This window comes from Streptococcus devriesei DSM 19639 (assembly GCF_000423725.1).
GTDB classification, from domain to species: Bacteria; Bacillota; Bacilli; order Lactobacillales; family Streptococcaceae; genus Streptococcus; species Streptococcus devriesei.
This window is the reverse complement of record NZ_AUIN01000012.1, coordinates 115,344-230,686: the sequence shown is the minus strand read 5'-3', so window position 1 is coordinate 230,686 and position 115,343 is coordinate 115,344. Positions and strand designations below refer to the sequence as shown.

At 41.9% G+C, this 115,343-nt stretch carries 106 protein-coding genes, 2 tRNA genes, 1 other RNA gene and 2 pseudogenes (2 of these 111 cut by a window edge); 79 read left to right on the top strand and 32 right to left on the bottom strand.

All coding sequences use genetic code 11. From position 1 onward, the window contains the following. Positions 1–734 (bottom strand): annotated as a pseudogene (locus G573_RS10860) (helix-turn-helix transcriptional regulator); it reaches 138 nt to the left of the window's first position. Positions 735–1,131: 397 nt separating this feature from the next. Here G573_RS10860 and aspS point away from each other — a divergent pair. The 4 genes from aspS (at position 1,132) to G573_RS0102570 (ending at position 4,620) form a co-directional block, all read left to right on the top strand. Beyond that, positions 1,132–2,886 carry an aspartate--tRNA ligase gene (aspS, locus tag G573_RS0102585; RefSeq protein WP_027975254.1) on the top strand — a complete coding sequence of 585 codons (1,755 nt, stop codon included), beginning with the start codon at positions 1,132–1,134 and terminating at the stop codon, positions 2,884–2,886. After that, positions 2,886–3,824 carry a YitT family protein gene (locus G573_RS0102580; RefSeq protein WP_027975253.1) on the top strand — a complete coding sequence of 313 codons (939 nt, stop codon included), beginning with the start codon at positions 2,886–2,888 and terminating at the stop codon, positions 3,822–3,824. The genes aspS and G573_RS0102580 overlap by 1 nt, the downstream gene beginning before the upstream one ends. A 168-nt stretch (positions 3,825–3,992) precedes the next feature. Beyond that, complete coding sequence (locus G573_RS0102575; RefSeq protein WP_027975252.1) at positions 3,993–4,220, top strand: hypothetical protein; 228 nt, start codon at positions 3,993–3,995, stop codon at positions 4,218–4,220. A 43-nt stretch (positions 4,221–4,263) separates the two neighbouring features. Then, positions 4,264–4,620, top strand: a complete 357-nt coding sequence (locus tag G573_RS0102570; protein ID WP_027975251.1) for a hypothetical protein — start codon at positions 4,264–4,266, stop codon at positions 4,618–4,620. A 516-nt stretch (positions 4,621–5,136) separates the two neighbouring features. On the opposite strand, the gene argS is transcribed toward G573_RS0102570, so the two are convergent. After that, positions 5,137–6,828, bottom strand: a complete 1,692-nt coding sequence (gene argS / locus G573_RS0102565) for an arginine--tRNA ligase (RefSeq protein ID WP_027975250.1) — start codon at positions 6,826–6,828, stop codon at positions 5,137–5,139. A 171-nt stretch (positions 6,829–6,999) separates the two neighbouring features. Here argS and argR point away from each other — a divergent pair, with 171 nt between their 5' ends. The 12 genes from argR to G573_RS0102505 all read left to right on the top strand — a co-directional run bounded on the left by argR (position 7,000) and on the right by G573_RS0102505 (position 18,887). Further along, the gene (argR, locus tag G573_RS0102560; RefSeq protein ID WP_027975249.1) at positions 7,000–7,437 is read left to right on the top strand and encodes an arginine repressor; all 438 of its coding nucleotides are present in this window, start codon (positions 7,000–7,002) and stop codon (positions 7,435–7,437) included. Beyond that, positions 7,434–7,781, top strand: a complete 348-nt coding sequence (locus G573_RS0102555) for a YlbF family regulator (RefSeq protein WP_027975248.1) — start codon at positions 7,434–7,436, stop codon at positions 7,779–7,781. Before argR ends, G573_RS0102555 begins: the two co-directional genes overlap by 4 nt. After that, positions 7,774–10,323 carry a DNA mismatch repair protein MutS gene (gene mutS, locus G573_RS0102550; protein WP_027975247.1) on the top strand — a complete coding sequence of 850 codons (2,550 nt, stop codon included), beginning with the start codon at positions 7,774–7,776 and terminating at the stop codon, positions 10,321–10,323. The genes G573_RS0102555 and mutS overlap by 8 nt, the downstream gene beginning before the upstream one ends. A 74-nt stretch (positions 10,324–10,397) precedes the next feature. Further along, a complete protein-coding gene (gene mutL, locus G573_RS0102545) occupies positions 10,398–12,353 on the top strand; it encodes a DNA mismatch repair endonuclease MutL (protein WP_027975246.1) in 1,956 nt (651 codons plus the stop codon). 24 nt (positions 12,354–12,377) lie between these two features. Continuing rightward, a complete protein-coding gene (locus tag G573_RS11620) occupies positions 12,378–13,073 on the top strand; it encodes a CPBP family intramembrane glutamic endopeptidase (protein ID WP_245543131.1) in 696 nt (231 codons plus the stop codon). Positions 13,074–13,155: 82 nt separating this feature from the next. Then, positions 13,156–13,749 carry a Holliday junction branch migration protein RuvA gene (gene ruvA / locus G573_RS0102535; RefSeq protein ID WP_027975244.1) on the top strand — a complete coding sequence of 198 codons (594 nt, stop codon included), beginning with the start codon at positions 13,156–13,158 and terminating at the stop codon, positions 13,747–13,749. Positions 13,750–13,781: 32 nt separating this feature from the next. Continuing rightward, positions 13,782–14,351 carry a DNA-3-methyladenine glycosylase I gene (locus G573_RS0102530; protein WP_027975243.1) on the top strand — a complete coding sequence of 190 codons (570 nt, stop codon included), beginning with the start codon at positions 13,782–13,784 and terminating at the stop codon, positions 14,349–14,351. A 290-nt stretch (positions 14,352–14,641) separates the two neighbouring features. Then, positions 14,642–15,898, top strand: a complete 1,257-nt coding sequence (locus G573_RS0102525; protein ID WP_027975242.1) for a competence/damage-inducible protein A — start codon at positions 14,642–14,644, stop codon at positions 15,896–15,898. A gap of 43 nt (positions 15,899–15,941) precedes the next feature. Further along, entirely contained in the window at positions 15,942–17,090 is a 1,149-nt protein-coding gene (gene recA / locus G573_RS0102520; protein ID WP_027975241.1) for a recombinase RecA, read from the top strand. Positions 17,091–17,174: 84 nt separating this feature from the next. Next, positions 17,175–17,573 (top strand): transcriptional regulator Spx, encoded by a 399-nt coding sequence (gene spx / locus G573_RS0102515; protein ID WP_027975240.1) that lies wholly within the window; start codon positions 17,175–17,177, stop codon positions 17,571–17,573. A 245-nt stretch (positions 17,574–17,818) separates the two neighbouring features. After that, entirely contained in the window at positions 17,819–18,238 is a 420-nt protein-coding gene (locus tag G573_RS0102510; protein WP_027975239.1) for a hypothetical protein, read from the top strand. Positions 18,239–18,269: 31 nt separating this feature from the next. Continuing rightward, complete coding sequence (locus tag G573_RS0102505) at positions 18,270–18,887, top strand: SP0191 family lipoprotein (protein ID WP_027975238.1); 618 nt, start codon at positions 18,270–18,272, stop codon at positions 18,885–18,887. A gap of 106 nt (positions 18,888–18,993) precedes the next feature. On the opposite strand, the gene G573_RS0102500 is transcribed toward G573_RS0102505, so the two are convergent. Next, entirely contained in the window at positions 18,994–19,440 is a 447-nt protein-coding gene (locus G573_RS0102500; protein WP_027975237.1) for a DUF3021 domain-containing protein, read from the bottom strand. A 14-nt stretch (positions 19,441–19,454) separates the two neighbouring features. Continuing rightward, a complete protein-coding gene (locus G573_RS0102495; RefSeq protein WP_027975236.1) occupies positions 19,455–19,889 on the bottom strand; it encodes a LytTR family DNA-binding domain-containing protein in 435 nt (144 codons plus the stop codon). Between the two features lie 166 nt (positions 19,890–20,055). Between G573_RS0102495 and G573_RS0102490 the strand changes: the two genes are divergently transcribed. From G573_RS0102490 to G573_RS0102480, 3 genes are all read left to right on the top strand, one after another. Continuing rightward, on the top strand, positions 20,056–20,325 hold the full coding sequence (locus G573_RS0102490) for an IreB family regulatory phosphoprotein (RefSeq protein ID WP_003089901.1): 270 nt from the start codon (positions 20,056–20,058) through the stop codon (positions 20,323–20,325). After that, positions 20,322–20,741, top strand: a complete 420-nt coding sequence (ruvX, locus tag G573_RS0102485) for a Holliday junction resolvase RuvX (RefSeq protein WP_027975235.1) — start codon at positions 20,322–20,324, stop codon at positions 20,739–20,741. The genes G573_RS0102490 and ruvX overlap by 4 nt, the downstream gene beginning before the upstream one ends. A gap of 93 nt (positions 20,742–20,834) precedes the next feature. Further along, the gene (locus G573_RS0102480) at positions 20,835–21,134 is read left to right on the top strand and encodes a DUF1292 domain-containing protein (RefSeq protein ID WP_027975234.1); all 300 of its coding nucleotides are present in this window, start codon (positions 20,835–20,837) and stop codon (positions 21,132–21,134) included. Positions 21,135–21,349: 215 nt separating this feature from the next. Here the strand turns inward: G573_RS0102480 and G573_RS0102475 are convergent, their stop codons facing one another. After that, entirely contained in the window at positions 21,350–22,114 is a 765-nt protein-coding gene (locus G573_RS0102475; protein ID WP_027975233.1) for a (S)-acetoin forming diacetyl reductase, read from the bottom strand. A 453-nt stretch (positions 22,115–22,567) separates the two neighbouring features. Between G573_RS0102475 and G573_RS0102465 the strand changes: the two genes are divergently transcribed. From G573_RS0102465 to nrdG, 5 genes are all read left to right on the top strand, one after another. Next, on the top strand, positions 22,568–24,133 hold the full coding sequence (locus G573_RS0102465) for a glycosyltransferase family protein (RefSeq protein ID WP_027975232.1): 1,566 nt from the start codon (positions 22,568–22,570) through the stop codon (positions 24,131–24,133). A 99-nt stretch (positions 24,134–24,232) separates the two neighbouring features. Further along, positions 24,233–26,437: an anaerobic ribonucleoside-triphosphate reductase gene (nrdD, locus tag G573_RS0102460; RefSeq protein WP_027975231.1), complete on the top strand. Its 2,205-nt coding sequence runs from the start codon at positions 24,233–24,235 to the stop codon at positions 26,435–26,437. A 274-nt stretch (positions 26,438–26,711) separates the two neighbouring features. Continuing rightward, complete coding sequence (locus G573_RS11390; protein ID WP_027975229.1) at positions 26,712–26,882, top strand: hypothetical protein; 171 nt, start codon at positions 26,712–26,714, stop codon at positions 26,880–26,882. Then, the gene (locus G573_RS0102445; protein ID WP_027975228.1) at positions 26,857–27,378 is read left to right on the top strand and encodes a GNAT family N-acetyltransferase; all 522 of its coding nucleotides are present in this window, start codon (positions 26,857–26,859) and stop codon (positions 27,376–27,378) included. Before G573_RS11390 ends, G573_RS0102445 begins: the two co-directional genes overlap by 26 nt. After that, complete coding sequence (gene nrdG, locus G573_RS0102440; protein ID WP_027975227.1) at positions 27,359–27,964, top strand: anaerobic ribonucleoside-triphosphate reductase activating protein; 606 nt, start codon at positions 27,359–27,361, stop codon at positions 27,962–27,964. Before G573_RS0102445 ends, nrdG begins: the two co-directional genes overlap by 20 nt. Before the next feature lie 117 nt (positions 27,965–28,081). Here the strand turns inward: nrdG and yaaA are convergent, their stop codons facing one another. Together yaaA and zupT are read right to left on the bottom strand one after the other, a co-directional pair. Then, entirely contained in the window at positions 28,082–28,813 is a 732-nt protein-coding gene (gene yaaA / locus G573_RS0102435) for a peroxide stress protein YaaA (protein ID WP_027975226.1), read from the bottom strand. A 21-nt stretch (positions 28,814–28,834) separates the two neighbouring features. Continuing rightward, complete coding sequence (gene zupT, locus G573_RS0102430) at positions 28,835–29,629, bottom strand: zinc transporter ZupT (protein ID WP_027975225.1); 795 nt, start codon at positions 29,627–29,629, stop codon at positions 28,835–28,837. Positions 29,630–29,857: 228 nt separating this feature from the next. Between zupT and G573_RS0102420 the strand changes: the two genes are divergently transcribed. From G573_RS0102420 to G573_RS11385, 11 genes are all read left to right on the top strand, one after another. Next, positions 29,858–31,765, top strand: coding sequence for an Ig-like domain-containing protein (locus tag G573_RS0102420; protein WP_037586713.1), 1,908 nt, complete (start codon positions 29,858–29,860; stop codon positions 31,763–31,765). A 126-nt stretch (positions 31,766–31,891) separates the two neighbouring features. Beyond that, the gene (locus tag G573_RS0102415) at positions 31,892–33,496 is read left to right on the top strand and encodes an LPXTG cell wall anchor domain-containing protein (RefSeq protein ID WP_027975223.1); all 1,605 of its coding nucleotides are present in this window, start codon (positions 31,892–31,894) and stop codon (positions 33,494–33,496) included. Between the two features lie 144 nt (positions 33,497–33,640). Next, positions 33,641–35,509 carry a collagen binding domain-containing protein gene (locus G573_RS0102410; protein ID WP_027975222.1) on the top strand — a complete coding sequence of 623 codons (1,869 nt, stop codon included), beginning with the start codon at positions 33,641–33,643 and terminating at the stop codon, positions 35,507–35,509. A 253-nt stretch (positions 35,510–35,762) separates the two neighbouring features. After that, positions 35,763–36,722: a glycosyltransferase PgfS gene (gene pgfS / locus G573_RS0102405; protein ID WP_027975221.1), complete on the top strand. Its 960-nt coding sequence runs from the start codon at positions 35,763–35,765 to the stop codon at positions 36,720–36,722. Next, positions 36,719–39,643, top strand: a complete 2,925-nt coding sequence (gene pgfM1 / locus G573_RS0102400) for a glycosyltransferase PgfM1 (RefSeq protein ID WP_027975220.1) — start codon at positions 36,719–36,721, stop codon at positions 39,641–39,643. The genes pgfS and pgfM1 overlap by 4 nt, the downstream gene beginning before the upstream one ends. Before the next feature lie 34 nt (positions 39,644–39,677). Then, positions 39,678–40,694, top strand: coding sequence for a UDP-glucose 4-epimerase GalE (galE, locus tag G573_RS0102395; protein ID WP_027975219.1), 1,017 nt, complete (start codon positions 39,678–39,680; stop codon positions 40,692–40,694). A gap of 170 nt (positions 40,695–40,864) precedes the next feature. After that, positions 40,865–43,678 (top strand): glycosyltransferase PgfM2, encoded by a 2,814-nt coding sequence (gene pgfM2, locus G573_RS0102385; protein ID WP_027975218.1) that lies wholly within the window; start codon positions 40,865–40,867, stop codon positions 43,676–43,678. Between the two features lie 367 nt (positions 43,679–44,045). Continuing rightward, complete coding sequence (locus G573_RS0102380) at positions 44,046–45,074, top strand: YeiH family protein (RefSeq protein ID WP_027975217.1); 1,029 nt, start codon at positions 44,046–44,048, stop codon at positions 45,072–45,074. 154 nt (positions 45,075–45,228) lie between these two features. Then, positions 45,229–45,888 carry a CPBP family intramembrane glutamic endopeptidase gene (locus G573_RS10855; RefSeq protein WP_245543130.1) on the top strand — a complete coding sequence of 220 codons (660 nt, stop codon included), beginning with the start codon at positions 45,229–45,231 and terminating at the stop codon, positions 45,886–45,888. Beyond that, positions 45,842–46,060, top strand: coding sequence for a hypothetical protein (locus tag G573_RS11615; protein ID WP_245543129.1), 219 nt, complete (start codon positions 45,842–45,844; stop codon positions 46,058–46,060). The genes G573_RS10855 and G573_RS11615 overlap by 47 nt, the downstream gene beginning before the upstream one ends. A 26-nt stretch (positions 46,061–46,086) precedes the next feature. After that, complete coding sequence (locus tag G573_RS11385) at positions 46,087–46,188, top strand: type I toxin-antitoxin system Fst family toxin (RefSeq protein ID WP_169364433.1); 102 nt, start codon at positions 46,087–46,089, stop codon at positions 46,186–46,188. Positions 46,189–46,850: 662 nt separating this feature from the next. Here G573_RS11385 and G573_RS11120 read toward each other — a convergent pair. The 3 genes and pseudogenes from G573_RS11120 to G573_RS0102360 all read right to left on the bottom strand — a co-directional run bounded on the left by G573_RS11120 (position 46,851) and on the right by G573_RS0102360 (position 48,579). Further along, positions 46,851–47,123 carry a hypothetical protein gene (locus G573_RS11120; RefSeq protein WP_027975216.1) on the bottom strand — a complete coding sequence of 91 codons (273 nt, stop codon included), beginning with the start codon at positions 47,121–47,123 and terminating at the stop codon, positions 46,851–46,853. A 22-nt stretch (positions 47,124–47,145) separates the two neighbouring features. Next, positions 47,146–47,450, bottom strand: a pseudogene (locus G573_RS11115) (hypothetical protein). 31 nt (positions 47,451–47,481) lie between these two features. Further along, positions 47,482–48,579 (bottom strand): ArsR/SmtB family transcription factor, encoded by a 1,098-nt coding sequence (locus tag G573_RS0102360; RefSeq protein ID WP_027975215.1) that lies wholly within the window; start codon positions 48,577–48,579, stop codon positions 47,482–47,484. Positions 48,580–48,672: 93 nt separating this feature from the next. On the opposite strand from G573_RS0102360, the gene G573_RS0102355 reads away from it, so the two are divergent. Together G573_RS0102355 and G573_RS11220 are read left to right on the top strand one after the other, a co-directional pair. Further along, positions 48,673–50,028: an MFS transporter gene (locus G573_RS0102355; protein ID WP_027975214.1), complete on the top strand. Its 1,356-nt coding sequence runs from the start codon at positions 48,673–48,675 to the stop codon at positions 50,026–50,028. 110 nt (positions 50,029–50,138) lie between these two features. Continuing rightward, positions 50,139–50,729, top strand: a complete 591-nt coding sequence (locus tag G573_RS11220) for a site-specific integrase (RefSeq protein ID WP_084522368.1) — start codon at positions 50,139–50,141, stop codon at positions 50,727–50,729. A gap of 25 nt (positions 50,730–50,754) precedes the next feature. Here G573_RS11220 and G573_RS0102345 read toward each other — a convergent pair. The 4 genes from G573_RS0102345 to G573_RS0102335 all read right to left on the bottom strand — a co-directional run bounded on the left by G573_RS0102345 (position 50,755) and on the right by G573_RS0102335 (position 52,878). Continuing rightward, positions 50,755–50,827: transfer RNA gene (locus G573_RS0102345), tRNA-Lys, on the bottom strand. After that, a non-coding RNA gene (ssrS, locus tag G573_RS11215) (6S RNA) lies at positions 50,827–51,020 on the bottom strand. The genes G573_RS0102345 and ssrS overlap by 1 nt, the downstream gene beginning before the upstream one ends. A 66-nt stretch (positions 51,021–51,086) precedes the next feature. Further along, positions 51,087–52,355, bottom strand: coding sequence for a replication-associated recombination protein A (locus tag G573_RS0102340; RefSeq protein WP_027975213.1), 1,269 nt, complete (start codon positions 52,353–52,355; stop codon positions 51,087–51,089). 31 nt (positions 52,356–52,386) lie between these two features. Then, positions 52,387–52,878 (bottom strand): GNAT family N-acetyltransferase, encoded by a 492-nt coding sequence (locus tag G573_RS0102335; RefSeq protein ID WP_027975212.1) that lies wholly within the window; start codon positions 52,876–52,878, stop codon positions 52,387–52,389. A gap of 224 nt (positions 52,879–53,102) precedes the next feature. Between G573_RS0102335 and G573_RS0102330 the strand changes: the two genes are divergently transcribed. Genes G573_RS0102330 through G573_RS0102320 form a run of 3 tightly spaced genes read left to right on the top strand, consistent with a single transcriptional unit; the run spans position 53,103 to position 55,300 of the window. Next, the gene (locus G573_RS0102330) at positions 53,103–53,573 is read left to right on the top strand and encodes a DUF3013 family protein (RefSeq protein ID WP_027975211.1); all 471 of its coding nucleotides are present in this window, start codon (positions 53,103–53,105) and stop codon (positions 53,571–53,573) included. 29 nt (positions 53,574–53,602) lie between these two features. Then, on the top strand, positions 53,603–54,556 hold the full coding sequence (prmA, locus tag G573_RS0102325; RefSeq protein ID WP_027975210.1) for a 50S ribosomal protein L11 methyltransferase: 954 nt from the start codon (positions 53,603–53,605) through the stop codon (positions 54,554–54,556). Beyond that, entirely contained in the window at positions 54,557–55,300 is a 744-nt protein-coding gene (locus tag G573_RS0102320; protein WP_027975209.1) for a 16S rRNA (uracil(1498)-N(3))-methyltransferase, read from the top strand. Between the two features lie 39 nt (positions 55,301–55,339). On the opposite strand, the gene G573_RS0102315 is transcribed toward G573_RS0102320, so the two are convergent. The 3 genes from G573_RS0102315 to G573_RS0102305 are packed head-to-tail and all read right to left on the bottom strand — an operon-like array spanning position 55,340 to position 56,317. Beyond that, the gene (locus G573_RS0102315) at positions 55,340–55,528 is read right to left on the bottom strand and encodes a hypothetical protein (RefSeq protein ID WP_027975208.1); all 189 of its coding nucleotides are present in this window, start codon (positions 55,526–55,528) and stop codon (positions 55,340–55,342) included. Then, positions 55,525–55,740 carry a helix-turn-helix transcriptional regulator gene (locus tag G573_RS0102310; RefSeq protein ID WP_027975207.1) on the bottom strand — a complete coding sequence of 72 codons (216 nt, stop codon included), beginning with the start codon at positions 55,738–55,740 and terminating at the stop codon, positions 55,525–55,527. Before G573_RS0102310 ends, G573_RS0102315 begins: the two co-directional genes overlap by 4 nt. A 1-nt stretch (position 55,741) precedes the next feature. Then, positions 55,742–56,317 (bottom strand): DUF3796 domain-containing protein, encoded by a 576-nt coding sequence (locus tag G573_RS0102305; protein WP_027975206.1) that lies wholly within the window; start codon positions 56,315–56,317, stop codon positions 55,742–55,744. Positions 56,318–56,499: 182 nt separating this feature from the next. On the opposite strand from G573_RS0102305, the gene G573_RS0102300 reads away from it, so the two are divergent. The 5 genes from G573_RS0102300 to dtd all read left to right on the top strand — a co-directional run bounded on the left by G573_RS0102300 (position 56,500) and on the right by dtd (position 63,814). After that, the gene (locus G573_RS0102300) at positions 56,500–57,513 is read left to right on the top strand and encodes a LacI family DNA-binding transcriptional regulator (RefSeq protein ID WP_027975205.1); all 1,014 of its coding nucleotides are present in this window, start codon (positions 56,500–56,502) and stop codon (positions 57,511–57,513) included. 200 nt (positions 57,514–57,713) lie between these two features. Then, positions 57,714–59,897: a PTS transporter subunit IIBC gene (locus G573_RS0102295; protein ID WP_027975204.1), complete on the top strand. Its 2,184-nt coding sequence runs from the start codon at positions 57,714–57,716 to the stop codon at positions 59,895–59,897. Between the two features lie 160 nt (positions 59,898–60,057). Beyond that, positions 60,058–60,855, top strand: a complete 798-nt coding sequence (locus G573_RS0102290; RefSeq protein ID WP_051175698.1) for an endonuclease/exonuclease/phosphatase family protein — start codon at positions 60,058–60,060, stop codon at positions 60,853–60,855. A gap of 164 nt (positions 60,856–61,019) precedes the next feature. Continuing rightward, on the top strand, positions 61,020–63,242 hold the full coding sequence (locus G573_RS0102285; RefSeq protein WP_027975202.1) for a RelA/SpoT family protein: 2,223 nt from the start codon (positions 61,020–61,022) through the stop codon (positions 63,240–63,242). Positions 63,243–63,364: 122 nt separating this feature from the next. Next, positions 63,365–63,814, top strand: coding sequence for a D-aminoacyl-tRNA deacylase (gene dtd, locus G573_RS0102280; RefSeq protein ID WP_027975201.1), 450 nt, complete (start codon positions 63,365–63,367; stop codon positions 63,812–63,814). A gap of 204 nt (positions 63,815–64,018) precedes the next feature. Here dtd and treR read toward each other — a convergent pair whose 3' ends face one another. Beyond that, positions 64,019–64,768: a trehalose operon repressor gene (gene treR / locus G573_RS10840; RefSeq protein WP_051175696.1), complete on the bottom strand. Its 750-nt coding sequence runs from the start codon at positions 64,766–64,768 to the stop codon at positions 64,019–64,021. Between the two features lie 178 nt (positions 64,769–64,946). Here treR and treP point away from each other — a divergent pair, with 178 nt between their 5' ends. After that, a complete protein-coding gene (gene treP, locus G573_RS0102270; RefSeq protein ID WP_027975200.1) occupies positions 64,947–66,914 on the top strand; it encodes a PTS system trehalose-specific EIIBC component in 1,968 nt (655 codons plus the stop codon). 91 nt (positions 66,915–67,005) lie between these two features. After that, a complete protein-coding gene (gene treC, locus G573_RS0102265; RefSeq protein ID WP_027975199.1) occupies positions 67,006–68,637 on the top strand; it encodes an alpha,alpha-phosphotrehalase in 1,632 nt (543 codons plus the stop codon). A gap of 97 nt (positions 68,638–68,734) precedes the next feature. Here the strand turns inward: treC and G573_RS0102260 are convergent, their stop codons facing one another. From G573_RS0102260 to G573_RS0102235, 6 genes are all read right to left on the bottom strand, one after another. Next, on the bottom strand, positions 68,735–69,862 hold the full coding sequence (locus tag G573_RS0102260) for a sodium ion-translocating decarboxylase subunit beta (protein ID WP_027975198.1): 1,128 nt from the start codon (positions 69,860–69,862) through the stop codon (positions 68,735–68,737). A gap of 14 nt (positions 69,863–69,876) precedes the next feature. After that, positions 69,877–70,218 carry a biotin/lipoyl-containing protein gene (locus G573_RS0102255; RefSeq protein WP_027975197.1) on the bottom strand — a complete coding sequence of 114 codons (342 nt, stop codon included), beginning with the start codon at positions 70,216–70,218 and terminating at the stop codon, positions 69,877–69,879. After that, on the bottom strand, positions 70,215–70,511 hold the full coding sequence (locus G573_RS10835) for an OadG family protein (protein WP_037586706.1): 297 nt from the start codon (positions 70,509–70,511) through the stop codon (positions 70,215–70,217). Before G573_RS10835 ends, G573_RS0102255 begins: the two co-directional genes overlap by 4 nt. Before the next feature lie 17 nt (positions 70,512–70,528). Next, on the bottom strand, positions 70,529–71,923 hold the full coding sequence (locus tag G573_RS0102245; RefSeq protein WP_027975196.1) for an oxaloacetate decarboxylase subunit alpha: 1,395 nt from the start codon (positions 71,921–71,923) through the stop codon (positions 70,529–70,531). A gap of 143 nt (positions 71,924–72,066) precedes the next feature. Further along, positions 72,067–73,347: an Nramp family divalent metal transporter gene (locus G573_RS0102240; RefSeq protein WP_037586705.1), complete on the bottom strand. Its 1,281-nt coding sequence runs from the start codon at positions 73,345–73,347 to the stop codon at positions 72,067–72,069. Positions 73,348–73,374: 27 nt separating this feature from the next. Continuing rightward, on the bottom strand, positions 73,375–74,346 hold the full coding sequence (locus G573_RS0102235) for a dihydrodipicolinate synthase family protein (RefSeq protein ID WP_027975194.1): 972 nt from the start codon (positions 74,344–74,346) through the stop codon (positions 73,375–73,377). A 244-nt stretch (positions 74,347–74,590) separates the two neighbouring features. Here G573_RS0102235 and G573_RS0102225 point away from each other — a divergent pair, with 244 nt between their 5' ends. After that, positions 74,591–75,583 carry a LacI family DNA-binding transcriptional regulator gene (locus G573_RS0102225; protein WP_027975193.1) on the top strand — a complete coding sequence of 331 codons (993 nt, stop codon included), beginning with the start codon at positions 74,591–74,593 and terminating at the stop codon, positions 75,581–75,583. A 153-nt stretch (positions 75,584–75,736) separates the two neighbouring features. Here the strand turns inward: G573_RS0102225 and G573_RS0102220 are convergent, their stop codons facing one another. From G573_RS0102220 to G573_RS0102210, 3 genes are all read right to left on the bottom strand, one after another. Next, positions 75,737–76,396 (bottom strand): DUF4767 domain-containing protein, encoded by a 660-nt coding sequence (locus G573_RS0102220; RefSeq protein WP_027975192.1) that lies wholly within the window; start codon positions 76,394–76,396, stop codon positions 75,737–75,739. Between the two features lie 10 nt (positions 76,397–76,406). Beyond that, on the bottom strand, positions 76,407–77,003 hold the full coding sequence (locus G573_RS0102215) for a hypothetical protein (protein ID WP_027975191.1): 597 nt from the start codon (positions 77,001–77,003) through the stop codon (positions 76,407–76,409). A gap of 476 nt (positions 77,004–77,479) precedes the next feature. Continuing rightward, positions 77,480–79,195 carry an alkaline phosphatase gene (locus G573_RS0102210; protein WP_027975190.1) on the bottom strand — a complete coding sequence of 572 codons (1,716 nt, stop codon included), beginning with the start codon at positions 79,193–79,195 and terminating at the stop codon, positions 77,480–77,482. A gap of 471 nt (positions 79,196–79,666) precedes the next feature. Between G573_RS0102210 and G573_RS0102205 the strand changes: the two genes are divergently transcribed. From G573_RS0102205 to G573_RS0102120, 16 genes are all read left to right on the top strand, one after another. Further along, a complete protein-coding gene (locus G573_RS0102205; protein WP_051175694.1) occupies positions 79,667–80,416 on the top strand; it encodes a response regulator transcription factor in 750 nt (249 codons plus the stop codon). 368 nt (positions 80,417–80,784) lie between these two features. Beyond that, positions 80,785–81,771 (top strand): sensor histidine kinase, encoded by a 987-nt coding sequence (locus G573_RS0102200; protein WP_169364431.1) that lies wholly within the window; start codon positions 80,785–80,787, stop codon positions 81,769–81,771. Positions 81,772–82,060: 289 nt separating this feature from the next. Continuing rightward, complete coding sequence (locus tag G573_RS11380) at positions 82,061–82,207, top strand: hypothetical protein (RefSeq protein ID WP_156888785.1); 147 nt, start codon at positions 82,061–82,063, stop codon at positions 82,205–82,207. Between the two features lie 208 nt (positions 82,208–82,415). Beyond that, complete coding sequence (locus G573_RS0102190) at positions 82,416–83,294, top strand: XRE/MutR family transcriptional regulator (protein ID WP_027975187.1); 879 nt, start codon at positions 82,416–82,418, stop codon at positions 83,292–83,294. 435 nt (positions 83,295–83,729) lie between these two features. Further along, the gene (locus G573_RS0102180) at positions 83,730–84,017 is read left to right on the top strand and encodes an uberolysin/carnocyclin family circular bacteriocin (RefSeq protein WP_051175689.1); all 288 of its coding nucleotides are present in this window, start codon (positions 83,730–83,732) and stop codon (positions 84,015–84,017) included. 9 nt (positions 84,018–84,026) lie between these two features. Further along, entirely contained in the window at positions 84,027–85,154 is a 1,128-nt protein-coding gene (locus G573_RS0102175; RefSeq protein WP_027975184.1) for a hypothetical protein, read from the top strand. Positions 85,155–85,156: 2 nt separating this feature from the next. Continuing rightward, positions 85,157–85,639 (top strand): stage II sporulation protein M, encoded by a 483-nt coding sequence (locus tag G573_RS11110; RefSeq protein ID WP_051175688.1) that lies wholly within the window; start codon positions 85,157–85,159, stop codon positions 85,637–85,639. Further along, positions 85,636–86,226 carry an ATP-binding cassette domain-containing protein gene (locus G573_RS0102165; protein WP_027975182.1) on the top strand — a complete coding sequence of 197 codons (591 nt, stop codon included), beginning with the start codon at positions 85,636–85,638 and terminating at the stop codon, positions 86,224–86,226. Before G573_RS11110 ends, G573_RS0102165 begins: the two co-directional genes overlap by 4 nt. Further along, a complete protein-coding gene (locus tag G573_RS0102160; protein ID WP_027975181.1) occupies positions 86,216–86,698 on the top strand; it encodes a hypothetical protein in 483 nt (160 codons plus the stop codon). The genes G573_RS0102165 and G573_RS0102160 overlap by 11 nt, the downstream gene beginning before the upstream one ends. Before the next feature lie 107 nt (positions 86,699–86,805). Further along, a complete protein-coding gene (locus tag G573_RS0102155) occupies positions 86,806–87,486 on the top strand; it encodes an ABC transporter permease (protein WP_027975180.1) in 681 nt (226 codons plus the stop codon). Between the two features lie 2 nt (positions 87,487–87,488). Further along, complete coding sequence (locus G573_RS0102150) at positions 87,489–88,337, top strand: ABC transporter ATP-binding protein (RefSeq protein WP_084522366.1); 849 nt, start codon at positions 87,489–87,491, stop codon at positions 88,335–88,337. A gap of 767 nt (positions 88,338–89,104) precedes the next feature. Then, complete coding sequence (locus G573_RS0102140; protein WP_027975178.1) at positions 89,105–89,464, top strand: ATP-binding cassette domain-containing protein; 360 nt, start codon at positions 89,105–89,107, stop codon at positions 89,462–89,464. A 411-nt stretch (positions 89,465–89,875) separates the two neighbouring features. Next, the gene (locus G573_RS0102135; protein WP_027975177.1) at positions 89,876–90,787 is read left to right on the top strand and encodes an ABC transporter ATP-binding protein; all 912 of its coding nucleotides are present in this window, start codon (positions 89,876–89,878) and stop codon (positions 90,785–90,787) included. Between the two features lie 10 nt (positions 90,788–90,797). Beyond that, positions 90,798–91,553: an ABC transporter permease gene (locus tag G573_RS0102130; RefSeq protein WP_245543127.1), complete on the top strand. Its 756-nt coding sequence runs from the start codon at positions 90,798–90,800 to the stop codon at positions 91,551–91,553. Between the two features lies 1 nt (position 91,554). Next, a complete protein-coding gene (locus G573_RS0102125; protein WP_027975175.1) occupies positions 91,555–92,292 on the top strand; it encodes an ABC transporter permease in 738 nt (245 codons plus the stop codon). Positions 92,293–92,716: 424 nt separating this feature from the next. Next, positions 92,717–94,612: a M13 family metallopeptidase gene (locus G573_RS0102120; RefSeq protein WP_027975174.1), complete on the top strand. Its 1,896-nt coding sequence runs from the start codon at positions 92,717–92,719 to the stop codon at positions 94,610–94,612. 121 nt (positions 94,613–94,733) lie between these two features. Here the strand turns inward: G573_RS0102120 and G573_RS0102115 are convergent, their stop codons facing one another. Together G573_RS0102115 and G573_RS0102110 are read right to left on the bottom strand one after the other, a co-directional pair. Beyond that, on the bottom strand, positions 94,734–95,573 hold the full coding sequence (locus G573_RS0102115) for an aldo/keto reductase (RefSeq protein WP_027975173.1): 840 nt from the start codon (positions 95,571–95,573) through the stop codon (positions 94,734–94,736). A gap of 206 nt (positions 95,574–95,779) precedes the next feature. After that, a complete protein-coding gene (locus tag G573_RS0102110; protein WP_027975172.1) occupies positions 95,780–96,898 on the bottom strand; it encodes a CdaR family transcriptional regulator in 1,119 nt (372 codons plus the stop codon). 588 nt (positions 96,899–97,486) lie between these two features. Between G573_RS0102110 and G573_RS0102105 the strand changes: the two genes are divergently transcribed. The 7 genes from G573_RS0102105 to garR all read left to right on the top strand — a co-directional run bounded on the left by G573_RS0102105 (position 97,487) and on the right by garR (position 106,264). Beyond that, positions 97,487–98,827, top strand: coding sequence for a GntP family permease (locus G573_RS0102105; protein WP_027975171.1), 1,341 nt, complete (start codon positions 97,487–97,489; stop codon positions 98,825–98,827). A gap of 513 nt (positions 98,828–99,340) precedes the next feature. Further along, positions 99,341–100,684 carry an enolase C-terminal domain-like protein gene (locus G573_RS0102100; RefSeq protein WP_027975170.1) on the top strand — a complete coding sequence of 448 codons (1,344 nt, stop codon included), beginning with the start codon at positions 99,341–99,343 and terminating at the stop codon, positions 100,682–100,684. Between the two features lie 17 nt (positions 100,685–100,701). Next, the gene (locus tag G573_RS0102095; RefSeq protein ID WP_027975169.1) at positions 100,702–101,829 is read left to right on the top strand and encodes an L-talarate/galactarate dehydratase; all 1,128 of its coding nucleotides are present in this window, start codon (positions 100,702–100,704) and stop codon (positions 101,827–101,829) included. A 35-nt stretch (positions 101,830–101,864) separates the two neighbouring features. Beyond that, on the top strand, positions 101,865–103,193 hold the full coding sequence (locus tag G573_RS0102090) for an enolase C-terminal domain-like protein (protein ID WP_027975168.1): 1,329 nt from the start codon (positions 101,865–101,867) through the stop codon (positions 103,191–103,193). Between the two features lie 10 nt (positions 103,194–103,203). Beyond that, the gene (locus G573_RS0102085; protein WP_027975167.1) at positions 103,204–104,115 is read left to right on the top strand and encodes a dihydrodipicolinate synthase family protein; all 912 of its coding nucleotides are present in this window, start codon (positions 103,204–103,206) and stop codon (positions 104,113–104,115) included. Positions 104,116–104,137: 22 nt separating this feature from the next. Beyond that, positions 104,138–105,280 carry a glycerate kinase gene (locus tag G573_RS0102080; protein WP_027975166.1) on the top strand — a complete coding sequence of 381 codons (1,143 nt, stop codon included), beginning with the start codon at positions 104,138–104,140 and terminating at the stop codon, positions 105,278–105,280. 102 nt (positions 105,281–105,382) lie between these two features. Beyond that, positions 105,383–106,264, top strand: a complete 882-nt coding sequence (garR, locus tag G573_RS0102075; RefSeq protein ID WP_027975165.1) for a 2-hydroxy-3-oxopropionate reductase — start codon at positions 105,383–105,385, stop codon at positions 106,262–106,264. A gap of 289 nt (positions 106,265–106,553) precedes the next feature. Here the strand turns inward: garR and G573_RS0102070 are convergent, their stop codons facing one another. Further along, complete coding sequence (locus G573_RS0102070) at positions 106,554–106,814, bottom strand: metal-sensitive transcriptional regulator (protein WP_027975164.1); 261 nt, start codon at positions 106,812–106,814, stop codon at positions 106,554–106,556. Positions 106,815–106,945: 131 nt separating this feature from the next. Between G573_RS0102070 and G573_RS0102065 the strand changes: the two genes are divergently transcribed. Genes G573_RS0102065 through G573_RS0102055 form a run of 3 tightly spaced genes read left to right on the top strand, consistent with a single transcriptional unit; the run spans position 106,946 to position 109,229 of the window. After that, positions 106,946–107,269 carry a rhodanese-like domain-containing protein gene (locus G573_RS0102065; RefSeq protein WP_037586700.1) on the top strand — a complete coding sequence of 108 codons (324 nt, stop codon included), beginning with the start codon at positions 106,946–106,948 and terminating at the stop codon, positions 107,267–107,269. Between the two features lie 15 nt (positions 107,270–107,284). Beyond that, complete coding sequence (locus tag G573_RS0102060) at positions 107,285–108,937, top strand: FAD-dependent oxidoreductase (protein WP_027975162.1); 1,653 nt, start codon at positions 107,285–107,287, stop codon at positions 108,935–108,937. After that, positions 108,930–109,229 carry a rhodanese-like domain-containing protein gene (locus G573_RS0102055; protein WP_027975161.1) on the top strand — a complete coding sequence of 100 codons (300 nt, stop codon included), beginning with the start codon at positions 108,930–108,932 and terminating at the stop codon, positions 109,227–109,229. Before G573_RS0102060 ends, G573_RS0102055 begins: the two co-directional genes overlap by 8 nt. Positions 109,230–109,528: 299 nt before the next feature. On the opposite strand, the gene G573_RS0102045 is transcribed toward G573_RS0102055, so the two are convergent. Next, positions 109,529–110,485, bottom strand: coding sequence for a S66 family peptidase (locus tag G573_RS0102045; RefSeq protein WP_027975160.1), 957 nt, complete (start codon positions 110,483–110,485; stop codon positions 109,529–109,531). Between the two features lie 414 nt (positions 110,486–110,899). Further along, a tRNA-Cys gene (locus G573_RS0102035) sits at positions 110,900–110,970 on the bottom strand. A 240-nt stretch (positions 110,971–111,210) separates the two neighbouring features. On the opposite strand from G573_RS0102035, the gene G573_RS0102030 reads away from it, so the two are divergent. The 5 genes from G573_RS0102030 to tsf form a co-directional block, all read left to right on the top strand. Beyond that, positions 111,211–112,032: a DNA adenine methylase gene (locus G573_RS0102030; RefSeq protein WP_027975159.1), complete on the top strand. Its 822-nt coding sequence runs from the start codon at positions 111,211–111,213 to the stop codon at positions 112,030–112,032. 31 nt (positions 112,033–112,063) lie between these two features. After that, a complete protein-coding gene (locus tag G573_RS0102025; RefSeq protein ID WP_027975158.1) occupies positions 112,064–112,828 on the top strand; it encodes a DNA-methyltransferase in 765 nt (254 codons plus the stop codon). Then, entirely contained in the window at positions 112,821–113,759 is a 939-nt protein-coding gene (locus G573_RS0102020) for a DpnII family type II restriction endonuclease (protein ID WP_027975157.1), read from the top strand. The genes G573_RS0102025 and G573_RS0102020 overlap by 8 nt, the downstream gene beginning before the upstream one ends. A gap of 278 nt (positions 113,760–114,037) precedes the next feature. Next, entirely contained in the window at positions 114,038–114,823 is a 786-nt protein-coding gene (rpsB, locus tag G573_RS0102015) for a 30S ribosomal protein S2 (protein WP_027975156.1), read from the top strand. A 132-nt stretch (positions 114,824–114,955) separates the two neighbouring features. Beyond that, a protein-coding gene (gene tsf, locus G573_RS0102010) for a translation elongation factor Ts (protein WP_027975155.1) crosses the window boundary here: on the top strand, positions 114,956–115,343 show its 5' end (the start). Its footprint extends 659 nt past the window's final position; the window shows 388 of its 1,047 coding nt (coding positions 1–388); it begins with the start codon at positions 114,956–114,958; the stop codon falls past the right edge of the window.

Below are 115,343 nucleotides of genomic sequence, written 5' to 3'. Positions count from 1 at the left end.
AAAGGATAATCAGCAGGCACTTGGATTGTTGATGTGGATGAAATTTGATTGAGGGCAATACCGCCTTTGTGAGCAAGGACAGTCACCATCATATCCAGATTGCTGTTGAGCTCTATTTCGCCCTGGCCGCCGTCAATAGTCACTTCTGACACTTTGCCGTCCAGCTCAAAACTGTCATTGGCGATATGACTTAGTTTTAGTTGCTTGCAGTTGACTTCCAATTCAACTTTGCCCAGATATTTTTGCGGCAGATAAAGGAAGATAGTCAGTTCGTCTTTGAGGACAGCTTCTGTCAGTTTCCCTGATTTATGGATATCTAAGTCAATTTTATTGCGGACATCATCGATTTTCAGCTTGAGCTCTTCGGCCACTGTTTTTAAGGTATTGCTGGCTAGGCGGATCTTAATTTTTTCACTGTTAACAGCCTTGACAATGACCTGCTTGGCGCCGCCAAGCTTGATGTCAAAGTGTTTCAGTCTGTCAATGTCGTATTCTGTACTGCTGTTGTAGATAAAATCTGTTTGAGCTTTTGCCATCTTTTCATCCAGTAATAAATCATCCAGAGAAACTTGAAAGAGCTCAGAAATAGCGATTAAATTGGAAATATCAGGAACCCCTGTTCCGGTCTCCCATTTGGTGACAGCCTGTCTGGACACGCCGATAAGCTCTGCCATTTTTTCTTGAGACAGACCAGCCTGTTTACGGTAGTGTTTTAGTTTTTCTTCAAAAGTCATGTTTTTTACTCCTCAACTATTTATCATTATCCTTGCAGATGGTCTTTAGTTTAGCCAAAAACAGCTAGCAAAACAAGTTACTAAGATTGTCATTTTGGATTTTTTGGCTACTTTTCGTAGCATTTGGCTGTATTAAGCTGCAGCAGCAGGTGGTTTTTGAGTTAATATGGTTATTATAAACTATTTTTTGGCATTTAATCTAGAAGGTTCAAAACTCTTCCTAAATGGGGTGGGGTTTTTATGTTCTTTGTGCTAAAATAGATGAGGAATATATAAAATCAATTGCTATAGATGAAAGGAATGGAACTCGGACAGAAAGGCGAGATTTTCAAGGCTTCATTTTACTAAGAAAGTCTGGAAAGCAGCTATTTTTTCTGTTCGCTCTTGGTGTTTAATGATGAAACGTTCAATGTATGCAGGAGCCGTGCGCTCAGAACATGTTGGCCAAAAATTGACCTTAAAAGGCTGGGTCGGACGCCGGCGGGATCTTGGAGGTCTTATTTTTATTGATTTGCGTGACCGCGAAGGCATCATGCAGCTGGTCATCAATCCTGAACAAGCCGCAAAAGAGGTTGTCGAAGCGGCAGAGGCTCTGCGCAGCGAATATGTTATTGAGGCAACCGGTCTTGTTGTTGAGCGTGCTCAGGCCAACGATAAATTGCCGACCGGTCAGGTTGAACTGCAGGTTGAAGCTTTGGAGATCTTAAACCGTTCCAAGACAACACCTTTTGAAATCAAGGATGGTGTGGAAGCTGCTGATGAAACGCGCCTGCGCTATCGTTACCTTGACCTGCGCCGCCCTGAGATGTTAGAAAACTTTAAACTGCGTGCCAAAGTGACGCACTCAATTCGCAATTACCTTGATGGGCTGGAATTTATAGATGTTGAAACACCGATGCTGGCTAAGTCAACGCCGGAAGGGGCGCGTGATTACTTGGTGCCAAGCCGTATCAGCCGAGGTCATTTCTATGCCCTTCCTCAAAGCCCGCAGATTACTAAGCAGCTTTTAATGAATGCTGGTTTTGACCGTTATTATCAGATTGTTAAGTGCTTCCGTGATGAGGATCTGCGGGGGGATCGCCAGCCTGAATTTACACAGGTGGATTTAGAAACTTCATTTCTGACAGATCAGGAAATTCAAGACATCACAGAAGGCATGCTTGCCAAAGTAATGAAAGATACGAAAGGTTTTGATGTGACTCTTCCTTTCCCACGCATGACTTATGATGATGCCATGAATCATTATGGTTCTGATAAGCCGGATACTCGCTTTGACATGCTTTTGCAGGACGTGACAGAGCTTGTCAAGGGAATTGACTTTAAAGTCTTCTCAGAAGCCCCGGCTGTTAAAGCTCTTGTCGCTAAAAATGCTGCTGATAAGTATTCGCGAAAAGCCATTGATAAGTTGACAGACTTTGTCAAGCCATTTGGTGCCAAAGGTTTGGCTTGGATCAAGTACAGCAAGGGAGAAGCTGCGGGTCCCATCGCTAAATTCCTCTTGCCAATTGCTGATAGGTTGACAGAACGTTTACAGCTGGAAGAAAATGATTTAGTTCTTTTTGTAGCAGACAGCTTGGATGTGGCAAATAATGCCCTGGGAGCACTGCGCAATCACTTGGGCAAAGAGCTGGGTCTCATTGATCCATCTAAGTTTAATTTTCTCTGGGTAGTTGACTGGCCCATGTTTGAATGGTCAGAAGAAGAGGGCCGCTATACCAGTGCCCACCACCCTTTCACACTGCCGCAAGAGAATACAGCTCAGGAACTGGAAGGAGATCTGAGCAAGGTTCGAGCCGTTGCCTATGATATTGTACTCAACGGTTATGAGCTTGGCGGCGGAAGTCTGCGTATTAATCAAAGAGAATTGCAGGAACGCATGTTCAAAGCTCTGGGTTTTACAAAAGACAATGCCCAAGAACAATTTGGCTTTTTGCTTGAAGCCATGGATTATGGTTTTCCACCGCATGGCGGGCTGGCTCTTGGCCTTGACCGCTTAGTCATGCTGCTGGCTGGTAAGGATAATATTCGTGAAGTTATTGCCTTTCCAAAGAACAACAGAGCCTCTGATCCAATGACTCAGGCTCCCAGCCCTGTCTCTGCTCAACAGCTCGATGAGCTTTCCTTAAATGTATTAGACCCTTCTGAAAAATAATGAATAAAAATAAATTCGTCATCGTTTTTAAGCATCGCCTCAAACGGCTGGCCAAGCGCTATCAGCTCATCCATGTTCTCTCGTCTATTTCGCGGGAGAAATATGGTGAGCGGATTTCCGGTTCTATTATTTATGCTTTGCTGTCCTCTATTGCGGTTAATTTTTTCTTTCAGCCGGGGAAAGTCTATGCCAGCGGAGCTACCGGTCTGGCACAGATCGTGTCTGCCTTGTCAGCTGAGTATGCCGGTATCACTGTTCCCGTTTCAGTAACCTTTTACGCTGTTAATATACCGCTCTTGATTATGGCTTGGTACACTATTGGACATAAGTTTACTGTTTTCACCTTTATTACAGTCACTCTGAGCTCGCTGTTTATCCAATTCATTCCTCAGATTACGCTGACACCTGACCCGATGATGAACGCCATCTTTGGCGGCTTGGTCATGGGGGTGGGCATTGGCTTTGCGCTTCGCAACAATGTTTCAAGCGGCGGAACGGATATTATCAGTCTTTTAGTTCGTAAAAAAACAGGGCGCAAGGTTGGAACAGTCTCTTTGGTGGTCAATGTTTTGATTATGGCTGTGGCGGGCATGACCTTCGGCTGGCAGTATGCGCTTTATTCGATGGTTACCATCTTTGTATCCAGCCGAATGACGGATGCTGTTTTCGTTAAGCAAAAGAAAATGCAGGCCATGATTGTTACCGGCAGGCCCAGCCGCGTGATTCGCATGATTCACAAGAAGCTCAATCGCGGCGTGACTATCATTAATGATGCCGAAGGAACCTATAATCATGAACACAAGGCTGTTCTTATCACAATCATCACGCGTGCCGAATTTAATGATTTTAAGGACATCATGAAAAAAACAGACAAGGATGCTTTTGTCTCTGTTGCAGATAACGTCAATATTATCGGCCGTTTTGTTGAAGATGATTAGGCAGAGTAGCTGTCTGCTTTATTTTACAAGAAAATGACGTAACCATTTACTAAAGTTTACATAATTATTAAACTTTTGTTTTTTGGTTTATTTCCTAAAAGAAAAGGCTTACAATGAAGCTGTTAGCTCAATGTTAGCAAAATATAAAAATTAAAGGAGATTGTTGTCATGAATTCTTTAGCTTTTGACCATTTTGAAATGATGGATGCAGACATGCTTGCCAGCATTGAAGGCGGGGTCAATTGGGATCGTGTTTTTGCTGGTGCTACGGTTTATGGTGCTGCAACGATGGCTGTTTGTATGGCTACCGGCCCGATTGGTTGGGGAGCAGCAGCAGCTTACTGGGGTCTTAGTGCAGCATCAGGCGCAATGATTGGCTATGGTCTGGCAACCTAACCGAGGCATTTGTTAAATCAATCTACGTTTTGAGGTGGTTATCGTGAGAAGAAAAAGTTCTTTTATCATTTGTACAGCAATTATCATCATATCAAATATTCTTATGATGACAGTTATTAACAATGGTGAAGAGAGTATGTCAAACCTGTTTGTAATAGCGATTTCATTAGTTTGTTTCCCGGGCTTTCTGTGGGCAATTGATAATGAGATGACTTCTTTTATCAGGATTGAATCTTCTGTACTGCTTCTTCTTGCCGTTCTTTCTGTCATGCGTTTAATCAATAGAATTGACACTTTACCTACTATAGTGAACTCCACGGTGATTATTGTCGCTTTGGGTTTAATAACAGTCCTGTTGGTTGCCGGTATTGTCAGATGGTTAACGAAAAAGAAGAATTGATTGATAAAAATCTTAAACGGTATTGAGGAGTTATTTTGAAATAATTTCTGGCCTGAAGACAAGCTTCATTTGAGGCTTGTCTTTTTTCGAGTTTGTTTCATTTCATAAGCCGGGTGGGCAAAACCGTAAATTTAGTAAGGAAGAACCTGCTGCTAAAAACTTTTTATACATGTATGTCTTTGCAGCTCTGCAAATGTCAATTTGAATGGTACTTATTTGCAAGCCCTAACCGAGACTTTCCACCGTGATAAAAGTGCCTGAAACCTCTGTGCTTCAGGCACTCGGAAGATTTGAGACCTTAGGCTCAAATCTTAGGTATGGAATTCCAACGGAAGTCGCTACCGTCCGTTATCACCTAAGGAAAGTCTCAAAAAAGACTTTGTCTACACTCTGAGCTCTTCATAGAGCTTCTTATTTTTAAGTAGGACAGGCTTTAAAGCCGAATGAACCCCAGTTACTAGCCAGCATGCACGCTGGTGCGAAGGAGCCGGAATCGGCCTTGTTTGCTTGTGTTTTTTACATTTCATCCGGAGCTTCTACACCGAGCAAGCGCAGTGCTTCTTTGAGGACAGTAGCCGTTGCATAGCTGAGCGCTAAGCGGCTGCTGCGCTCTGGACTGTTATCAAGAATGCGTGTATGGGCATAGAATTTATTGAAACTCTGTGCCAAGTTGATGGCGAATTTAGCAATAACAGAAGGTTCGAAATTATCTGCTGCCTTGGCAATGGTGTCCGGGAAGGCCTGAATGAGCTTAATAATCTCCCAGCTTTCAGCATCGTTTAAATGATAGACTGCTTTTTCATCAGGCTGGAAGTCGGCTTTTCTGAGAATGGATTGGATACGGGCATGGGCATACTGGACATAAGGCCCAGTTTCCCCTTCAAAGGAAACCATGGCTTCAAGATCAAAGTCATAGCCGTTGTTGCGGTCTGTTTTCAGGTCGTAAAATTTAATAGCTCCGACACCGACAGCGTGGGCAACCTCTTCCTTGTTTGCCAGATCAGGATTTTTGGCATCAATCTGAGCCAGAGAGCGTTTGACAGCCTCGGCAATGGTCGGCTCAAGCAGGATAACATTGCCTTTGCGGGTTGACAGCTTTTTCCCATTTTTAGTTACCAGTCCAAAGGAAACATGCTCGATGTCTTGTCCCCAAGAGTATCCCATCTCTGTCAGAACAGCCTTTAACTGTCTAAAGTGGGCTGCTTGTTCCTGTCCGACAACATAGAGGGATTTGGCAAAATCATATTCACGTTTGCGGTAGAGAGCGGCAGCCAAGTCACGGGTAATATAAAGCGTAGCCCCGTCCGATTTTTTGATGAGGGCAGGGTGCTCAATGCCGTATTTTTCAAGATTGACAACCTGGGCTCCGTCAGATTCTTCTAACAGCCCTTTTTGCGTTAGTAAATCAACGACTTCATCCATCTTGTCATTGTAAAATGCTTCCCCGTTGTAGCTGTCAAAATTAACACCTAATTCCTTATAAAGACGGTTGAATTCGACCAAACTTTCATCGCGGAACCACTGCCAGAGCTCAAGTGCTTCTTTGTCACCGTTTTCTAATTTGCGGAACCATTCGCGCGCTTCTTCGTCAATTTCCGGCTGCTTTTCGGCCTCAGCGTTGATGCGGACATAAAGTTTTAAAAGCTCGTCAATAGGATGAGCCTTGACAGCTTCTTCATCTCCCCATTTTTTGTAGGCCACAATCAACATGCCGAATTGCTTGCCCCAGTCACCTAGATGATTGATTTTAATGGTCTTATAGCCCAATTTTTGAAAAATATTGGACAGAGCATCTCCGATGACTGTTGAGCGCAGGTGCCCGATCGAAAACGGTTTTGCAATATTGGGGCTGGAGAGGTCTATGGTAATTGAGCGGCCCTGCCCGATTGTTTTTTGAGCATAGCTGCTGCCTTGCTTGATAACATCTTTCAGAACCTGTGCTGAAATTTCTGTTTTGTTGAGAAAGAAGTTGATATAAGGACCGACAGCTTCAACTTTTTCAAAATGACTGACATCAATTTGTTCAGCCAGTGAAGCGGCAATCATTTGCGGTGCTTTGCGCATGGTTTTAGCCAAGCTGAAGGCGGGAAAAGCTACATCTCCCATCTCAGCGTTTTTAGGCTTTTCAAGCAAATCCAAAATGCTGTCAGTATCTAAATCACTAATAACTTTAGTCAGTTCTTCTGCAACTAATTGTTTGTTATCCATTTCTGTCTCCTCAAAAGTAATCATTTTATTTTAACATAAATTACCATGCTTTTGCTGAAAATTGCAAAAAATCTACAATCTTTCCTGTCAGCTGCTTTTAACAATCAAAGGATGAAAAAAGCCCCAATTTTTGATATAATTTTAGAGATAATCAGATAATTGAGGAAACTAATGAATAAAAAAGACCGTCAGCAGCAGATAAAGCGTATCATTCAGGCCAATCATATCGGTACTCAGGAAGAAATTAAAGCCCATCTTCAAAAAGAGGGCATTTCGGTAACACAGGCGACCCTTTCGCGCGATTTGCGGGAGATCGGCCTGTTAAAACTGCGAGACGAATCAGGACGGCTGTACTACAGCCTTTCAGAAGGGGAGTCTTCTTACTTTGAACCCCTTATTTTGAGTTATGTTTTAAGCGTTGCACGTGCTGGCTTTATGCTGGTTCTGCATACGAATCTGGGTGAGGCAGATGTTTTGGCCAATCTGATTGATGGCAGCCAAAAGTCTGAAATTCTGGGAACGATTGCCGGTGCGGACACCTTGTTAGTTATTTGTAAAGATGAAGAAACCGCCGGCCGGCTGGAAAATGATATTTTGTCAAACCTATGAATTCATTTGAAGAAGCACTTGAAACTTTAGTTGCACTGCTGCGAAAACATGACAGTGTCACAGCTTATCAGGCTGTTGAAAAAAAGATTAAGTCGCTGCCTGAGCTCAGCCACTTGGCCCATGAAATGAAGGCTTATCAGCAAGATGCTGTGCTTTTTCAGAAAATTGAAAAGGCAAAGGCTCAAAAAAAGGCAGATCAGCAGGCGGAGCAGCTGGGAAAAGATTTAGACGGCCTTCCGATTGTCCAGGATTATCGAGCTAAGATGCAGGATGCCAGCGATCTTTTGCAGTATGTTACAAAGACGCTGGAAGACAGGATAAATGAGGAGTTAGGAAATGACTAAGGAAAAACTCTCTCCGGGAATGCAGCAGTATTTGGATATTAAGGAAGATTATCCAGATGCTTTTTTGCTTTTCCGTATGGGAGATTTTTACGAACTATTTTATGATGATGCCGTCAAGGCCGCCAGAATTTTAGAAATCAGCCTCACCAGCCGCAACAAAAATGCAGACAATCCCATTCCAATGGCGGGTGTTCCCTACCATTCAGCTCAGCAGTATATTGATGTGCTGGTTGAGCTGGGTTACAAGGTTGCTATTGCTGAGCAGATGGAAGATCCTAAAAAAGCTGTCGGTGTCGTTAAACGTGAGGTCGTTCAGGTTATTACACCGGGGACGCTGGTGGATTCAAGCAAGCCGGACAGTGCCAATAATTTTTTAGTTGCTCTTGATACGGACGGCAATCGTTTTGGACTTTCTTATATGGATCTGTCAACCGGGGAATTTTATGCGACGACCTTAGCAGATTTAACCGCGGTCAGAAGTGAAGTGCTTAATCTTAAGGCGCGTGAGCTGGTTCTGGGTTTTGATCTTGATGAGGAAGCAGAACAGATTTTCCGCAAGCAGATGAATCTTCTCTTGTCTGTTGAAAAAACGGTCTATGGCGATCTGCACCTGCTTGACAGCCAGTTAACCGATCTGGAGCTTGCCGTAGCTGGTAAGCTTTTACAATATGTGCATACAACTCAAAAGCGAGAGCTGAGCCATTTACAAAAGCTTGTCCACTACGAAATTAAAGATTATTTGCAAATGTCTTACACCACAAAATCCAGTTTGGATCTCTTGGAAAATGCTCGCAGCGGTAAAAAACACGGCAGCCTCTATTGGCTTTTGGACGAGACAAAAACAGCGATGGGAACCCGGCTTTTACGGACTTGGATTGACCGTCCTTTAGTCAGCCGTAAGCTTATCAGCAAGCGTCAGGAGATTATCCAAGTTTTTCTTGATCAATTTTTTGAACGCAGTGATTTGAGCGACAGTCTTAAGGGAGTTTACGATATCGAGCGCTTGGCCAGCCGAGTTTCTTTTGGAAAAGCAAATCCTAAGGATCTTTTGCAGCTGGGTCAGACCTTGGCTCAGGTTCCGGTCATTAAGGCTATTTTAGAAAGTTTTGCCAATCCTGCGCTGGAAAATTTAGTCAATCAAATTGATCCCCTTCCAGAGCTTGAAGAGCTGATTCGCTCAGCTATTGATCCTAACGCGCAAATGACGATTACAGAAGGTAATATTATTCGCGAAGGTTTTGATGAGACCTTGGATAAATACCATAAAGTCATGAGGGAAGGAACAAGCTGGATTGCGGATATCGAGGCCAAAGAGCGCCAAGCAAGCGGTATTTCCACTTTGAAGATTGATTATAATAAAAAAGACGGTTACTATTTCCATGTCACTAATTCTAATCTCTCTTTGGTGCCTGAACACTTCTTTAGAAAGGCAACCTTGAAAAATTCTGAGCGTTTCGGAACAGCGGAGTTAGCCAAAATTGAGGGTGAAATGCTGGAAGCGCGAGAAGAATCAGCTAATTTAGAGTATGATATTTTCATGAGGATTAGGGCTCAGGTTGAATCCTATATTGAACGCCTGCAAACTCTGGCTAAGACGCTGGCAACGGTTGATGTCCTGCAAAGTTTGGCGGTGGTGGCAGAAAATAACCACTATGTTCGTCCGGTTTTTAACGATGATAGAATCATCACTATTGAGAGCGGCCGCCATGCAGTGGTTGAAAAAGTCATGGGTGCCCAAGAGTATATTCCTAATACGATCCATCTCAATCAAGATACCAGTATCCAGCTGATTACAGGACCTAATATGAGCGGTAAGTCAACCTATATGCGCCAGCTCGCCCTGACTGTCATCATGGCTCAAATGGGATCCTTTGTTGCAGCTAATTCAGCTGATCTGCCTATTTTTGATGCTATTTTTACCCGCATCGGTGCGGCAGATGATTTGATTTCCGGGCAGTCAACCTTTATGGTTGAAATGATGGAAGCCAACCATGCTATCAAGGCTGCCAATGAAAACTCTCTGATTCTTTTTGATGAACTGGGCCGCGGAACAGCTACCTATGACGGAATGGCTCTGGCACAGGCTATTATTGAATACATTCATGATAACATCAAGGCTAAGACGATGTTTGCCACTCACTATCACGAGTTGACAGACCTGTCAACTAGCTTGACACACCTTGTCAATGTCCATGTTGCAACTCTGGAAAAAGATGGGGAAGTGACTTTCTTACACAAGATAACAGACGGTCCGGCAGATAAGTCTTATGGGATTCATGTCGCAAAAATTGCCGGCCTCCCTGAAGATTTATTGAACCGTGCAGACCATATTTTAGTAGACTTAGAAAACACCAGTGCTGCTGTTTCGGTTAATCTGAAAAATGACAAAAGTCCTGATCAGCCTGCCCAAGAACAGCTGTCGCTCTTTACTATCACTGACGATCACAAAGAGCTGCTGGAAAAATTAGGACAGCTGGATGTTGCCAATTTAACCCCGAGAGAAGCGATGAATGCTCTTTTTGATTTGAAAGATATGCTATAGCAGAGGAGTTATCTCAATTGAGATTGCTCCTTTGTTTTATGTTATAATAGACACACATTCCAGTGAGGTAACTTATGTCAAAAATTATTGAACTACCAGAAATATTAGCCAATCAGATCGCTGCCGGTGAAGTCATTGAAAGACCGGCCAGTGTCGTAAAAGAATTAGTGGAAAATGCTATTGATGCAGGCAGCAGTCAGATCACCATCGAAATTGAGGAATCAGGTCTCAAAAAGATTCAGGTGACAGATAACGGTCAAGGAATGGAAGAGGCTGATGTAGCTATGAGTCTGCACCGCCATGCCACCAGTAAAATCAAGAGTCAGGCTGACCTTTTTAGGATTCGCACGCTGGGTTTTCGCGGTGAAGCCCTTCCTTCCATCGCCTCTGTCAGCCGTTTGAGTATCAAAACTGCCAGTAAGACAGAAAATCACGGGACTTTCCTCCTGGCTAACGGAGGCAAGGTTGAAAAAGAAGAAGCCGTCAGTACACCGGTTGGTACAAAAATAACCGTCGAAGATCTTTTTTTCAATACTCCGGCTCGGCTAAAATATATGAAGAGTCTGCAAGCTGAGTTAGCCCACATTATTGATGTTATCAACCGTCTCAGTCTGGCCCACCCGGAGATTGCCTTTACCTTGGTTAATGACGGCCGTGAACTGACAAGAACTTCAGGCAATGGTGATTTGCGCCAGGCTATAGCAGGCATTTACGGCCTTAATACGGCTAAAAAAATGGTTGAAATTTCCAATGCTGACCTTGATTTTGAAGTGTCCGGCTATATCAGCCTGCCGGAGCTGACACGGGCAAACCGCAACTATATCACGATTCTTATCAACGGACGCTATATCAAGAATTTTCTGCTGAACCGAGCCATCTTAGATGGTTACGGGTCTAAGCTGATGGTGGGGCGCTTTCCTATTGCAGTTATTGATATTCAGATCGATCCTTACCTAGCAGATGTCAATGTTCACCCTACCAAGCAGGAAGTTAGAATTTCTAAAGAAAAAGAGCTGATGCAGCTTATCAGCTCAGCTATTGCTGACAGTCTCAGAGAACAGGACTTAATTCCTGATGCTCTGGAAAATCTTGCTAAGGCCAGCACTCGCCATAGTCAAACGCAGCAGCAGACTTCCTTGCCGCTAAAGCAGCCAAGTATTTATTACGACAAGGAGAAAAATGATTTTTTCCGTAAAGACACAACAGTAGCAGAGGCTGAAACTTCCTTTACAGAAGTTGACAATGCTGTAAAGCAAGCTGTTGACAACGAACCGTCTGGTGCAGTTAAATATGCTGAGCGCAAGCAAGACAGCCAAGAGGACAAAGACCACCCAGATATCATTTTAAGTGATAAAAACCAAAAACGTCAGCTCAGTAAGCTGATGCAAAATTTGGAAAATGAAGAAGCCTCTTCTTTTCCTGAATTGGATTATTTCGGTCAGATGCATGGAACTTATCTCTTTGCTCAGGGGGAAGGCGGTCTTTACATTATTGATCAGCACGCTGCACAAGAACGTGTAAAATATGAGTACTATCGTGAAAAAATAGGTCAGGTTGACAGTAGTTTACAGCAGCTTTTGGTGCCTTATCTTTTTGAATTCCCAGCCAATGATTTTATGACCTTGCAGGAAAAAATGCCAATTCTCAACGAAGTTGGTATCTACTTGGAGGCCTACGGGGAAAATACTTTCATTCTGCGAGAGCATCCGATCTGGCTGCAGGAAAAAGAAATCGAATCTGCCATTTATGAAATGTGCGACATGCTGCTTTTGACAAATGAAGTATCCGTAAAAAATTACCGGGCAGAGCTGGCCATTATGATGTCCTGCAAGCGCTCGATCAAAGCTAATCATGCCTTAGATGACTATTCTGCCAGAAATCTTTTGAATCAGCTGTCGCAGTGCAAGAATCCCTACAACTGTCCGCACGGTCGGCCGGTTTTAGTTAATTTTACCAAGTCTGATATGGAAAAAATGTTCCGCCGGATTCAGGAAAACCATACCAGCCTGCGAGAGTTGGGCAAATACTGATTGAGAGGATTAGGAGGGAGAAACATGAGTTATTCGGCATCTCGCTGCATTAAATTTCTAACCATCTTTATCCTGTGTTTCCTCCTGAATCCTTATCGTTTTTTACCAGTAGCAGACGATATTCGCCAATTTTTACGATTTTCGGTTTATATTGCAGTCGCTATCAATGGAATTTGGCTGTTTAGAGATGATTTTGCACACACCTATTTGACGTTTAAACAGCATATCTGGCGCTCGCTGGGAAGCTTGGTCTTTCTGGCGGTCTTAATCTTATTGGGAGAGGTGCTGAGTTCAGTCTTGATGGGTATCCTTTGTCAACTATTTAATAGCACAGAAGAAACCTTGGCCAATCAAGTATATTTGGAAAAATTGCTTAATCATCGCTTCTTATTTCTGCCCGCTGTTGTCTCTGTCTCATTGACAGGGCCTGTTGTTGAAGAATTAGTCTTTCGTAAGTCCATGATTGATTTGGGCAAGAAATACCTGCCTCTTCCGCTTATTGTTAGTTTACAGGCCGTCTTATTTGCAGCCATCCATATTCATCTGTTTCAGACTTCGGAGTTTATTAATGCCACTCCATATTTAATAGCTGCTTTTATCTATGGGATAGCTTATATAAGGACTGACCAGATTTTTTACCCAATTGCTGTGCATATTTTTTTCAATACAGTCAATATTCTGATGCTTTTAGTTCTTAAAATAGCTGCCGCCTGCCTTTAGGCCGCTTTTATGCTTGGCTGACAGTCCCCCGAAAATTCATAAATTATGCTATACTGGTAAGGATTAAAGAAAGGCAAAAAACATGTTTGATTATATCAAAGGAAAATTAACGAAAATCACAGCAAAATACATTGTCGTTGAAGCAAATGGTCTGGGTTATATCATCAATGTCGCTAACCCTTACAGCTTTTCAGAGCAGATGAATCAGGAACTGAAAATTTACCTGCATCACGTCGTGCGTGAGGATGCACAGCTGCTTTATGGCTTTCATACGGAAGATGAAAAGTCGGTTTTTCTTAATCTTATTTCAGTCTCAGGAATTGGGCCTACGTCAGCGCTTGCTATTATTGCAGCCGACGATAATGAAGGTTTAGTAGCAGCTATTGATAAGAGCGATGTGACTTACCTCATGAAATTTCCGAAAATCGGGAAAAAAACCGCCCAACAAATGGTTTTAGATTTGGCTGGCAAGTTTGTCGATGCTGAAACAGCAGAAGCTGGCAAAAGAAGCAAACCTTCGGTTGCGGACAATAAAGATTTGGAAGAAGCTATGGAGGCTCTTTTGGCATTGGGATATAAGGCCAAGGAACTGAAAAAAATTCGTAGGTTCTTTGAAGGCACTAACGATACGGCTGAGAACTACATCAAGGCAGCCTTAAAAATGCTCATTAAGTAACAAGCTTGATATTTTCATTAGAGGAGGTTATTATGCAGCGCTGCGGCTGGGTGAAAGAAAACAACCCTTTGTATATCGCTTATCATGATGAGGAATGGGGACAACCGCTCCATGATGATCAAAAACTATTTGAATTACTGTGCTTAGAGACTTACCAGGCAGGGCTGTCTTGGGAGACAGTCCTCAATAAACGTGCTGCTTTTAAAAAAGCCTTCCATAACTATGATGTTCAAAAAGTAGCTCACATGTCAGATCAGGATTTGGATCGATTGATGGAAAATCCTGAGATTATTCGCAATAAACGTAAAATTTATTCTACTCGTGCTAACGCGCTGGCCTTTTTAAAAATTCAGGAAGAGTTTGCTAGCTTTGATGCCTACCTCTGGTCTTTTGTCAATGGCAAGAGCGTCAATCATAATATCGAAAATTATCAGGAAGTACCGAGTAAGACAGCTTTGTCTGAGAATCTTTCCAAAGATTTAAAAAAGAAAGGCTTTAAATTTGTCGGACCCGTCTGCATTTATTCTTATCTGCAGGCCGCTGGTTTGATCAATGACCATGAAATCAGCTGTGATTTTAATCCCAGTAAGAGAGAAGCTTGAATTTTATTGCTCACTTGACAGACCTGTAAACCGCAGTAAGAGTAAGATAACTAGGCAGAACAGGTAAATACCGGATATAATAATGATGAAAAGCAGGGACAGCTGTCCTTGTCTTTTTCGTCGTTAGCGATTTTGTGAAAAGACTTCCTGGTTTAGCGCGGTAAAAACGCGGTAATTGCTTTATAGTTTAGCTCTCAAGAGGCCCAAAATGATTTTTAGCAAAAATAAGAAATTAAACTTATTTTGTGATAAAATAAAGCGATATTACGAATAGATAAGTAGGTGACAATATGAAAGCTGAGATTATTGCTGTCGGGACAGAGATTTTGATGGGACAGATTGTCAATACCAATGCGCAGTTTTTATCAGAAAAGCTGGCACAGCTGGGCATTGATGTTTATTTTCAGACGGCAGTAGGTGATAATGAAGAGCGTCTTTTGTCTGTTTTAAATATTGCTAAAGGACGCAGCGATTTAGTAGTGCTCTGCGGCGGCTTAGGCCCCACAGAAGATGACTTAACCAAGCAGACCCTGGCAAAATTTTTAGGAAGAGATTTGGTTTTTGATGAAGCTGCCCAAGCTCGTCTGGATGAATTTTTTGCTTCTCGTCCGGCCTCAGCACGCACGCCCAACAATGAACGTCAGGCACAGATTGTTACAGGAAGCCGGCCGCTGCCTAATGCAACCGGTTTAGCCGTAGGCGGTATTTTAAAAGCTGAAGGAGTGACTTATGTTGTACTGCCGGGACCGCCGAGTGAATTGAAGCCTATGGTCAATCAGGAGCTCCTGCCTTATTTATCTGAGACGTCTGAACAGCTTTATTCGCGCGTGCTGCGCTTTTTCGGTATTGGTGAGAGCCGTTTGGTTACCTTGCTGCATGACCTGATTGATAGACAGACAGACCCCACTATTGCTCCTTATGCCAAGATTGGAGAAGTGACCATTCGGCTGTCAACAAAGGCCTATAGTCAAGAGGGAGCAGATGCTAAGCTGGATCAAGTAGAAAAAGACATTTTAGCAGTTGACCATTTATCTGACTACCTTTACGGCTATGGTGAGGATAATTCATTGGCTCAGGTAGTGTTTGACCTGCTTAAAAAGGAAGGAAAAACAATTACAGCAGCCGAAAGTTTAACTGCAGGGCTGTTTCAAGCAAGACTGGCAGATTTTGCAGGAGCTTCGGATATTTTTAAGGGAGGCTTTGTGACTTACAGCATAGAAGAAAAAGCAAAAATGCTGAATATTCCGCTTGAAGAGCTAAAAACGCACGGTGTTGTCAGCGATTTTACCGCTAAAAAAATGGCGGAGCAGTCACGGCTTCTAACCGGAGCAGACTTAGCTGTTTCCTTGACCGGAGTAGCTGGTCCCGATCAGTTGGAAGGTCAGCCGGCCGGAACCGTCTTTATCGGGCTGTCAAGCGCTCAGGAAACTTTGTCACGCAAGGTTTTGATAGGGGGCCGCAGCCGCTCAGATGTACGCCATATTGCTGTTTTGCATGCTTTTAATTTAGTACGTCAAACTTTATTATCTGATAAAAATTTAGTATAATAAAATGACGGTCTTGGAACTTTAAAAAATAGGAGAAAAAGGATTGGCAAAAAAAACAAAAAAGACAGAAGAAATTACCAAAAAATTTGGAGATGAGCGCAAAAAAGCGCTTGATACTGCTTTAAAAAATATTGAGAAAGACTTTGGTAAAGGTGCCGTTATGCGCCTTGGGGAACGAGCTGAGCAAAAAGTTCAAGTCATGAGCTCAGGCAGCTTGGCTCTTGATATTGCCTTAGGTGCCGGCGGCTATCCTAAAGGACGTATTGTTGAAATCTACGGACCGGAATCATCAGGTAAAACAACCGTTGCTCTTCATGCTGTAGCCCAAGCCCAAAAAGATGGCGGAATTGCTGCTTTTATTGACGCAGAGCATGCTTTAGATCCAGCCTATGCAGCAGCTCTGGGCGTTAATATTGATGAACTGCTGCTGTCCCAGCCGGATTCAGGAGAGCAAGGCCTTGAAATTGCCGGTCAGCTGATTGACTCAGGTGCTGTTGATTTGGTAGTTGTTGACTCAGTTGCTGCGCTTGTACCGCGTGCAGAAATCGACGGTGACATCGGTGACAGCCATGTCGGTCTTCAGGCGCGGATGATGAGTCAGGCCATGCGTAAGCTGTCTGCATCTATCAATAAGACAAAAACTATCGCAATTTTTATCAATCAGCTGCGTGAAAAAGTCGGAGTGATGTTTGGCAATCCCGAAACAACACCCGGCGGGCGTGCACTGAAGTTTTACGCGTCTGTGCGTCTTGATGTCCGCGGCAATACTCAAATTAAGGGAACCGGCGATCAAAAAGACAGCAATATTGGTAAGGAAACCAAAATTAAAGTTGTAAAAAATAAAGTTGCTCCGCCGTTTAAGGAAGCCTTTGTGGAAATCATGTATGGAGAAGGAATCTCCCGCACAGGTGAGCTGGTTAAAATTGCCAGCGATTTAGGCATTATTCAAAAGGCTGGTGCTTGGTATTCTTATAATGGTGAGAAGATTGGTCAAGGTTCAGAAAATGCTAAGAAATTCTTGGCTGATAATCCCGAAATCTTTGATGAAATTGACCATAAAGTACGTGTTCAGTATGGTTTGATTGAAGACAGTGAATCTGATCAAAAACAGGAATCTAAAGAAGACAGTACTGCTCAATCTGATCAAGATCTCGTTCTCGAACTCGATGATGCTATTGAACTGGAAGATTAAATAAAAATAGGTCCAGAGACCGACTATTTATTTAATGAATTGTGCTAAGATAGTATTATCCTGTAAGGAAAGAGAGATTGAAACATGATTAAAATTTATACAATTTCAAGCTGTACAAGTTGCAAGAAAGCAAAAACATGGCTTAATGCTCACAAACTCCCTTATAAAGAACAAAACTTAGCAAAAGATATACTGACCAAGGAAGAGATTCTTAACATCCTTTCAAAAACAGAAAACGGGATTGAAAGTATTGTATCCTCAAAAAATCGTTATGCCAAGGCTCTCAACTGTAATATTGATGATTTGAGTGTCAACGAGGTCATTGATTTAATTCAGGAGAATCCCCGGATTCTAAAGAGTCCTATTTTGATTGATGATAAACGTCTTCAGGTCGGTTATAAAGAAGATGATATTCGTGCTTTCTTGCCGCGGGCTATCCGCAATGTTGAAAATACAGAAGCTCGTTTGCGTGCAGCTTTGTAAAAAGTGAAAAGCTGGAACTTGTGTTCCGGCTTTTTTGCTGTCTTAAGTATTTGCGGCGGAGTTTGTTTCAGCATAAAGGGTAAAGACTGTTGCATCACGGATCGGCTTCTATACTGAAAGTAAATGAAACAGAGCCAGAAACTTCTCAGAGGAGTGTAAAAACATTAGAATTGGTCCTTAATTTTTTTAATATTCTTACTGTTTTTCCTTTAAATTATGCTATACTGGAATCAAGGAGAAGGATTATGAGAAGAAGTAGTAAGAAACAAAAAGAGTTGGCTCCCTTTTGGCTGTATTATAAAATCGGTATCGGTCTGGTTTTTATTGCCTCATTGGCAGTGCTTTATTTTTACCGGTCTCAATGGCTGATTATTCTTCCGTTTGCTTATTTATCAGGGCTTCTGCTGCTCTTGTCCAGAACTAAGCTAAGTGGCTGGGCTCTGGTTGTACTTAGTTTTATCCGCTACGTAGTTATCTTTTTTACACTGACTTACGGTGCCTTTGTTGCTTTAGATATTAAACAGGGTGCAAGCGTAAAGGAAGCCCTGACAGCACCATATCACCTGTTTTCTCTTGTTTTTGAGCCCACCATGCCTTTTTCAGGGATATTACTGGGGGTTATAATACTGCTCCTCTTCCTCTTTGCTTATCGAAAGAGAGTATAGCCGTAGCTGATTATACAAAGGAGATGAATTATTGAAAAAGAAATTGACGCTGCTTCTGCTGACTAGCTTGCTTTTAACAGCCTGTGCCCCGGTACATCTGGTTAGGGAAGTTTCTTCCAGAAAAACAGAATCTGGAAAAATGGTGAAGAAATCAGTCAAGAAGAAAAAACATTCTGACACAACCACAACAACTGAAGAAGAAAAAGAAGTTGTTACTGAGGCCTATACCTATACGTATAAGTCTAAAAGTGACATGCCTGATCAAAGGCATACGCACACGCTGACCTATCAAGGCGACAAGTTTCTTACCATTAAGATGGAAGTCATCCAGCCTTATGATGAGCAGACAACAGCAACTTTAAAAAATCACAGTTTAGAAGAAGTACGGGCACTTTTGAAAAAACAAATGGATGTCAATCCGGATATTCAAAAGCTCAAAACTGTCCGAGGCGTAGCCTTGGATATTGATGTTACAGAAAACTATGAAGCAAAGGTAACCTTTACTTTTGATATTCCAAATATTGACAGGGATGCCTTGTCAGCAGTTGGAAGCAGTTTCGGTGATTTATCAAGAATGACGAGACTAACACCAAAACTTTATATCGCTGCTCTCAAAAGAGAGGGTGCAACGAAGATTATTCAACAGTAAGTCTGGAAGAGACGGCTGCTATAGCTGTCTTCCCCAGACTTTGTTTTTTTAAAGATAATTATTCCAGCGTGATAAACGATCTAAGAGTATCTTATCGTTCCGCTGTTTAGATCTGACTGAGACGCTTATTGATTTCTTGAACGTCTTTTTTTTGTGTCAAATAGAGGAAGAGATAAATGAAGCTATAAATGATAGACGCAAGGAGCAAGAATAAACCAAAACTTGCCCAAGCCATTTTAAACCAATGCAGGTAAATACCCGAAAGAACAAGCGGGATAAGGATTAGAAAATAATGAATTGCAGTTGCAGACAGCAGGCTTAATCTTTCATTTTTAAAAAGCCTGCCTGCCGCCCCCTGAAGTATTCCAAGCAGCGCGAAGATTAAAAGCTGAACAGCGCCGGCCTGTGAGGCTGATGAGAACATGTGAGTGAAACTTGGGATTCCCAGAGAGCTGCTGTTTGGAAAAAAGAGGGTAGTGATGAGACAGTTTATGAATGAGCCGATTCCCATTCCAATAAAAGCATAACTGATAATGTGTTTAGCGATTTTCATGGTAGGTTTCCTCCTTAAATTTTTAATTTTTCTTTAAAGCGCTTTAAACTGCGTCTGGATACAAAACTGACAAAGCCGTTTTTTAAAGTGACTTCAATGCTGCCCTTAATGGTCAGATCCAGCTGTTTTATATATTTGATATTGATTATTTCTCCCTGTGAAATCCGAATGAAATTTGAATTTAAGTGCTGCTCAAAATAAAAAATTCTTTGTTTGGCCAAATAGGTGTCCGTTAGGGTTTGAATGAAAACATGCTTGTTTTCAGTGAAAATCCGAATGATGTTTTCAGTCTTGATAAATTCCAGCCGCTTGTTTTTGTAGCCATAGATAAAATAAGGTTTTTTCTCAATAAAATCAATAATTTCCTGAGTTTGTAAATCAATCTGCGCTGTGTAAATTTTAATCAGGGTTTCTTTTAGCTGAGCATCCTTAATAACTTCTAGTTTCATATAGCTTTCCTTCCTTTGTCTTTAGTATATAGAATTTTTGAAAGGGAGACCAGCGTTTGCGGCTATGTGGCTTCTAATTTGAGATATGTGGCTCTTATCCTTGTGAAAATACTGAAAATAAGATATAATGTAACATGATATTCCCTATGAGAAAGAAGGTGTTATTGTGGGATTTACAGATGAAACAGTTCGTTTTAACCTTGACGATGGAAATAAAAAAGAAATCAGTGAAACGTTGACGCATGTTTATCGTTCACTAGAAGAAAAAGGTTATAATCCAATCAACCAGATTGTCGGTTATGTTTTGAGTGGTGATCCTGCTTACGTACCTCGTTACAATGATGCTCGCAATCAAATCCGTAAATATGAACGCGATGAAATTGTGGAAGAATTGGTACGTTATTATTTACAAGGAAACGGGATTGATTTAGGATGAGAATAATGGGGCTGGACGTCGGTTCAAAAACCGTTGGTGTTGCGATTAGCGATCCTCTGGGTTTTACAGCGCAGGGAGTTGAGATTATTGCTATTAATGAAGCCAATGGAGAATTCGGCCTTGAGCGCCTAGCTGATCTGGTCAAAGAGTACAAGGTTGAAAAGTTTGTGGTAGGCCTGCCTAAAAATATGAACAACACAAGCGGTCCGCGTGTTGAGGCCAGCAGAGCTTACGGAGAAAAAATCAAGGAGCTTTTTGAGCTGCCTGTTGATTATCAGGATGAGCGCCTGACCACTGTTCAGGCAGAACGAATGTTAGTTGAGCAGGCTGATGTCAGCCGCGGCAAACGTAAAAAAGTTATTGATAAGCTGGCCGCTCAGCTGATTTTGCAAAATTATTTAGATCGAATGTTTTAAGCAGGAATGCTTAAAAGCTGTAGTCAGGTAATTCAGCTGCTTTCTTCACCGGAACGAAAGCCAATTTATCAAATGAAAATATAGGAGGCGATTATGTCACATCATCATGAACAAGAGCATGACCTTATCACGCTTGTTGACGAGCAGGGAAATGAGACCTTGTTTGAAATTCTTTTAACGATTGACGGGAAAGAAGAATTTGGGAAAAATTATGTTCTTTTAGTGCCGGCCGGAGCTGAAGAAGATGCTGATGGTCAGATTGAAATTCAAGCCTATTCATTTACTGAAAATGAAGATGGCACAGAAGGCGATTTACAGCCGATTCCAGAAGATGCTGATGCTGAATGGGATATGATTGAAGAAGTTTTCAACAGCTTTTTAGATGAAGATTAATAAAAGGTCTCTGATGCTTGTATCAGCTTTCAAACGTTAGACAGACTGTTTATGAGAAGGATTGTGTTCTGAATTGCAGAGCTCAGTTCTTTTAGTTTTGTCCGGATAGGTTTATTATTGAAATGATAAATTTGTCATTTAATATTATAAAAAGCACCTCTAATCTTAGATTTTTAACCTAAGGTTAGGGGTGCTTTTAATCTTAATCTGAGAAATTAATGGAATTGCATACCGCCATCAACAACAATCGTCTGGCCGGTGATATAGTCTGAATCAGGTCCTGCCAGGAAAGCAACCGCATTAGCGACATCTTCTGGCTCAGATAGACGCTTGAGGGTGATATCCTTAGCGAAGGTTTGCATACCCCATTCGTCATCTTTACCGGCATTTTTTCCGACTTCATGTGCAATATCATACATCATTGGTGTCTTCACAATACCAGGTGCATAAGCGTTTACCGTAATGCCGTCATCAGCCAGATCACGAGCTAAGGTCTGGGTAATTCCGCGAACAGCAAATTTAGTTCCGCCATAAATAGTCAAGTTAGGATTGCCGACTACACCGGCCTGAGAGGTCGCATTGATGATTTTGCCCCCATGACCCAAACGTTCAAAAATTCTTTGAGCAGCTTGACTGCCCCAGATAACACTGCCGACGTTAATCGCAAATGTCTGTTCAAATTGTTCGGGTGTGATGGTTTCCAGCGGTGTTGTCGGAGCGACACCGGCATTATTGACCACCACAGTCAGGTCTCCAAAGTGCTCAACGACTTGGTCAAAAGCGGCAAACACCTGGTCTTGCTTCGAAACGTCAGCAATTACAGCAAAGGCATTTTCAGCTGACAGCTGCTCCACAGCAGCATTGGCTGACTCTTTATTGTAATCCAAGATTCCTATTTTAAAACCGTCTGCATGCAAGCGTTTAGCGATAGCAAAACCAATCCCCTGACCAGCACCGGTAACAATAGCAACTTTAGTCATAAAAACGACCCCCAAAAATTTTATGGGTCTTATTATATCTTTTTCCAGCTCTGTCATCAAGAAAGGGTTTGCATTTTTAGGCGTTTTTAACATATCATTTATAACTGAAATAATTTTAACTATTTTGACTTGTTTGCTTCTGGACGAGGATAACAGTTACTATTTTAAAACGGCCCTTCATCATAAGCATTTCTTCTCTCTGCTCTTAGAAGATCATTCTTGTAGGAAAGTCAGTGGAGCTGTCAAAGCTTGCTCTTTTTGCGAATAGTTAAAAGGGGTGTACAATGAGTAAGAAGAAGCTGACTCGGGAAGAGGAATTATTTTTAAAAGCCTATAGAGAAAAGTCTTGCCACCGTTTCAGAGACATTTTAACTTATGCTTTTATCTTAGATAAATTGACTAATAAGTAGATTTTGTTATACTTTTAATAGGAAAATTCAAGGAGAAACTAGTTTGGATAAACGACAAGATAAATACAGCAATGAAACATTGGCAGACCAAAGTGTCCGCAAGGATTCTGATACGAGCAGGGGGCCTGCAGAAGTTGATTCTCTGCATCGGCTTTATATTACTATCTTCAGCGCTTTTGTCAGCTTTTTCAGTGTGGCTATGCCTGTTTTCACTGATTTTGGCAATGCTGTGCAGTCTCAGAATCTCTATACTGGCTTTATGATGGCCCAGAACCATTTGCCTTACAGTGATATTTTTGCGACGGGCGGCTTTGTCTATTATGGACTGATCTCTTTGAGTTATTTATTAGGAAGCAGTTTCTGGCTGATCTTTGTCCAGTTTGCCGCCTTTTACTTTTCAGGGATCTACCTTTATAAGATTGTTTACCACATGACGGATAAAGAAGAAGTAGCCATCAACACTATACTGCTTTTTTATCTGGGCAATTTTGCGCTGGGCTTTGGCGGTCTTTACCCTGTTCAGTTTGCCATGCCATTTGTCTTGCTGTCGCTGTGGTTTTTGACGAAATATTTTGCGGGACTGACAAGAGATGAGGGCTTTATCGTTTATGGTCTGACAGGAGCGTTTGCCTATTTAATTGAGCCCAGGACCCTGTTTTTCTGGTTGGTTTCTTTGGCTGTCATCTGTGTTCACAACATTAAAAATCGTCGTTATGCCCACGGTTTCTATCAGATTCTCTGCTTGCTGTTTGGCGGACTTCTGGTATTTTATACCTTCGGCTATTTTGTCTTAAACATGCAGATCCTGTCGTCCTATGTTTCTCAGGCCGGAACTTATTATTTTACTTATTTTGCACTGGGCAAAGAGGATGTCTTGCTGACAATTCTCTTCCAGCTCTTTGTGCTCTTTGCTTCGGGTCTGTTAATGGGAGCTTTGACTTTCTTTAATCATATTAAGCGGGAGACCGATCGGGATGATCTGGTCAAATCAATTGTCTTTCTAAGCTTTGTTTTCAGCCTGATTTTCATTTTGCTGTCACAAAGTTTTGCGACCTATCAGTTCTTACTGCTTCTGCCGTTTGGGCTGGTTTTGACGGGACTTTATCTTGATGATAAGTATAAGGAATCCCAGAGGCGCAGGTCGCGCCGCCGTAAGCAGCACAGACGGCTGTCGCGCAGAGTCTTTGAACTGTTTTTACTGGGGCATTTTTACCTGCCCTGCCTGCTGTTTGTTTACGGTTTGGCTCAGCCGGTTGTTCACTATGTTTCCTCTTATGGTTTAAATCAGGAGCGGGCACAGGCAGCCGATTATATCAGAGAAAATACTGACAAGGATTCCAAAATCTATGTCTGGGATTCCAGTGCTAAAATTTATATGGATGCTAACCGTCTCTCCAGTTCACAGTTTCCTCTGCCTGCAATCAATACGGTTAAAGAGTCTAATGAAAAAACGCTGGAAGATGAACTGTTGCAAAATGAAGCTTCCTATATTTTAGTTAATGAAACTGCAGACCGCTTGCCGGATGTCTTAAAAAATAATTTTAGAAAAAATTATAAAGCGATTTCCTTGAAGACAAGCCCTGACTTCACTGTTTACAAGCGAAAATAGCCTAAAAATCAATATATTGTGTCTAATTACTTTTTTTGCCACAATATATTGATTTTTTTCTTTCTTGTGTTATAATAGCTCTTGTAAGGAGAGAGACATATGATTGCACTCGAAAAAGAAAATATTTTTGCTAAACCTGCTATGATTGTCATTAAACGTGACGGCCGTCAAGTTGCTTTTGACAAAGACAAAATTTATCAGGCTATCGTCAGAGCAAGTAACCAGGTAACACCGATCACACCTTTTATTGAGGCAAAGCTGTCGGATATTGCTGATCGGGTTGTTGCTGAAATTTATGAGCGTTTTAGCGAAAATATTAAAATTTATGAAATTCAAAATATTGTAGAGCATGAACTCCTAGAGGCCGGAGAATACACTATTGCTCAGGAGTATATTAATTATCGTGCAAAACGTGATTTTGAGCGCTCTCAAGCCACTGATATCAATTTTACCATTGATAAATTGATTAATAAGGATCAGACTGTTGTCAATGAAAATGCTAACAAAGACAGTGATGTCTTCAACACCCAGCGCGATTTAACAGCTGGTATTGTCGGCAAATCAATCGGCCTTAAGATGCTGCCTGAGCATGTTGCCAATGCGCATCTTAAAGGGGATATTCATTACCATGATTTGGACTACAGCCCTTATACGCCGATGACCAACTGCTGTTTGATTGATTTCAAGGGTATGCTGGAGTCTGGTTTTAAGATTGGCAATGCCGAGGTTGAAAGTCCTAAGTCTATCCAGACGGCGACAGCTCAGATTTCCCAAATCATTGCAAATGTAGCTTCCAGCCAATACGGCGGCTGTTCTGCTGACCGCATTGATGAGACTCTGGCTCCTTATGCAGAACTCAATTATCAAAAGCATTTAAAAGATGCTCAAAAATGGGTTGCTGAGGACAAGCAGGAAGAATATGCGCGTGAAAAGACCAAAAAAGACATCTATGATGCCATGCAAAGTCTCGAATATGAAATCAATACTCTCTTCACCTCTAATGGACAAACACCGTTTACGTCTCTAGGTTTTGGTTTGGGTACGGATTGGTTTGAACGTGAAATTCAAAAGGCTATCCTTAACATTCGGATTAAAGGGCTGGGCAGTGAGCATCGTACAGCTATCTTTCCTAAGCTCATTTTCACTGTTAAGCGCGGTCTTAATTTGGAACCGGGAACACCGAACTATGATATTAAGCAGTTAGCGCTTGAATGTGCCACTAAGCGCATGTACCCTGATATGCTGTCTTACGAAAAGATTATTGAGCTGACAGGTTCTTTCAAGGTTCCTATGGGCTGCCGTTCCTTTCTTCAAGGCTGGAAAGATGAAAATGGCGTTGAAGTGAATTCCGGCCGTATGAATCTCGGCGTGGTAACGGTCAACCTGCCGCGTATTGCTCTTGAATCCAACGGAAATATTGATAAATTCTGGGATATTTTCAGCGAAAAAATGGCTATTGCTAAAGATGCGCTTGTTTACCGCGTTAACCGTGTTAAAGAAGCTACGCCTGCTAACGCGCCTATCCTCTATCAATACGGTGCTTTTGGCAAACGTCTTGGCAAGGACGATTCAGTAGATGAATTGTTCAAGGATCGCAGGGCGACAGTTTCACTTGGCTACATCGGACTGTACGAAGTCGCTACTGTCTTTTACGGCGGTGAGTGGGAAACCAATCCGGCAGCTAAAGACTTTACCATTGATATTATCCGTCAGATGAAGGATCTCTGCGGTAAATGGTCCAATGAATATAATTACCATTTCTCTGTTTATTCGACACCGTCTGAAAGTCTGACAGACCGCTTCTGCCGTTTAGATACCGAAAAATTTGGTGTCATCAAAGATATTACGGACAAAGAATACTATACGAATTCTTTCCACTATGATGTGCGTAAAAATCCGACACCATTTGAAAAATTAGATTTCGAAAAAGATTATCCGGAAGCAGGTGCGACAGGCGGCTTTATTCACTACTGCGAATACCCTGTGCTGCAGCAAAATCCTAAAGCGCTTGAAGCTGTCTGGGACTATGCTTATGACCGTGTTGGCTATCTGGGAACTAATACACCGATTGATCGCTGCTATGATTGTGGTTTTGAGGGTGATTTTACACCGACAGAACGTGGTTTTATGTGCCCGAACTGCGGTAACACAGACCCTAAGACTGCCGATGTAGTCAAGAGAACCTGCGGTTACCTTGGCAATCCTCAGGCTCGTCCCATGGTAAATGGCCGTCACAAGGAAATTTCAGCTCGTGTGAAACACATGAACGGCTCAACCATCAAGAATCCGGGACATAAAAACTAGATTTGTTTCTGGTTTTATCAGGCTGGTGCTGATAATCTTTTGAGGCCAAGGAGGCAGGTTTTGAGTGCTCACTGCCTGCTTCCTCGTTTCGGCAGAACATAAAAGATTTAGGCTTAGCTGTAAGATTGCTGAAATGGTGAGAGGGACTGGGAAAGTTGTTTCCCGCCCCTTTTTTAGCTTTTAGGCCTGCAGTCTGCAAAACTGCTTGCAGACTGTTAGGAAGCTGCAAGTGCGCAGTATTTGAAATTTAACATAATTAGAAAGAAAAGAAAAAATGGGAAAGTACCAATTAGATGATAAAGGGAAGGCGCAGGTTCAGCGCTTCCATGAAAAACACTCACAAGGCATGAATGCCCAAACTAAAAAGTCCCGCGTTCAGGCTCTGCGTGAAAAATTTTTAGGAAAAGGAAAGACTGCCAATGGAGCTAAGAAGACCAAGTCTTAAAGACAAAACAGCTATTCTTGATATGATAGAGGAGTTTACAGACAGTCATTCCGCTCATGACGGCGGCTTTTGGGCTGAGGATTTTAACTATGAAGACTGGCTGCAGACCAATTTAGCCTATGAGATGGGGATTGCTCTTCCTGATGGTTTTGTTCCTGCTATTCAGCTGGTCTCTTTTGATGATGAGGGACGGGCCTTGGGTTTTCTGCACATCCGTCTGCGTCTCAACGACTTTTTGCTGAGTCAAGGCGGACACATCGGTTATTCTATTCGGCCGTCTGCGCGCGGCAAGGGCTATGCTAAGGAAGCGCTGCGTCTGGGTCTGCTGGAAGCTAAGGCAAAAAATATTAAACAAGTTCTTCTTACCTGCCGTGATGACAATCCGGCCAGCCGGTCGGTCATTTTGTCCAACGGCGGTGTCTTGGAAGATGTCAGAGATCATACAGAGCGCTACTGGATCGATTTGGAGGAGAAAGATGACATGGAACACACCTAAACCCGGAGAATGGAAGAGTGAGGAGCTGAGTCAGGGACGGATCATTGATTACAAGGCCTTTAACTTTGTTGATGGTGAAGGCGTGCGCAATTCGCTCTATGTATCCGGCTGCATGTTCCACTGCGAAGGCTGCTATAATGTGGCTACGTGGTCGTTTAAAGCCGGGATTCCCTATACACAGGAGTTGGAAGAGCAGATCATGAAAGATTTGGCCCAGCCCTACGTGCAGGGCTTGACGCTTTTAGGCGGTGAGCCGTTTTTAAATACGGGGATTCTCATTCCCTTGCTTAAGCGCATTCGCAAGGAGCTGCCGGAAAAGGATATCTGGTCCTGGACGGGCTATACTTGGGAAGAGCTGATGCTGGAGACACCGGATAAACTGGAGATGCTTGGACTGGTTGACATTCTAGTAGATGGACGTTTTGACAAATCAAAAAAGAACCTCATGCTGCAGTTTCGCGGTTCTTCTAATCAGCGTATTATTGATGTTCCTAAATCACTGGCTAAGGGTGAAGTTGTCATTTGGGATAAGCTCAATGATGGCAAAGAGACCTATGAGCAGGTTGACAGGAACAATTTGATTTAAAGCTGAGCAGTCTGTCTGATCCAATAAGGCTGCCGATCCTTAATGAAACCGAAATGATACAACGATAAAACCGAGGCAGAACATCTGCCTCGGTTTTATGATCTGAATTGGAGCACCTCAGTCATTTTGCCTTTTGATAAAGACAAGTTCCTTGGCACTTGAGAGGTCTGGCTGATACTGAAAGCCGTCAAAGGAGAGAGCCTGCAGGTCTTCGACGGTTCGGCACTGCTCATGCATGGCCTGTGTCAGAAAAGCTCCCCTTGCTTTTTTGGAAATGGTCGAATGTGTTTTCAAGCAGCCGCCGCGCTCCTCCAAAAATTTAACAGCTGTCAGCCGGCTGCGGACTTTGGGGGAAAAGACGTCCGTGAATTCACTGGACAAGAGTGAGATGACCCTGTCATTTTCTAAGACAAAGCGGTCATAGTCTTTACGCCAGTAATTCTTGAGGGATTCTCCCTCAACACTGATCTTAGTATTAAAATCCAAGCGGTGGGGGGCGATTCTTTCAAAGGCAGGGATAATGCCGTAGAGAGCAGATGTTATAAAGAGATGATCTTTCAGAAAACTTTGTTCATCAAGGGACAGGTCCTCGCGTTTGATATGGCGGTACATGAGACCGTTAAAGAGCTGGAGTGCAGGATAGGCTTGTGCCTGTCCTTTTTGAATGGCCTGCAGACGCCCGTATTCGAGCTCAGCAGCCTGAGGCTTAATCTTATAGACCTTGCTCAGCTCTTCAGCCGATAAGGCTGCAAGCTGGCTGATAATAGGATGGGTTTTAATCGGAAGTTCTTGCGGAGCGAAAGCGCCGCTTTCTTTCATTTCCTTAGCTGTCGGGATTAAAAATTTCATAGATTTCCTTACTAACTGATCTTAGATAAAGAGCAAGAGGCTTATGGCCATGACGATCATACCGGAGATTAAGCCATAGATAGCCAAGTGGTGCTTGCCGTATTCTTCAGCGGCCGGCAGCAGCTCATCCAGAGAAATAAAGACCATAATCCCGGCCACTCCTGAAAAGATAGCACCGTAGACAATGTCATTCATAATAGGCATCAGCAAAAACCAGCCGATAATAGCACCTAACGGTTCAGCCAGACCAGACAGGAAGGAATAGGTAAAGGCCTTTTTCTTTGAGCCTGTTGCCTGATAAATAGGTACCGAAACCGCAATGCCTTCGGGAATGTTGTGAATGGCGATGGCCACAACAATGGGAATAGCAACACTTGCGTCCTGCAGACCGGAGATAAAGGTTGCTAAGCCTTCCGGAAAATTATGGATAGCGATGGCGATAGCTGTCATCAGCCCCATGCGCATGAGTTTTCTGGGCTTTTGCTCTTCCTCCTCAACCGTTTTGATTTCATGGGGATTTTCCTCAGAGGGAATCAATTTATCAATAATAGCAATCAAAAACATACCGCCAAAGAAGGCCAGAGCAGTTAGCCAAGAGCCGCTTCGTTTGTCCAGCGCTTTAATCAGAATGTCCTTGGCTGTAGGGAAAATTTCAATCGTAGAGACATAGATCATCACACCGGCAGAAAACCCTAGGCTGACAGATAAGAAAGCTTTATTGGTATGCTTGGCAACAAAAGCAATGAGACTGCCGATTCCGGTTGACAGCCCGGCAATGGCGGTAAGCACAAAGGCAGTAAGTAAATTTTGAGACATAGTAAATTCTTTCTCTGGATATGTTTGTATGCTCTCATTATAATATGAATTGCTGTTTTCATCAAATCCTCTAAATGAGAAAAATGAGAGGCTGAATGTTACAAAAGTATTACAAAAATCAATTTAAAGTTAAAGCTATTGACATAATGTTTTTTTTTTGTAAAGTTATAAAAAGTAATGCGCTTTTTAGAATTCTTAATTTTTAATTTAATGTGAAAGGGACTTATTATGAAAAAGAAAAAGCCTACTCAGATAATCGCTCTATTTTTCCTGTCTTTCGCCCTTGTTTTAGGTGTTTTTGCTGCCAAAAACATCAAAGCTCAGGCAGAAGCGCGGGATAATGTGATTACCTCGATAAGCATGACAGATGAAAAAGGCCAGCCTTTGGACGGCACTCTTGATAAGTGGGAAAACTTCCGCCTCAATGCTAAGTTCAGCCTGCCTAATAAGACTGTCAAACAAGGAGACACGACAACTATCAGCCTGCCGGAAAAGCTGCGGTTCAATCGCTCAGAAGAGTTTGAGATTAAAGACAAAGACGGCAATACTGTGGCTACGGCTAAACTTGATGCCGCAACTAAGACAGCTACGCTGACTTATACAGACTATGCCGAAACACACTCTGATGTCACAGGCAGTTTCTATTTCAATGTTCTTGTGGATCACACAGTGGTAACACAAAAAGAAACGGTTCCTGTCACTATTGAAGTTGAAGGCAAAGTCTTCAATGTCGGCAATGTTGACTTCACAGGTGTCGGAGAAGCCAAAACAAGTGATATGACCAAGTCCGGCTGGATAGACAGTCAAGGGGTTATCCATTATCAGATTCCGGTTAACCGTTCCGGTAAAAAATTCCCTGCTGCCGTTATTACGGATCTCTTAAAATCACAAGGGGTTACCTATGTTAAAGAGAGCTTTAAGATTCAAAAGGGAACTTGGGGCACTAAAGGCAGTGAATGGGAATTCCAAAATGGTACTGATGTCACCAATCAATTTACCGTTAATTTCCAAGGCGAGACCGGCTTTGCGATTAACTTAGGCGATATCGCTGAGACAGATGCCTATCTTATCACCTACGATGCCAAGGCGGATTATAAACTGAGTGACGGTGAAATTCTGAAAAATACGGCTTCGCTGACATCTAATGGTGAAAAGATAACAGATGTTACCTACGGGCAAACCTTCAGGGAATCCGGAGGAACTGCCGAAGGGTATGTTTACTCTATTAAGCTTCACAAGAAAAATAAAGACAATGATCCTTTGGCAGGTGCTGTCTTTGTTGTCACACGTGATGCCAACGGTCAGATCATTGGAGAATTCACCACGGATGCTGAAGGAAATATCACCGTCTCTGGTTTGCTGAAAGATGATTACACCATCACAGAAAAAACAGCTCCGGACGGTTATCAGCTCTCAGGTGAAAGCATCAAGATTTCAGAAGATGATTTCGGCAGTGACAAATCAGTAGCAAAAGATGTTGTCAATGAAAAGATTCCGGAAACAACAACAACCGAAACGACGACAACTGAAAGTACGACGACGACCGAAGAGCCGACCACAACGACAGAAGCACCAACAACGACTACCGAAGAGCCAACCACAACGACAGAAGCTCCAACGACTACGACTGAAGAGCCGACTACAACGACTGAAATAGATATCACAGATTCTACCAAAGTCGATTATCCAACTACAACAACGACAGCAGCTGAAACAACTACTGAAGAAGTCACTTCTACGACTGAAGGTGCAACCACTACAAGTGATGTTTCTGAGACAACCACACAGGGTGAGTCAACTACAGAGGTAGCTACAACAACCACTGAAGCACCGACGACAGAAGCACCAACAACGACTGAAAATCTGACGACGACAGAAACAGCAGCCACAACCACAGAAGTGCCGGCTGCTACAAGTCAAGCAACGACTACCACAGAGCCCGGCACCACTCAGGCGCCGGCCGCAACAACATCGTCAGCTGGAACAACTTCCCAAGCTCCGGGCGAAAAAGCGTCCGGCAAGCGAAAACACGGACTTCCAAGTACCGGATCAGAAAGCGGCTTTGCTTTATCGCTTTTGGGACTTGTGAGTGTTTCTGCAGCAGGAATAGTTTATTATCGTAAGCATCTTAGTTAAGTTTTAGTTCAAAAACTGGCCCTGCTCTTTTAGTCCTTTCGAGCCAGGGCCAGTCTTTTGTTAAAATAGAAATTAAATGTTACAATAAAGAAGTAACTGTTTTCAAGTAAAAGGAGACTAAGAAAAATGAAAAGATTTTTAAAATGTTTGCTGGCTATCACTGCTTTTTTGGGCATTCTTATAGCATTCAGCAAAGGGACAACGGCAGAGGCTAAAACAGTAGGTATTACTGTCACAAACTCAAGCCTGTCTCAAGAGAGTATCACAGGTTCAAACACGACAACAATGACGCTGGACTTCGCCGTTCCGGATGATGCAGCTGCAGGAGACACAACGACTATTTCGCTGCCGAACGAACTGGCTTTTAGCAGAAATCAAACATTCAATGTTACGGATGTAAATGGAGCGGTCGTTGCAACAGCGGTCGTTGATGCTGCGTCCAAAACCTTAACCATGACTTATAGTGACTATGTCAATGCACATGATGATGTAACAGGAACGCTGAATTTCCAAGTAAAAGCAGATACGACTGTTGTTAAGGGCGATACAAACATACCTGCAAAAGTTCAGATTGGAGGTACTGAGATTACAGTCGGCAGCGGAAACATCGGCTATGGTGTAGGTACCGGCGATGCAAACCTTGATTTCTATAAATACGGCTTCATTGATTACGACAAAAATGAAATCACCTATTATATCAATATCAATACCAGCAACGCATCTGCTTCAAATGTTGTTATTTCAGATACTTTGAACACGTCCGGTCTGTCTTATATTGATGGCAGTTTCTCTATCCGTACGGGAAACTGGTATAGAAATAACAACAATCAATGGGCTTTAGGCAGTTCATCAGATGTTACTGCTAACTACCCTGCTAATGTGTCCGGCAATTCATTCACTGTTAATCTGGGCAATATCACACAGGGCTTTACCATTTCCTATAAAGTCAAAATCGACCGTCCGCTTGTTAATGGTGAAAAAATCCTCAACAAAGCTACAGCGACATCAACTGAAAAAGGTACTGCTGCTGCCAACAATACGATTATTTACCAAACAGCCAGCGGTACGGCCAGCGGCTACAACTACAGCCTGACTATTGCTAAGAAAGACAAGGACGGCAATCCTTTGGCGGGTGCTGAATTTACAGTTACCCGCAAGTCAACAGGAGAAGTCGTTGGTACTCTTACAACCGATGCAACTGGTTCAGCAACCATCAGCGGACTTTTAAAAGATGAGTATATCTTTACTGAAACAAAAGCACCGGACGGCTACAAACTGGCAGATCCAGTCACAGCCAAGGCTGATAATTCGACTGTAACGATTGTTGACGAAAAAGAATCTCCAGCAACCACTACTACAGAAGAACCAACCACAACTGAGGCGACGACCACAACCAAGGCAACAACTACCGAGGAGCCAACAACAACCGAAGAGACGACCTCTACGACTGAGGAGCCATCGACCACCGAGGCAACGACTGAAGGCTCAAGTACGACTGAAAATGCAACCACTGAAGTATCGAATGCAACGACAGATGGTACGACAACAGCAAAAGATGAAAAGACCACCCAAGCAGCGGCAGCAACGACTTCAAGTCAGTCATCTGCTGGGAAAAAAGCTGTTAAGCATGGCCTTCCAAGTACAGGCTCAGAAAATAGTTTTGCTTTAATGATTCTGGGACTTGCTATTGTTTCAGGAGCAGGAGTGTTCTATTATCGCAAACAGCGCTAATATAGGCTAAATAACTCTTAAAGAAGACCGTAAAAGGTCTTCTTTTTATTATTTGTTTTTAATCGGAAATTTATTGTTGACAAAGAATTGAAAGACGGCTATAATGAATTTGTAACAATTTTGTTGCAAGAAAGGACTAAAAAAATGAAAAGAAAAGGTTTATTAAAACTATTAAAGTTTTTTGGAACCGTTGCCATCATTTTGCCAATGTTTTTCGTGGCTTTAACGAAAGCTCAGGCAAGTGATGTCAGCAGTAACATTTCATCGCTGACGGTATCGCCGACTCAGATTAATGACGGCGGCAAAACAACTGTTCGCTTTGAGTTTGATGAACATGCCCAAAACATTAAAGCAGGCGATACCATTACTGTTAACTGGGAAAATTCAGGAACAGTCAAAGGATCAGGTTACAGTAAAACCATTAAGCTGGAAGTTCAGGGCAAGTATGTCGGTGATTTGGTAGTAACGCCAGACAAAGCAGTCGTTACTTTCAATGACGGTATTACTGGTTTGCAAAACATCACCGGCTGGGGTGAATTTGAAATCGAAGGCCGAGATTTGACGGACACTACCGAAGGACATACCGGCAGCTTTAGAGTTACCAGCGGCGGCAAGACAGCTGAAGTTACTGTCGTAAAATCTGCTGCAGGAACTACTGGCGTTTTCTACTACAAGACTGGGGATATGCAGACAGACGACACGGATCATGTGCGCTGGTTCTTGAATATCAACAATGAAAAAGCTTATGTAGACAGCGACATTCGTATTGAAGATGACATTCAGTCTGGTCAAACCTTGGATTTAGACAGTTTTGAGATTACTGTAACTGACTATAACAATGAGGTCACATCTTATAGCGGTCAAGACGGTATTAATCAGCTTGCCCAAAGATATGGAGCAACCATTTCAGCTGATCCGGCCAGCGGCCATATCAGTGTTAATATTCCTCAAGGCTATGCTTCTTTGAATAGCTATAGCATCATGTACTTGACTAAAGTTGACAATCCTGATCAAAAGACATTTGAAAACAACAGTAAAGCTTGGTACAAGGAAAACGGTAAAGATGCTGTTGATGGTAAGGAATTTAACCATTCTGTAGCTAATGTTAATGCTGCCGGCGGTGTGGACGGAAAAACAACCACTACTACAGAAAAGCCAACCACAACAACGGAGAAACCAACAACCACTACAGAAAAACCGACCACGACGACGGAAAAACCAACTACAACAACGGAAAAACCGACCACGACGACGGAAAAACCGACAACGACGACGGAGAAACCAACCACAACAACGGAAGAGCCAACTACAACAACGGAAGAGCCAACGACTACAACTGAGGAACCTACTACAACAACAGAAGAGCCAACTACAACAACAGAGGCTCCAACAACGACAGAGGCTCCAACGACAACAGAGGCTCCAACGACAACAGAGGCTCCAACAACGACAGAGGCTCCAACGACAACGGAAGCTCCGACAACAACAGAAGCTCCAACGACAACGGAAGCTCCGACAACAACAGAAGCTCCAACAACAGAGGCTCCAACCACGACAGAAGTACCGACCACAGAAGGTCCTACAACTGAAGGGGAAACAACGACGGAAGCTCCAACCACAGAAGCTCCAACTACGACGGAAGCACCGACAACCGAAGCCCCAACGACAGAGGCTCCAACGACAACGGAAGCACCGACGACCGAAGAGCCAACGACAGAAGCTCCAACGACAACGGAAGCACCAACAACAACTGAGGTTCCGGCAACGACAGAAGTATCTTCAGAAACAACAAAAGCTGAAGAAACAACTACTAAAGCTAAGGACCCAGAAAAAACAACAACATCAGCTCCAGCAGGTACAACTTCAAACAAACCTAATAAGCCATCAGGCAAACAAGGTGCTGGTGCTAAGGGACTTCCAAGCACAGGCGAAGAAAGCGGCATTGTTTTGTCACTTCTCGGTCTTGCAGCTGTCTCAGTGACTGGTCTAGTTTACCGTAAATATCATAACTGATATTAATTGAAAACAGGATGAAAGAGGCAGGGACAACAGTCTTTGCCTCTTTGTGCTAGTTAAGAAAAACAGCTTAGACGGTATCTGATTGTTTTCTAAATAAAGATTTTCAGCCGAGAGGAAAATTTTTTCTGAGACGGTTGATTTGAGGATCAGGCTAAAAAGCCTCGAAAAGTCTTTTGAATTATGATAGAATACAATTGGTATTATGCTGTTTTTTGTTCAAAATAGTAATTAACTAGGAAGGGTTTGTATGAAATTATCAATCGTCGTTGCTTTTTACAATGAAGAAAAAATGATTGAAAAAACACATAGCGAAATTTCCAAACAGCTGCAGGAAATGCTTGGAAAAGCTGTTGATGACTATGAATTGGTTTATGTCAATGATGGCAGCAAGGATAAGACCTTAACATTGATGAGGGAAATTACTGCTCAGGAACCGCGTGTCAGATTTATCAGTTTCAGTCGGAATTTTGGACGTGAAAGTGCTATTTTATCTGGTTTAAGGTATGCAACTGGTGATGCTGTCATGCTTATGGATGGTGATTTGCAGCATCCGCCCGCACTGATTCCGGATTTTGTAGCGGCCTTTAAAGAGGGTTACGATGTGGTCAGCGGTCAGCGGGACCGTCAGGGAGAACCAAAACCAAGTACTTTTTTTGCCAGATTGTTTTACCGCCTTTCTAATCACCTGATGGATGTGCAGCTGACAGACGGTATTTCAGAATTTAAGCTTTTCAGCCGGAAGGCTGTTGATACTATTTTGTCCTTGCCGGAATACAACCGCTTTTCAAAAGGAATTTTTTCTTGGATCGGCTTTAAAGAAAAAGTCATTCCTTACAAAAATCATATCCGCGAAGCCGGTGAGAGCAAGTTTGGCTTCAGACGGTCTCTGAATTATGCCTTTCAAGGTATTATCTCTTTTAATGATAAACCTTTGCGTATTTGTATTCAGTTTGGCTTTGCCTGCATCGGCTTTGCCTTGCTGTATCTGTTAGCCATGTTTATCGCTTATTTTGTGAAACCGGAGATTTTAGTCAGCGGTTATTTCACTACCTTAGCAGCTATCATTCTTTTCAGCGGCGTTCAGCTGATTTCGATAGGTATTTTGGGCGAATACATTGGCAAGATTTACTATGAAGTGAAGCGGCGTCCGCATTACATTGTGGATGAGACTAATATTGAGAAAGCAAAAGAGGATTTAGTCGGATGAGTCACGCAACAAATAACGAAAAAAAGCAAAGACTGTCTTTCAAAGAAAATAAAAAGGCTCAAGTGCTCCTTCTCAGTGCGCTTCTTCCTATGCTGATTATGCTGGTTGTCTGGTTTTTCATGGGTGCTTTTCCTTTTGGCAGAAACACCCTGATGGCTGTTGACTTTGGTCAGCAGTATATCGGCTTGTATGGTTTCTTAAAGCACACTGTTTTGACGGGAGATTGGTCGGGACTTTTCTATTCTTTTTCTAAGTCTATCGGCGGAGCTATGATTGGGGTCTGGGGTTTTAATCTCATCAGTCCTTTTAACCTTTTGTATATTTTGCTGCCGCTGACCCAATTTAAATGGGCTGTCTTTCTGACGATTTGGCTGCGCTATGGAGCGATGGGGCTGAGTTTTGCCTATCTTTTGGTCAAACGCTACAAGGCCATGGATTATAATCTGTGGCTGCCGCCCCTTATGGCAACGGCTTATGCCCTGTCAGGCATGATCGTTTCTTATCAGATGAATCCGATCTTCTACGATGCCATGATTATGCTGCCCTTGCTGATCATATACTTGGAAAAAGTGATTGATGGCGGCAAGCCCTTCAAATACATTTTCCTTTTGGCTTTGACCATGCTGCTGCATTTTTATATGGGCTATATGATTTGTCTTTTCATTGCCCTGTATACCTGCTATTATGCTGCACCGCGTTTGGCCGAAAAAGGCGACTGGAAGGTGAAATTAGAGGCCTTCTTTGTGCCTGTCTGGCGTGTTGTCTATGCGTCTGTTTTGGGAATCGCAGCCGTCTTCTTTCTGCTTTATCCCATCTTTTTGAACCTTTTACGCAGTAAAGGGGCTTATGAAAGTCCGATGACTTTTAGCTTTGCCCTGCAGATCAATCCTTTGGATATTTTGTCAAAACTGATGATTGGTGGCTTTGATAACGAATCTTCCTGGGCTGCCGGTCCCAATCTGCCTAATATTTATGTAGGTGCTTTGGCTTTGGTCGGTTTCTTTCTCTATTTTGCACAGGCCAAGGCTCATAAGTTTCGTAAGATTGCTGCTGCTGTTATCAGCTTTATTTTCTTTATTTCGATTGTTAATGAATTTGCCAGCAAAATCTGGCACATGGGGCAAAACCCGGCTGGGTTCTTCTACCGTTTTTCATGGATTGTTTCCTTCTTTATGGTACTTCTGGCTTATCAGGCTATCCGAGAAGAGAAATATCTGGGCTGGAAGGGCTTGGTGGCAGGAGTTGTCATAAGTTTGGCTTCGGCTTACTATGTCATCAGCCACAGCTATACTTATATTGCAAAGAGCCAGCCTAAGGCTGTTACAGGCTTTGTCAGTCATCATAGTGTTTTGACGGTGCTTTTGATAGTGGCTGTCTTTGGCAGTTTGGCTGTTCTGTCTTGGAGACGTCTCAGCCGCTACAAAGAAGCCAGGCTGTGCGCCCTTGCAGCCAGCCTCCTTGCCATGGTTGCCTCCTTTTATCTGCTGAGCAAGGGATTCTTATTGTCCCAAGTTTCTTTGACGCTGATTAGCTGGCTTTTAATCTTGGTGTATTTTGCTCTGCGTCCAAAAAGCAAGCTTGTTTGGTGCGCTTTAGCGCTCATCACTGCGCTTGAATTGGGCTACAATGCTTATCTTTCACAGGTTACCATGTCCTATGCAGATGCTTATAAGTTTACAGACGTCACGAAGAATATGAAAGAGCTGGCCGATGTCATCAAAAAGAAAAACAAGGCAGGTTTTTACAGGGTGGGTTCAAGCTTCCTCTATGCAAAAAATGATCCCTTCCTTGTTTCTTATCCGGGTCTAAGCAGTTTTAGTTCTAACATGGAAAAATCAACCATCAATCTTTTCAATTCGATGGGAGATGTCGGGGGCAATGCGGCCACCTTTTATGCTAACGGAACGGCTTTGACAGATGCTCTTTATGGCGTTCGCTACTATATCGATCGTAAGGAATACACGGCAACAGACATGGAACAGCATCCAAACTGGCAGTTCTTTGACCGTAATTCCACGCGTACAGATCTTAGCGCTTACTACAAACCGATTTATGAAAATAAGCGTTTCACCATTTATGAAAATCCTAATGTTTTTTCGGCAGCCTTTGGAACCAACACGCTGACGCGAAATATTAAATTTGGGCTTAATAACCCTGTTTCTAATCAAAATATCATTTTGTCATCAATGTCCGGTGTTGAGAAGAAATATTTTGAATACGTTGGCATTCCTAAAATCGAACTGCTTAATATGCAGGAAGTCAATGAAAACGGCCAGCGGATTTTCAAACGCATTGATAAAAAGCAGCCCGGTACGGTTAGAATAATCTTTACGCCGCAGACCGACTACACCTATTACTTCCAAGCACCTTACAGCCTGCGCAAGTCTATGGGAAATATTTCCATCATGCTCAATAATCAGTGGTACCACTATACGCAAAGTTACGACCAAGTTCAGCTCTGGAATCTGACGGACAGAACACCGGGCAAGGAAATGGTCCTGCAGCTGCAGACCTCGCAGGATGACCAGCTTGATTTGACCAATATGGCTCTTGTCCGCGCTGATCAAAAGTCCATCAAGAAAGTTCTCAATGACCGCCTGAAGCAAAATATGACGGTCACCAAGTGGACAAACACCTTGGTTAAAGGTCATGTTACTATTACCGATAAGAGCAATGTCATGATGACAAGCATTCCTTACAATCCGGGCTGGACAGTGAAGGTAGATGGTAAAAAGGTAGAAACCAGTGAAGCTTGGGAGAGTCTTTTGTCCTTCCCGATTACAAGCGGAAAACATGACATTGAAATGTCCTTCCTGCCGCAGGGGCTGCTGACAGGGATTGTGGTTTCTGTGCTTTCTCTTGCCCTTATTGCTTTCCTAAAGTGGTATGATAACAGAACGGGAAACAATGAGCTATTTTAATACTAATTTATCTGGTTAGGAAAAAACGATGTTGATTAAAAAAATTTTGGTGACTGGGGGAGCTGGTTTTATCGGCTCTCACACCTGTGTTGAATTACTTAATCAAGGCTATGACCTTGTTGTTGTTGATAATTTGCTGCATTCAAATCCAAAGAGCCTGAAGGTTATTGAAGAGCTTACCGGTAAGTCTCTCCGTTTTTATCAGACGGATATCAGAGATGAGGAGCAGCTGGCTGCTATTTTTGAAGCCGAAAAAATTGATGCGGTCATTCATTTTGCCGGCCTTAAGGTGGTCAATGAATCAAGCAGTGTGCCTCTGGACTACTATGACAATAACGTCTCAGGAACAGTGACACTTTTGCAGGTGATGAAGGCCTTTGACTGCAAGAATCTGATTTTTTCATCATCAGCCAGTGTTTACGGCAACGATGCTCCGGTGCCGGTGCCTGAGGGTTCACCGCGCTCCAGTCTGACACCTTACGGCCGGACCAAGCTGATGATTGAAGATGTGCTGACGGATTTGGCCGCTTCAGATGAAGACTGGAATATTGTCATTCTGCGCTATTTCAACCCGGTCGGAGCCCATCCGTCAGGTAATTTGGGAGAAGATCCTAAGGGTAAACCTAATAATCTCATGCCTTATGTGACTCAGGTTGCACTGGGAAAATTAGAGAAAGTTCAGGTCTTTGGCGATCAATATGATACCAAGGACGGAACCGGCGTCCGTGACTATATCCATGTTGTTGATCTGGCTCGCGGCCATGTTGCAGCTATCCAGAAATTAAAACCTCAGTCGGGTCTTTCTGTCTACAATTTAGGAACCGGCAAAGGCTCCTCTGTCTTAGAAGTGATCTACCAAATGGAACAAGTTGTCGGCCACCCTATATCTCATGAGATTGTTGACAGACGTCCTGGTGATATTGCTGTGTCTTATGCCGACGTTACCAAGGCTAAAAAGGAGCTTAACTGGCAGGCAGAATACGACCTTAAACGTATGTGCGAAGATGCTTGGCGCTGGCAGACGAAGCATCCTAACGGCTTTGCAGAATAACAGCTAAAAGTTTTGTCAGCTTATCAGCTGCTTGCTCTTTAGATGTCTTTAAAGGAAGGGGCGTGGGGAACAACCCCATGCTCTTCTTTTTAAAGTCTGGGCAGCATTAACAAGGATTCTCAACTATGATACAATGAGACTCATGAGTGAAAAATAAAAATGGAGATACGATGGTAGCAAGAGAAGAAAAAGATAAAAAGGCGGTTAAAGGGGATGAGCTCTCTCAGGAGGCTCCGCAGCAGCTATCAGCAACCTTCAGCCGCTCCCGGCGCAGCAGCTCTGGTCAGCAAAAAGAGCTTAAGCGGCATGAAGAGGATAAGGAGAAGGCGGAGAAGTCCCCGCTTAAAGATACGCTGAGCTTTTTGGCGGCTTTTAGTCTGCCGATGGTGGTGATGACAGCTGTTTTTGCTGTGATGAAGCTGTATCCTTTTGGTTCAAAGACAATCATGAGCGGTGATTATACACTGCAGTACATTCCGCTTTACCGCGCCTTGGGGCATGCCTTTAGACACCTTGATATTGGAGCTCTCTTTTGGTCTTGGCATAAGGGGATGGGTGGTGTGATGCCGCCTGTCTGGGGCTTTAACAGCCTCAGTCCCTTTAGTTTAGCGGTGGGTTTAAGCCCGGCTAAATCCCTTAATTTATCTGTTTTTCTGGTAACTGTGCTGCGGCAGGGATTTGCGGGACTTAGTTTTTACTATTTCCTTCACAAGCGCTATGAAGCCAGCCGCAACAGGCTGCTTTCGGTCTGTGTAGCGGCGGTTTATGGCTTGAGCGGTTTTTTGGTTGTGCATCAGGTTAATCCTAACTTTTTGGATAACCTCATCTTACTGCCGCTGTTAATCATTGGTGTGGAAAAGATTCTGGATGGCAAGGTCAGCCTTAAGTATTCTTTGGTTCTGGCTGCTATGTTTGTGGTTCAGTTCTACACGGCTTATATGGCAGCGCTCTTTGTTGTATTTTACAGCTTTTATTACCTCTTGGCTAAGAAAGCTGCCTTTATTTTCAAGATCAAGCAGCTGTTTCGGCTTTTCCTCTATTCCCTTGTGGGAGTTGGTTTGAGTGCTGTCTGGCTGCTGCCGGTCTTTTACGGGCTGCTGGATACCAAAGTAGCAGGAGGCCAGCAATATCCTTGGGTCTTTACCTTTCTCTACAATCCGCTCAAACTTTTAATCAAGTTTGTTCCGGGTGCTGCCAGCGGAGAAGAATGGGGAGATTTCAATACGCTGCCGAATTTCTATATCGGTGTCCTTGGCTTTATCGGCCTCTTTAATTTCTTTTGGACGAAGACGATTGACCTGCGAAAGAAAATCAGCAGTTTTGTCTTACTGGCACTTTTACTTGTCGCCTTTTCCAATGCGGCTGTAATTCGTTTCTGGCACATGGGGCAGATGCCGGTTGGCTTTTATTATCGCAATGCCTGGCTGCTCAGCTTCGTGTTCCTGATTTTTACCTACCAAGCTTTTCAAAGGGTGCGTTCTTGGAGCCGCCTGCAGCTGTCACTTACCCTTGTTTTAGTTGTTTTAGCCAATGTCTATGTTTATTTTGCCGTGCAGGAAAAATCTTATCCGCTGGTCACTGTTTGGCAGCAAATCGCCATGCTGGTACTTGCGGTGCTGATTGTGCTGCTCTTTTCATGGCGTCCTGCTAAGAGCTGGCAGCTTTGCCTGCTGCTGCTTTTAAGCATGGTTGACATGGGTATTAATGCTAAGTTTACGATCGAAAGAAATCTATGGCACAGTCCCAGTTCGGTTTTGGCTGCGGAAAGCAAACAGGAAGCTTTCTATCACAAGCTAAAACTGCCCAAATCAACTTTAGCGCGCATGGAAAAAAGCAGTGCCAATACCTGGAATGATTCGCTGACCTATGATTATTACGGCATCAATCATTTTACCTCCAGTGTTGAATACAAGAATCTGGAATTTTTAGGAAACCTGGGGCTCCCTTCGTCAACAGCTATTGCGATGTATGCGGGCGGCACACCGCTGACAGATGCGCTGTTTAATCTGCGTTATTTTGTGGATAACGGCATCTGGAGCTATTCGGCAAGAAAAGATTTGAGCAAGTACTATCAGCCCATTCAAACGTTAAAAAATGCAAGACTGTTAGAAAATAAAACCGTGTTTGGCTTAGGATTTTCAGGTGATGCAGCCATGCTGAGAACCAAATTAGATGATAAAGACGTTGCGGCTAATCAAAATAAGATTTATCACGGTCTTTCGGACAATGTGGAAAACCTTTTAGAACCTCAGAAGATGGATATGATACTTGACAATGTCACCTTAATCAATGGTGAAAACGGTCAGCAAATTTACAGACGCAGCTCATCTGACCGTCCGGGAATTATCCGTTTCAAGTGGACCCCGGCAGACAGTAATGCCTATTACCTGAATTCGGCAAGAATCAGCTCAGACAATCTTTCTCATATCAAATTGTCTATAAACGGGCAGGCCTATACAGCCTTTGACCGTTATCGCCATCCTCAGCTGTGGAATTTAGCAGCAGACAGCAAGGGTCAGGAGCAGACTTTTGAAATCCAGCTGACGGATAATAATCCGCTTGATATTGCTGATTTACAGCTTTATCGCTTTAATGACGACAGTTTCCGGACTTTTGTACAGCAAAAGAAACTGGCTAAGTGGAATCCGAAGAAGGTAACGTCAAGATCGCTTTCCGGCAAAATCACACAGCCTGCCGGCAAAGATTATTTACTGACGTCCATTCCTTATAATTCCGGCTGGCGCGTGAAAGTTGATGGTAAACGCGTCAAAAGTCAAGAAGTTTGGAATGCCATGCTGGCCTTTAAATTACCTGCCGGCAAGCACCGCATCGACCTCTACTATGTTCCGCAAGGATTAATCTTAGGCGGACTTGTAACCCTGTTCTCAGCTGTTTTATCCATCAGTATCCTGCAAAAAAGCCGCCGTCAAAAGAAACTGGCAGAAGAAGAGGACTTCGACTTCGATGAAGACGATTTTGACTGAGCCGTTTGATCTTGGCAGCATCTGTACAGCACGGACAGGCTTAGAGCTTTTTGAGCCGTTGTTGCTTTGAGCAATTCCACAGTCTGATAAAAAAAGCTCAAACAGTTTGTACCAAGCTCTTGGAAAATAATCAAAAGCCTATCACATAGTCATCAAGGATGACCGAGCGATAGGCTTTTAAGGTTAATTTTTTATGTGCAGCTTTGGTGATATTCAGCGTCGCATAAATAAACCTTGATAAAGATATCGATGTGGAAATTCAAGATCTAATGGTTCTTTTCATTATTTCGGCAGAATCAATCATCATTTTACAGAACGATTGAAAATCAGTATAATAAAAGCTATCTAATGCTGATAAGGAGATTTTATGACGAATCAATTCATGCTTAAATTACCGGGGATTGTTTTGTGTCTTGTTGTTGCCCTGCCTGCTTGGTGGCTGGGGCAGCTCTTTCCAATCGTTGGGGTACCCGTGTTTGCTATCTTTCTGGGCATGCTGCTGGCTGCCTTTTATCACAGGCGGGAAAAGACAGAAGCAGGAATTGCTTTTACCTCTAAATACATTTTGCAGTTTGCGGTTGTTCTGCTGGGCTTTGGTTTAAATTTATCGCAGGTGCTGACAGTCGGCAGGACCTCGCTCCCCATTATTCTGGCAACCATAAGCTCCTCTTTGCTGCTGGCCTTTCTTTTGCAAAAATGGTTTAAGCTGGATGTGCGGACAGCGACCTTGGTAGGTGTTGGCTCTTCTATTTGCGGCGGCTCTGCTATTGCCGCGACAGCACCTGTTATTAAGGCTGATGATGAAGAAATCGCAAAATCTATTTCCGTTATTTTTCTTTTTAACATTTTGGCGGCTCTGATTTTTCCAACCTTGGGAGATATGCTGGGACTGTCGAATCACGGCTTTGCGCTTTTTGCAGGGACAGCAGTCAATGATACCTCATCTGTGACAGCAACGGCAGCAGCCTGGGACGGTCTGCACCATTCCAATACGCTGGACGGCGCAACAATTGTCAAGCTGACGCGAACCTTGGCCATTATTCCCATCACTTTGGGGCTGTCTTTTTACCAAGTTTACAAGGCTAAAAAAAGCGGACAAACTCAAGAGCACACTGTCGCTATCAAGAAGGTCTTTCCCATGTTCATCCTTTATTTCATTTTGGCTTCTGTTTTGACAACCCTTTTGACGGGGCTGGGCTTTAATCCTCTTGTCTTTGAATCGCTTAAAACCCTCTCTAAATTCTGCATTGTCATGGCCATGAGTGCGATAGGGATCAATACAAATATTGTCAAACTCATTAAAACAGGCGGGCAGGCGATTGCTCTGGGGGCTTCCTGCTGGGCAGTCATTACCATAATCAGTCTTGCCATGCAGCACTTTTTAGGCATCTGGTAAGCATTTTTTATGGAATAAGAAAAGCAGCCGTTATGAAAACGTTGGTCAAAAAAGCTTGACATGAGAGCCCTTTAAATGGCTAGCATGTCTATCATTTTGATTGTGCAATTAGTTGAAAAATCTATATTTCCTATGCTAATATGAAGATAGTATCATGAATCATAAAAAACTTTATAGTATCTATTTGTTACCTACTTTGCTTCAGATTATTTTCTTTACTGCTATTGCTGGCTTGTTCCAAAAAGCTGGCTTTGAATTAGGCTACCATTCATTTTTGGGAATGCTTCTTATTGTTTTAGCTGGCATTTCGTCAGCAATGTGGGGTGTCATTTACCAAAAAAACTGTCATGGAAAAAGCCCACTTGAAATTCTAAAGGAGTTTTTTGATGTCAGGCAGCCCATGCAAGTTTATCTATTCGTTATAGCTTTTCTGGTAATAGACTTTGGTGCGGTTATCATAGGTAATGGCTTCAAGATAGGAAGTATTGGGATACCATTTCTATTTTTTCTGAAAGCACTTGTATTTGGTGGAATAGAGGAAATAGGTTGGCGCTATTCCTTTCAGCCTGATCTAGAGAAAAAATTTTCCTATGCTCTGGCAACAATCATTACCTTTATTTGCTGGGGAATCTGGCATATTCTCTTTTTCTATATCGATGGAAGCCTGACAAGTGTTAACCTGCCCTCGTTTTTGTTGGGATTATTGACAAATTCTTTTATCCTATCAGCCCTTATTTGTCTATTCCAAGAGTCTGTGGATTTGTGCCATGACCCATGCCTTAATCAATACTTTTTCACAAATTTCTGTAGATGATAGCGGTATTGACAGTATTATGCTAAAAGTAGTATGTATGTGTTTTGCCCTTGCTTTAGCTTATACAGTAAGAAAGAAAAGACAGAAAATACCAGCTAGCGAAGCCAAGCATGCCAAAGAATTTGAGGAGAATAATGAGACCTTGCATGTTTATGATGAAAAAATGAAGTAGATAATTAAAAACGACTAAAAAGGATTTTGCCGTTTTTAATTATCATTGTTTTGATCGTCGCACCAATTGTGGTCAGGGCAGTGCTGGCACTATTTTCCAAATGGCAAGATAGGAAAGATGACGATTAAGTGCCGCTAGCTCAGACGCAGTATTTGCAGCTGTGTAAAAAAGAGGCTGGGCAAAAAGACACAAAGAAAAGCCCGATACGACGGGCTTTTAAATGAATAATTCCTATACCCCCTACATGTAGTTGAAATATTTTCTAAATACAGAGATAGTTGATTTAATAGGATTTCACGGATTTAAATCTTGTTAAATGAGCTATCTTTTTTATGTTTCGTAACAAATCCGCAACAAAAAGCTGTAGATAATGAACTGCAACCCAAAAGTTAGACAGAAAGTCTAACTTTTGGGGTATTTTTTGATGAAATTAAGTTATAGAGATAAGCTAAGAATATATGAGCAGAGGCAAAATGGAGTTTCTATAATCCTTAAGTTAACAACAATTAATATCTGATAAAATAACATTCGAAAGCCTTTTGAAGTTCAGTAGACATTCAATATACGTCAGTTGAAACGCAAAACTTTTACTTTATACAATTCTTGAAGATGAACTTCAGTAAATTGTGATAAAAATCAATAAAGTCTCTATTTTTTTGATTGAAAAATAAATATAATGGTTTAGAGTAGCGTACAAAGAAAACCACGGACAATTTATTGGCAGTTCGCCTAACTGAAATAGTACTTTCGTGATTTTTTGCTGGTTCTAATTATTTCTACAATATATGTTCTATGATAAGCACCTTAATTTATGAAAATCATCCATTAAATTATCTGTGCTAGTTTTCAGAATAACTGTCCTATTTGAGGTTAATTGACATTTTCCTTCATGAATTAGTTTTTCTAATATCTTTTTTCCTAATGCTCCGCCAATATGAAATTTTCTTTCAGAAAAATCTAAGCATAATTTTATATTAGGATTGGGCTGATAGCCCAGCCATTGCTGCATAGTATTAATTCCTGCTTGCATCAAAGAATAGTTGACAAGGGATTCTTGTTTCATTAATTTATTTTGAATAAACCACTCAAATACTGTAACCCCTGCTTTTCCGGCCAAATGATGCAAACATGTTCGTGCTTCGCCAAGCTTAATTGCTTGAGGGCGCCTAGACAGTTTTTCAATGACTAATCTTCCTTGCGCTGTGATGGGGACATTATTATTTAATTTATAGTAAATTCGCCCGTAAAAGTTAAATAAGACTATTTCAGGACTGGTTTTTAAAAAAGTAATTTCACTTTTCGATAAGGGGTACCCTAAAGTTCTTTCAATCTCAATTTGAGTGAGAAAACAATCAGCTGATAGAACTGAGATAATTTGTGACATTGACATAGTAATCACCACCTTTTTAATGATTAAAACCTCAATTTTTAAAGAACTGATAAAAATTTGGCATCAATTGTGTAACGAGCTGTGTTGGCTCATAAAGGACGAATTTTTTAGCTTTTGTTGTTGTTAATAAATTGGCTTCCTTTAAAATTTGAAGATGTCTGGAGACACTGGAATTACTCATCACTAAAATTTGAGCCAAAGATTGTGTTGTACTTGGTTTATCAATGACATAATTCATAATTTGTAAACGAACAGGGTCACTTAAAGCTTTAAAAATAGTAATTAAATTTTCCGGTGTGGAACTATAGTAACTTGGGTGCTCTGTAATATCATAGGTGATAGCAATTCCTTGGTCGAAAGTTTCAACAAAGAGGTGAGGCCAAATAAAATAACTTGGTAATAGCATAATAGAATCACTATCTTGCAGTTGGATTTCTTGGTCAAACGGTTTAATAATGACCAGCTCATCCTCTTTCCAATGGATGCGGTCAACCTGCAAATGATTAAACATTTCGATTAAACCGTTTTTTCTTAAAAAAGAAGATTGCTTCTGAATTTCATCTAGCAGTTTCTGCTGAATGGCCTTCTCTTTCCAAGTGTTATCAAATATTTCTCGTCTATACCAATCAATAAAGGAAAAAAGTCGTTGGTAGACATCAGAAGCATCCTTTTTTAAATCCTTAAGCAGCTGCTTATCGTTACTCAATGAGAAATCTTTCCACTCTAATCCTTTTGCTAATGTCGGAATGAAGGAATTTTCTCGGTCACTTGTAACTTTTTCCAAATGCTCAATTAACTGAGCAGCAGGCAAGTCATTAAGAAATTTCTTTAGATTTTGTATTTCTTCTTCAATCGTTGTTGCATGATAGCGAAAGTTGCAAAGCAAGATAGAGGAAACACCGAGTTCATAAAAGAGTTGAAAATAGTGAAGGTTCTCATAGAAATCGTCTGTCAATCTGTCTTGTATTTCAATGACCCAGTCAATATTTGTACCATGATGACGGGGATTTAATAAGACATGTAAACTTCTAAAAAGTTCATTTAACGGAGAATACACAAATTGTATTCTTTGCGTCAACGTTTCATCTGTTTTAAGAGCATAATTGCTAAATTGAATGGTAATCGCCAAATGTTATTCCTCCAAACGATTCGATATTTCTAGAATTGATTGATTATTAATTATTTTCATTGTATCATAGTTTGAGATAAAGGGGGAAGTAAAATGACAAAACGGTTGCAGAATTCATTGATAACAGTTATCGCAGGTATGGGGATGCTGCTTTCCACTTTAGACACAGGCATCATCAATGTTGCCCTATCTTTTTTGACGGGAGAATTCCAAACGACAACTAACATTGCATCGTTTACAATAACTGGCTATACTTTAGCTTTAGCTATCTCTATCCTGCCTTTAGGAGTATTAAGTGATAAATTTGGAAAGTTAACGATTTCCTACTTAGGATTTGTACTTTTTGGGTTGAGTTCGTTATTCTGTGGATTTGCTAATAGTATTGGCTGGCTCATTGCTGGCCGGATTTTTCAAGGCATAGGGGCTGCCGCTCTACAAGCTACTTCAGCAGCTTTGATTACTACTTTAGTCTCTGAAGACCGGAAAAGCAGTGCTATTAGTATTTTAGGTGTTATGATTGGCCTAGGGCCTGTCCTTGGCCCGTCTTTAGGAGGTATATTACTTTCTTTAAATCTCTGGCGCTTTATCTTCTGGCTAAATGTTCCCTTTGCAATCCTCGCAATAGTATGTAACCATTATCTTCTTAGTAAGCTCTCTGAGGAGACTAGCGAACGAACATTGGATAATCTTGGAATTATTATAAATACTCTGATGTTAGTTTTTCTTTTATTAGGGTTGTCTTTGCTAAGCAAACCTCATCTATTAATGGTTAGTCTTATCTTAATAATATCCAGTCTGTTCCTCGGAATCATCTTTTACCATGTTGAATTTAGTAATAGACAGGCACTTGTTGATGTTGAGGGATTAAAAAACAACCCACAAGTAATCTCCTATCTTTTTCAAACGGTCGCCTTTGGTTTTGCCTCCGCAATGATATTTTTACTTCCGCCCTTTATTTTTGAACAATTATATCATTTAGGAGTGGGACAGACAGGCTTTCTTGTACTAGGCGCACCAGCAGGATTAGTAATCTTTTCAAGGCTATCAGGGAAGTACAATGACGGCAGTAAAAATAAAGCCTTTAGTCATTTAGGTCTCGGAATTATTATTGCTTCTTTGCTTTTCCTTTTGCTTCTCACTCCTAGCTGGTCTTATTTCTTCTTAACTTTAGGATTGTTTATTTATGGTATTGGCGGAGGATACTTTCAGCCTGCCAATATTGCTAGTATTATGCAAGCTAGCCCTATGGAAATGCAAGGCAGCACGGGAGCTTTACAGCGAATGGTACAAAATGTTGCCATTTCAGCTGGTTCAGCAGTTGGATCAACCTGTCTAAATCTTTGGCCAAACAATCTATTATTAGCTACTCGAATTGGCTGGGGAATTACATTAGCTCTAATTATCATAAGTTTAAAAGAAATGATGAATTTCTCAAATCATGATAATTAATACAATCTAATAATATAAAATGCAACCAATTTTAAAAGTTTGGTTGCATTTTATATTAATTTTCTGCCCGGTTGCTCCAATCATCATAATCTGTTTGACTATATAAATTGATGGTATTTGGAGAGTTAATAGCTTTAACTTGGCCGGATTTTGATTTTGACAATCAAGAAGTTTATACGCATAGACGTTGGAGCTCATCTAAACAACAATTTGTACCGGCAAAAAATGATCATTTTTATCGGAGATTAGGACTAAAAAATCCATCTAAGCGTAGGTGTCCATTTAATAATCAAGTTTTAGAGGTCTTTCAGGAGTTGAAGACTTTGCAGGAAAAGTTGTTGAAATTGCTTAAAGTTGAAAATAAAGAGCAATTTGTCTTTTTTCAGATTGGGGCAAAACGTCCTGTTCCAGATGAGTCAACTTTAAATACTTGTTTAAAAAGAATTTTAAAAAAGCTCCAGATTGAACCTGTTATTACAATTTACGGTGGGCGTCATACTTATGGCAGTATAAAGGTTCAGGAAGGGGTACCTTTAGAAGTTTTAGCTAGGTGGTTTGGGCATAAAGATACAACTACATTACGAGAAACTTATATCCATTTATTAGAGGAGACACGGGATGAATGGTTTGAACGAGAAAAAAGAGGCCTGGGCCAAAACATGGGCCAGCATCAAAAAGGCATAAAGAAAAGCCTGCTATGACAGGCTTTTTCATCATATATATCTATGCCCCCTACAGGGCTCGAACCTGTGACCCATGGATTAAGAGTCCACTGCTCTACCAACTGAGCTAAGGAGGCAAAATGCTGTATTGGCACCGATGATTCACGTTTTGTATTGAACCCGCACACTTAAGCAGGTGGGCAACTCGCTTCTCCTTTAGTTGCTTCCGCGTGGAACGGCCTGCATACTGGAGAATGACTTCTGTTTCCCGATAATACAAAAAAATAGTCGGTCAACACTTGGATGTGAATTCGTATGCCACAGCAATCTTCTTTAATTATGATACCATAATGTTAAAAAATTTCAAGTTAAAAATTTACTTTTTTTACGTCTGCATTACTTTAGCAGCTCATCAATTTTGTCCTTGTTGGCTCCGAGAGCCCGCTCATATTTTCCTGTTTGGTTGGCCGTAAAATAATTAGCTTTTTTGATTTTATCCGGCAAATATTGCTGTTTAACCCACTTTTCAGGATAGGCATGCGGGTATTTATAATTCTGGGCATTGCCTAGTTCCTTGCTGCCGGCGTAATGCCCGTCCCGCAGGTGGCGCGGAATGGGAAGGTTTCCGTTTTGATGCAAGTCAGCTATGGCGGCATCAATAGCCTCATAGGCAGAATTGGATTTGGGAGACAAAGCTAGGTCAATCACAACATTGGCAATTAAAATCCGAGCCTCGGGAAAACCGATCTGTTTGGCAGTTTCAAGAGCTGTTACGGTATGGATTTGAGCGTCAGGATTGGCCAGGCCGATATCCTCGTAAGCAATGACTGTCAGCCGCCTGGCTAAACTGGGCAGGTCACCCGCCTCAATCAGCCTGGCTGCATAATGGAGACTGGCGTTAACATCGGATCCGCGAATGGATTTTTGCAGAGCAGATAAGACATCATAATGGCCGTCTCCGTCTTTATCCATGGTAATATAGCTGCGCTGCAGGCTGTTTTCTACAGTATCTAAAGTGATGCGGCGCACACCCTTGTCATCTGGCTGAGTAGACATGACGGCTAAGTCGAGTGAATTATAAGCCGACCGCAAATCCCCGTTGGTCGCCAGAGCAATAAAATCAAGAGCATCATCATCCAGCTCCACATCAAAATCAAATCCCCGTTCCTTATCAGCAAGGGCAGTTCTGAGAGCTTGCTTGATATTGTCAGCTGTCAGCGGCTCCAGCTCAAAAATCTGAACTCGGCTTCTGATGGCAGGTGTTACTGAAAAGAAGGGGTTCTCAGTTGTTGCGCCAATCATGATAATTTGGCCGTTTTCCAACAGCGGCAGCAAAAAATCCTGTTTGGTTTTGTCCAGACGGTGAATTTCATCTAAAAGAAGGACCAAACCGCCTGAAAATTTAGCCTCTTCGGCAATTTCCTGCAGGCGTTTTTTTGTGTCTGTTGTCGCATTAAAGGTGCGGAAAGCATATTTTGTGGTTCCGGCAATGGCAGCAGCGATTGATGTCTTGCCGATTCCGGGCGGTCCGTAGAGAATCATTGATGACAGGCGATTGGCAGCAACCATACGCGCAATAATTTTCCCCTCACCGACCAAGTGCTGCTGGCCGATGACTTCTGAAATATCACGCGGGCGCATGCGCAAGGCGAGATTATTAATCATACGTTTCCTTTCTTAGATTTTTCTGCAGCCGTTAAGCAATAGAATGTTTCTTCAAATCAAAGCTAAACATTAGATCATCAACATACTGGCCATTGAGAAAGAACTGCTGTTTTAAACGGGCTTCTAAAGAAAAGCCTAAGTTTTCATAAAAAGCAATGGCCTTGTAATTGGTGGACAGCACATGGATAAGGACTTTTCGGTAGTCATTTTTGACGTCCTCTAAAAATCGCCGGACTAATTTTTTGCCAATTCCCTTGCCGCGCTCTTTGCCGGCAACAGCAATACCAAAGGTCACCACATGGCTGCCGCTGGGAAAAGGATAGAGCGGACCGTAATCAAGGACCGCCAGAATGCGGTCTTTTTCTTTGGCGACTAAAAAATGCCTGCCGTTTTCAAAACTGTTGATAATCTTGTCTTTGCTGGCAAGAGGCAGAGAAACAGGTGTATTATGACTTGACCAAACTGCATTTTCCAGTGCAATCACCTGATCAAGTTCCGTTAATTCCATGGGTTTAATTATCATATGAGTGCCTCAGCTTTTTAGGACTATTGTAACACATTTTATGCAAAAAAATATGAGCTTGCTTCTCATAAAACGAAAGGAGCTGCTGTGCCTGAACTTGTAAGCTGTCCTATGGTAATGGTTTGCAGAATTTGCTTTTAAAATTTAATCAGTGCAAAAGTTTGTTCCTAGAGCACTCATGAAAATGTTATAATGGAAGAAAATGACATTAAATGGAGAAACTGATGGCGACATACGGCTTTTTGTCAGTACTGGAAGAAGAATTAGAGAAGCATTTGGATTTTGACTTTGCTATGGATTGGCAAAAGAAAAATCATGCGGTAGAAGTCACTTTTATTTTGGAGGCGCAGAATCAAGCGGGCGTTGAGACGGTTGATGATCGTGGAGAGATCTCGAATGAGGATATCTTTTTTGAGGATTATGTCCTCTTTTACAATCCTGACAAATCACGGTTTGATGCCGAAGACTACTTAGTGACGATTCCCTATGAGCCTAAAAAAGGCTTATCGCGTGAATTTTTAGCCTACTTTGCCCGATTTTTGAATGATACTGCCACAGATGGTTTGAGCGATCTGATGGACTTTCTGGCTGACGAAACGGCAGAAGAATTCGCTGTTTCGTGGGATGCCGAGGCTTTTGAAAAAGGCAGAGCAGAGCTGAAAGAAACAGAGTTTTACCCTTATCCGAGGTATTGAGATGAATAGGAAGGAGCATTATTTAATTTATGAACAATTGGCAGGAACTGACAATCACGATTAACCGTGAAGCAGAAGAAGCGGCGTCCAATATTTTAGTGGAGTCCGGCAGCCAAGGGGTTGCGATTGATGACAGCGCGGATTATTTGGATGGAGTAGGCAAGTATGGGGAGCTTTTCCCGGAGGTTGAGCAGGTAGAAACTGTCAAAATTACGGCCTATTATCCTGAAATGCTTGATATGGAAGCCATCAAAAAAGAAGTTCAAGAGCGTTTGGCTGAGCTTGCGGATTTCGGTTTGACGACCGGTCAGGTGAAGCTTGAGACCCAAGAATTAGCTGAGGAAGACTGGGCGGAAAACTGGAAGAAATATTATGAGCCGGCTCGTATCACTCATGACTTGACCATTGTTCCCAGCTGGACCGACTATGAAGCGGCAGGCGGCGAAAAAATTATCCGCTTGGACCCCGGGATGGCCTTTGGTACAGGCACTCATCCGACAACCAAGATGAGCCTTTTTGCGCTGGAGCAGATTCTGCGCGGCGGTGAGACAGTCCTTGATGTGGGAACGGGGTCAGGGGTGCTTTCCATCGCCAGTTCCCTCCTTGGAGCTAAAGAAATTTTTGCCTATGATTTGGATGATGTCGCTGTGCGCGTGGCTCAGGAAAATATTGATCTCAACCAAGGAACCGCTAATATCCATGTGGCAGCAGGTGATTTGCTGCGGCATGTTGATATTCATGCAGAGGTTATCGTGGCTAATATCCTAGCAGATATCCTAGTCAATCTGACCGATGATGCCTACCGTTTGCTGAAGGATGACGGTTATCTGATTATGTCCGGTATTATCAGCGAAAAGCTGGATATGGTGCTGGAAGCAGCTTACAGCGCAGGCTTTTTCCTTGAAACTCATATGATTCAAGGAGAATGGAATGCTTTGGTGTTTAAGAAAACAGATGATATTTCAGGGATCATGGGAGGCTAGATGCAGCAGTATTTTGTAAAAGGACAAGCAACAAATCCTGTTACCATTACAGATAAAGAGACAGTCAAGCATATGTTTCAGGTCATGCGTTTGACCGAGGGTGATGAGGCGGTGCTGGTCTTTGATGATGGAATTAAACGGTTAGCGCGCGTGACCGATACCCAGGCACACAGGTTTGAAATCACAGAGGAGCTGTCAGACAATGTGGAAATGCCGGTGCAAGTGACTATCGCTTCAGGTTTTCCCAAGGGGGATAAATTAGAATTTCTGGCGCAAAAGACGACAGAACTGGGAACGCATGCTCTCTGGGCCTTTCCGGCTGACTGGTCTGTGACCAAATGGGACAGCAAAAAGCTGGCTAAGAAAGCTGATAAATTGGCCAAGATCGTTCAAGGCGCAGCTGAGCAATCCAAACGCAATGCCATTCCTCAGGTCAAACTCTTCGAGAAGAAAGCTGATTTTCTGGCTCAGTTGAGCCATTTTGATAAAATTCTGCTTGCCTACGAAGAATCTGCCAAAGAAGGAGAAACCGCTGCTTTGGCGCGTGAACTGTCGCTTGCCGAAGAGGGGCATAAACTCCTTTTCATCTTTGGTCCAGAGGGCGGCATTTCACCTGCTGAAATCCAAGCCTTTGAGCAAGCAGGGGCTGTCAAAGTTGGACTGGGTCCCCGTATCATGCGAACAGAGACCGCTCCGCTGTATGTTTTAAGTGCAGTGTCTTACGCCTTAGAATTGATGAAGTAAAAAAGAAGCTGTTGGTACTGGATAGCTTCTTTATGTGCTCTAACTTAATTTTTCAGGATTTTCCACAAAAAATCGAACAACCGTTCCACAGTTTTTGCAGACTTCTAGGCAGAGCGATTGCCCCAGACTAGAGGCATTGCCTGAACGTGAAATGCCAGCATAGCCTTTATTTTGCTTGGCTGTGACAAATTGATTTTCCCCACAGTAAGGGCAGGTTTGTGTGTTCATGAGTCTTCCTCCTTATTCAGTTGAAAAATATCTTCCACGGGCAGCTGAAAAATCTCGGCGATTTTGAGAGCCATTTCAAGAGAGGGATTATAACGGTTGTTTTCCAGATGAACAATGGTTTCGCGGCGCACGCCAACTAATTGTGCCAGTTCCTGCTGGCTCATTTTTTTAGCCTTGCGCAGTTCTTTGAGCTTGGTCGTAATATTAGCCATACTAAGCACCCCTTTTCTCAAAGAGGAAAAAAGCAATATCAAAAGCCAAAATCATAGCTGCGCTGAAGATTAGGATCATACCGGCTGTTAGGGTAAATGGGAAAAAGAAGGTGATGATGCTCAAAATCATCAAGCAGGCTAAGATCAAACTTAAGGTAAGGCAGGCAGCCTTAGCCAAATCAGCATAGAAGCGTTCATCAGGTTTTTCATCCACTTTTTTGAAGATAAAGTAGAGAAAGAAAATAGCTAGAACCAACAAGCCCAAGCTTAAAAGGACATGCTTTATCCAGACGGGATTGGTATTGGGGGTAATGGCCCAAACGCCCTTTATATAAATGCCCATAGCTGCAAAGATGGTCAGGCTGTAAAGTTTTTCAGTCAGTCCAAAATAGCGGTCTTCTTTTTTGGTTTGAGGTATTTTGCTTATGGCTAGAAAGACGATTGCTTGGACAGCTAGGGTGATGAGAAAGACGGCATTTTTTAGCCAAGGGTTTTCAGTTGACGGCGTTAAAAACCAAAGCCCGAACATTGTCATCAGCCAAATGAGAGTAATCCATTTGCAGACACGGTTTTTCATAAAACAGACCTTCTTTCTTTATCAAAACGTTAATTATTTATAACTATTTCTGTTATAAATATATCACTATCGAAGACCTTTGTCAATTAAAAAGTGAATAATTTTTAACATCTCACTTTCTCTTGACACGCCACTGAAAAATGACTATTCTAGAATTAACAAAAAGATTAGAAAGAAGACCTATGGCAACCATTAAAGATGTTGCAAAATTAGCAGGCGTTTCAGCCTCAACGGCATCACGTGCTCTGCATGACAACGATATGATCAGTCAGGCAACGAAAGAGCGAGTCCGCAAGGCCATGAAAGAGCTGAATTATTCTCCTAATTATTCAGCCCAAAATCTGGTTAAAAGGCGCTCCAATACAATCGGGGTTGTCCTGCCTGTCCGTGAAAGTCAGGAATCGCTGGGCAACAATCCGTTCTTCATGCAGATTATTCAAGGAATATCAGGAGTTTGTACAGATAACCACTATATGGTCAGCCTAGCAACAGGGCGAACTGAAGAGGAATTAATTGCCAATATCGAGACCCTGATTCGCAGCGGTAATATTGCCAAGTTTATTTTTCTGTATTCAAAGGCCAATGACAAGGTTTTTCAGTTTGTACAACAGGCAGAAGTATCCTGTGTGGTTGTGGGGGAATCTTACAATGCTGCTCAAAAAGGCATCCAATTTGTGGATAATGACAATACTCTAGCCGGTCAGGATGCCGCTCAGTTTCTGGTTGATAAGGGTTACCGTGAAATCGCCTATGCCTATACGGACATGGATGAACTGGTGCAGGCCAGCCGTTACATGGGCTATGCCAATGTCATGAAAGAAGAAGGGCAAAAGACCAAAAGGCTGCAGCTGTCAAGAATTGATGACAGTGCTAATCTCACTGTTTTAAGTGCTTTTTTAGAAAAGAATCCTCGCCTGGAAGCCTTTGTCGCTTGTGATGACATCATGGCCATCCGGCTGCAGCGTCTTTTTAAAAAGCTGGATCTCCCCAGTGATAACTTTGCCATGATTAGTTTTAACAATTCCATTGTCAGTGAGATTGCTACGCCTGCACTAACCTCTATTGATATCTTCCCTTATCAGCTGGGGAGCAAAGCGGCAGAGCTGATTCTGGGTAAGGCAGAAGGCGAAAATTTTTTGACCATTCCGCATCAGATTATTGAACGGGATTCAACCTGGCCCAATCGCAAAAAATAAATTCTTAGCGGCTCCTAATTTGTGAAAGTTATCTATATTATTCATTTTAGAGTCTGTTTAGTATCAGCGCGTTCTTGCTGGGGCTAAACAGACCTTTTTTTGTTAATTTTTGAAAAAGGTCTTTACAAAAAAAGATTTCATGATATAATAATAGTATCAATTGCAAACGTTTGCATAAAACGTTTGCGCAGGAGGTAAAAATGAAAAATTATAAGCAGCTTTTCACTTTTGAATTTTGGCAAAAGTTTGGAAAATGTTTAATGGTTGTTATTGCCGTTATGCCTGCTGCAGGTTTAATGGTTTCGATTGGTAATTCCTTAGCTTTGATTAATCCAAAATCGGCTATCTTAGTGACGGTTGCCAATATCATTGCCCAAATCGGCTGGGGTGTTATCAATAACCTTCACATCTTGTTTGCGCTGGCTATCGGCGGCAGCTGGGCTAAAGAACGTGCCGGCGGTGCATTTGCCGCAGCGATTGCCTTTATCCTGATTAATCTTATTACAGGGAATTTCTACGGGGTTTCCTTGGATATGATCGCAGATAAATCCAGCTATGTTCACAATATCTTTGGCGGGAAGATGCATGTGTCCGACTACTTTATCAATGTTTTAGGCCAGCCTGCCTTGAACATGGGTGTTTTTGTCGGTATTATTTCCGGTTTTGTCGGGGCAACTGCCTATAATAAATACTATAATTTCCGCAAACTCCCTGATGTATTATCTTTCTTTAACGGCAAACGCTTTGTACCTTTCGTCGTTATTGTTCGCTCGACCATTGTAGCACTGATCTTATCTGTTGTTTGGCCGGTTATTCAGTCCGGTATCAACGGCTTTGGTATGTGGATTGCGTCTTCACAAGACTCAGCACCGTTTTTGGCTCCTTTCCTTTATGGTACCTTGGAGCGTCTCCTTTTGCCGTTTGGTCTGCACCACATGCTGACCATTCCAATGAATTACACCTCGCTTGGCGGAACCTATGTTGTCCTGACAGGTGCCAGCAAGGGGGCTCAGGTATTTGGACAGGATCCGCTCTGGCTGGCTTGGGTGACGGACCTGATTAACCTCAAAGGTGCCGGTCATATGGAACAGTACCGCCACTTGCTCTCAACAGTGACACCGGCTCGTTTCAAGGTGGGGCAAATGATTGGTGCCAGCGGTATTCTGATGGGACTGACGCTGGCTATGTACCGCAATGTTGATCCTGATAAAAAGCCAAAATACAAGGGGATGTTCATCTCTGCGGCTGTAGCGGTCTTTCTTACCGGTGTGACCGAACCGCTTGAATACATGTTCATGTTTGCAGCTCTGCCTCTTTACCTTGTCTATGCTGTGATGCAAGGTCTTGCTTTTGCTATGGCCGACTTGGTTCCTTTGCGGGTTCATTCATTTGGTAATATTGAGCTCTTGACCAGAACACCGATGGCCATTAAAGCCGGTCTGGCTATTGATTTGATCAACTTTGTTTGGGTCTCTGTCGTTTTTGGCTGTGCCATGTACTTTATTGCCAACTTCATGATTAAGAAATTCAACCTTGCCACTTCAGGCCGCAACGGCAACTATGATGACAGCGATGACGCAGCTGAAACGGGCAGCAGCAATACAGGAGTTGCCAATGCCAATTCACAGATTGTCAAAATTATCAACCTTTTAGGCGGCAAAGAAAATATTTCGGATGTGGACGCCTGCATGACCCGCCTGCGGATTACGGTAGCAGATGTTGCTAAAGTAGGCGATGAAGCCAGCTGGAAGAAAGCCGGTGCAATGGGCTTGATTGTGAAAGGCAATGGGGTTCAAGCTGTTTATGGACCTAAGGCCGATGTTTTGAAATCTGATATTCAAGATTTGCTGGATTCAGGTGCAGAAATTCCTAAGACCGATGTTTCAACCCTAGAAGAAGAACCATCAAGAGAAGTAACCTTTAAAGGTGTTACAGAAGAAGTAGCGACGGTTGCTGACGGGGACGTTATGCCAATTACAGAAGTTCATGATCCGGTCTTTTCACAAAAGATGATGGGAGATGGTTTTGCAGTTGAACCTGAAAACGGCAATATCTATGCTCCTGTATCCGGCTTAGTTACCAGTGTCTTTCCAACAAAACACGCTCTGGGACTTTTAACGGATCAAGGTCTGGAAGTGCTCATTCACGTGGGCTTAGATACGGTTGCCTTAAACGGCGCGCCATTCTCAGCCAAGGTAAAAGACGGTCAGCGTGTCGAAGCCGGCGACTTGCTCTTGGTTGCTGACTTAGAAGCTATAAAGTCTGCTGATCGTGAAACAACCGTTATTGTTGCCTTTACCAACACAGCAGAACTAAAAGCTGTCAGTCTTGCCAAAACAGGACATCAAGCCGCCAAAACAGTGGTTGCTAAAGTAGAACTGTAACAGTTGAAGGAAAGAGGAAGAGGCGGTCATTTACCAGACCTTCTTGCCTCTTTCTATTTTTTATGGTTAACTAAAAAAGACAGTGCTGCCATTTTTAGGCTTTCTTATGTGACAAAGGAGAATCCAAGTGAAATTATTGACCATCAATACCCACAGCTGGATGGAAGAAAATCCGCGAGAAAAATTAAAAATTTTAGCGCAAGCCATTCTTAAAGAGCAATATGATATCATCTGTCTGCAGGAAGTCAATCAGCTGATGGCTTCTGCACCGGCCAAAGCTTTGTTTAACTATTGTCAGGCACCCGGAACGCCTGCTGTTCATGAGGATAATTACGCCCTTGAGCTGGTTAGGCTTTTATCAGAACACGGGCAGCCCTACTATTGGTCTTGGGCTTATAACCATATTGGCTACGGGCGTTTTCAGGAAGGTGTTGCCATCTTGTCGAAATGTCCGCTGCAAAGTGAAACGATTTTAGTATCAGAGACAGATGATGAAAGGGATTATCATACCAGACGGGTTCTGCTGGCAAGAACCAAGTCCGGCAGCAGCTTTGCTGTCGCAAGTGTTCATCTGTCTTGGTGGAATAAAGGCTTTGAAGAGGAATGGGATAAGCTGGAACGTGCGTTGTCAGCCTTAGAGTGTCCGCTGCTGCTGATGGGAGACTTTAATAATCCGACGGATCAAGCGGGCTATCGCCTGATTTTAAACAGTCGGCTGCACCTAAGAGACAGCCATAAGACGGCAGAGGCTGTCTATGGTTTGGCTACTATTCAAAAGGAAATTGACGGCTGGCAGGGCAATCAGGAAGCCCTTAAGGTTGACCATGTTTTTTTGAGTCGGGAATGGCGCATTCAAAAATCAGAAGTCGTTTTTGATGGGACGAAATATCCTTACATCAGTGACCACTGCGGTCTGGCCTGTGAGGCCTATCTGGACGAGGCGGATCAAGGAAAATAAGTCATTTTGCCTTGCATATTAGTAAAAAAGAATAACAGATGAAAAGCAGGCCTAAGAGCTGCTGTATCTAGAAAAGGAAGATTGTACCGGAAGCTAACAATCTTCTTTTTCTTTTGGTCTTAAAGTGTTAGAATAAGAATAAGATATTTTTAGAGAGGAAAAACATGGCAAAAGATGCAAATTTAACAGGTCAGGAAGTTATTGAGATATGCTCTGCTTATATGAATGAGGCAGATATTGCTCTTGTTCAAAAAGCTTTAGACTACGCAGTAGAATGCCATAACGGCCAATTTCGTAAGTCAGGAGAGCCCTACATTATCCATCCTATTCAGGTTGCAGGGATTTTAGCGGATTTACATCTGGACGCTATCACGGTTTCCTGCGGTTTTTTGCATGATGTCATTGAAGATACTGAAGCAACCCTAGATAATTTGGAGAACAAATTTGGCAGCGATGTCAAAAACATTGTTGATGGGGTGACAAAGCTGGGTAAGGTCGAATACAAATCGCACGAAGAGCAGCTGGCTGAGAATCACCGTAAAATGCTGATGGCCATGTCCAAAGATATTCGAGTGATTTTAGTTAAGCTGGCTGACCGTCTGCACAATATGCGGACCCTCAGGCACCTGCGCAAGGATAAGCAGGAACGCATTTCTCGGGAAACCATGGAAATCTACGCTCCCTTAGCTCACCGCTTAGGGATCAGCCGCATCAAATGGGAGCTGGAAGATCTGGCTTTCCGCTATTTGAATGAGGTTGAGTTTTACAAGATTTCCCATTTGATGAATGAAAAGCGCCGCGAACGTGAAGCTCTGGTCAATGACATTGTGGATAAGATCAAAGAGTACACGGAAGAGCAAGGGCTGCACGGGGAAATTTACGGCCGTCCTAAGCATATTTATTCTATCTATCGCAAGATGCGCGATAAGAAAAAGCGCTTTGACCAAATCTATGATTTGATTGCTATTCGCTGTGTTTTAGATACCCAAAGTGATGTTTATGCCATGTTAGGCTACATTCATGAACTCTGGCGGCCTATGCCCGGTCGTTTTAAAGATTATATTGCCAATCCTAAGGCTAACGGCTATCAGTCTATCCACACGACTGTCTATGGTCCCAAAGGGCCGATTGAAGTGCAGATTCGCACACACGAAATGCATCAAGTTGCTGAATACGGGGTTGCAGCTCACTGGGCCTACAAAAAGGGGATCAAGGGCAAGGTTAACAGCCAAGAGTCTGCTCTTGGCATGAACTGGATTAAGGAGCTGGTTGAGCTGCAGGCTGCTTCTAATGGCAATGCCGTTGATTTTGTGGATTCTGTTAAGGAAGATATTTTTGCTGAGCGCATTTATGTCTTTACACCCAACGGTGCTGTTCAAGAGCTGCCTAAGGACTCAGGCCCCATTGATTTTGCCTATGCCATTCACACTCAGGTCGGAGAAAAAGCTACCGGTGCTAAAGTTAACGGCCGCATGGTTCCTCTAACCGCCAAACTCAAAACAGGTGATGTGGTTGAAATCATCACTAATTCTAATTCTTTTGGTCCCAGCCGCGACTGGATCAATATTGTCAAGACCAATAAAGCCCGCAATAAAATCCGCCAGTTCTTTAAAAATCAAGATAAGGAATTATCCATTACTAAAGGGCGTGACCTGCTGATTGATTATTTTCAGGAGCACGGCTATGTCGCCAATAAATATCTGGATAAAAAACACCTTGAGGCTGTTTTGAGCCGTCTAAATTACCGCAATGAAGAGGCACTTTATGCTGCCGTTGGTTTCGGTGAAATTTCACCGGCTAATGTTTTTAATAAACTGACTGAAAAAGAACGCCGCGAAGAAGAGCGGGCCAAGGCCAAAGCAGAGGCCGAGGAACTGATGAAGGGCGGCGAAGTCAAGCACGACAACAAAAAAGAAGTGCTTAAGGTCAAAAGCGAAGGCGGCGTTATCATTCAGGGCTCGTCTGATCTTCTCATGCGGATTGCCAAGTGCTGCAATCCCGTACCGGGAGATCCGATTGAAGGCTATGTGACCAAAGGCCGTGGGGTAGCCATCCACCGCGCTGACTGCAACAACATCAAAAGTCAGGAAGGTTATGAAGAGCGCCTCATTGAGGTTGAGTGGGATGATGAACATTCCACAAAAGAATACATGGCTGAGATTGATATTTACGGTCTCAACCGTTCAGGGCTGCTCAATGATGTCCTGCAGATTCTGTCTAATCAGACCAAGAATATTTCAACCGTCAATGCACAGCCGACCAAGGATATGAAGTTTGCTAATATTCATGTAACCTTTGGCATTCCTAATTTGGCACTTTTAACAGCTGTTGTTGATAAAATCAAGATTATTCCGGATGTTTATTCTGTTAAGAGAACCAACGGATGATTTAAGAGTGTGCGCACTTGCTGCAAGGTGTCCTGTCATAAGTGCACTTGGCATACAGAAAAATCAGCATGTGCCTGCAGGAGACCGTTTGACATGAAAAATTATTGACAAAGGAGTTGACCGTGAGAATTGTTCTTCAGCGTGTTTTGAAAGCCAGTGTGACGATTGACAGCCAAACAAAAGCTGCTATCGGCCCGGGGTTGCTGTTACTGGTTGGAATCGGCCCTGCTGATACCCAAAAAGATCTGGACTATGCTGTCCGAAAGATAGTTAACATGCGGATTTTTTCTGACGCAGACGGGAAGATGAATTTATCCGTTCAAGATGTTAAGGGCTCCATCCTTTCTGTTTCGCAGTTTACCCTTTTTGCTGATACGAAAAAAGGCAACCGGCCTGCATTTACCAAAGCCGCTCCGCCCGATCTGGCAAATGATTTTTATGAGCGTTTTAACAGGCAGCTGGCTCAGCATGTTCCGGTAGAAACGGGGGCATTCGGGGCTGATATGCAGGTATCCTTAGTAAATGACGGACCAGTGACCATTATCTTAGATACCAAAAAGGAATTGGAATAAGAAGAGCTGTCAGCTTGTCTTTATACTAGGCCAATTAAGGAAACTTACTATAAAAATCCGGCAAATACATCGTTTTGCCGGATTTTTGTTTATAGACGAAGGGAAAATGATTGACCTGTTTATGATGAGCTGCTAGTGTCTGCAAAAATGAAAGCAAGAGCTGAGCCTTGAAAGTGCTGATACAGCAGTCTTTCGTGTTTATGACTAAACGTCTGCAGGATAGATGGCTACGTAGCTGTCTGTTACTTTTTTGCGTCTGGCAAAATCAACGAATTTGAATTTTTCCAGCTTATGCCGGCTTTCGGTAAACTGCAGCTGCCGTTCATTGCTGAGATAAACTTTCGATTTGATTGAAACGACATGGCTTTCTGAGTCAATATCCAGTAAAATTTTATCCTTTTCAGTCAGCTGGTCAATTGTGATTTCTTTTTTGGCGTAGGCAATATCTAACTTAAGCTTATTTTCAAGGTAGTTGTAAATAGAATATTCAGCAATTTCTCTTGTCATATCAGGAACCAGCGATTTGTCCAGATAATCGGTGTCAAGAACGGAAGCCACACCATCAAGGACGCGCTGTCTGGTGATACGCCAGAGAAGGCTGTGGGGTGCAAAACCGGTCAGCTTGGCTAATTTGTTATCAACGATCAGCTTGTCAATAGCAATAACGTTGGTTTTAGAATTCATATGGAGCTGCTGAACCAATTCCTGATAGCTGGTCAGCTGAGAGACGGGAAAGTCAAACTGCTCATGTTTGATGACTTGAGAGCCGCGTCCCTGCTGTGTCTTAATCAGGCCTGCCTTGGTCAGCTGCTGCAAAGCTTTTCTGACCGTATCGCGGCTGCAGCCATAGTTTTGGCAGAGCTGCGTTTCCGTAGGCAGGTAATCACCGATCTGATAGATTCCATCAGCAATGGCTTTTTGCAGTTCTTGGAAAATCACTTCATATTTTTTCATAAACTTGTTTTTCTCCTAACTTGTCTAAAAAAAGACATACAACTTCTCTTATTTTAACAAAAACGTGGTCTTTTTTCCACAAACAACTTGCCAACAAATATGTTAACGTTTACAATGAGACTGTAAACATATTTGTTTTATAATAATAAGGAGGTCTAGGGCGACCTAGAAGAAAGCTATGGGAAAATTTGAAAAAGATGCCCAGGTATTGCTGGCTGCCATCGGCGGCAAGGAGAATGTCTCTGCTGTGACGCACTGTGCAACGCGCATGCGCTTCGTCTTAAATGACGACAAGAAAGCAGATGTCAAAGCGATTGAAGCAATTCCTGCTGTCAAAGGAACCTTTACCAATGCAGGACAGTTCCAAGTCATTATCGGAAACGATGTACCGATTTTCTATAATGATTTTACGGCTGTTTCCGGTATTGAGGGTGTTTCTAAAGAAGCAGCAAAATCAGCAGCTAAAGGCAACCAAAATCCAATTCAGCGCGTGATGACCATGCTGGCTGAAATCTTTACACCGATTATTCCGGCCATTATCGTTGGGGGTCTTATTTTAGGTTTCCGCAATATTCTGGAAGGTGTCGAGTTTGCCAATCTGGGAGGCAAGACAATTGTAGAAGTTTCTCAGTTCTGGAATGGTGTCAACTCATTCTTATGGCTGCCCGGTGAAGCCATTTTCCACTTCCTGCCTGTAGGAATTGTCTGGTCAGTCTCTCGTAAAATGGGAACCAGCCAAATTTTGGGAATCGTACTTGGTATCTGCTTGGTATCACCGCAGCTGCTCAATGCCTACAATGTTGCCAGCACATCACAGGCTGAAATCGCTAAAGATTGGGTCTGGGACTTTGGCTTCTTTACCGTTAATCGTATCGGTTATCAGGCTCAAGTCATTCCGGCACTTCTATCAGGATTATCACTGGCCTATCTTGAACGCTTCTGGCGCAAGGTTATCCCAGAAGTAGTGTCCATGATTTTTGTACCATTCCTGTCTTTGATACCGGCTTTGATTTTGGCACACACCGTTCTTGGGCCAATCGGCTGGACCATTGGTAAGGGAATCTCATTTGTTGTGCTTGCTGGTTTGACAGGTCCTGTGAAATGGCTCTTTGGTGCAATCTTTGGCGCTCTGTATGCACCGCTTGTTATCACTGGCCTGCACCACATGACCAATGCCATTGACACACAGCTGATCGCTGATACTGCCGGCCATACAACCGGACTTTGGCCTATGATTGCCCTGTCTAATATCGCACAAGGTTCCGGCGTATTTGCCTACTACTGGATGCATCGCCATAATGAACGCGAAGCACAGATTGCCCTGCCGGCAACCATTTCAGCTTATCTGGGTGTAACAGAACCGGCCCTCTTTGGGGTTAACCTGAAATACATCTACCCATTTGTAGCAGGAATGATTGGTTCAGGTATAGCTGGTCTGCTGTCAACAACCTTCAACGTTCAGGCCAATGCTATCGGTGTTGGAGGACTGCCAGGTTTCATGTCCATCAATGCCAAATATATGGTGCCTTTCTTTATCTGTATGGCAGTTGCCATTGCAGTACCATTTGCCTTGACTGTTTTCTTCAATAAAACCGGTATTTTAAACAAGACTGAAGAAGAAAGTCCGGCACCGCAGGCTGAGGCCGTGGCGAAGGCTAAAGAAAGCTCAGAAATAGCTGTCGGAACAAAAATTGATGTCAAAAGCCCGTTAACTGGTCAAGTGAAGCCTTTATCTGAAGCTGTCGACCCTGTTTTTGCTCAGGGAGTTATGGGACAAGGTGTCTTGATTGAGCCAAGCGAAGGCCTGCTTGTGGCGCCTGTTGACGGAGTTGTCTCTGTACTTTTCCCAACCAACCACGCTGTCGGTCTGGTTACTGACCAAGGACTTGAGCTGCTCATGCATATTGGCATGGATACGGTCAATCTTGAAGGCAAAGGATTTAAAGCCTTTGTTAAGCAGGGAGACCGCGTTAAGGTCGGTGATAAACTGATTGGTTTTGATATTGATGCTATTAAAAAAGCAGGATATGTTACTGAAACACCGGTTATCATTACCAACCAAAATGATTATCAGCCGGATGCTGTCGGAGCGCTGCCGCATGATACCCGTCAGGGAGAAGAATTGCTGACAGCAAGTAAAATTTAGAAAAAATTGATATAATGGATAGCAGAGTAGGATATTAGACGTGAAAAAGTGGTCTTTGTCCTACTCTCTTATTATTAGTGAGGAGCATAGTATGACATTGGACAAGAGGAAGGTTGTCTATCAAATTTATCCAAAGTCTTATAAGGACACAACTGGCAATGGGATTGGCGATTTAAAAGGGATTATTGAAAAGCTCCCCTATCTGGAAGAATTGGGTGTAGGTGTCATCTGGCTCAATCCTTTCTATCCAAGTCCGCAGCGGGACAATGGTTATGATGTTTCTGATTATACAGCTGTAAACCCTCTGTTTGGCACGATGGAAGATTTTGAAGAATTATCTCGCAAAGGCAAGGAGCACGGCATTGAAATCATGCTGGATATGGTGCTTAATCATTGTTCAACCGATCATGACTGGTTTCAAAAAGCTTTGGCCGGTGATCGTTATTATCAAGATTTCTTTATTTTACGAGATCAGCCGACAGACTGGGTTTCCAAATTCGGCGGCAGTGCCTGGGCTCCATTTGGCGACAGCGGTAAATACTATCTCCACCTTTTTGATAAGACACAAGCTGACCTTAATTGGCGCAATCCTCACGTACGCGATGAGTTATTTAAGGTGGTTAATTTTTGGCGCAGCAAAGGTGTCAAAGGCTTTCGCTTTGATGTCATCAATCTGATTGGCAAGGACGAGAAATTAAAAGATAATCCTGAGTTTGACGGCAAGCCGGAATACACTGACCGTCCTATTAATCATGACTATCTGAAGCTCCTGAACAAAGCTACTTTTGGCAATGACAGCGATGGCATGACAGTCGGTGAAATGAGTTTTACAGATATTCCCAACTGTGTTCAGTACAGCAATCCAGACAGCCATGAATTGTCTATGGTCTTTAATTTCCATCACCTGAAAGTTGACTACGAAAACGGTCAAAAATGGACACGCAAGCCTTTTGACTTTGAAGAGTTAAAAACGCTTTTCCATACTTGGGGAGAAGGTATGAGTGAAGGAAACGGCTGGAGTGCCCTCTTTTGGAATAACCACGACCAGCCGCGTGCCCTCAACCGTTTTATTGATGTTGAGCATTTTCGCAATGAAGGGGCAACCATGCTTGCTGCCAGCATTCATCTGTCGCGCGGGACACCGTATATTTATATGGGCGAAGAAATCGGCATGCTTGATCCGGATTATGACAGCATGGATGATTATGTGGATGTTGAATGTCTCAATGCTTATCAGGAATTGCTGGCTTCAGGAAAGACACCTAAGCAGGCTTTCGCTATTATCAAGGCTAAATCGCGGGATAATTCGCGCACGCCCATGCAATGGGATGCAAGCCCCAATGCAGGTTTTTCCACAGCTGCTCCCTGGCTGAAAGTCGGGAGAACCTATCAGCAAATTAATGTTGCTAAGGAAAAGACGGGTAAAATTTTTCCTTTCTATCAAGAATTAATTCGCCTGCGCAAGACTCTGCCCATCATAGCTGAAGGAGATTATAAGGCTGCCTACACAGACAGCACTCAAGTCTATGCTTTTGAGCGAAACTACAAAGGTCAAAAACTGTTGGTTCTCAATAATTTCACTGCGGCTGAAGCAGAGCTTGATCTGGCAGAAGCTTATCAGAGAGGACAAGTTTTAATCAGCAATTATGATCAGGTGGAGCTTTCTGCTAAAATTACCTTAAAACCCTATCAAACACTGGCGATTTTACAGCAGGAAGATTAAAACAGTCAATTTTTTAAGTCAAAATTTAAAGAGCACACCAAAAATCAATTCCGTGAGGATTGTGGTCGTGCTCTTTTTTGTTAGCAGTATAAATAGTTTATGAGAAGAAGGCCAGCAAAATTCCGGCAGCGATGGCTGAGCCGATAACACCGGCAACATTTGGTCCCATAGCATGCATCAGTAAGAAGTTTTCAGGGTCTTCTTTTTGACCTTCTTTATGAACGACACGCGCAGCCATCGGCACGGCTGATACGCCGGCAGCACCGATCATAGGATTGACCTTGCCGCCGGTCAGATAGCACATGAGTTTGCCCATCAGGACACCGGCCGCCGTTCCGCCTGCAAAGGCGATGAGCCCGAGCAGGGTGATTTTTAAGGTTGTTGTTGATAAAAAGAGAGCTCCGTCAGCTTTGGCTCCTACAGTCAAGCCTAAAATAATTGTTATGCCGTACATTAAAGCATTTTGCAGGACTGTAGTGATATTTGGAACAACACCGGATTCTTTAACCAGATTTCCCAGCATCAGGCAGCTAATGAGGGTAGCAGCACTGGGAATCAGCAGGCTGACAAAGATTGTCACTACAATAGGGAAAATGATTTTTTCCCGCTGACTGACTTTTCTGCCGACTTTCATCACAACGCGGCGCTCTTTTTGAGTGGTTAGCAGTTTGATGATAGGCGGCTGGATAATGGGGATAAGCGCCATGTAAGAATAAGCCGCTAAGGCAATAGCTGAGAGCAGGTGGGGAGCCAATTTCGATGTTAAAAAGAGGGCTGTCGGACCGTCGGCACCGCCGATAATCCCTACAGAAGCGGCTTCCTGAGGAGACATTCCCCAACTTGCTGCTAGAAAGAACGCCACGAAGATACCGAATTGAGCGGCACCACCCAGCAGAATCGTTTTAGGATTGGCCAGCAAAGGTTCAAAATCTGTTGATGCTCCCAGACAGAGGAAAATCAAGGGTGGGTAGATTCCCAGATTGGTTCCCTGATAGAGATAATAGAGCAAACCGCCGGCTTCAGCCTTTGTTGGTTCTGCCATCATATTGGCCAGAGGAAGGTTAACCAGCAGCATTCCAAAGGAAATCGGAATCATAAGGTAGGGTTCATACCCTTTTTTAATGCCGAGGTAGAGAAAGATGCAGGCTATCACAATCATAATGATATTTTGATAGGTTAAATTATAAAAGCCCGATGTTTCTATTAATTGATGAATGATTTGCATAACAATTCTCCTTGTCAGATGGTCATTAACAGATCATCGGCATTAACCGTTTGATTGACTGAAACGGCGATGGCAGCAACAGTTCCGTCTTTTGGCGCCTGAATAGGCGTTTCCATCTTCATAGCCTCCAAGGTGAACAGCGTATCTCCTGCTTTAACAGCATCTCCGACAGCCTTATGAATCTGCAGGATTTTTCCTGCCATTGGAGCCTGGATATCGTAGCCATCTGAACTGTCGGCAGTCGCCGGTGTCGGTGCAGCTGTTTGTTTCAAAGGAGCAGCTGCCTCTGCTGCATCAAGTTCTCTCAGGCTGACAATATAGATATCACCATTAACGTTTACTTCATATGTTTTCATTTTTGACTCCCTACTTTTTCAACTTTTTCGATTTTAAATTGTTTATCTTCTTCTTGACTGGCAATGGACAGCGCTGTGATGACAGCTACCTTAGCATGTTTGTCTTTGTCAACTAAGTCTTGCCCTGTCAGAGGTGCTGCGGCTTGTGCTGATACAGGAGCCGGCTCTGCCTTTTTTTCAGAAGCATTGACAAGAACAGCCGTCAGCTCAATGACATACATCAAGCCGGTCAAAATGAGAAAGACCAAGCCCATTGATGCCAAGGTTATAATAAACATATCGGTTAATTCCATGATGATGTTCCCTTCTTTTAGAACCTTCCGGACACTTTGACAAGGTCTTCTTTAGTGTCTTTTGGACTGTATTTCTTCTGCAAAAATTCTTTTCCGACCTTTGGAAAGAGAGCGTAAATGAGGATATCCTCATCGGATTGTGCAAGGCCTGCCACCTTCTCAGCTAAGCTGTCAAATTCAGGATCCAGATGGTCGGCCGGCCGGTCTGTGATGACCTCTTCATCCTCAATCAGCTGGGTACGGAAATCGTCATCGATAGGCACAGGAGAACGGCCGTATTGCCCCATCAGATAGGCCTTGATTTCGCTGGGAACCATTTTATAGGCACTTCCGGCGACAACATTCATGGTTGCCTGTGTTCCTACCATCTGACTGAGCGGTGTGACAAGCGGCGGATAGCCAAGGTTCTTGCGGACCCGTGGAATTTCTTTCAGGACTTCTTCGTATTTGTCAACAGCATTGGCCTGTTTTAATTGTGAGTACATGTTTGACAGCATACCGCCCGGCACCTGATAAATAAGCGAGCGCGGATCCGGCGTCAGCATTTTCGGATTGAGCAGGCCTTCCTTGAGATAGCGGTCCTTTAAAGGCCTGAAATAATCGGCTGCTTCTTTAAGCAAATCCATATTCAGTCCATGCTCATATCCCAGCTCTTCCAGCACGATAGCCATAGATTCCGTAGCCGGCTGGCTGGTTCCTTCACTAAAGGGGGAAATCGCCGTGTCAATACGCTGTGCTCCGGCCTCTAAGACCGCCTGATAAGTCATAGGCGCAATACCGCTGGTACAGTGGGTATGAACGACAATGGGAATGCTGATGACTTCAGTCAGAGCACTTACCAATTCTTTTCCTTTGGCTGGTGTCAAAATACCGGCCATGTCTTTGATACACAGAGAATCCGCCCCCATATCCTGCATCTTTTGAGCAAGTGACACATAATAGGGAATGGTATGAACATCACTGATGGTATAGCAGATAGTCAGCTGAGCTTCTTTGCCCGTCTTTTTTACAGCTTTGAGGGCTGTTTTTAAATTTCTGACATCATTTAAAGCATCAAAAATCCGAAAAATATCAATCCCGTTTTCAGCAGAACGGCTGATAAACTTCTCAACGACATCATCGGCATAGTGCCTGTAGCCCAATAAGTTTTGTCCGCGCAGCAGCATCTGCAAAGGGGTGTTGGGAGCCAGCTTTTTGATGGTGCGCAGGCGCTCCCAAGGGTCTTCATTTAAAAAGCGGATGCAGGCGTCAAATGTTGCTCCTCCCCAGCACTCCAGAGAGGCATAGCCTATTTTGTCCAGCAAAGGGATGACAGGCTCCATATCGGCCAGAGGCATTCTGGTGGCCATCAAGGACTGATGGGCATCCCGCAAGACAGTATCGGTAATGCCGATTTTTCTGACATTGTCCATAATATACTCCTTATCTATTGCTTTAGGAAATCGCTATCTTTATTATACTACATTCTTTGAAAAAGGAAAAAGCCACCGGCTGATAAGCATAAAGAGCACACAGCTCTAAGATGCTTAAAAGCACAAGTGGCTTTTTTACGGTTTTAGCCTCCTAACGACTTAATCAACTGTGGGATATAAACGCCCAGAGCAGACACCGTCATTGCCAGAACGAAAATATAGCTGATGGTCATGGAGATTTGTAACATTCTGGGGATTTTGTAGCCTTTGTGAATTTCCGGCTTCCACAGAATCAGCATAACAAAGAGCCCGGCAACAGGGGTTGCAATAGCAGTTGCAACATTTGCAATAAAAATCAATTGGGTAGGAGAGCCGTTGTAAGAAAAGCAGACGATGCAGGCAAATACAAGACAAATCAGACAGCCCCAGCGGATAAATTTTGATTCAAGGGCGACATCTTTGTCAAATCCCGCCCCTAAAAGAACCATACCGCGCTGTGTATTGCCAAGAAGTGATGAGAATCCTGCGCCCAGCAGGGCAACTCCCATGACAAATTTAGCAGCTTTTCCTAAAAACGGCACGAGTAAGTCCGCTAATTGTGACGGATTTTGGATGGCAATATGCTGCGGGTGCAAAACGATAGCCCCCACAAGAATAATAGCTCCTGAAATCAGTACAACAGTAATAACATGCGCTATGGCGTCCCAAAACATGGCACCGTTGAACAGATCCTCTTTTTGCCACTTTTTCTCAACTCCCAGATAAGTTCCGTAGATACCGGCAGTAACAGCGGCGTTAGTACTGATATAAGCGAGTGCGGTGCTAAGGCTCCCTTTGGGAACTTTCCACAGCACCAGTCCCTTGCCAAAGGCTCCCCAATCGGGTCCGCCGGAAGCGATCAAAGTTGCATAGAAAGCAAGGATCATGCCGATGATACAGATTAAAATACCTTTTTCAACCTTTGAGTAAACGCCTTTGGAAAAATAACAGTACATCAGTACAGCCAGCATAATGAGAGCACCCAATTTCCAGTCAATGCCAAAAATCAGATTCATCCCAGCTCCGGTACCGCTGATATTTCCTAGGGTAAAGAAGAGGCAGGATAAAAAGAGGGCGCAGCCGACAAAGCCGGAAGCTATGCCGCCGTAATAGTGCCTAATGGCGTGTAAAATAGGCATTCCAGTTAGCATAGAAATACGGTAAGACGTCAGCATGAAGGTTACTCCCATGAAAATGATGGGAATTACCAGCCAGACCATCTCGTAGCCGTAATTAGCTCCCATCATGGCAGACGCCGTGATATTTCCAGGACCGATAACAACACCTGTTAAAATCAAACCGGGACCGATTCGTTTTAAAATTTCCCGAAAACCAAGCTTTTTAACAGGTGACAAGTCAGTGTTTTGATTATTTTTATCAGTCATAATCTACTCCATTTCTGCAAAGGCGCATTATTTAAATGGAGTCATATCAACTGCAGGCAGGTCGCTGCGCTCAAGGCCCAGAGCGATCCAGTCTTTTTCTTCTTGATTGAGCGGCAGCACTGGTTTTCTCATTAATCCTGAGCTGAAAATACCGCGCTGTACCAGTGCTTCTTTCAAACGGGCATGAGCTTCGCCGGAAGGCTGTCCGCCGCCGTAAATGGCTTGTGAAATATGGAAGATCCGGTCTGACCAATCTTGAGCTTCTTTCAAGGTATGTTTATCAGGGTCGGCGAAGACTTCGCGTGCCGGGCAGATGATTTCCGGAACGCAGCCGGCGAATCCGATCAAAGCACCGTCCATGCCTGGGAACCAGCTGACACAGAGTGTTTCATCGTGACAGGTAATCAAAGAAATGTCAGGGCATTTTTGACGCAGCAAACGAACATCGTGTTCATAGATTGACGTTACGCGTGTGCCCATCTTGATACATTTGACGTGATCGATTTCATTGCACATCTTAATCAGGGTTTCGACGGGATAGAAAGCCTTGCTGGTAGCTGGGTAGAGGTGAATGACGATATCAATGTCAGCACCTTCAGCAACATCTTTGACATATTCAAATGGTGCATCAGGGTGCATACCAAAGCGCAGCCACATGTGCGGCGGCATCAAAAGGATAGCGTCAGCGCCGGCTTCTTTGGCTTCGCGGGCCATTTCAATACTTTCAGCTGTGTTTTCGCAGTTAACACCGGAAACGATGGTCATGACATCACCGCATTCTTCGGCACAGATTTCAACGACACGCTTGCGTTCTTCACGCGTCAAGCCGGTAACTTCGCCTGTGTGGCCGTTACAGACCAAACCGTCCATGCCTTTGCCGTAAAATGTTTTGATCCAGCGAAGGTAAGCGCGAAATTCTGGTTCGTTAATGGAATAGTCGTCGTTGAGCGGAACAGAGACAGCAGGGAAGATTGTTTTGAAGTTTTTAACTTTAGCCATGAGAAATACTCCTTTAAAAATGATTTTTGTACAAACGTTTGTTTACAAGACACATTATAGTATCAGCTGAAAACGCTGTCAATATCATTAGCCTTTTCTGCAAAAAATTGTATAAAACAGCTCTTTTTATAATCATTATTAAAAATTTTATAAGGAAATAAAAAACAGCAGCCAGCTTGCATTTTCTAATTTTCAGGCTTATAATAAGAGTAAATATACAATCGTTTGCAGAAGGAGGCAGCGGATGGTAACTTTAAAAGACGTTGCAAAATTGGCCTGTGTCGATGTCAGCACAGTTTCCAGAGCTCTGAACAATTCAGCCTATGTCCACCCTGAAACAAAGGCCCGCATCATGGAAGCGGTAAAAGAACTCAGCTATCAGCCCAATGTGCTGGCTAAGGGCCTCAGAGAAGGAAAGCGTCATACCATCGGCGTTGTCATTCCGCATCTGCATATGACAACTTTTGCTGAGATTACACAGGGCATTGAAGAAGAGGCGACTAAGGCGGGCTATGCTACTCTTATTTGCAATACCGGAGATGACCCTGCTATTGAAAAAGCATATCTCAACCGTTTGAGAAACGGTTTTGTAGATGGCATTATTATCGCAGGAACCGGCAGCAACAAAAAGCTGCTGAGAGATATTCAGGTCAGTGGCCTTGCCGTGACACAGATTATGCGAAAGCAGGATCCTGAAATCAGCAGCGTCACTGTGGGCTATAAAACCAGTGCCTACGAGGCAACCAAATATTTTGCTGACAAGGGCTGCAAGCAGATTGGCTTGATTAACGGAACGATGAAATTAGCTCCCTATAAGGAACGTTATCAGGGTTATCAAAAGGCACTAAAAGAATTAGGGCTGACTGAGACCACTGCTGAGTTTGATAATCCCGTTAATACCATGAATTACGGCTATGACTGTACTATGGAATTGCTGCGGCGCAACCCCCAGTTAGATGCTATTGTAGCAGCGGTTGATACGCAGGGAATCGGAGCTTTGCGGGCCTTGAAAGAAAAGAACATCAAAGTCCCGGAAGAAGTCAGGCTCATCAGTTTGACTGGTCAGGCAATCGGAGCCATGCTGGAAACGTCAATGACGGCCATGGAAATTCCGGCTAAAGAGCTGGGCGAAAAAGCTGCTGTCATGAATCTTGAGGATATTGGTTCCAAAACTAAAAAACCAAGCGCCAGGCACTTGGTTTACAGCTCAGTCTTAGTAGAAAGAGAAAGCAGCTGAATAGTGAAGATCAAGCGCAGAGGCCGGGATAAACAGTGCTCCCAGCCTCTGGCTATGTATGGTAAAACTTGGTGTGCCGCAGCGGCTGATTGCTCTAACAGTCCAACTTTGGAAGATCAGTAACACATATCGGCTGAGCTTCTTCTTTTGCTTTTATTTATGCGCAAGAATGTCGGTGAAGGCAGAAAGCAGTTTGTTACTGACTTTACTGGTAAAGACGATGTGCTTACGCTTAAGTGAAACAGGCTCAATAATCTGTGCTTCTTTTCCATCTTTTATGATAAAAAAGTAAGTGTGTTTTTTACTGGCTTTGGCATCGTTTTGATTTGAAAAGACAGCAACAACATTCCAGCCGGACAGCTCGCCCGTTTTTGAATACTGTAGCTGGCGGCTTTTCCCGTCAACGCTGACCTTGAGAACCTCTTTAGTTTTAATATTGCTGATAACTTGGTTTGGCAGAGCAGTGCCTTTCCACTTAACGGCTGTCCCTACCCAGTACTCCTTGAAACGACCTTGGTTTGACGGGCGGTAGATCATCATTTTCTGTCTTAAATTCTCTGCTTTTTGCAGATTCCAAACAGTCTGCTTTTCTGCTGGCTGTTCTTGGTGGTCCTGATGATTATGCTCATGATCTTCTTTTAGCAGTTGGAAATGGGGGTTTTGCTTATTATGGACAGCAGTTAGAGGTTCTGCCTGTTTAGGACTTTGATGGGCTGCTGCCTGCTCTGTTTGAAAGAACAGCAGAAAAGCGGCTGAAACTGCGGCAATGCTGCCAAAGACAGCTATTTTGATAAGGTTTTTAAATGCTTTCATCGTCTTCTTTCTATTCAGTTTTACGTAAAACAGCTTCTTGGAATACGTCATATTCTTTAGTATTAAAAATAGAAACGCCGTAGGCTTTCTGTTTTTTAGTTACCGGGATTTCACGGTAAGAAATAGAAACATCATCCATAACATAAGGGTTATAGCGGTTGCTTAGCAAAATCTTCTTTTTCTGAGAATAGTAGTCTGTTGTTTTCAGACCGATATCCAAGGCTTTTTGGGAATAAGCGATAATGCCGTAATAGACAAATTGACTTTGAGAATAGTCAGGAATGGAATTGTTAGCAACAAAATACTGATTGCCGCTGATTTTATCTTTAAAATAATCGGCCTTTAAAAGAATACCGTCACTGGTCTGGGTGTTTTTGCTTTTAATAGGTTTGCCGAATTCTGCTTTTAGATAGTTGTAAATCTCACTGTAAGTCGTTAGCTTGCTGCGGTTAAACTTGCGTTTTGGTATTTTGACATCAGAAGCATTAAATTTTTTCTGCAGCCGGGGTTCGTTTTTTAGCAATACTGTCTTGCTTTTAGCCTTACTGCTGCCGAGCATCAAAAAGAGCAGGGATAGCAGCAACAGAGGCAGTGCATATCTTTTCATGTTTTCTCCTTTACTTAAGATACAAAGGGCGTTAAGAAAGCGAGAAGAAAATAGGAGGCTGACGCCATGCGCTTTTGCGCATAAGGCAGGCTATCTTTTTCTCGACGCTTTTAGCCCGTGTTCAGTTACATAAGATACGGCAGAGGATTGTTATCTAAGTGCTTTGCACTTGATAACAAATGAGGCTGGACAAAAACTTGTCCAATATTCCTGTTTTGGAATAAGCTCTTGACGCAGTGGTTGACTGGCTTTCCTTTTGCCACGAGGCCAAAGCGGAAAACCTAGCCAACTGTGCGGGGGTGGGAAGACGAACCAAAATTTTCAATTTTTACGTTCTTTCCCACTCCCTGCCACTCCCGCTAACTTTGTTTGGTTAGTAAAATCGACTAACCAAACGAAGTGTCGCAGTCGTGTTCAATTATGAAAGAAGGGGCAATGCTATTACCCCTTCTTTTTATAAATAATTAGAGAGACCGTTATTCTTTTGCCTTAGGCGGTTTTTGTCCAACACCTGTAGGTTTTTTCGTTTTCTTTTCCATCTCATCTTTACGTCCGGCAGGTTTACCGTTGAATCCCATTGCCTCGCCGATACGAACGGCTACATCTGTATCATCAAATTCACCGTCAAACATGTAGGCTCCGGAACCCATGGCATAGACAGGCACTTTATCGCCGGAATGGTCTGTAGTCGTCCAGGCCAAGCCTGATTTTTTGTTTAATATTCTTGTTGCTGTAATAGAAACTGGGATATAGCCGCCATAGTTGGTATCTTGCTGATCGGATTCTTTTTTAGATTCTTCGAATGCTTTTTTAAGGCTTTCATATTCTTCTTTAGAACACAGAAGCCGGTCTTTAGACTGCTGCTTCAGATAATCTTCTTCCTGAGCATTGGTTATTGTTTCAGAAGGAGCGTCAGCCTTCAGTTTTAAGCCGAAGAAGTCTTGGATTTTCGGAGCAAATTCTTCGAATGTCAAATTAGGATTTTTTTCAAGAGCTGCTGTCACAATCTTATCAAATTCGACTTGTGATCCTTTTTGATGAGTCAGCTGATCCAGGTAAGTTTCATAACCGGTCGATTCATTGCCGATTGTGAATCCTCCTGTCGCGTGGTCAGCTGTTACAACAATCAAGGTATCATCAGGATGTTCCTTGTAAAAGCGAATAGCAGTCTGGATAGAATCTTGGAAACCGATAACTTCATTGACAGTCGTTGCAGCATCATTAGCATGTTCAGACCAGTCAATTTTTCCGGATTCTGCCATCATGAAGAATCCTTCCGGATCGTCTTCCATGACTTCGATACCCTTTTTGACCATATCGTTTAGATCTTGATCGCCTTTTTTCTGGTCAATTTTATAGGTCATAGCCCCATCATCTTGCAGGTCTTCGGCAACCAAATAGACTTTTTTCGAGTCTGCATTAATCTTTTCAGCTTTTTTCTTGGTGTCAGCGATAGTGTAGCCGTTCTCTTTTAAAATCTTATAAAGATTCTTTTGATCTTCATTTTCTCCTGTTCGATCTTTTAAAGAGCCCCCTGCAAAATAGTCAAAGTTTGTTTTAGCCATCTGCCGGCCGATATTATAATAAGAATCGCGGGATTCCTCGTTGGCATAAAAAGCAGCTGGCGTCGCATGGTTCAGTGTTACAGAAGACAGGATCCCAACAGATTTGCCTGAACGTTTAGCCTTTTCCGCAATTGAGTCGGAAGACTTTGAAAAGTCTCCTGAAAGTCCCAAAGTATCTGTCTGTGTTTTGATGCCGTTACCAAAAGCAGTGGCTGTTGATGCTGAATCTGGGATAAAGGAGTGACAGTCATACTGTGTTTTTAATCCAATAACCGGCATATCAGTAAAGTTCATGCGGTCCGGATAGACTTCGCCCTTGTTTGTTTTGGTGATCCCCAAATAATTTTCAGCAGCTGTAACAGGAGTAAGTCCCATACCGTCGCCAATGAAAAGAAAAACATATTTAGCCTGATTTTCATTAACTTTTGAGTAATCTTCTGTCTTTGGCCGTTTGGTGTCATACATTGCAACGTCTTTTCCATTTGCCGTTTTTCTGGCTGCCGCCGGACTGTTGGCTGCATCAGTATTTAGCTTAATTGAACCCGACTTAGCACAGGCACCAAATAATATAGCCGAAGCTGCCAAAGCAATCCCAAAACGCTTCATTGATTTAGAATTTGACTTCATAAATTCCCCCAACATTTATATTAAGATTAATTCAATTATAGCTAATCATTGTATGGTTTCCATCTTATTATTATCAATTTTATGTAAATCTTGAAAAGAAAAACCGTAACCACATGTTCGACGCTGGAAGAATTGAACAGACCAAATCAATCGTTCATGTATTTTATATAACGCTATTACGAATAGTCTTTGTGAAACACTTGATAAGAGTGCTGACTTCGTTTTGAATAGTTGGGCCTGTCTCCAAGCATCTCTTAATAAAGCTGTAACATGCCTTTGTTAAAATGAAAAATAAATTATTGCAAGAGCAGTGAAAGAACACAGGCATTTTTTAATTGGCAAGAATCGGAGAAAAAACTCTAGTATTTTTTTGGAAATCTGCAGGAGGCTCACCTTTGGATTGGAGCTGAAATTTTTATCGATGCTAATGTTCTCTGATAAAAATTCAATTAAAATAACAGGAGTAAAATAGTGATACAGGTTTATATTTTAGAAGATGATTTCAAGCAGCAGTCACGTCTAGAAAACATCATCACTCATTATCTGCAAGAACAGCATATCTTGGAAAGCAGCATTTCGCTTCATGGGAGGCCTGACCAGTTATTAGCTGAGGTTAAAGAAAAGGGCAACCATCAAATCTTTTTCTTAGATATTGAAATCAAAAATGAGGAAAAGAAAGGACTGGAAATAGCGCGCCGCATCCGCGAAAAAGACAATCAGGCGGTTATCGTTTTTGTGACAACGCACTCTGAACTAATGCCCCTGACTTTTCAGTATCAAGTATCTGCCTTTGATTTTATTGATAAAAATTTTTCAGAAGAAAAGTTTTCTGAACGAATAAAGGCGGCCTTGGATTATGTGGCCGGTAACTTGGATCAGCCTGCTGCCGACAAGACTTTTCTTCTTGAAAATGACTATTCTCGCATTCAGATGCCCTACAAGGATATTTATTATATTGAAGTGTCAGCCACCCCTCATAAACTGATTCTTCACGGTCAGTATGACTATATGGAGTTTTATGGAACTCTGGCTGAAGTTGAAGGCAATCCACATTTTTTGAGAGTTCACCGTTCCTATGTTGTTAATCCGACTAATGTCGCAAAATTAGATTATAGCCAGCGTTTAGCCCATTTTCCAAATGGTGAGACTTGCATCGTTGCCAGACCAAAAATAAAAGAATTAATCAGGGCGATTGAAGCTCTGCATGGAGGAAGGAAATAGTGCTGGCAAATACTTTAACTACTCTTTTTAGCTATATCATTTCTCGTACAGCCATTTTAGTTACTATCCTAATAATATTTGAAAGAGTAACTCGCATAAAAATACCTACCAAATATAGATTTATTGCCTTATCTATAGGGGTTGTTGTTTACTTCCCTGCAAGAATGTTATTTTACTCAGATTATTTGTTGGATATTGCTCTGCTTTATTTTTTGGCAGTCAAATTTGGAAACCTTTCTAAAGGGACTTGGTTAAGATGGTTTTATGCCTTTTATCCCAAGGTTATGTTTGAACTTCCCGCACGTTTTTTAGTTTTTAATATTTTTAGTATCTTTTATCCTAATATAGTTAATAGTAACGATGAGTTATTGTTAAGCTTAGTAACTTGTTTGCAATGTCTGGGGGCTATTTTTATCAATGAATTAATTCTGCGTATTATGCGAGTAGATTTTAAACGTCTTTTTGAGATTACCGATCAAACAGTTATCCATTCAATCATCAGACCGACAATCATTACACTGGGCTTATATTCCTTTATTCAGTGGCTGTCCTACAACCTCACTTACCTTAGTTTAATTCCAAGAGATTTAGCAATGGATATCCGAAAATATCTTAGCTTAATTTTCATGGTTTCGGTACCTGTTTTTATAGCTTCTTTAAATCAAAAAATGACCAGTCACCTTGAGTTGGTTCTGTTAAAGCAGAAAGAAAAAGAATTGAGGCATTTAACAAACTACAGTCATGAGATAGAGCGCTTGTACAGGGATATCCGCTCTTTTCGGCATGATTATGCTAATGTTTTAGCCAGTCTTCGCTATGGTATTGAGCACAATGATATGGGCAGTGTCCGTCAAACCTTTGAAGAAGTGACAGCAGGGTCTGCTAATTTCTTACAGTCGGATCATTTTGAAATTGGCAACCTCTCACTTATCAGAGATGATGCGATTAAGAGCATATTCTCCGCCAAACTGTCTCAGGCTGCTGAGTCTGGTATTCAAGTCAAAGTAGAGATTCCGGAGGAAGTTGGCAGGCCCAATCTAGCTCCCCTTGATTTTATCCGGCTGCTTTCTATTTTATTGGATAATGCCATAGAAGGAGCTGTCGAATCTAACGATAGAGAATTACAGGTGTCCTACTTTAAATATCAGAGAAATACTGTTCTCATCATTGAAAACAGCATGTCTCATCAAGATATTAATCTGGCTGGCCTTTATGAGCGCGGCAATTCCTCTAAAGGACTTGACAGAGGGTGGGGACTGGCTAATGTCAGAGAAATACTGAGTAGCTATCCTCACACCAATATCAAGACAAGTACCAGACCGGGTCGTTTCCAGCAAATTTTAGAGATGGGGTAGTTTAATAACAAAAGGTGCGACTGCCAGGAGATAATAGCAATCGCACCTTTTTATTAACATCTTATCACCTAATACGAGCTGGAAACAGAGAGAACGGCAGATGCAGCAGCAATCTTTTATACACTGTCAATTCTTGCTAAATTAAATAATACTTATTAAAGTTTCTGTAAATGAACCCAAAATGACCGTTCACAACAAAATAACGACTGTTCATGACATAGACGTGCACAGTTTAAAAATTAGGGTATACTAATATCGTCGATTGGCCAAGCAGCTAACATTAAATATTATGAAAATACAAGCATTTAAGCAGTTTGAAATCATGGATAAGGTGGAATTGACGGCAGAGGCACGGGAGCTTGTTTGGCATCTGCATCCTCTGGTGCTACGCCGCTCTTTACTCTTGTTTGAAATGATAGATATTTTTAAGGAATAAATCAAGTTTGAAAATGAAAAAAGGAAATCAAAGACGACAAGCACTGGTACTTATGCCGGCTGCCTTTATGCTTGCCTGGGTGCGGCGGTCTATAAACACGAATACCTATATTGGAAATGTGTTAATAAAACTGTAATATGTTTTTGTTAAGGTAGAGACAAATAATACAGTTGTAATAACTGCCTAAAAGAGATAAAGAGGGAATATATTGGAAGCAAAAAAATCCATGGAATTGGGAGAACTCTATCGCGAACTCAGGATTGCAAGAGGACTTAAACTAAAGGATATAGCACGAGATAATTTGTCGGTGTCGCAATTATCAAAGTTCGAAAATGGGCAGACTATGTTGGCAGCGGATAAGCTGATCTTAGCTATTGAGGGCATTCATATGAATTTTTCTGAGTTTGCTCATGCTTTAAATAATTATGAAGAAAATGATTTTTTCAAAATAGGAAATAAGATTGTAGAATTTCAATCAAAGCGTGATATTGAGGGCTTAAAGAAAATTTTAGACACTTATGGAGATTATGAAAGTTTTGACACTTATAACCGGTTAAATAGATTAGTTGTCCGCGTGGCTATTCATACCTTGGATCATAGCTATACAATATCAGAGGAGGATAAAGAGTTCCTCGCGACATATCTCTATAATATTGAAGAGTGGACTGAGTATGAACTCAATCTCTTTGGCAATACTATGATTATCTTATCAGTTGAGGATTTAATCTTTTTGGGTAAAGCTTTTGTTGAGCGTAATAAGCTATATATTGCCATTCCCACTAATAAGAAAAATGCACAAGTTGCTCTTTTAAACTTAATTATGATTCTAATTGAAAGAAAGGAGTTTTACTATGCAGCCTATTTTATAAATCATTTAGAAAAACTTCTAACTTATCAAGATATGTTTGTTATAGTATCACTCAATTTTTTGAAACAAATAATTGCATATCTGCAAGGAGAAATAACTGATAAAGCTGAATTAGAATATTATGTTAACATGGTTGAGAAGCTAGGGAACCCAACAATGGCTATGTTTCTCAGAGCGAATATGGAGCAGTTGCTGCTGAATTTTGATAGTAACAAATAAAAAGGCTATCAATGTTTTTCCTGATAACCTTTTTTGGAGTTATTATATAAAATGTAAAGTCTTGCTTTTTATCTATAAAAGTGGCAATAAAAAGTATGGAATTATAAGAGCTAATGTAAACAATCTTTTTAACATAAATAGACCTCCTATGAATCTTAATAAATTAGAAAGCACCTCCGCCGCCACTGCCCCCACCAGTAAATAATTTAACGAGCCAATCAAACATATTAAGCACCTCTTTCTGTATTTTATACTTATTATAACAGTCAACTTATCGGAACACTGTTTTTCTCAAATAAGAAAAAATATTAACAATAATTTTCATATTTGCGAATAAGTTATTGTTGAAATAATCAATGTTATAATCATAACGTAAATATTTACAACAGTGACAATTGTCTTATCAGTTTAAAAAATAGAAAAGGGGATAAGATTATGGAATTATCAAATTCAAAAAAATTATATTATACTTCTATCGTCTGTGCAGTGGCAGCTTTTGCCTCATTTGGTTTGCTGACCAGTCCTTTATTGGCTGGTGCTTTAGGAATTAGTACCACAGCGGCTAATCAAGTTGTAAATCTAATCAGTGCTTATAGTACAGTAACTACTGTTATTTCTATTGTCGGTGCCGTAACGGGTGTCGGCTCCATTGGTTCAGGAGTAGCGGCAGCAGTTCTCTATATTCTAAAGAAAAAAGGAAAAGCAGCAGCAGCTCTGTATTAAGAGGTAGTTATGAAAAAAAGGTTTCTGCATGTGGATTCTGATTTTTTAGGTCATCTCAATACAATAGGGATGACCTTTTTATTCTTAATCGTTATTTTAGTAATCCCCAACAATAATTCAATCAATTTGAGGATGCAAGAACAAATTTTACTTGTATCTATTAGTCTATTTGGGACAATGAAACATTCAAGTGTTCTTTTCCCTTATCATCAGCAAAGGTTGGGGACTTTTTTTGTCAAGAGTCGTTATATTTTAAGGCATATTTTTTTATCCGTCTATTATATTTACAGAGTACAGTTTATCCTTACTATAGCAGCTTTATGTTACTTAATCAGCAATCATTCTGTTAGTTTAACGTTGGCTTTTTTCAGCTGTGTTATCATTGTTATAAATCTTCTATCTCATTTGCTATCTGGTGTTTTAGCAGTTGTTAATCAAATTTTATTCTTAATTTCTTTACTTTGTCTGAGTCAAGGAAATACTGCTTTATTGCTTCTAAATTTATTAGCATCCTTGCTTGTCCTTGTAGCTTATATTCTTTTTCATTTTAGAATTGACGATTTCTTATTTCGCTTTATCAAGTATGAGAGGAGTACTTTTTCCGATGCATCTTTGTTAAAGTTACAGCTAACTATTTTTAGAAATAATCTTTTTTTGCTCTTTTTAATTATTATTTTTAATTTATTGATAACCTATTTTGGTCAGCGTTTGTTTAATCACCTGAATAGGACGGTATTGGTTCCGGTTACTTTTTTGTATACTTCTATTTATTTGGCATTGCTGGAACTTCTTGTCGGCAATCAAAGTCAAGATATAGACATTGACTCAACACGGCATCGTTTGCTGATTCTCAATAATCATTTAACGCTTTATGACAGATTTAAAGTCAGCAGTTTGTATTTGTGGACAGTTTATGCCAATTTTATACATCTTACTGCCTTGCCTGCACTTGTTGTAAGTTCTTCGTTTATTGTAACTGTTAAAGCGGTTATTTTATTATTCTTAAATTTCTTGATTGCCTTTACCTATTTCAGAAAATTGGATTATCTGGTATATGAAGAAAGGAATCATATTTTAAGATATTCTTTCCTTCTGTTATATCTTATTTGCATCATTTGTATGAGTTTGGGAGGATAACAGTGTCTGATAAAATTTTTAAAAGTTATTATATTATCTTTATTTTTAGTACTATTTTTATAGGAGTAATGCTGAGTCTTGCAGTTAAATCTTCGCTTTTTAAGTCTAGTATTCTGCCAGTTAGTCACCAGTTATTTGTTACTGTTTTAATAAATAATACGGGTAATTTTGTAGTTTATATTTTGTTTTTCGCTATTTCTCCCATATTACAATTTTTTGATCTTTTGACTACTACTTTTCAAATCAGTATGGGAATACAGTTAAATGGAGTAGGTTATGCACTAAGCAAGCTGACGCCGCATGGTGTTATTGAATTGCCCAATTTTTTATTTTATCAAGGCTTAAGTCAATATCTTTTGTATTACTCTATCAAGGAAAAAAGTTTTAAGAAAGGATTGAAAAAGCAACTGTCTTTTTGGAAATATTATCTTGGATCATATTTTCTATTGATTTGTGCAGCTTTTTTAGAAGGGTATATAGGATGAAATTAGAACATGTGTCAAAGACAATTCGTCATAAAGTTCTTTTCGATGATATTTCCTTTCAGATTCACAAGGGATTGTATCGTTTGACAGGTAAAAATGGCAGTGGAAAGAGTACTCTTATTCGCTTATTATCAGGACTGTCTGCATTTGATAATGAGAAAAGATTAAAGCTTGAAGGAGATGTACTATTTCTTGATTTGAATCCAATTGGTCTGGCACCGTTTTCTATTAAGGATAACTTTTATTTATTGTGTAAGACTTATCAGGTTAAGCTGACTCCAGAATTAGAAGCTAATGTAGAGGCCTTTTTTAGCGATTCCTATAATGATGACTACCTGCATGCTTCAGTTGGTACCAAATTAAAGTTAGGTTTATCGTTGTTGCTGGTTAAGGAGTGGGATTATATTTTTATTGATGAAACCTTATCTACAATTGATAATGATAGCTTAAAAATAGTAGCGAAACAGTTGGTTAAGCTGTCTAAAACATCCACAATTATTTATGTTTTTCACAATCTGTCCTGTCTATTGCTGGAACAAAACAGCCGCATTCTTCATATAGAAGGAGGAAAAGTTCGTGAAGTATAAAACACTTATTTTTTCGTTGGGGAACTTTCTTTGCCATCTTTTTATCTTGTTTTTATTTGTAGATTTATTGCTGAAAACAGGGGTTTTAGACAAAAGACTATCAGCATTAAACGAATTAAAGAGTGTTATAACGGTTTCTCCTCAAAAGCTGGTATTTGTCATTTCAATTGTTAGTAATATTATTAGTGCAGTGGTTGGGTATCTTCTTGCAAAATTTCTTATAATCTTATTTATTGAGGATGGGAAAATCTTTCTTTTTGATGTACTGCTATCTAGAACTATCATGCTGTTGATTGACTGTTTTCTGCTTTTAATTTATCCAACGTCCAATCTTTTAAGTGTCTTTAAGTTGACAGCATTTATTTCTATTATCATTATGTTTTCTATTAATTATCATAGGAATGGTAGTTTGAAAACAGCTTTGCTTGCTGTATCTCCTTTCTTGCTAAGTTCTACTGTAGCCCTTTTTTAAAAAAGAGTAGCTTATATCATTTAAGTAGACTGACCGTATTATCGTACTTAAAAAAGTGAATACTATAAAATTGCTTCTGAATTATTATTGTCATTATAGGAGGATGTATGGCATTGTTCTTTTTAACTCTGAAAAAAGAAATTTTTTCGATCAAATCTTTTGTCATAGGCGGATTATTCATTGTTGTATCTGTTTTAGCAGGAAAGTATACAACTTCTGTTAGTATTTTTCTCAATAGTAATGGGAGTTCGGATTTAATTGATCTTTTATTTGGAATTTATGGTTTTCTAGGCTACATTTTTTCTTCTGTTCTTTTTTCTGGCCTTATTTCTAAGGAGGTAGAATCGCAAACGATGAGATATGTGACCCCTTATTTATCTCGAAAAGCTATTTATTTAGCAAAATATTTTGCATCACTTTGCTATTTTTTGATAATCTTGGCTGTTTCTCTAGTTGTATTATTTTTGTTTAGAGGTGCAGTTGTTTTTCCAATTTATTCTATCCTATCTATTATTGCTTTTTTTGCTTATATCCAGAGTCTCGTGTTACTCATATCAACTGTTTCAAAAAGCGAAAGGTTTTCAACATTAATCAATTTAATATTAAGTTTGGCCTTTCCTATTGTATATAGCATAGCTTATTTTAAAAATTGGCCTATATTGAAGGCTGTCCAATGGTTCATGCCTTATATTTATTTAACTAAAACATGGGAAGTTGTCTTTTTGCTATTTCTTACCATTTCTATTATTTTTTTAGGAATAAGCTGTTTTAAAAGAAAGGAAATTTAGAGATGATAGGATGCTTTAATATCGTTAAAAGTTTTCACGGTACACCAGTTATAAAAGGTATTAGTATTGAGATAAAAAACGGGATGATAACATCTTTAGTTGGTAAAAATGGTGCGGGGAAGTCAACTTTAATTGGTTTAATAGTAGACTATTATAGACGTGATTCTGGAGATGTTAAAAAAGGAACAGTGTCTGTTATGCCTGATGCTGATAACATGTATTCTGACTGGACGGGTTTAGAATTTTTGAAATTCATTTCTAAACTAAAAAAGACAGATGTATCATATGCGATAAATCTGTCTAAAGAATTAGGGCTTTATAAAAATTTAAATAGTAAGATTTCTGGCTATTCTTTTGGAATGAAAAAGAAGCTTTCCTTCATCCAATGTGCCATTGGGGATTTTGATGCTTATATTTTTGATGAACCAACTTCAGGAGTGGACGTACCTTCTGCCTTAAAGATGTTGGAAGTCGTGAGGGGACTCAAGAATCGGGGCTCAGCAATCCTATTGACTTCTCATAATATAGACGAATTGGAACGTGTATCAGATTATATCATTATTGACAGTGGTGAAATTATTGACAGCGGAACAGTTAAGGATTTAATAAATCCAGACTCTACAGAAAAAGAAGTTTACATTATTCACTGTCTAGATAGCCAAAAACTATTTAATGATGCTTCCATTAAGTTCACTAAAAGAATAGTAGATGAGAATCATCTTGAAATTGATCTTAGTCAATCTACTTTGCCGAATGAATTATTAAGATTGCTTGTTAACAGTGATAATACCGTTTATGAGTTTTATAAAAAGAAAAGAAGTCTGATTGAAACTGTTTATCAATCGGAATGAGGTCAATTAAAGAAGCATTCAAAATTCATTTTTTAAAGACTAATGAAGGGTATTATTTTTATGTTGGTTTTGTAACGGGTGTCGGCCCCATTGGTTCAGGAGTAGCGGCAGCAGCTTATTTATTTACTGGTTAGTTCGCAAGTATCTGATGTTGGAAAAATGAATGTGATACAAAAAGCATATCTGTCTTGTCCGCGGTGATTATATCAAACTTTTATTTTCAGATGAGACACAGACAATGGAGGTTTTGAGAAAAGCAATAGCAGCCTATCCGGGAATTGCGTTTTATCAGAAGAAAACAGTCTAATTAAATCTGTCTATGCGCCTGATGAATGATGTCATTTTGGTTTTGTGGTCAAACATATTTTCTATTTCTAATGTGGTTTGAACAGCAGCTTCACCCCTTAGTGTTTTAATGTGGCTCTATAAATATCTGTAGTGGGTAACTCCGCTTTGGATATTGTAGAGCTTTTTTTATGAGAGGAATAATAGATGATACTTGGAATATCAGGAGATCATTTACCTACTATGAAATGACACTTTTGTTTCTAGCTATCATGTGTATACAAAGTCTGATATTTTTCCTGAAAAATATTTTTCTGGCTCTTTTGCAGAATGGTATTCATAGACAAATCTCTGATAACTTCGTTTCTAAGCTATTAAAACTACCCTTAGCAGATATCGCTAATATGGATAGAACAGATATTATACACCGCTATAATGGAATTATAATAGTGAGAGAGATGGTTTCAGAAAGAATTCTAGCCATGTGGTTAGATACACCGCTTTCAAAAGATAATTTAACGTTGTCTGGCGGACAAAAACAGAGACTTTCTTTAGCTAGGGAGCTAATTTCAAAACCTAGGTTAATCGTTTTAGATGAGCCAACTTCTGCTCTAGATGTGGAAACTGAAAAAGTTGTTCAAAGGAGTATAGAAGCACTTAACTGTACTAGAGTGCTTGTTACTCATAGATTAAATACGATAGAAAAGGCAGATAAGATTATCATGATGGATTCTGGTAAAATCACTGACAGTGGTACACATGACGTTCTGTATAGCAGAAACAAAACCTACAGAGATATGTATGACTCTTACATGAATAAGTACAATAAGGAGTTGGAATGATTGTTGATTTGATGTATAGCATTTAATGTAAAATTGATTTGTAAATTTGAAGTGGAATCTAATTCACTGCACTTTTTTAGAATTGTATTCTTCACTGATGATTAACCCGTTCTTGCATGTCATGAGTGAGAGTATTAAAAAAGATTGAAGGGCCATGGATGCCAGAAGCTCATCTAATTATATATTAAGCATCTTGAATATTTACAAAGTTGTAAGAAAACTAAGGGTAACTGTAAGATTTTGTACACTGATTTTTAGTAAACTGTTATGAAACATAAAGTAATTGAACACGCCTATAATGTTTTGCAAAAAGTTGAAGTCTTTCAGGGGTCTTGAGACTTATCGTTGGTCTTCCTACTTTTCTATGCATTGTTTAAGGCTTTATAACTTATGAAAGGATAAACGATAGCGATGACAATAATGATGGAACTTAATCAAGTCAAAAAAGTTTTTGGAGAGCAAACTGCTGTTGATCTCAATAATTTAAAAATTGAGCAGGGAGAAATTTATGGTCTGATTGGTCCAAATGGTGCCGGCAAATCCACTATCATGAAAATGATTTGCGGTCTTCTAACGCCAACAGCTGGGCAGATTAATGTTGCAGGTTCTGCTATGAAAGAAAGCAATCGTATTGCTATTTTGAAGCAGATTGGTTCCCTTATTGAGGAGCCTGCCTACTATGATAATTTAACGGGATATGAGAATTTGCAGATTCTTAAAGAGTTGAAAAATTTGACCAATCAAGATGTAGCAGAAGTGTTAGCCATAGTTCATCTGACAGAGAATAAGGACAAGCAAGTCAAACATTATTCTTTAGGGATGAAGCAGCGTTTAGGAATTGCCATGGCGATTATGGGACGTCCTAAAATGATTATACTTGATGAGCCGACAAATGGTTTGGATCCGCAGGCGCGTGAAGAAATCCGCAAGCTCATCCGTAGCCTGCCTACGACCTTGAATACAACTGTGATGATTTCTTCACATGCTCTGGACGAGATCGAAAAAATGGTGACTCAGATAGGAATCATTGGTAAGGGCAAGCTTCTTTATCAAGGGACTGTTGAGCAATTCAAGAGCCAGCACAGCCGCAGCATTTGCCTGAGGACCTCAGACGATGTGTTAGCAGTATCCTTATTAGACTTCAATCCTAATGATGTAAAGGTGACCGATCAAGGCTTGCTTTTGCCGCATTTATCAGATGAGCAGATAGCGCTGATTGTCAAACGCTTATTGGATGCTGATGTAGCTGTCTATCGTATCTACGAGGTAACCAAGTCTCTTGAAGAACTCTTTATTGATTTTACAGCTAAGGATGCTTTGTAAGGTGGTGAAGATGATGAAAAAATTATTTCAGATAGAAATGCGAAAATATCGCGGTCTGCCTATCATTCATTTGCTAAGTCTCTCTATTATCATAAATGTTGCTGTCTGTGCCCTAATAATATTTCGGGTAAAAGGAGCAGACCAACTAGGAGACATCATAAAACTTTACCAAGTTTTTGATAACAATGCTGTTTTCAAAATTGTTACAGCTCCGGTTATATTGGCTAGCTTGGCCAGCATGGCTGTGCAGCTGGAGAATCGTCATAAAATGTGGAAAGTACTTCAAAGCAGTGGTGTTGATTATTACTATGTTTATGCTGTTAAATTTATCTATATTTATCTGTGCTATTTGGCATCTCAAATCATTGAATGGGGAATTATCCTGTTTTTGGTTAACATTCATGGTTTTACAGTCAGTATTCCGCTTGGACGTATGGGACTTTTTGCTCTTTCTGTGGCCTTGATATCGGCAGTTGTGTTGCTCTTGCATTATATTTTATCCTTGAAATGGACTAATCAACTTATCAGTCTGTCGATAGCTTTAGTTGGCTCCTTGGTTGGTATAATTGTTCTTTTTGTTTCTAGGAGGTTTGTACATGTGTGGATTTACAGTTGGTATGGCCTTTTAATATCAGTTGATATGGAAAAGGTTGGAAGTGAATTTATTGGACGCCTGAGAGATTTTTATGCTTATCCCTTAATAGCTTCTCTTATTCTTGGAGTTATTTTCTTCCAATTAGGAAAACATATAAAGGTAGGTGATTAGGATGACCTTGATAAAAATTGAATTACTGAAATTACGTCGTGCTCGCTTTTGGCTGCCTCTTTTAGTGCTACCTTTTTTATCGGTCATTTATGGAAGTACTAATTTTGCAGGGAATCAAAGTGTTCTTAAACAAGAATGGCTTAGTCTATGGACTCAAGTCTATCTTTTTTATGGAAGTTTTTTCTTTCCTTGTATGATTGGTATTATCTGTGCTTATATCTGGTATAGTGAGCATAAAAATGGCAGTCTAAAGCTCCTATTAACTTCTGCTTATTCGTTTTCTAGTATAGTTTGGGCAAAGATAACTGTTGCTTTTAGTCTGATCTTTTTGTCGCAATTGTATTTTTTGGGGCTTTATGCTGTCAGTGGTCTACTTTTTCAATTTAAAATGACTTTTCCAACAGCACTATTTTTATGGGCAATCTTGGCCAGCTTCTTTTCAATTGCCTTAGTTGCTATTCAGTCCTATTTTTCTTTGCGCATAAAAAGTTTTGCGCCGCCTGTTGCTTTGTCTATGATAATCGGGATATTTGGGTTTATCTTGACAGCTCAAAATATTATTCCTGAATTAGGCTATGTTTTACCTTTTTCTAAGTTAACTGCTTCTATGAATCAGATGACTTCGGTTAATCCAGAGATTACAAGCCTTGAATGGATTAAGCTAGGTGTCTATACAGTAGTGATAGTTTTGATCTTTACCTCATTACAAACCCGTTATCTTAGAAAAACAGTCTTATAATTGTTAGATGAGAAAAATGGGGGTGTATTTTATTTCTGTAAATGTTTAAAGATGTCATTATTAATAATACGTCATCCGTTTTTCAAGAACTTAGAACTATGGAGATAATCTATATCAGTGATAATTGCTTTTAAATCCTCATTTTCAGGTTGTCTTGATGATGGTTAGCGCTTAAATAAGCAAAGAAACCTAAACGTTGACAAGCATGATAAATGTTTATATCCATCAGCTTTCTTTTGGAAAACTTTATTTCTCAAAGGCAAACAAGTTGCTAGTATAAAAGCATTAGTTAGTTTTAAAGATTAATGATTATATAAATCAGCTGTATTGCCAAAAGATTGATACTTTTTACTCATAACGTCCGATTCTGCTTAAATCGGACTTTTTTGTTACAATAGAAGTCGTATAGAAATGGAGAGTGTTTATGGTACGATTACAAGATGATTTTTATGATGCTGTCAATGGTGAGTGGGAAAAAACCGCTGTTATTCCGGATGATAAACCGCGCACCGGCGGCTTTTCGGATTTGTCGGATGAGATTGAGGATTTGATGCTTGCGACTACGGATCAGTGGCTGGCAGGAGAAAATCTGCCTGAAGACAGTATTTTGCAAAACTTTGTTAAGTTTCACCGTCAGGTGGCGGATTATGATAAGCGTGAAACAGTAGGTGTGGCGCCTGCTTTGCCGCTCATTGAAGAATACCAAAATCTGTCGTCTTTTGCCGAATTTGCCTCTAAAATCGCTGATTATGAGATGGCCGGTAAACCTAATCTGCTGCCGTTTGGTGTGGCACCGGATTTTATGAATGCACAGGTAAATGTTCTTTGGGCAGAAGCGCCTAGTTTGATTTTACCGGATACGACTTATTATGCTAAGGATAATGAAAACGGGAAAGAGCTGCTGGCTAAGTGGCGGGCGATGCAGGAAGACCTCTTGCCGAAGTTTGGCTTTGAAACAGCAGAGATCAAGGATCTTTTAGATAAGGTTATTGAGCTGGATGCCAAATTGGCTCAGTATGTGCTGTCAAGCGAAGAGTCTTCTGAATATGTCAAGCTTTACCACCCCTATGACTGGGCTGACTTTACAGAATTAGCTCCGGAATTGCCTTTGGATGCTGTTTTTGAACAGATTTTGGGGCAAAAACCTGACAAGGTTATCGTGCCTGAAGAGCGGTTCTGGACAAATTTTGCTAAAGAATTTTATTCTGAAAGCAACTGGGAGCTGCTGAAAGCAAACTTGGTTCTCAGCGCAGCCGGAGCTTGGAATGCTTATCTGACAGACGATATTCGTATACTCTCTGGCAGCTACAGCCGGGCTCTGTCGGGAACGCCTCAGCCTATGGACAAGAAAAAAGCAGCCTTTTATCTGGCACAGGGACCTTACAATCAAGCTTTGGGTCTTTGGTATGCCGGTGAGAAATTCTCTCCGGAAGCTAAGGCTGATGTGGAAGCAAAAGTGGCGACCATGATTGACGTTTATAAAGAACGCCTGCGCAAAACTGACTGGCTTGCGCCTGAAACACGTGACAAGGCAATTACCAAACTCAATGTCATTACACCGCATATTGGCTATCCAGAGGAGCTGCCTAAAACCTATGCACAGAAAATTATTGATGATAAGCTGAGCCTGGTGGAAAATGCCCAAAATTTGGCTAAGATTTCCATCGCTTACAGCTGGAGCAAGTGGAACAAGCCTGTGGACCGCAAAGAATGGCACATGCCTGCTCACATGGTCAATGCTTATTATGATCCGCAGCAAAATCAAATCGTCTTTCCGGCGGCTATTTTGCAAGCACCGTTTTATTCTCTGGAGCAGAGTTCTTCAGCTAATTATGGCGGTATTGGCGCGGTGATTGCTCATGAAATTTCCCATGCTTTTGATACCAACGGTGCCTCTTTTGATGAAAACGGCAGCCTTAATAACTGGTGGACAGATGAAGATTACAAAGCTTTTAAAGAGCGTACTGACAAAGTGGTTGAACAATTTGACGGGCTTGACTCCTATGGTGCTAAGGTAAACGGGCAGCTGACTGTATCTGAAAATGTTGCTGACTTGGGCGGTTTGGCCTGTGCTTTGGAAGCGGCTAAAAAAGAGGCTGACTTCTCAGCCCGTGATTACTTTATCAACTTTGCGACTATCTGGCGGATGAAGGCCCGTCCGGAATACATGCAGATGCTGGCAACAGTTGATGTCCATGCCCCCGGTAAATTAAGAACCAATGTTCAAGTGGCTAACTTTGATGACTTCTTTGCAGCCTTTGATGTTAAAGAAGGCGACGGTATGTGGCGTGACAAAGAAGAGCGCGTGATTATTTGGTGATTGGTCTTTTGTGCGAAAAGGTATAAAAAAAGCAGAGCCTTGACAGCTCTGCTATAGCTCACTTATTAAATGAGACCGGATGCATCCGGTCTCATTTTTGCAGTTAAAGCCAATCAGTCGTTTATTCGATATCCAAAGGCACTCGGTGCTTAGGTGCCGGGAACAGCTGGTTAAGACGCTCCAACTGATTAGGACTGAGGCGAATGTCTCGGCAGGCGACAAGTTCCTTCATGTGTTTTAACTGTCCTGTCCGTGGAATTGAAATCATATTGGGCTGAGCCAGCGTAAAGGTCAGCAGCAGCTGATAGATGTTAATACCCAGTTCGTCTGCCAGTTCAGCCAGATCCTTGTTATCAAGAAGTTTTCTTTGCAGGGTTCCGGCCTGAGCTAAAGGACAGTAGGCAATCGTGGGAATATTGTGCTGATCTTGAAAAGGTTTCAGGCAATATTCAATGCCGCGGGAGCCTAAATGATAGAGCACTTCATTGGCCTGACAGTTTTCTCCGCCCGGTAGGGCCAGCAGTTCTTCCATGTCTTCTAAGTCGAAATTAGATACTCCCCAGGCTTGAATTTTTCCCTTAGCTTTCAGCCGTTCTAATTCATCAACCGTTTCGGCCAGCGGTGTACCGCCGCGCCAGTGGTAGAGGTAGAGGTCTAAGTAGTCTGTTTGCAGAGCTTTTAGAGAGGCATCAAGGCTTGCTTCCATTCGTTTCTTGTTGGCATTTGTCGGCAGCACTTTGGAAATGAGGTAGAGTTTCTCGCGATTAAAAGGTTTGATAGCCTTACCTACCAGCCTCTCAGCTAGACCATGGCCGTACATTTCTGCGGTATCGATAATGGTTACTCCCTTGTCCAGAGCATACTGCAGAGCTGCCAGCTCTTCTTTTTCAACGGCGGGATTTTCTCCTAAAAACCAAGTACCGATTCCTAGGGTCGGCTGTAGCAATAATTTGTTTTGCATAATAAACTCCTCCAATCAGTGTGTATGGGACAAAAGTCCCACTCTCTTCATTAATAGAGATAAGGATTTTTTCTGTGGGAAATGCTGTTTTATCTGCCGGCGTTGCATGATTGCTTAAATTTTGGAAAATTTTAGGGCCGATTTAATAGGTATGTCTAAAGTCTAGCATAATCTTTCTGCAAAAGGCATGGTATAGAGACTAAAAATTATTTTTGAATTTTATAAAGGATAGAGGCGAGCTTTAGCACAAAAAAGTCAGAAAGCTTTCTTGGATCATGTCCGGTTTTTTCAGTGATTTTGTTGAGCTTATACTGGACGGTGTTTTTGTGGATGAAGAGCTGCTCAGCGCATTTTTTGATGCTGCCGTTGCAGGCTTCGTAGGTGTCCAAAAGCGGAATCATCTCATCGATTTCTTTTTGGGAAAGCTGGGCAAAGATCTTGTCCAGAAAGTATTTTTTGTTAATATCGGCAACATTGTGCAGAATCAGACCGTATTCCATATCGGTGAACAGCAGTTCTCTTTTTTGGCGAAAGGTCTTGTTCCAGCCCAGAGCAGTTTTTGCCTGATTGATGCTTTGTTTGAGCTCCTCTTTGCCCCGTCCGGGAGTTCCAACGCCAAACAAGAGAGTCGTATTGTATTTCTTTTCAATAATTTGGGTGATTTGCCGGATAATCTTAGAAATAGCCTGCGGGCGCTTCTCCTGCAGGAGGGCTAAAATCATATTGCCGCGAACCTCAAAGATGGTCTTGCCGTCTCCTAACAAGAGCTCTAAATCAAGGTAGACATTGGATATATCGTCAAAATACTGCTCAGTCAGATTATCCTCGGGCAAACCAACAATGGCTGTGTATTCCTTTGAGGAGAGATTGATACCGTAAAGCATTTCCACTGAGAAATTATCGTTGGGGCTGTCATCGCTTTGGATATAATCCAGAATGTTCTTATGGGAATTGCGCCTGTTGTAAACCAATTCTTTAGCAGCATTGTTAAGGATAAGAATCTTGGTCATTTCCTTAATGATTTGGCCGAATTGAGACACTTCTTCTTTTTTGCCGGTAATTCCGATGACACCGACGATTTGATTGTCAATGTCAACCGGCAGATTGATGCCCTGTTTAGCACCCTGGTACTGATTGTCAAATTCGATGACAATGGGCTGGTTTTTTTCAAGAACAAACTGAGCGCCTTCGTGATTGACCTGCCCAATTCGGCTGGGATCTGTACTGGCAATAATAATACCTTCTGTCGAAAAGAAATTTAATTCCTGATGAATAATTTCTTTCATTCGAGTAAGAATGTCCTGAACAACACTTGCTTCGATCATAAAGCTTTCCCCCTTAACATGTAAGCACTAAGGTCATTATACTATTTTTTCCTTTAGTTTTTGTAATAAAAATGATTTATTGAAGCGAAAATGTTCTTATCGCTTGTTTTAAAGCGGGATAATTTTTTTGACTAGACCAATTTTGACAAGCACCTAACATCGTGGCCTTGGCAGCAAGAAAGTCTGTGACAGGGTTTCTATTATTGGTCTAGAAAAGATACGCGTGCTGTTTTCTTGTCTTGCTGACAGGGGTGTCCCTTATAAAATCTTGTGGTATGTTACGCATACTATAAAAAGATGGGCAAAAGTCCGTCAAACTATAGCTTGTGAAACGTTGAACATAAGAATGCGGATATGCTATTATGTAAAAGCCGATACTAAGACGGGCAGAAAAATAGATTTCTGATTGACCCTCAAGCAGAATTGGAGCCAGCGTCAGTCTGCTTTCAGGGTCAGGCCGTTCTTAGCAAGCATTCATTGATGGGAGATAATAGCGCTATTGGAACTGATGACAGATGATTCCTAAGTTACTCAGTATCCCAAGTTGGTATTTTCTCATGCTACTATATTTTATAAAAGGAGTTCATTATGGACAGTGGATTAATTAGTTTGCTGGGCATCCTTCTTGCCCTGGGGTTCTTAATTTGGGGGTCTTATAAGCAGTTTCCGATTCTTATTTTAGGTCCTGCTGCCTCTATCATTGTTATTCTTTTGTCTGGTTTGCCGCTGACAAAAAGTCTGACAGAACAATATGCGCCGGCTTTTTCAGACTTTGCAAAGGATAATTTCCTGATTTTCCTGCCGGCAACCGTTCTAGGTTCTATGCTGGGGGACTGCGGTGCTGCTCAGGATATTGCCAATAAGATTGCCGAATGGTCCCTGAAAATGGGCAATAAGAATGCTAAGTTTTGGGTTTTGATGGGTCTTTCACTGATTACGGCTATTCTTTCGTTCGGCGGTGTAAGCGGTTTCGTTGTTATCTTTACAATTGCTCCGATTTGCTTCCGTATTTTTAAGGAATTGGATATTCCTTGGCACTTCATCATTGCTGTTGCGGTTTACGGCGGTTCCATGTGGACAGCTATTTTACCGGGATCGCCGGCTATCCAAAACTTGATTCCGATGGAAACCTTAGGAACAAAACCAACTGCAGCACCAATGCTTGGTATTATCGCTGCCGGAGTGTCTATTGTTTTTGGTGCTTGGTATATCTGGTGGATGCTCAAGCGCAATGAAAAACGCGGTGAAGGTTTTGAAAAGACCGGTCACAAGATGGACAAAGCATCACAGGTGTTGGCTCTGAAAGCCATGGATAAAGAAACAAGCAACTGGGACTTTGTCAAAGCGCTTTTGCCATCTATCACTCTGATTGTTGCCATGAATGTCTTTAGCGTGGCTCCTTATCTTTCTTTGACGCTGGGCTGCTTGGTTTGCTTTGTGTTCTACTATAATAAATTTGCTAATTTCAAAAATACCATGGCTGACGGTGTCAATTCCACTATGAAGTCCATTATGAACGTTGCGGCTGTTGTTGGTTTTGGCGGCATTGTTGCAGCAGCACCGGGCTTTGAATACTTAGTTGACAACTTGGACAAAATCCCTGGTCCGCCGCTGATTCAGCTTGCCGTTGCTACTAACCTGGTTGCTGGTATTACCGGTTCGGCTTCAGGCGGTGAAGCGATCTCACTCAATGTCTTTGCTCCGCGTTTCTTAAAACAAGGCATCAGTGCAGATGTCCTGCACCGTATGGTTAATATCTCTTGTTACGGTTTGGATTCCCTGCCGCACAATGGCTCAGTTATCAACCGTTTGAACTACACGCATTTGACACACAAAGAAGGCTACTACCACGAATTCTGGCTGGGAGCTGCTTTCCCGCTGCTTAACTCTGTGTTTATTGCCATTATTGCATCTATGGGTGTTGTTTAAGGTCAATTATCGCATTTGAAGGAGCGTCGAGAAAAAGATAGCCTGTCTTATGTGCCAGCGCATGGCGCCAGCCTCCTATTTTCTTCTCGCTTTCTTAACGCCCTTAGCGACACTTCGTTTGGTTAGTCGATCTTACTAACCAATCGAAGTTAGCGGGAGAGGTAGGGAGTGGGAAAGAACCCAAAAATTGAAAATTTTGGTTCGTCTTCCCACCCCCGCACAGTTGGCTAGGTTTTCCGCTTTGGCCTTGTGGCAAAAGGAAAGCCAGCCAACCACTGCGTCAAGAGCTTATTCCAAAACAGGAATATTGGATAAGCTTTTGTCCAGCCTAGTTTGTTATCAAGTGCAAAGCACTTAGATAACAATCCTCTGCCGTATCTTATGTAATAATTGAACACGGCTACGACACTGTGCAAAAAGATAAAGACTTCCTAGATGCTAGGCATCTTCGTCAGCTTTCCTATTTTGCTGTGTGTCGCTTACGCCTTAGTATCTTAAATAAAGGAGAAACATATGGGTAAAGCACCAAAAGTCATTGACATGACTGTTTATCCGGTAGCTGGTCATGACAGTCCGCTTCTAACGCTGAGCGGCTGCCATGCTCCCTATTTCACGAGAAATGTTGTTGTTTTAAAAGATGAAAGCGGCAATCTTGGCATCGGAGAAATCCACGGCGGAGAACATATCACTAAACAGCTTGAGAGCTATAAGCCTTTTGTTGTAGGCGAACGTGTCAGTGAATACCGCAAGGTTCTGACCAATATTCGCAGGAGCCGTGAGAGAGCGGCCCAAGATACTGGTGAAGGTCTGCAGCAGTTAAATATTTCCAATTTAAAATTTGTGGTTCAGTCTGAAGCAGCTATTGAATGTGCCATGCTGGATCTGCTTGGGAAATTCTTAGAACTTCCCATTGCTGCTCTTTTGGGTGAAGGCGGTGTTCAACGTGATGAGGTTGAGTTTTTGGGCTATCTCTTTTACTCGGCAGATTCTGCTCAAATTGATCTGCCTTATGAAAAAAGCGACGGCAGCGACAGCTGGGAATCGCTGCGCCGAACTGAAATGATGACGCCTGAGGCGATTGTCAAACAAGCGCGCGTGCTCAAAGACAAATATGGTTTTAATAATTTTAAACTAAAGGGCGGTGTTTTAGCCGGTGCAGAAGAAATGAGGGCGGTTGACGCTTTGAAAGCGGCTTTTCCGGATGCTCGCATCAACATTGATCCTAACGGAGCCTGGACGCTGGAAGAGGCGGTTGCTCTGACACAAGACCGTAAAAATGTGCTGACTTACATTGAGGACCCTTGCGGTCCGGAACAGGGCTTCTCCAGCCGTGAAGTCATGGCGGAATACCGCGATGCAACAGGAATTCCTGTGGCTACCAATATGATTGCGACCAACTGGCGGCAATTTCACCATGCTGCGGCTCTGCGCAGTGTCAATATTGTTTTAGCCGATCCGCATTTTTGGACGCTAAATGGCAGTGTTCGCATGGCCTATCTCTTAAATGAGTGGGGGCTGACTTGGGGATCGCATTCCAATAATCATTTTGACATTACGCTGGCGACCTTTGTTCAGGTTGCAGCAGCTGCACCGGGAAACATTGCTCCGGTTGATACCCACTGGATCTGGCAGGATGGCGAGTCCTTGCTCAAAGAACCGCTCAGCTTTACTGATGGGAAAATCAAGCTTCCGGATAAACCCGGCTTAGGTGTTGATATTGATTTGGACAAGCTAAGAAAACAAAATGAACTCTACCATCAAATGGATTTTAAAGACCGTGACGATACCATTGCCATGCAGTATCTGGAAGAGGGCTGGCAGTTTGACCCTAACCGGCCGGTCTTTTGCCACCGCTAGTTATGAGGACTTGATTTATGATAGATAAGATTACAAAAGTTGAGGTAAAATTAATTTGTGTTCCGCTCAAAAAGCCTGTCAGTGATGCCAAGGTTATCCAAGGTAAGCAAACACCGCTCAAAGAAGTGATGATCACAGCAGCTATTATTGAGACAGAAGGCGGCTACACGGGAATGGGCTACACCTACTGCAAACGAAACGGCGGCCCTGCTCAGTATGCTCTGTCAAAAGAATATGCACCTTTGCTGCTGGGACAGGATCCTAACGATATCAGCCGCTTATGGAATAAATTATTGTGGTCCAGTATCTCCATCGGCAATACCGGTGTCGCTGTACAGGGAATTACGCCCTTTGATATTGCCCTGTGGGATATTAAGGCTAAACGCGCCGGCCTGCCGCTGAGTAAGCTTTTGGGTCAGCACAAGGAATACGTTCCTTGCTACAATACAACCGGCGGTTTCCTGCAAGATACCATTGAAGAGGTTATTGCCCATGCGCAGACTGTGCTGGAACAGGGAGTCGGCGGTGTAAAAATCAAGGTCGGTCAGCCCGACTACAAAGATGATGTCAAACGTGTCGCTGCTTTAAGAAAGGCGCTGGGAGATGACGTTCCGATTATGATTGATGCCAATCAGCAGTGGGATGTCTCAACGGCACTGAAAGCCGGCAAGTATTTTGATGACTACAATCTGGTTTGGTTTGAAGAGCCTGTAACCTGCCACGATGTTGAAGGGCATCTGCGCTTGTCACAAGCTCTGGGCACACCGATTGCAACAGGAGAAATGCTGACCAGCTATGAAGAAGGGGTTCCTTTCTTTGAAAAACGTGCCTTTGATGTCTGCCAGCTTGATGCGCCGCGTATCGGCGGAATCACACAGTTTCAAAAGGTGCTCCAGCGGGCAGAAGAAAATCATTTAGTCTTGGCGCCGCACTACAGCATGGAGCTTCACTTGCCGCTAACAGCCTGCTACAGCGGCGATGCTTGGGTAGAACATTTTGAATGGTTTGAAACGGTTGGTCTTTTTGAGGAAAAGGTGGAATTGGTTGATGGCAAGATGAAAGTGCCGACACGTCTGGGTCTGGGGCTGACACTCAATCAGGATGTTTTGCCGGATTTACAAGTAGATGCTCAGCTGTTTCAATAAAGAATAAATGAAAAAATGATTTTGGAGGATAGAAAATGTCAGTGCCTACAGTTGTTAAAATGGATGTTTATCCGGTTGCCGGATATGATTCCATGCTATTAAACTTGAGCGGAGCCCACGGCCCTTATTTCACGCGCAATGTGGTGATTCTGGAAGACAGTTCAGGTAATCTGGGTGTCGGTGAAGTTCCGGGCGGCAAGAAGATTACCGATACTTTGGAAAAGGCTAAAGAATTAGTTGTCGGACGCAGCATCGGAGAATATAAAAACATCGTCAAAGAAATCGGTCAGCAATTTGGCCAACTTGACTCAGGCGGCCGGGGTCTCCAAACGTTTGACCTCCGGACGACTGTCCACGTTCAGACAGCAGTAGAAACACCTCTCCTTGACCTTCTGGGTCAGCATCTGCAAGTGCCGGTGGCTGCTCTCTTAGGAGACGGACAGGTTCGTGAAGATGTACCTTTCTTGGGTTATCTCTTCTATGTTGCCGATCCTAATAAAACAGACCTTCCTTACTTACAAGGAGACGATGATTCTGATGATTGGGGCCGCCTGCGCCGCAAAGAAGCCATGACGCCTGAGGCTGTTGTTGAGCTGGCTAAGGCCGCTTATAAACGTTATGGTTTCAAGGACTTTAAGCTTAAAGGCGGCGTTTTAGAAGGCAAGGAAGAAGCTAAGGCCATCAAGGCTTTGAAAAAAGAATTTCCAAATGCCCGTATCACTCTTGATCCAAACGGTGCTTGGTCCTTGACAGAGGCCATTGAAATCGGTAAGGATTTAAAAGGCATTGCTGCTTATATTGAAGACCCTTGCGGAGCTGAAGACGGCTTTAGCGGCCGTGAGGTCATGGCCGAGTTTGTCAAAGCTACCGGCATTCCGACGGCAACCAATATGGTTGCGACAGACTGGCGGCAGATGCAGCATTCGGTTGCCCTGCACTCTGTCACCATTCCGCTTGCTGATCCCCATTTCTGGACCATGCAGGGCTCAGTTCGTGTTGCTCAGATGTGCCATGACTTTGGTATGACTTGGGGCGTTCACTCCAACAACCACTTTGATATTTCTCTGGCTATGGTGGCTCATGCGGCTGCAGCTGCACCGGGCGAAATCAATGCCTGTGACACGCATTATATCTGGCAGGACGGTCAGGCTCTGACCGAAAATCCTCATATTATCAGAGATGGTGTCATTCATATTGCCAAAGATTCTGTCGGTCTAGGCATCAAGCCTGACTTGGATGCTATCAAAAAAGCACATCAGCTCTATGTTGATAAGAACCTTGGTGCGCGTGATGATGCGGCTGCTATGCAGTATTTGATTCCGGGCTGGAAATTTGACAATAAAAAGCCAAGTTTAGTAAGATAGGAGAAACTCAGTGTTTAAGAGAGAAAATGTAAAAGGAATTGTTGTTCCGATTATTACCCCTGTTGATGATAATGAAAATATTGACGATACCAGACTAAGGAAAATCGTCAATCATGTCATCGAAAACGGGGTGCATGGTATCTTAGCCTTTGGCAGCAATTCAGAGTTCTATATGTTTGAGCCGAACGAGATGTTCCGGGCTTTGGATGTCATGCTGGAAGAGGCTGCCGGCCGTGTTCCAATTTATTTCGGTATCGGAGCCATTCGCACTCGCAAATGTATTGAGCTCGCTCAGGAAGCTGCCAAACGGGATATTGCCGCTGTTTCAGTGCTGAATCCTATGTTCATTAAGCCAACTCCTGAAGCCCTGTATCATCATTTTAAAGCTATTGCTGACAGTATCCCTGATACGGCTATGCTGCTTTATAATAACCCGGGGCGCTCCGGCTATACGATTCCGCTGGACATTATTGTCCGTTTGGCTCACGATGTGCCAAATATTATCGGTATCAAGGATTCAAGCGGTGATATCACCTTTTGCAGTGAATTGGTTCGTCAGACACATGATGTTGATTTCAGAGTTCTGACAGGCAAAGACACTACTATTTATCCCGGCCTCTGCGTAGGCGCTGTCGGCAGTGTCTGCTCCACAGCCAATATGTACACGCAGCTGGTCAGCAGTATCTATGATTACTATGCTGCCGGTGATTTTGAAAAATCGCTGGAAGCTCAGTTTAAACTAAATCCGATTCGTCTGTCTCAGGATGCAGCAAGCTTCCCGGCAGCAACCAAGGATATGGCGAATCTGATGGGTATGGACATGGGCAAGTCTGTTCTGCCGACGGAAGCAACGACCGGACCGGTATTGGAACAAATGAAAGAAGCAATGCGTAAGGGTGGTTTTCTTCCATCTGGTGAGTAAAGAATTAGCAGGAGGTATAAGTATGGGGAAAAGAATTGTCATTGCATCGGATTCTTTTAAAGGCAGTGCCAGTTCTAAAGAAGTTGGGACCTATATTTCTGAGGGCATCCATAGCTTGTATCCTGATTATGAAACAAAGATTTTTTCCATTGCTGACGGCGGCGAGGGAACTGTTGATGCTATCCTTGATGTCAATCAGGGTGAGAAGGTTACGGTTTGTGTTCAAGGGCCGCTTGGTTCCCCTGTCAATGCTTCCTATGCTATTATTGATGGTGGGAGAACAGCTGTTTTAGAAATGGCAGCAGCATCCGGTATTACCTTAGTTGAGTCAGGAGCCTTAGATGTTATGAAGGCCTCAACTTATGGTACCGGCCAAATGATTAAGAGTGCTTTAGAGCATGGCGTTGAGCGGATCTATATTGGTATCGGCGGCTCAGCAACCAATGATGGCGGTATGGGAATGGCGGCAGCTCTCGGTGTGAAGTTCTTTGACGCACAGGGAAAAGAACTGACTGCAAATGGTGAGAATTTGAGTCAGGTAGTCAGTTTGGACGCATCTGCTGCAGAAGGCCGTTTTGATTCTGTGGAGCTGATTATTTTGTCTGATGTAACCAATCCGCTTTGCGGCAGCAATGGGGCAACGGCAATTTACGGACCTCAAAAAGGAGCCAGTGATGACTTGATAAAGGTCTTGGATGAAGGGCTTGCTAACTTTGCTCAGGTTATTAAGAGAACCTTGCACAAGGATATTAAGGATATTCCCGGCGCAGGAGCTGCAGGAGGTCTTGGTGCAGGTTTGATGGCCTTTTTGAACGGTCAGTCTCAGCGCGGTATTGATAAGATTCTGCAAATGATTCATATTGAAGAGGACATTAAAGGAGCTGACTTGGTCATTACCGGCGAAGGACGCATGGACGGCCAGTCAATTAATGGCAAAGCCCCTATCGGGATTGCAGCCATTGCTAAAAAATACAATGTTCCTACAGTAGCGATTGTGGGCAGCCGTTCTTTAGAATTGAACGAAGTCTACCATCAAGGAATAGCTGGTGTTTTTGATATTGTTAATCGTCCGATGACCTTGGAAGAAGCAATGGGTGATACCAGATCTTTGGTAGCATCAGCCAGCCGCAACCTTATCACCTTGTTTAGTACGCTGACTAAATAGAAAACTCTGTTTCTGGGTAATTATGGTATATATACTATTTATCTTGAAAAAAGGGTCTGTTAAAATGTAAAGTATAGAATTCAGAAAGGGATGTAAGTAAAAATGAAAATTGGATTTGTCGGATTAGGTATTATGGGAAAACCAATGGCTATCAATTTGGTAAAGGCTGGTCATGAGGTCTATGGTTTTGACTTTAATCAAGCCAGTATTGATGCCTTGGTAGCAGCTGGCGGCCAGGCTGCAGAGAGTGGCAAGGATGCTGCTCAAAAAGGTGATATTGTAATCACCATGCTGCCAAATTCACCGCATGTGAAAGCAGCTCTGTTTAATGAAAACGGTATTGCTGAAGGCTTAAGTGCCGGTCAGACTGTTATTGACATGAGCTCTATTTCACCGGTAGCCAGCAAAGAATTTCATGATAAATTAAAAGAATTGTCTGTTTCTTTCCTAGATGCTCCGGTATCCGGAGGTGAACCTAAGGCTATTGATGGGACTATTGCTGTTATGGTCGGCGGTGACGAAAAAGTCTTTGAACAATATAAGGATGTTTTGCAGGCTATGGCCAGCAGTGTAACGCTCGTCGGGGAAGTCGGTGCTGGTAATTTGACGAAATTAGCCAATCAAATGATTGTTGCAGTCAATATTGCGGCGGTGTCAGAAGCCTACTCTTTGGCTAAGAAAGCCGGAGTTGATCCATCTCGAGTTTATGAAGCCATTCGCGGCGGTTTGGCCGGATCGACCGTTATGGATCAAAAATCACAGAAAATCTTTGACGGCGATTTTGCTCCGGGCTTCCGTATTGATTTGCATATCAAGGATTTGCAAAATGCTCTGGATGCATCGCACTCTTACAATGTGTCAACACCGTTTACCGCTCAGGCCATGGAAATCCTGCAAGTGCTGAAAGCGCACGATTACGGTTCAGACGACCATTCAGCTATTGCCCGCTACTATGAATTGGTCAATAATCAAAAATTGCAGTAACTGTGTACAAGAGTTAAAAACTGAAATACGGCATTGGCTTTTCAGTTAATAGGACAAAAGTAAAACATAACGAGACTTGTTTTTCTGTATTTTGCAGAAGGCAAGTCTTTTTAATTAGGCTTGAATGCTCGTGGTATTATCAAAGGATAGTTGCTATTAGCATACTTGACTGTCTGATGAAGGCGTTTTTAACCATAGTAAAAACACTTCTGTTGAGAAACAGAAGTATTTTTTGTGTTTCAGCTCAGAGGGGCAGCACTTGCAGTAAACAGGTTCTCAAGTCTGTTAGTCATTTTTTCACAATGAGGCTGATAGCTTCTTGAAGGCGTTTTTCCTGCAAAGCAGGATTGTCACTGGGCTCTTCGATGATCTTAGTCATTTTGTTGGCAATGACCAGTCCCATGGTGCGATTGATGCTGGAGCGGACGGCAGAAAGCTGCGTGATGATATCGATACATTCTTGCTCTTCTTCCATCATTTTTTGGATACCCCGTAACTGTCCTTCGGCTCGTTTTAGACGATTGATAATATCTTTTTGCTCTTTTTTCATGATTTTATTATACTGACTGGGGGTATTTTTGTCAAATGTGAAAACAAGAAGTGAAATAGTTGACAAGTATTTTGGAGTTGTGTTACTATCTAATCATACCCTACGGGGTATATAGATAAAAAGGAGAAATCATGCTTGAATTGTTCAAAAAACTGTTGCCCTCTTCGGGAAAAAGTATTACAACTGCTGAATTAGAGAGTATTTTAGCTAAAAAGAAAATTACCTTATTGGATGTTCGAACACCTAAAGAATACCGGGGCGGGCATATCAAGGAAGCGCGGAATTTCCCGCTGCAAGATATTCATGCCTATAAAGGAAAGAAAGCTGATCCGATTTATGTCATTTGTCAATCCGGCATGCGGAGCAAGCGGGCAGCAAGTCTGTTAAGCAAAGAAGGCTATGATGTCGTCAATGTCAAAGGCGGCATGATGTCTTATAAAGGAAAAATTATATAAATGGAGGCCAAACCTATGAAAATCGTTATTGTTGGCGGTGTAGCCGGCGGAATGTCAGCGGCAACTCGTTTACGCCGCTTGATGGAAGATGCAGAAATCATCGTTTTTGATAAGGGACCTTATGTCTCCTTTGCCAATTGCGGCTTACCCTTTCACGTTTCCGGAGAAATAGCAGAGCGCTCAAGTTTGCTGGTGCAAACACCGGAACAGCTGAAAGCTCGTTTCGAATTGGATGTGCGTCCTGAAACAGAAGTCCTCTCTATTGATCCGGTTAAAAAAGAAGTGACAGCAATGTCAAATGGCCGAAAATACACGGAAAGCTATGACAAACTGCTCCTGTCACCCGGAGCAAAACCATTTGTTCCACCGATGACAGGTTTAGACGAGGCAGAAAATGTCTTTGTGCTTCGCAATATTCCTGATTTGGATAAAATTATGGCTCGTCTGGATGGCCTTGCTGCCCGTAAAGCAACCGTCATCGGGGCTGGTTTTATCGGTCTTGAAATGGCCGAAAGTCTGGCTAAAAAGGGCTTAAAAGTAACCATCGTTGAAAAGGCGCCGCATGTTTTACCGCCATTGGACGAAGAAATGGCTGCTTTTGTAGAAGATGAATTGCTTAAAAAAGGCATTACCATTTATACCAACCAATCCGCACAGGCTTTTTCTGATAAGGGTCAGGTCATTGTGTTAGAAGATGGTACAGAACTGCAGTCGGATATCACTATCCTTTCTGTTGGTGTGCAGCCCGAAAATGACTTGGCTAAGTCAGCAGGGATAGCCCTAGGACTGCGCGGAGGTATCTTAGTAGATGAGCATTACCAAACCAATCAGCCGGATATCTATGCCGTCGGTGATGCGATTCTTGTGAAACAGCAGATTACAGGAGAAGATGCCTTGATTTCCTTAGCCAGTCCGGCCAATCGTCAGGGCCGGCAAGTGGCAGACAGTATCGCTGGTTTGCCGCGTCAAAATAAGGGAAGTATTGGCACTGCGATTGTCCGAGTCTTTGGTCTGGCAGCAGCTTCTGCCGGCTTGAGTGAACGAATGGCCCGCCAGCATTTTGAGGATGTGGCAGTTGTCCATACAACCGGCAATGATCATGCAGGCTATTATCCTGGTGCGACCCCAATTACCCTAAAATTGATTTTCAATCCAAAAACGGGTGTCATCTACGGGGCACAGGCTGTCGGACAAAAGGGAGTTGACAAGCGAATTGATATTTTATCAACAGCTATAAAGGCTGGATTAACTGTTTTTGATCTGCCCGAGTTGGAGTTCACCTATGCTCCGCCATTTGGTTCTGCTAAGGATCCGGTCAATATGATTGGCTATGCGGCAAGTAATTTGGCTGAAGGGACGAGTGACAGCGTTCAATGGCATGAACTCAAGGATGAATTGGCAGCAGGGAAAGTTCTGCTTGATGTTCGGACAGCTTCTGAAATTGCCAACGGGCGTTTTCCTAATGCAGTAACGATTCCGCTTGATGAGCTGCGGGAACGTCTAGGTGAGCTGGATAAGGATAGGGCTTATATTGTAAGCTGTCACAGCGGCCTGCGTTCTTACATTGCAGAGCGAATTTTGAAACAAAATGGTTTCAAAGTACAAAATCTGGATGGAGCGTATTCACTGTACAATATGGTTAGACCAAAGGAGATAATTCATGATTAAAGTTGTTGATATTAAAGCCATTGAAAAAGATTTAGAAGCCAAAGCTTTTAATGTGATTGACGTGCGCGAGACAGATGAGTTTGCAGCAGGCCATGTGCCGGGTGCCGTCAATCTGCCCCTGAGCGAATTAGCCAGCCGTTATCAAGAGTTGGCGGCAGATAAGCCCTATCATATCATCTGTCAAATGGGCGGGCGTTCTGCACAGGCCTGTGCTTTTCTGGACAGCAAGGGATATGATGTTACCAACATCAGCGGCGGAACAGCTGCTTGGACAGGCAGCTTAGAGCAATAAAGACGAACACTTTTCCAAAGGTCCGGCATTGGGTTAGGAAAAAATCACGATGCTGAAGACTTGTTTGTCTGTATGGCACAGAAAAAACAAGCCTTTTAAAGCCTGTTTTGAGTAACTAAAATTTTGAATCATAACAACCCCCTTTTTCTGTTTTATATGTGAACAGAAAAAGGGGTTTTTGTGTCTTAAAACAGCGGCATTAGTGACAGGCGGCAAATCAGCTGCCATACAGTGTGGCTGGGGATATTTGCAGATGAAGATTTTGTTTTCGTAGCATGGAGAAATTCCAGGCTGTGCAGCTACTCAGTCATCACTGACAGCTGCCTGTGGATAGTATCAATGGTTACCTGAGCACCGATGGTAAAGGTAAACAGCGGCTGCGTATGAGCGAAATCAAGGTCATACATAACAGGAATTCTTTTTAAAACCGGATGTTTATCCAGAATAAAGCGCCAGATATCTTCAGTCATTTGAGCTTCTTTAGGAAAGCGTCCAAAGACAACTGCCTGCGGGTCAGGGTAGACCTGCAAAAGAGCAGCCAAATTGCGGGCAACTTCGGTATAATGCTCTTCTTGAGCTCCTTCTAAAAAGAGAACATAGTTTTCTGGTTTAGGTGCAAATTCTGTTCCGCGCAAGAGCCCGAAAGTAGACAGATTCCCGCCGATGATGGTTCCCTGAGCCTTGCCGTCATTGTAAATTTTCCACTCGGTCGGCTTAAAATGGCGCGGCTGGCTGGGGTCATACCAAGCATCGTCGGACCATTCCTTGCTGGGAACAAGGCTGTAAGAACGTCTGGTGACAGCATTGAGCCACATTCTGCTTTGGTAGTCTTGACCTTCATTCATCTTAAAACTTGAATAAGAAGGCCCCATGTAGGTCTCCATACCGGTTTTAGCATAGATAGCATTCAAAAGAGCTGTGGTATCAGAATAACCGCAGATGATCTTAGGATGATGCTTTATCAGATCATAATCCAGATAAGGAAGCAGTTCGTTGGCATTAAAGCCTCCGATGGTAGCCAAAATCGCATTAACATGGTCTTCGCGAAAGGCGTCGTGCAAGTCAGCTACGCGGCTGGCAATCGAACTTGAATGGAGCAGGTCGCTTTCCATATAATTATTGGAAAATGAGACGGTAAAGCCTAATTTTTCCAAGGTTCTTTTAGCAGATAAATTAGCATTGAAGCCCCCTAAAAGCTCGATAGAGCTTGAGGGGCTGAGGACTCTGATGTGATCACCATAGGTTAGTTTTTTCATAAATCTTCCTTCCTGGACAAATGACGGTATAGGATAAACTGTTGAGGGTCTTTGACTGCCCTATCGCTAATGAAATCGCCAAAGATAGCATCGCAAGTGCTCCTTGATCCGATTTTTTGCAGCAGCGACAGATGAATCAAGGCCTTGTCAGAAATCTTTGGAAATCCTGCTTAGGGGCAAGGACTAAAAAAGCTGCCCGGCAGGCAAAAACTCATCTCAGCTATTAACAGTTTTGTCTATTTCTATTTTATCATCTTGTTGGCCATTTGGGGATAAGTTTTTTGAGAATTTGAAGATTACCTATATTAAAGCTTGTTTGTCAGACAGGCCTTAGAGCATTGAGCAGAGCGGGGGAAATTTTCTGGACAAAACAAAAACCGAGACGATAAATCTCAGTTTTACTTGTATTTTTTAAGGCGGTAGACGGATTTGAACCGACGATCAAGCTTTTGCAGAGCCGTGCCTTACCACTTGGCTATACCGCCGTAACATTCATTATTTTACCTTAAAAATGTTTGTAAGTCAAGAAACCAATGGTCAATGTCCTGAGGCTAGACAAATATACCGAAACAGTATCTGGATTTTAGCTTAAAAAGGCAGTAGACAAAAATTTACGCTATCTGCTGTAATAAAATATATTAAAAGAAGCTATATATTTTTCATATGTCACAGTATAAAGATAGGATTTATATACGAATAAGATCAATTTTGCTATAATATAATACATGAAACCTTTTACAAAATGGACTGGTGGGAAAAGAAAATTACTGCCTAGTTTACAAAGCTATATGCCAGACAAATTTAATCGCTATTTTGAACCTATGGTGGGCGGCGGAGCTTTGTTTTTTGAACTGGAACCACAAAATGCAGTCATCAATGATTTTAATACAGAGTTAATAAATACATATTTACAGATTAAAGATAAACCAGCAGAATTATTAGATTTACTACGCTTGCATAAGGAAAATAATAGTAAGGAATATTATTTAAAAATTCGCTCGGCTGATCGAGATGGTAGACTAGAGAGAATGTCTAATGTTGAACGAGCCGCTAGAATACTTTACATGTTAAGAGTTGACTTTAACGGTCTTTATCGAGTTAATTCAAAAAACCAATTTAATGTTCCTTATGGAAAATATAAAAATCCCAAGATTGTTGATAGTGATTTGATTTATAGCATCAGTGAATACTTAAATGACAATCAAATCACTATTTTGAATACTGATTTTGAGGAAGCAGTTCAGGATGTAAAAAAAGGTGATTTTGTTTATTTTGATCCTCCTTATATTCCAATTACAGAAACAAGTTCATTTACTTCTTACACTCATGAGGGATTTTCTTATGAGGAACAGATCAGGTTGAGGGATACATTCAAATATTTGAATGATAGGGGAGCATACGTTATGCTTTCTAATTCTTCAAGTCTTTTAGTTGAAGAACTCTATCAGGAGTTTAATATCCATTATGTTGAAACACAGAGAACTAATGGGGCAAAAAGTTCAAGTAGAGGTAAAATTTCAGAAGTTATTATTACAAACTATGAGTAAAAAACGGATATAAATATGGAGGTGTGTTATCATGATAAAACCATATTATCATAGGGATAAAATCATTCTTGTACATGCTGATATATTTGATTTTTTGAAGAAGGTAAAATCTGAAAGTATGGATATGATTTTCGCAGATCCACCATATTTTTTAAGTAATGGAGGTTTTTCTAACTCAGGTGGGCAGGCGGTATCTGTTAATAAGGGAGAATGGGATCAGATATCGTCTCTTAAAGAAAAACATGATTTTAATCGTCGTTGGATAAGACTTTCCAAAAAAATTTTGAAGGCTAATGGGACTATTTGGATTTCTGGAAGTTTGCATAATATTTACTCTGTTGGTATGGCTTTGGAGCAAGAAGGTTTTAAAATATTGAATAATATTACATGGCAAAAGACTAATCCAGCACCTAATTTATCTTGTCGCTATTTCACGCATTCAACTGAGACTATATTGTGGGCTAGAAAAGCAGATAAAAAAGTTAAGCATTTTTATAATTATAATTTAATGAAAAAAATTAATAACGGAAAACAGATGAAAGATGTTTGGATTGGAAGTTCGACTAAAAAAAGCGAAAAGTGGGCAGGAAAACATCCAACTCAAAAACCGGAGTATTTACTAGAACGTATTATTTTAGCAAGTACTAGGGAGGGAGATTATATATTAGATCCCTTTGTTGGAAGCGGTACAACAGGAGTTGTTGCTAAGAAGCTTGGAAGACGATTTATCGGTGTTGATTCAGAAATAGATTATTTAAGAATTGCACGAACAAGATTGGAAAAAGTACATGACTAATAATATAGACAATAATTTGAAATATAATGTTTTTGATTATCTTAATTTATCTTCTGAAGACAAATTAGAGTTTTTCATGGAAACTCGTTCATCTCTGAGTTTTCTCGCTTCTTATTGGTTTAATTTTGATAATGTTAAAGCCAATATTTCTACTTATGATGAACCGGATTTATATACTTTGGACTATTTAATTGGGAAATCAAATCAAGAGATTGATAATTTTTTTAAAGAACGACCGGATTTATTGTTGTTGCTTCCTAAACTTTTGGGGATCAGGGATAATAAATTCGAAAAACCAATTCGGAATAAAATTTTAAAAATTCAAGATGTTTCAGGTGTTTATACCTTGGACTTTAAGGATATTGATCTTGATAAGTTAGATCTTTATCTTCAGTTCTTACATGATAGTGGTTTGGATTGGGTTTTCAAAATTGGATTAAGGAAATCAGTTCACGATTATGCTGTAGGCGTAGAAGCTGGTATGGATTCTAATGGTCGAAAAAATAGAAGTGGAGATATGGGCGAACTATATTTGGAGACAGCTTTGAAAAAAATTGGGGAAGCAAAAGGCTGGCTAGCCCATGGTCAGTCGACTCGCAGTAGTATCAAAGAATGGTATGGAATTGATTTAGATGAGAGCTTTCAAAATCGTCGTTTTGATGGATCGCTATTTAATCCTATACGAAAAAAATTGTATTTGTTTGAGGTGAATAATTTTAATTCTAGTGGTTCTAAGTCAAAAGCTTCAGCGACTGAGTTTAAAGATTTACATGATCGATTCAGTAGGACTAACCATGAGTTTATCTATATTACTGATGGAAAAGGATGGGATAGTGATAGGTCACATTTGATTGAGGCTATGGAATATATCGGTAAAGTCTTTAATTATAGAATGATTGAATCTGGCTATTTAAATAGCTATCTTGAATAATACTGACAAATAAATCATTATTTTAGCGGATATTTAGCTATTGTTTAAATATCTGCTTATTTTATTAAGGAGTGAAAATTATGAAAGGAATTTTTCGTAGCATGACGCAGTATTGAAGTAGAATTCTCTTGCATTTTATGCTTTATTTTGTTATGATAGTAAAGTCGCTGGTTAGGCAATAAATACTCATTCCTGATCTATTGTGGCACGGTTGCCAGAAGGTTGTGCTGCAAGCTGAAGTCAGGAAGAGGCGAAAAAACAACAAAGGAGAAATACTCATGGCAGTAATTTCAATGAAACAACTTCTTGAGGCTGGTGTTCACTTTGGTCACCAAACTCGTCGCTGGAACCCTAAGATGGCTAAGTACATCTTTACAGAACGTAACGGTATCCACGTTATCGACCTTCAGCAAACTGTAAAATTGGCTGATCAAGCTTACGACTTTGTTCGCGATGCAGCAGCTAACGATGCGGTTATCTTGTTTGTCGGTACTAAAAAACAAGCTTCAGAAGCTATTAAAGAAGAAGCAGAACGTGCCGGTCAATACTACATTAACCACCGTTGGTTGGGTGGTACATTGACAAACTGGGACACTATCCAAAAACGTATTGCACGTCTTAAAGAAATCAAACAAATGGAAGCTGACGGAACTTTTGAAGTTCTTCCTAAGAAAGAAGTTGCCCTGTTAAACAAACAGCGTGCACGTCTTGAAAAATTCTTGGGCGGTATCGAAGATATGCCTCGCATTCCAGATGTTATCTACATCGTTGACCCGCATAAAGAACAAATTGCTGTTAAAGAAGCTAAGAAACTTGGTATTCCGGTTGTAGCAATGGTTGATACAAATGCTGATCCGGATGATATTGATGTTATCATCCCGGCAAATGATGATGCTATCCGCGCGGTTAAACTGATTACAAGTAAACTGGCTGATGCTGTTATTGAAGGCCGTCAAGGTGAAGACAGTGTTGAAGCGGTTGAAGCAGAACTTGCAGCTGACGACACACAAGCTGATTCAATCGAAGAAATCGTTGAAGTTGTTGAAGGTTCAAACGAAGACTAAGTCATCGATATTAAATGTGTTAATAAGGTAGAATGCTTTATTTTACCTGTCTTTAATCATAATAATAACGTACATAACCTAAGGGGCGGGGCCTAGCCCTTCCCTTTTATCATTAAAATTGGAGGAATAATCATGGCAAATATTACTGCAGCTCTTGTTAAAGAATTGCGTGAAAAAACTGGTGCCGGTGTAATGGATGCTAAAAAAGCATTGGTTGAAGTTGAAGGAGACATGGACAAAGCAGTTGAGCTTCTGCGTGAAAAAGGAATCGCTAAGGCAGCGAAAAAAGCTGACCGTGTTGCTGCCGAAGGCTTGACAGGCATTTATGTTAACGGCAATGTAGCAGCTATTGTTGAAGTCAATGCAGAAACTGACTTTGTTGCAAAGAATGCTCAATTCGTTGAGTTGGTTAATGAGACTGCAAAAGCTATTGCAGAACAAAAACCTGCCAACAATGATGAAGCCCTTAAAGTAACTTTGGCTTCAGGTGAAACGTTGGAAGCTGCTTATGTTAATGCGA

Excerpts from the sequence above, each read along its gene's own strand:
- yaaA (WP_027975226.1), bottom strand. The coding sequence starts at position 28,813 with ATGAAATTTTTAATCCCGACAGCTAAGGAAATGAAAGAAAGCGGCGCT.
- G573_RS0102020 (WP_027975157.1), top strand. The coding sequence starts at position 112,821 with ATGACTAATAATATAGACAATAATTTGAAATATAATGTTTTTGATTAT.
- G573_RS0102500 (WP_027975237.1), bottom strand. The coding sequence starts at position 19,440 with ATGAAAATCGCTAAACACATTATCAGTTATGCTTTTATTGGAATGGGA.
- G573_RS0102155 (WP_027975180.1), top strand. The coding sequence starts at position 86,806 with ATGGCATTGTTCTTTTTAACTCTGAAAAAAGAAATTTTTTCGATCAAA.
- G573_RS0102210 (WP_027975190.1), bottom strand. The coding sequence starts at position 79,195 with ATGAAGTCAAATTCTAAATCAATGAAGCGTTTTGGGATTGCTTTGGCA.
- G573_RS0102235 (WP_027975194.1), bottom strand. The coding sequence starts at position 74,346 with ATGGCTAAAGTTAAAAACTTCAAAACAATCTTCCCTGCTGTCTCTGTT.
- G573_RS0102105 (WP_027975171.1), top strand. The coding sequence starts at position 97,487 with ATGGACAGTGGATTAATTAGTTTGCTGGGCATCCTTCTTGCCCTGGGG.
- G573_RS0102065 (WP_037586700.1), top strand. The coding sequence starts at position 106,946 with ATGCTTGAATTGTTCAAAAAACTGTTGCCCTCTTCGGGAAAAAGTATT.
- G573_RS11390 (WP_027975229.1), top strand. The coding sequence starts at position 26,712 with ATGGGAAAGTACCAATTAGATGATAAAGGGAAGGCGCAGGTTCAGCGC.
- G573_RS0102510 (WP_027975239.1), top strand. The coding sequence starts at position 17,819 with ATGAGAAGAAGTAGTAAGAAACAAAAAGAGTTGGCTCCCTTTTGGCTG.
- G573_RS0102025 (WP_027975158.1), top strand. The coding sequence starts at position 112,064 with ATGATAAAACCATATTATCATAGGGATAAAATCATTCTTGTACATGCT.
- treC (WP_027975199.1), top strand. The coding sequence starts at position 67,006 with ATGACATTGGACAAGAGGAAGGTTGTCTATCAAATTTATCCAAAGTCT.
- G573_RS0102095 (WP_027975169.1), top strand. The coding sequence starts at position 100,702 with ATGATAGATAAGATTACAAAAGTTGAGGTAAAATTAATTTGTGTTCCG.
- G573_RS0102255 (WP_027975197.1), bottom strand. The coding sequence starts at position 70,218 with ATGAAAACATATGAAGTAAACGTTAATGGTGATATCTATATTGTCAGC.
- G573_RS0102295 (WP_027975204.1), top strand. The coding sequence starts at position 57,714 with ATGAAAAATTATAAGCAGCTTTTCACTTTTGAATTTTGGCAAAAGTTT.
- G573_RS0102555 (WP_027975248.1), top strand. The coding sequence starts at position 7,434 with ATGAATTCATTTGAAGAAGCACTTGAAACTTTAGTTGCACTGCTGCGA.
- G573_RS0102140 (WP_027975178.1), top strand. The coding sequence starts at position 89,105 with ATGTGGTTAGATACACCGCTTTCAAAAGATAATTTAACGTTGTCTGGC.
- mutL (WP_027975246.1), top strand. The coding sequence starts at position 10,398 with ATGTCAAAAATTATTGAACTACCAGAAATATTAGCCAATCAGATCGCT.
- mutS (WP_027975247.1), top strand. The coding sequence starts at position 7,774 with ATGACTAAGGAAAAACTCTCTCCGGGAATGCAGCAGTATTTGGATATT.
- G573_RS0102305 (WP_027975206.1), bottom strand. The coding sequence starts at position 56,317 with ATGAAAAACCGTGTCTGCAAATGGATTACTCTCATTTGGCTGATGACA.
- G573_RS0102420 (WP_037586713.1), top strand. The coding sequence starts at position 29,858 with ATGAAAAAGAAAAAGCCTACTCAGATAATCGCTCTATTTTTCCTGTCT.
- G573_RS0102290 (WP_051175698.1), top strand. The coding sequence starts at position 60,058 with ATGGAAGAAAATCCGCGAGAAAAATTAAAAATTTTAGCGCAAGCCATT.
- G573_RS0102445 (WP_027975228.1), top strand. The coding sequence starts at position 26,857 with ATGGAGCTAAGAAGACCAAGTCTTAAAGACAAAACAGCTATTCTTGAT.
- G573_RS0102110 (WP_027975172.1), bottom strand. The coding sequence starts at position 96,898 with ATGATCGAAGCAAGTGTTGTTCAGGACATTCTTACTCGAATGAAAGAA.
- G573_RS0102475 (WP_027975233.1), bottom strand. The coding sequence starts at position 22,114 with ATGACTAAAGTTGCTATTGTTACCGGTGCTGGTCAGGGGATTGGTTTT.
- G573_RS0102115 (WP_027975173.1), bottom strand. The coding sequence starts at position 95,573 with ATGCAAAACAAATTATTGCTACAGCCGACCCTAGGAATCGGTACTTGG.
- rpsB (WP_027975156.1), top strand. The coding sequence starts at position 114,038 with ATGGCAGTAATTTCAATGAAACAACTTCTTGAGGCTGGTGTTCACTTT.
- G573_RS0102495 (WP_027975236.1), bottom strand. The coding sequence starts at position 19,889 with ATGAAACTAGAAGTTATTAAGGATGCTCAGCTAAAAGAAACCCTGATT.
- G573_RS0102310 (WP_027975207.1), bottom strand. The coding sequence starts at position 55,740 with ATGGCTAATATTACGACCAAGCTCAAAGAACTGCGCAAGGCTAAAAAA.
- G573_RS0102080 (WP_027975166.1), top strand. The coding sequence starts at position 104,138 with ATGGGGAAAAGAATTGTCATTGCATCGGATTCTTTTAAAGGCAGTGCC.
- G573_RS0102130 (WP_245543127.1), top strand. The coding sequence starts at position 90,798 with ATGATGAAAAAATTATTTCAGATAGAAATGCGAAAATATCGCGGTCTG.
- G573_RS0102135 (WP_027975177.1), top strand. The coding sequence starts at position 89,876 with ATGACAATAATGATGGAACTTAATCAAGTCAAAAAAGTTTTTGGAGAG.
- nrdD (WP_027975231.1), top strand. The coding sequence starts at position 24,233 with ATGATTGCACTCGAAAAAGAAAATATTTTTGCTAAACCTGCTATGATT.
- treR (WP_051175696.1), bottom strand. The coding sequence starts at position 64,768 with ATGAAAAAATATGAAGTGATTTTCCAAGAACTGCAAAAAGCCATTGCT.
- argR (WP_027975249.1), top strand. The coding sequence starts at position 7,000 with ATGAATAAAAAAGACCGTCAGCAGCAGATAAAGCGTATCATTCAGGCC.
- G573_RS10835 (WP_037586706.1), bottom strand. The coding sequence starts at position 70,511 with ATGGAATTAACCGATATGTTTATTATAACCTTGGCATCAATGGGCTTG.
- G573_RS0102355 (WP_027975214.1), top strand. The coding sequence starts at position 48,673 with ATGACAAAACGGTTGCAGAATTCATTGATAACAGTTATCGCAGGTATG.
- G573_RS0102150 (WP_084522366.1), top strand. The coding sequence starts at position 87,489 with ATGATAGGATGCTTTAATATCGTTAAAAGTTTTCACGGTACACCAGTT.
- G573_RS0102055 (WP_027975161.1), top strand. The coding sequence starts at position 108,930 with ATGATTAAAGTTGTTGATATTAAAGCCATTGAAAAAGATTTAGAAGCC.
- G573_RS0102180 (WP_051175689.1), top strand. The coding sequence starts at position 83,730 with ATGGAATTATCAAATTCAAAAAAATTATATTATACTTCTATCGTCTGT.
- G573_RS11120 (WP_027975216.1), bottom strand. The coding sequence starts at position 47,123 with ATGAAACAAGAATCCCTTGTCAACTATTCTTTGATGCAAGCAGGAATT.
- G573_RS0102260 (WP_027975198.1), bottom strand. The coding sequence starts at position 69,862 with ATGCAAATCATTCATCAATTAATAGAAACATCGGGCTTTTATAATTTA.
- treP (WP_027975200.1), top strand. The coding sequence starts at position 64,947 with ATGGGAAAATTTGAAAAAGATGCCCAGGTATTGCTGGCTGCCATCGGC.
- G573_RS0102060 (WP_027975162.1), top strand. The coding sequence starts at position 107,285 with ATGAAAATCGTTATTGTTGGCGGTGTAGCCGGCGGAATGTCAGCGGCA.
- G573_RS0102340 (WP_027975213.1), bottom strand. The coding sequence starts at position 52,355 with ATGATTAATAATCTCGCCTTGCGCATGCGCCCGCGTGATATTTCAGAA.
- G573_RS0102120 (WP_027975174.1), top strand. The coding sequence starts at position 92,717 with ATGGTACGATTACAAGATGATTTTTATGATGCTGTCAATGGTGAGTGG.
- G573_RS0102070 (WP_027975164.1), bottom strand. The coding sequence starts at position 106,814 with ATGAAAAAAGAGCAAAAAGATATTATCAATCGTCTAAAACGAGCCGAA.
- G573_RS11380 (WP_156888785.1), top strand. The coding sequence starts at position 82,061 with ATGAAAATACAAGCATTTAAGCAGTTTGAAATCATGGATAAGGTGGAA.
- G573_RS0102415 (WP_027975223.1), top strand. The coding sequence starts at position 31,892 with ATGAAAAGATTTTTAAAATGTTTGCTGGCTATCACTGCTTTTTTGGGC.
- G573_RS0102525 (WP_027975242.1), top strand. The coding sequence starts at position 14,642 with ATGAAAGCTGAGATTATTGCTGTCGGGACAGAGATTTTGATGGGACAG.
- G573_RS0102575 (WP_027975252.1), top strand. The coding sequence starts at position 3,993 with ATGAATTCTTTAGCTTTTGACCATTTTGAAATGATGGATGCAGACATG.
- G573_RS0102215 (WP_027975191.1), bottom strand. The coding sequence starts at position 77,003 with ATGAAAAGATATGCACTGCCTCTGTTGCTGCTATCCCTGCTCTTTTTG.
- G573_RS0102165 (WP_027975182.1), top strand. The coding sequence starts at position 85,636 with ATGAAATTAGAACATGTGTCAAAGACAATTCGTCATAAAGTTCTTTTC.
- G573_RS0102380 (WP_027975217.1), top strand. The coding sequence starts at position 44,046 with ATGACGAATCAATTCATGCTTAAATTACCGGGGATTGTTTTGTGTCTT.
- G573_RS0102045 (WP_027975160.1), bottom strand. The coding sequence starts at position 110,485 with ATGAAAAAACTAACCTATGGTGATCACATCAGAGTCCTCAGCCCCTCA.
- aspS (WP_027975254.1), top strand. The coding sequence starts at position 1,132 with ATGAAACGTTCAATGTATGCAGGAGCCGTGCGCTCAGAACATGTTGGC.
- G573_RS11620 (WP_245543131.1), top strand. The coding sequence starts at position 12,378 with ATGAGTTATTCGGCATCTCGCTGCATTAAATTTCTAACCATCTTTATC.
- G573_RS0102335 (WP_027975212.1), bottom strand. The coding sequence starts at position 52,878 with ATGATAATTAAACCCATGGAATTAACGGAACTTGATCAGGTGATTGCA.
- G573_RS0102100 (WP_027975170.1), top strand. The coding sequence starts at position 99,341 with ATGGGTAAAGCACCAAAAGTCATTGACATGACTGTTTATCCGGTAGCT.
- ruvX (WP_027975235.1), top strand. The coding sequence starts at position 20,322 with ATGAGAATAATGGGGCTGGACGTCGGTTCAAAAACCGTTGGTGTTGCG.
- G573_RS0102315 (WP_027975208.1), bottom strand. The coding sequence starts at position 55,528 with ATGAACACACAAACCTGCCCTTACTGTGGGGAAAATCAATTTGTCACA.
- argS (WP_027975250.1), bottom strand. The coding sequence starts at position 6,828 with ATGGATAACAAACAATTAGTTGCAGAAGAACTGACTAAAGTTATTAGT.
- G573_RS0102330 (WP_027975211.1), top strand. The coding sequence starts at position 53,103 with ATGGCGACATACGGCTTTTTGTCAGTACTGGAAGAAGAATTAGAGAAG.
- G573_RS11615 (WP_245543129.1), top strand. The coding sequence starts at position 45,842 with ATGACCCATGCCTTAATCAATACTTTTTCACAAATTTCTGTAGATGAT.
- G573_RS0102175 (WP_027975184.1), top strand. The coding sequence starts at position 84,027 with ATGAAAAAAAGGTTTCTGCATGTGGATTCTGATTTTTTAGGTCATCTC.
- ruvA (WP_027975244.1), top strand. The coding sequence starts at position 13,156 with ATGTTTGATTATATCAAAGGAAAATTAACGAAAATCACAGCAAAATAC.
- G573_RS10855 (WP_245543130.1), top strand. The coding sequence starts at position 45,229 with ATGAATCATAAAAAACTTTATAGTATCTATTTGTTACCTACTTTGCTT.
- G573_RS0102320 (WP_027975209.1), top strand. The coding sequence starts at position 54,557 with ATGCAGCAGTATTTTGTAAAAGGACAAGCAACAAATCCTGTTACCATT.
- G573_RS11220 (WP_084522368.1), top strand. The coding sequence starts at position 50,139 with ATGGTATTTGGAGAGTTAATAGCTTTAACTTGGCCGGATTTTGATTTT.
- pgfM1 (WP_027975220.1), top strand. The coding sequence starts at position 36,719 with ATGAGTCACGCAACAAATAACGAAAAAAAGCAAAGACTGTCTTTCAAA.
- G573_RS0102480 (WP_027975234.1), top strand. The coding sequence starts at position 20,835 with ATGTCACATCATCATGAACAAGAGCATGACCTTATCACGCTTGTTGAC.
- G573_RS0102125 (WP_027975175.1), top strand. The coding sequence starts at position 91,555 with ATGACCTTGATAAAAATTGAATTACTGAAATTACGTCGTGCTCGCTTT.
- G573_RS0102245 (WP_027975196.1), bottom strand. The coding sequence starts at position 71,923 with ATGGACAATGTCAGAAAAATCGGCATTACCGATACTGTCTTGCGGGAT.
- garR (WP_027975165.1), top strand. The coding sequence starts at position 105,383 with ATGAAAATTGGATTTGTCGGATTAGGTATTATGGGAAAACCAATGGCT.
- G573_RS0102285 (WP_027975202.1), top strand. The coding sequence starts at position 61,020 with ATGGCAAAAGATGCAAATTTAACAGGTCAGGAAGTTATTGAGATATGC.
- nrdG (WP_027975227.1), top strand. The coding sequence starts at position 27,359 with ATGACATGGAACACACCTAAACCCGGAGAATGGAAGAGTGAGGAGCTG.
- prmA (WP_027975210.1), top strand. The coding sequence starts at position 53,603 with ATGAACAATTGGCAGGAACTGACAATCACGATTAACCGTGAAGCAGAA.
- G573_RS0102580 (WP_027975253.1), top strand. The coding sequence starts at position 2,886 with ATGAATAAAAATAAATTCGTCATCGTTTTTAAGCATCGCCTCAAACGG.
- pgfM2 (WP_027975218.1), top strand. The coding sequence starts at position 40,865 with ATGGTAGCAAGAGAAGAAAAAGATAAAAAGGCGGTTAAAGGGGATGAG.
- G573_RS0102240 (WP_037586705.1), bottom strand. The coding sequence starts at position 73,347 with ATGACTGATAAAAATAATCAAAACACTGACTTGTCACCTGTTAAAAAG.
- G573_RS0102300 (WP_027975205.1), top strand. The coding sequence starts at position 56,500 with ATGGCAACCATTAAAGATGTTGCAAAATTAGCAGGCGTTTCAGCCTCA.
- G573_RS0102410 (WP_027975222.1), top strand. The coding sequence starts at position 33,641 with ATGAAAAGAAAAGGTTTATTAAAACTATTAAAGTTTTTTGGAACCGTT.
- G573_RS0102090 (WP_027975168.1), top strand. The coding sequence starts at position 101,865 with ATGTCAGTGCCTACAGTTGTTAAAATGGATGTTTATCCGGTTGCCGGA.
- G573_RS0102225 (WP_027975193.1), top strand. The coding sequence starts at position 74,591 with ATGGTAACTTTAAAAGACGTTGCAAAATTGGCCTGTGTCGATGTCAGC.
- G573_RS0102530 (WP_027975243.1), top strand. The coding sequence starts at position 13,782 with ATGCAGCGCTGCGGCTGGGTGAAAGAAAACAACCCTTTGTATATCGCT.
- G573_RS0102220 (WP_027975192.1), bottom strand. The coding sequence starts at position 76,396 with ATGAAAGCATTTAAAAACCTTATCAAAATAGCTGTCTTTGGCAGCATT.
- G573_RS0102030 (WP_027975159.1), top strand. The coding sequence starts at position 111,211 with ATGAAACCTTTTACAAAATGGACTGGTGGGAAAAGAAAATTACTGCCT.
- zupT (WP_027975225.1), bottom strand. The coding sequence starts at position 29,629 with ATGTCTCAAAATTTACTTACTGCCTTTGTGCTTACCGCCATTGCCGGG.
- spx (WP_027975240.1), top strand. The coding sequence starts at position 17,175 with ATGATTAAAATTTATACAATTTCAAGCTGTACAAGTTGCAAGAAAGCA.
- pgfS (WP_027975221.1), top strand. The coding sequence starts at position 35,763 with ATGAAATTATCAATCGTCGTTGCTTTTTACAATGAAGAAAAAATGATT.